This window comes from Natronococcus pandeyae (assembly GCF_008122205.1).
Classification (GTDB): domain Archaea; phylum Halobacteriota; class Halobacteria; order Halobacteriales; family Natrialbaceae; genus Natronococcus; species Natronococcus pandeyae.
Genome location: NZ_PHNJ01000002.1, coordinates 115,343 through 228,885, shown reverse-complemented (window position 1 = coordinate 228,885; position 113,543 = coordinate 115,343). Strand labels below are relative to the sequence as shown.

Annotated in this window: 107 protein-coding genes; 56 read left to right on the top strand and 51 right to left on the bottom strand. The window is 65.3% G+C overall.

The genetic code is table 11. From position 1 onward, the window contains the following. The first annotated feature begins 26 nt into the window (after window positions 1–26). Together CV102_RS04710 and CV102_RS04705 are read left to right on the top strand one after the other, a co-directional pair. Window positions 27–959 (top strand): phosphotransferase family protein, encoded by a 933-nt coding sequence (locus tag CV102_RS04710; RefSeq protein WP_148856743.1) that lies wholly within the window; start codon window positions 27–29, stop codon window positions 957–959. A 69-nt stretch (window positions 960–1,028) separates the two neighbouring features. After that, window positions 1,029–1,991 (top strand): stage II sporulation protein M, encoded by a 963-nt coding sequence (locus tag CV102_RS04705; RefSeq protein ID WP_148856742.1) that lies wholly within the window; start codon window positions 1,029–1,031, stop codon window positions 1,989–1,991. A gap of 311 nt (window positions 1,992–2,302) precedes the next feature. Here the strand turns inward: CV102_RS04705 and CV102_RS04695 are convergent, their stop codons facing one another. The 5 genes from CV102_RS04695 to CV102_RS04675 all read right to left on the bottom strand — a co-directional run bounded on the left by CV102_RS04695 (window position 2,303) and on the right by CV102_RS04675 (window position 7,405). After that, a complete protein-coding gene (locus CV102_RS04695) occupies window positions 2,303–2,641 on the bottom strand; it encodes a DUF7344 domain-containing protein (protein ID WP_148856740.1) in 339 nt (112 codons plus the stop codon). Between the two features lie 87 nt (window positions 2,642–2,728). Further along, window positions 2,729–3,391, bottom strand: a complete 663-nt coding sequence (locus tag CV102_RS04690; RefSeq protein ID WP_148856739.1) for a helix-turn-helix domain-containing protein — start codon at window positions 3,389–3,391, stop codon at window positions 2,729–2,731. Window positions 3,392–3,491: 100 nt separating this feature from the next. Continuing rightward, the gene (locus tag CV102_RS04685; RefSeq protein ID WP_148856738.1) at window positions 3,492–6,107 is read right to left on the bottom strand and encodes a heavy metal translocating P-type ATPase; all 2,616 of its coding nucleotides are present in this window, start codon (window positions 6,105–6,107) and stop codon (window positions 3,492–3,494) included. Between the two features lie 261 nt (window positions 6,108–6,368). Continuing rightward, on the bottom strand, window positions 6,369–6,632 hold the full coding sequence (locus CV102_RS04680) for a hypothetical protein (RefSeq protein ID WP_148856737.1): 264 nt from the start codon (window positions 6,630–6,632) through the stop codon (window positions 6,369–6,371). Window positions 6,633–6,820: 188 nt separating this feature from the next. Then, a complete protein-coding gene (locus tag CV102_RS04675; RefSeq protein ID WP_187432858.1) occupies window positions 6,821–7,405 on the bottom strand; it encodes a helix-turn-helix transcriptional regulator in 585 nt (194 codons plus the stop codon). A 226-nt stretch (window positions 7,406–7,631) separates the two neighbouring features. On the opposite strand from CV102_RS04675, the gene CV102_RS04670 reads away from it, so the two are divergent. From CV102_RS04670 to CV102_RS27360, 4 genes are all read left to right on the top strand, one after another. After that, entirely contained in the window at window positions 7,632–7,994 is a 363-nt protein-coding gene (locus CV102_RS04670; protein ID WP_148856736.1) for an SHOCT domain-containing protein, read from the top strand. After that, window positions 7,991–10,219, top strand: a complete 2,229-nt coding sequence (locus CV102_RS04665) for a heavy metal translocating P-type ATPase (RefSeq protein ID WP_148856735.1) — start codon at window positions 7,991–7,993, stop codon at window positions 10,217–10,219. The genes CV102_RS04670 and CV102_RS04665 overlap by 4 nt, the downstream gene beginning before the upstream one ends. Before the next feature lie 575 nt (window positions 10,220–10,794). Continuing rightward, entirely contained in the window at window positions 10,795–11,658 is an 864-nt protein-coding gene (gene hisG / locus CV102_RS04660; protein WP_148856734.1) for an ATP phosphoribosyltransferase, read from the top strand. A gap of 225 nt (window positions 11,659–11,883) precedes the next feature. Then, window positions 11,884–12,141 (top strand): DUF7577 domain-containing protein, encoded by a 258-nt coding sequence (locus CV102_RS27360; RefSeq protein WP_449289624.1) that lies wholly within the window; start codon window positions 11,884–11,886, stop codon window positions 12,139–12,141. A gap of 92 nt (window positions 12,142–12,233) precedes the next feature. Here CV102_RS27360 and CV102_RS04655 read toward each other — a convergent pair whose 3' ends face one another. Next, a complete protein-coding gene (locus CV102_RS04655) occupies window positions 12,234–12,629 on the bottom strand; it encodes a DUF7344 domain-containing protein (RefSeq protein ID WP_148856733.1) in 396 nt (131 codons plus the stop codon). A 326-nt stretch (window positions 12,630–12,955) separates the two neighbouring features. Next, complete coding sequence (locus CV102_RS04650) at window positions 12,956–13,516, bottom strand: TATA-box-binding protein (RefSeq protein ID WP_005554970.1); 561 nt, start codon at window positions 13,514–13,516, stop codon at window positions 12,956–12,958. A 202-nt stretch (window positions 13,517–13,718) separates the two neighbouring features. Here CV102_RS04650 and CV102_RS04645 point away from each other — a divergent pair, with 202 nt between their 5' ends. Beyond that, a complete protein-coding gene (locus CV102_RS04645; protein ID WP_148857099.1) occupies window positions 13,719–14,798 on the top strand; it encodes a THUMP domain-containing protein in 1,080 nt (359 codons plus the stop codon). Window positions 14,799–14,904: 106 nt separating this feature from the next. Further along, the gene (locus tag CV102_RS04640; protein WP_148856732.1) at window positions 14,905–15,327 is read left to right on the top strand and encodes a nucleoside 2-deoxyribosyltransferase; all 423 of its coding nucleotides are present in this window, start codon (window positions 14,905–14,907) and stop codon (window positions 15,325–15,327) included. Window positions 15,328–15,399: 72 nt separating this feature from the next. Here the strand turns inward: CV102_RS04640 and CV102_RS04635 are convergent, their stop codons facing one another. The 4 genes from CV102_RS04635 to CV102_RS04620 form a co-directional block, all read right to left on the bottom strand. Continuing rightward, the gene (locus CV102_RS04635; RefSeq protein ID WP_148856731.1) at window positions 15,400–17,634 is read right to left on the bottom strand and encodes a carboxylesterase family protein; all 2,235 of its coding nucleotides are present in this window, start codon (window positions 17,632–17,634) and stop codon (window positions 15,400–15,402) included. A gap of 82 nt (window positions 17,635–17,716) precedes the next feature. After that, window positions 17,717–18,148 (bottom strand): acyl-CoA thioesterase, encoded by a 432-nt coding sequence (locus CV102_RS04630; protein ID WP_148856730.1) that lies wholly within the window; start codon window positions 18,146–18,148, stop codon window positions 17,717–17,719. 37 nt (window positions 18,149–18,185) lie between these two features. After that, complete coding sequence (locus CV102_RS04625; protein WP_148856729.1) at window positions 18,186–19,190, bottom strand: AAA family ATPase; 1,005 nt, start codon at window positions 19,188–19,190, stop codon at window positions 18,186–18,188. A 39-nt stretch (window positions 19,191–19,229) separates the two neighbouring features. Further along, window positions 19,230–20,390, bottom strand: coding sequence for a DUF7282 domain-containing protein (locus CV102_RS04620; RefSeq protein ID WP_148856728.1), 1,161 nt, complete (start codon window positions 20,388–20,390; stop codon window positions 19,230–19,232). 156 nt (window positions 20,391–20,546) lie between these two features. Here CV102_RS04620 and rnz point away from each other — a divergent pair, with 156 nt between their 5' ends. Then, on the top strand, window positions 20,547–21,473 hold the full coding sequence (rnz, locus tag CV102_RS04615) for a ribonuclease Z (protein WP_148856727.1): 927 nt from the start codon (window positions 20,547–20,549) through the stop codon (window positions 21,471–21,473). Between the two features lie 6 nt (window positions 21,474–21,479). On the opposite strand, the gene CV102_RS04610 is transcribed toward rnz, so the two are convergent. Continuing rightward, window positions 21,480–21,974 (bottom strand): hypothetical protein, encoded by a 495-nt coding sequence (locus CV102_RS04610; RefSeq protein ID WP_148856726.1) that lies wholly within the window; start codon window positions 21,972–21,974, stop codon window positions 21,480–21,482. A gap of 148 nt (window positions 21,975–22,122) precedes the next feature. Here CV102_RS04610 and CV102_RS04605 point away from each other — a divergent pair, with 148 nt between their 5' ends. Beyond that, on the top strand, window positions 22,123–22,392 hold the full coding sequence (locus tag CV102_RS04605; protein ID WP_148856725.1) for a DUF7571 family protein: 270 nt from the start codon (window positions 22,123–22,125) through the stop codon (window positions 22,390–22,392). A gap of 172 nt (window positions 22,393–22,564) precedes the next feature. Here the strand turns inward: CV102_RS04605 and CV102_RS04600 are convergent, their stop codons facing one another. Next, window positions 22,565–23,539: an aldo/keto reductase gene (locus CV102_RS04600; protein WP_148856724.1), complete on the bottom strand. Its 975-nt coding sequence runs from the start codon at window positions 23,537–23,539 to the stop codon at window positions 22,565–22,567. 111 nt (window positions 23,540–23,650) lie between these two features. Here CV102_RS04600 and CV102_RS04595 point away from each other — a divergent pair, with 111 nt between their 5' ends. Further along, complete coding sequence (locus tag CV102_RS04595) at window positions 23,651–25,630, top strand: DUF460 domain-containing protein (RefSeq protein WP_148856723.1); 1,980 nt, start codon at window positions 23,651–23,653, stop codon at window positions 25,628–25,630. Between the two features lie 289 nt (window positions 25,631–25,919). Here the strand turns inward: CV102_RS04595 and CV102_RS04585 are convergent, their stop codons facing one another. Next, window positions 25,920–26,099 carry a DUF7470 family protein gene (locus CV102_RS04585; protein ID WP_148856722.1) on the bottom strand — a complete coding sequence of 60 codons (180 nt, stop codon included), beginning with the start codon at window positions 26,097–26,099 and terminating at the stop codon, window positions 25,920–25,922. 127 nt (window positions 26,100–26,226) lie between these two features. Between CV102_RS04585 and eif1A the strand changes: the two genes are divergently transcribed. Next, window positions 26,227–26,517: a translation initiation factor eIF-1A gene (gene eif1A, locus CV102_RS04580; protein ID WP_148856721.1), complete on the top strand. Its 291-nt coding sequence runs from the start codon at window positions 26,227–26,229 to the stop codon at window positions 26,515–26,517. Between the two features lie 448 nt (window positions 26,518–26,965). Next, window positions 26,966–28,348 carry a S8 family peptidase gene (locus tag CV102_RS04575; RefSeq protein WP_148856720.1) on the top strand — a complete coding sequence of 461 codons (1,383 nt, stop codon included), beginning with the start codon at window positions 26,966–26,968 and terminating at the stop codon, window positions 28,346–28,348. A gap of 60 nt (window positions 28,349–28,408) precedes the next feature. Here the strand turns inward: CV102_RS04575 and CV102_RS04570 are convergent, their stop codons facing one another. From CV102_RS04570 to CV102_RS04550, 5 genes are all read right to left on the bottom strand, one after another. Next, window positions 28,409–28,690, bottom strand: a complete 282-nt coding sequence (locus CV102_RS04570) for a hypothetical protein (protein WP_148856719.1) — start codon at window positions 28,688–28,690, stop codon at window positions 28,409–28,411. A 572-nt stretch (window positions 28,691–29,262) separates the two neighbouring features. After that, a complete protein-coding gene (locus tag CV102_RS04565) occupies window positions 29,263–30,375 on the bottom strand; it encodes a pyridoxal-phosphate-dependent aminotransferase family protein (protein ID WP_148856718.1) in 1,113 nt (370 codons plus the stop codon). Between the two features lie 330 nt (window positions 30,376–30,705). Then, entirely contained in the window at window positions 30,706–31,734 is a 1,029-nt protein-coding gene (locus CV102_RS04560) for a DMT family transporter (RefSeq protein ID WP_148856717.1), read from the bottom strand. Between the two features lie 879 nt (window positions 31,735–32,613). Next, window positions 32,614–33,276: a plastocyanin/azurin family copper-binding protein gene (locus CV102_RS04555; protein ID WP_148856716.1), complete on the bottom strand. Its 663-nt coding sequence runs from the start codon at window positions 33,274–33,276 to the stop codon at window positions 32,614–32,616. A gap of 127 nt (window positions 33,277–33,403) precedes the next feature. After that, window positions 33,404–34,636: an MFS transporter gene (locus tag CV102_RS04550; protein ID WP_148857097.1), complete on the bottom strand. Its 1,233-nt coding sequence runs from the start codon at window positions 34,634–34,636 to the stop codon at window positions 33,404–33,406. Between the two features lie 168 nt (window positions 34,637–34,804). On the opposite strand from CV102_RS04550, the gene CV102_RS04545 reads away from it, so the two are divergent. After that, window positions 34,805–36,175, top strand: coding sequence for an O-acetylhomoserine aminocarboxypropyltransferase/cysteine synthase family protein (locus CV102_RS04545; protein ID WP_148856715.1), 1,371 nt, complete (start codon window positions 34,805–34,807; stop codon window positions 36,173–36,175). A gap of 3 nt (window positions 36,176–36,178) precedes the next feature. Next, complete coding sequence (gene metX / locus CV102_RS04540) at window positions 36,179–37,384, top strand: homoserine O-acetyltransferase MetX (protein ID WP_148856714.1); 1,206 nt, start codon at window positions 36,179–36,181, stop codon at window positions 37,382–37,384. Between the two features lie 62 nt (window positions 37,385–37,446). Here metX and CV102_RS04535 read toward each other — a convergent pair whose 3' ends face one another. Beyond that, window positions 37,447–37,824 (bottom strand): hypothetical protein, encoded by a 378-nt coding sequence (locus CV102_RS04535; protein ID WP_148856713.1) that lies wholly within the window; start codon window positions 37,822–37,824, stop codon window positions 37,447–37,449. A gap of 91 nt (window positions 37,825–37,915) precedes the next feature. Then, complete coding sequence (serB, locus tag CV102_RS04530) at window positions 37,916–38,560, bottom strand: phosphoserine phosphatase SerB (RefSeq protein WP_148856712.1); 645 nt, start codon at window positions 38,558–38,560, stop codon at window positions 37,916–37,918. A 164-nt stretch (window positions 38,561–38,724) separates the two neighbouring features. Here serB and CV102_RS04525 point away from each other — a divergent pair, with 164 nt between their 5' ends. Further along, window positions 38,725–39,459, top strand: a complete 735-nt coding sequence (locus tag CV102_RS04525) for a hypothetical protein (RefSeq protein ID WP_148856711.1) — start codon at window positions 38,725–38,727, stop codon at window positions 39,457–39,459. A gap of 30 nt (window positions 39,460–39,489) precedes the next feature. Here CV102_RS04525 and CV102_RS04520 read toward each other — a convergent pair whose 3' ends face one another. After that, window positions 39,490–40,647, bottom strand: a complete 1,158-nt coding sequence (locus tag CV102_RS04520) for a mechanosensitive ion channel family protein (protein WP_148856710.1) — start codon at window positions 40,645–40,647, stop codon at window positions 39,490–39,492. Between the two features lie 162 nt (window positions 40,648–40,809). On the opposite strand from CV102_RS04520, the gene CV102_RS04515 reads away from it, so the two are divergent. The 7 genes from CV102_RS04515 (at window position 40,810) to serA (ending at window position 49,473) form a co-directional block, all read left to right on the top strand. Next, window positions 40,810–41,706 carry a DMT family transporter gene (locus CV102_RS04515; RefSeq protein WP_148856709.1) on the top strand — a complete coding sequence of 299 codons (897 nt, stop codon included), beginning with the start codon at window positions 40,810–40,812 and terminating at the stop codon, window positions 41,704–41,706. Window positions 41,707–41,832: 126 nt separating this feature from the next. Then, a complete protein-coding gene (locus CV102_RS25750) occupies window positions 41,833–42,009 on the top strand; it encodes a hypothetical protein (protein ID WP_187432857.1) in 177 nt (58 codons plus the stop codon). A 55-nt stretch (window positions 42,010–42,064) separates the two neighbouring features. Continuing rightward, the gene (locus tag CV102_RS04510; protein WP_148856708.1) at window positions 42,065–43,606 is read left to right on the top strand and encodes an ABC transporter substrate-binding protein; all 1,542 of its coding nucleotides are present in this window, start codon (window positions 42,065–42,067) and stop codon (window positions 43,604–43,606) included. A 1-nt stretch (window position 43,607) separates the two neighbouring features. Then, window positions 43,608–44,552: a nickel ABC transporter permease gene (gene nikB, locus CV102_RS04505; RefSeq protein ID WP_148856707.1), complete on the top strand. Its 945-nt coding sequence runs from the start codon at window positions 43,608–43,610 to the stop codon at window positions 44,550–44,552. Further along, the gene (gene nikC, locus CV102_RS04500; RefSeq protein WP_148856706.1) at window positions 44,549–45,457 is read left to right on the top strand and encodes a nickel transporter permease; all 909 of its coding nucleotides are present in this window, start codon (window positions 44,549–44,551) and stop codon (window positions 45,455–45,457) included. The genes nikB and nikC overlap by 4 nt, the downstream gene beginning before the upstream one ends. A gap of 6 nt (window positions 45,458–45,463) precedes the next feature. Next, window positions 45,464–47,770, top strand: coding sequence for an ABC transporter ATP-binding protein (locus CV102_RS04495; protein ID WP_148856705.1), 2,307 nt, complete (start codon window positions 45,464–45,466; stop codon window positions 47,768–47,770). 116 nt (window positions 47,771–47,886) lie between these two features. After that, window positions 47,887–49,473, top strand: a complete 1,587-nt coding sequence (gene serA / locus CV102_RS04490; RefSeq protein ID WP_148856704.1) for a phosphoglycerate dehydrogenase — start codon at window positions 47,887–47,889, stop codon at window positions 49,471–49,473. 23 nt (window positions 49,474–49,496) lie between these two features. On the opposite strand, the gene CV102_RS04485 is transcribed toward serA, so the two are convergent. Beyond that, entirely contained in the window at window positions 49,497–50,663 is a 1,167-nt protein-coding gene (locus tag CV102_RS04485) for a halocyanin domain-containing protein (protein WP_148856703.1), read from the bottom strand. A 162-nt stretch (window positions 50,664–50,825) separates the two neighbouring features. On the opposite strand from CV102_RS04485, the gene hisI reads away from it, so the two are divergent. The 4 genes from hisI to CV102_RS04465 all read left to right on the top strand — a co-directional run bounded on the left by hisI (window position 50,826) and on the right by CV102_RS04465 (window position 53,417). Beyond that, window positions 50,826–51,191, top strand: a complete 366-nt coding sequence (hisI, locus tag CV102_RS04480) for a phosphoribosyl-AMP cyclohydrolase (RefSeq protein WP_148856702.1) — start codon at window positions 50,826–50,828, stop codon at window positions 51,189–51,191. A 1-nt stretch (window position 51,192) separates the two neighbouring features. Beyond that, window positions 51,193–52,365: a DUF7118 family protein gene (locus CV102_RS04475; protein WP_148856701.1), complete on the top strand. Its 1,173-nt coding sequence runs from the start codon at window positions 51,193–51,195 to the stop codon at window positions 52,363–52,365. Between the two features lie 65 nt (window positions 52,366–52,430). After that, window positions 52,431–52,835 carry a universal stress protein gene (locus tag CV102_RS04470; protein ID WP_148856700.1) on the top strand — a complete coding sequence of 135 codons (405 nt, stop codon included), beginning with the start codon at window positions 52,431–52,433 and terminating at the stop codon, window positions 52,833–52,835. Window positions 52,836–52,907: 72 nt separating this feature from the next. Then, window positions 52,908–53,417 carry an HPP family protein gene (locus CV102_RS04465; protein WP_148856699.1) on the top strand — a complete coding sequence of 170 codons (510 nt, stop codon included), beginning with the start codon at window positions 52,908–52,910 and terminating at the stop codon, window positions 53,415–53,417. 3 nt (window positions 53,418–53,420) lie between these two features. Here CV102_RS04465 and CV102_RS04460 read toward each other — a convergent pair whose 3' ends face one another. Together CV102_RS04460 and glmM are read right to left on the bottom strand one after the other, a co-directional pair. Next, window positions 53,421–54,497, bottom strand: coding sequence for a hypothetical protein (locus tag CV102_RS04460; protein WP_148856698.1), 1,077 nt, complete (start codon window positions 54,495–54,497; stop codon window positions 53,421–53,423). A gap of 74 nt (window positions 54,498–54,571) precedes the next feature. Then, window positions 54,572–55,936, bottom strand: coding sequence for a phosphoglucosamine mutase (gene glmM, locus CV102_RS04455; protein ID WP_148856697.1), 1,365 nt, complete (start codon window positions 55,934–55,936; stop codon window positions 54,572–54,574). Between the two features lie 91 nt (window positions 55,937–56,027). Between glmM and CV102_RS04450 the strand changes: the two genes are divergently transcribed. The 5 genes from CV102_RS04450 (at window position 56,028) to CV102_RS04430 (ending at window position 61,550) form a co-directional block, all read left to right on the top strand. Further along, on the top strand, window positions 56,028–56,870 hold the full coding sequence (locus CV102_RS04450) for an HVO_0234 family beta-propeller protein (protein ID WP_148856696.1): 843 nt from the start codon (window positions 56,028–56,030) through the stop codon (window positions 56,868–56,870). A gap of 20 nt (window positions 56,871–56,890) precedes the next feature. Then, window positions 56,891–57,655 (top strand): FkbM family methyltransferase, encoded by a 765-nt coding sequence (locus tag CV102_RS04445; protein WP_148856695.1) that lies wholly within the window; start codon window positions 56,891–56,893, stop codon window positions 57,653–57,655. 61 nt (window positions 57,656–57,716) lie between these two features. Then, the gene (locus tag CV102_RS04440; protein ID WP_148856694.1) at window positions 57,717–59,015 is read left to right on the top strand and encodes an amidohydrolase; all 1,299 of its coding nucleotides are present in this window, start codon (window positions 57,717–57,719) and stop codon (window positions 59,013–59,015) included. A gap of 292 nt (window positions 59,016–59,307) precedes the next feature. Next, entirely contained in the window at window positions 59,308–60,135 is an 828-nt protein-coding gene (locus CV102_RS04435) for a hypothetical protein (protein WP_148856693.1), read from the top strand. 131 nt (window positions 60,136–60,266) lie between these two features. Next, window positions 60,267–61,550 (top strand): adenosylhomocysteinase, encoded by a 1,284-nt coding sequence (locus CV102_RS04430; RefSeq protein WP_148856692.1) that lies wholly within the window; start codon window positions 60,267–60,269, stop codon window positions 61,548–61,550. A 27-nt stretch (window positions 61,551–61,577) separates the two neighbouring features. On the opposite strand, the gene CV102_RS04425 is transcribed toward CV102_RS04430, so the two are convergent. From CV102_RS04425 to CV102_RS04420, 3 genes are all read right to left on the bottom strand, one after another. Further along, window positions 61,578–62,354 (bottom strand): PAS domain-containing protein, encoded by a 777-nt coding sequence (locus CV102_RS04425; RefSeq protein WP_148856691.1) that lies wholly within the window; start codon window positions 62,352–62,354, stop codon window positions 61,578–61,580. Between the two features lie 64 nt (window positions 62,355–62,418). Continuing rightward, window positions 62,419–62,592 carry a hypothetical protein gene (locus CV102_RS25745; RefSeq protein ID WP_187432856.1) on the bottom strand — a complete coding sequence of 58 codons (174 nt, stop codon included), beginning with the start codon at window positions 62,590–62,592 and terminating at the stop codon, window positions 62,419–62,421. Between the two features lie 2 nt (window positions 62,593–62,594). Then, entirely contained in the window at window positions 62,595–62,843 is a 249-nt protein-coding gene (locus CV102_RS04420) for a HalOD1 output domain-containing protein (RefSeq protein WP_148856690.1), read from the bottom strand. Window positions 62,844–63,042: 199 nt separating this feature from the next. On the opposite strand from CV102_RS04420, the gene CV102_RS04415 reads away from it, so the two are divergent. From CV102_RS04415 to CV102_RS04395, 5 genes are all read left to right on the top strand, one after another. Continuing rightward, a complete protein-coding gene (locus tag CV102_RS04415) occupies window positions 63,043–67,011 on the top strand; it encodes a PAS domain S-box protein (RefSeq protein ID WP_148856689.1) in 3,969 nt (1,322 codons plus the stop codon). A 100-nt stretch (window positions 67,012–67,111) separates the two neighbouring features. Next, on the top strand, window positions 67,112–67,933 hold the full coding sequence (locus tag CV102_RS04410; protein ID WP_148856688.1) for a CPBP family intramembrane glutamic endopeptidase: 822 nt from the start codon (window positions 67,112–67,114) through the stop codon (window positions 67,931–67,933). A 98-nt stretch (window positions 67,934–68,031) separates the two neighbouring features. Then, on the top strand, window positions 68,032–68,550 hold the full coding sequence (hjc, locus tag CV102_RS04405; protein ID WP_148856687.1) for a Holliday junction resolvase Hjc: 519 nt from the start codon (window positions 68,032–68,034) through the stop codon (window positions 68,548–68,550). Between the two features lie 114 nt (window positions 68,551–68,664). Continuing rightward, window positions 68,665–70,008, top strand: coding sequence for a cytochrome P450 (locus CV102_RS04400; RefSeq protein ID WP_148856686.1), 1,344 nt, complete (start codon window positions 68,665–68,667; stop codon window positions 70,006–70,008). 498 nt (window positions 70,009–70,506) lie between these two features. After that, window positions 70,507–71,658, top strand: a complete 1,152-nt coding sequence (locus CV102_RS04395) for a glycoside hydrolase family 18 protein (RefSeq protein WP_187432855.1) — start codon at window positions 70,507–70,509, stop codon at window positions 71,656–71,658. 22 nt (window positions 71,659–71,680) lie between these two features. On the opposite strand, the gene CV102_RS04390 is transcribed toward CV102_RS04395, so the two are convergent. After that, window positions 71,681–73,660, bottom strand: a complete 1,980-nt coding sequence (locus tag CV102_RS04390) for an acyl-CoA dehydrogenase family protein (protein ID WP_148856684.1) — start codon at window positions 73,658–73,660, stop codon at window positions 71,681–71,683. Window positions 73,661–73,730: 70 nt separating this feature from the next. Continuing rightward, a complete protein-coding gene (locus CV102_RS04385; RefSeq protein WP_148856683.1) occupies window positions 73,731–74,390 on the bottom strand; it encodes an SWIM zinc finger family protein in 660 nt (219 codons plus the stop codon). 255 nt (window positions 74,391–74,645) lie between these two features. Between CV102_RS04385 and CV102_RS04380 the strand changes: the two genes are divergently transcribed. Then, window positions 74,646–74,909 (top strand): DUF7472 family protein, encoded by a 264-nt coding sequence (locus CV102_RS04380; protein ID WP_148856682.1) that lies wholly within the window; start codon window positions 74,646–74,648, stop codon window positions 74,907–74,909. Window positions 74,910–75,108: 199 nt separating this feature from the next. Here the strand turns inward: CV102_RS04380 and priL are convergent, their stop codons facing one another. Continuing rightward, window positions 75,109–76,185: a DNA primase regulatory subunit PriL gene (gene priL, locus CV102_RS04375; protein ID WP_148856681.1), complete on the bottom strand. Its 1,077-nt coding sequence runs from the start codon at window positions 76,183–76,185 to the stop codon at window positions 75,109–75,111. A 233-nt stretch (window positions 76,186–76,418) separates the two neighbouring features. Between priL and CV102_RS04370 the strand changes: the two genes are divergently transcribed. Continuing rightward, window positions 76,419–77,279, top strand: coding sequence for an alpha/beta fold hydrolase (locus CV102_RS04370; protein WP_148856680.1), 861 nt, complete (start codon window positions 76,419–76,421; stop codon window positions 77,277–77,279). A 132-nt stretch (window positions 77,280–77,411) separates the two neighbouring features. Here CV102_RS04370 and CV102_RS04360 read toward each other — a convergent pair whose 3' ends face one another. From CV102_RS04360 to CV102_RS04345, 4 genes are all read right to left on the bottom strand, one after another. After that, window positions 77,412–77,741, bottom strand: coding sequence for a HalOD1 output domain-containing protein (locus CV102_RS04360; protein ID WP_148856679.1), 330 nt, complete (start codon window positions 77,739–77,741; stop codon window positions 77,412–77,414). Window positions 77,742–77,902: 161 nt separating this feature from the next. Continuing rightward, entirely contained in the window at window positions 77,903–78,646 is a 744-nt protein-coding gene (locus tag CV102_RS04355) for a DNA polymerase sliding clamp (protein ID WP_148856678.1), read from the bottom strand. Window positions 78,647–78,825: 179 nt separating this feature from the next. Beyond that, window positions 78,826–79,074 (bottom strand): PRC-barrel domain containing protein, encoded by a 249-nt coding sequence (locus CV102_RS04350; protein WP_148856677.1) that lies wholly within the window; start codon window positions 79,072–79,074, stop codon window positions 78,826–78,828. A 172-nt stretch (window positions 79,075–79,246) separates the two neighbouring features. After that, window positions 79,247–79,516: a hypothetical protein gene (locus CV102_RS04345; RefSeq protein WP_148856676.1), complete on the bottom strand. Its 270-nt coding sequence runs from the start codon at window positions 79,514–79,516 to the stop codon at window positions 79,247–79,249. Between the two features lie 214 nt (window positions 79,517–79,730). Between CV102_RS04345 and CV102_RS04340 the strand changes: the two genes are divergently transcribed. Next, window positions 79,731–80,288, top strand: coding sequence for a uracil-DNA glycosylase (locus CV102_RS04340; RefSeq protein ID WP_148856675.1), 558 nt, complete (start codon window positions 79,731–79,733; stop codon window positions 80,286–80,288). 65 nt (window positions 80,289–80,353) lie between these two features. Beyond that, on the top strand, window positions 80,354–81,169 hold the full coding sequence (locus tag CV102_RS04335) for a hypothetical protein (protein ID WP_148856674.1): 816 nt from the start codon (window positions 80,354–80,356) through the stop codon (window positions 81,167–81,169). A gap of 28 nt (window positions 81,170–81,197) precedes the next feature. On the opposite strand, the gene CV102_RS04330 is transcribed toward CV102_RS04335, so the two are convergent. Together CV102_RS04330 and CV102_RS04325 are read right to left on the bottom strand one after the other, a co-directional pair. Further along, window positions 81,198–81,632 carry a DUF2267 domain-containing protein gene (locus CV102_RS04330; protein WP_148856673.1) on the bottom strand — a complete coding sequence of 145 codons (435 nt, stop codon included), beginning with the start codon at window positions 81,630–81,632 and terminating at the stop codon, window positions 81,198–81,200. A 213-nt stretch (window positions 81,633–81,845) separates the two neighbouring features. After that, entirely contained in the window at window positions 81,846–82,091 is a 246-nt protein-coding gene (locus CV102_RS04325; RefSeq protein WP_148856672.1) for a DUF7127 family protein, read from the bottom strand. 266 nt (window positions 82,092–82,357) lie between these two features. Here CV102_RS04325 and CV102_RS04320 point away from each other — a divergent pair, with 266 nt between their 5' ends. Continuing rightward, entirely contained in the window at window positions 82,358–83,143 is a 786-nt protein-coding gene (locus CV102_RS04320) for a 23S rRNA (uridine(2552)-2'-O)-methyltransferase (RefSeq protein WP_148856671.1), read from the top strand. A gap of 45 nt (window positions 83,144–83,188) precedes the next feature. Here the strand turns inward: CV102_RS04320 and CV102_RS04315 are convergent, their stop codons facing one another. From CV102_RS04315 to CV102_RS04305, 3 genes are read right to left on the bottom strand one after another with little or no spacing between them, the layout of a single operon-like run. Continuing rightward, window positions 83,189–83,443: a hypothetical protein gene (locus tag CV102_RS04315; RefSeq protein ID WP_148856670.1), complete on the bottom strand. Its 255-nt coding sequence runs from the start codon at window positions 83,441–83,443 to the stop codon at window positions 83,189–83,191. A gap of 50 nt (window positions 83,444–83,493) precedes the next feature. Further along, the gene (locus tag CV102_RS04310) at window positions 83,494–83,670 is read right to left on the bottom strand and encodes a ribbon-helix-helix domain-containing protein (RefSeq protein ID WP_148856669.1); all 177 of its coding nucleotides are present in this window, start codon (window positions 83,668–83,670) and stop codon (window positions 83,494–83,496) included. Between the two features lie 50 nt (window positions 83,671–83,720). Continuing rightward, window positions 83,721–86,069, bottom strand: a complete 2,349-nt coding sequence (locus CV102_RS04305) for a twin-arginine translocase subunit TatC (protein ID WP_148856668.1) — start codon at window positions 86,067–86,069, stop codon at window positions 83,721–83,723. Window positions 86,070–86,213: 144 nt separating this feature from the next. Between CV102_RS04305 and tatC the strand changes: the two genes are divergently transcribed. The 3 genes from tatC (at window position 86,214) to CV102_RS04295 (ending at window position 89,045) form a co-directional block, all read left to right on the top strand. After that, complete coding sequence (gene tatC / locus CV102_RS04300; RefSeq protein WP_148856667.1) at window positions 86,214–87,293, top strand: twin-arginine translocase subunit TatC; 1,080 nt, start codon at window positions 86,214–86,216, stop codon at window positions 87,291–87,293. Between the two features lie 299 nt (window positions 87,294–87,592). After that, complete coding sequence (locus CV102_RS26970) at window positions 87,593–87,715, top strand: hypothetical protein (protein WP_267903113.1); 123 nt, start codon at window positions 87,593–87,595, stop codon at window positions 87,713–87,715. Between the two features lie 10 nt (window positions 87,716–87,725). Then, on the top strand, window positions 87,726–89,045 hold the full coding sequence (locus tag CV102_RS04295; RefSeq protein WP_148856666.1) for an MFS transporter: 1,320 nt from the start codon (window positions 87,726–87,728) through the stop codon (window positions 89,043–89,045). A 566-nt stretch (window positions 89,046–89,611) separates the two neighbouring features. Here CV102_RS04295 and CV102_RS04290 read toward each other — a convergent pair. The 3 genes from CV102_RS04290 to larE form a co-directional block, all read right to left on the bottom strand. Further along, window positions 89,612–89,959, bottom strand: coding sequence for a hypothetical protein (locus CV102_RS04290; RefSeq protein WP_148856665.1), 348 nt, complete (start codon window positions 89,957–89,959; stop codon window positions 89,612–89,614). Between the two features lie 188 nt (window positions 89,960–90,147). Next, window positions 90,148–91,386 carry a glycosyltransferase gene (locus CV102_RS04285; protein ID WP_148856664.1) on the bottom strand — a complete coding sequence of 413 codons (1,239 nt, stop codon included), beginning with the start codon at window positions 91,384–91,386 and terminating at the stop codon, window positions 90,148–90,150. A 119-nt stretch (window positions 91,387–91,505) separates the two neighbouring features. Then, window positions 91,506–92,363, bottom strand: coding sequence for an ATP-dependent sacrificial sulfur transferase LarE (gene larE, locus CV102_RS04280; protein WP_148856663.1), 858 nt, complete (start codon window positions 92,361–92,363; stop codon window positions 91,506–91,508). Window positions 92,364–92,617: 254 nt separating this feature from the next. Here larE and CV102_RS04275 point away from each other — a divergent pair, with 254 nt between their 5' ends. Together CV102_RS04275 and CV102_RS04270 are read left to right on the top strand one after the other, a co-directional pair. Continuing rightward, window positions 92,618–93,181: a DUF6789 family protein gene (locus CV102_RS04275; protein ID WP_394349475.1), complete on the top strand. Its 564-nt coding sequence runs from the start codon at window positions 92,618–92,620 to the stop codon at window positions 93,179–93,181. 167 nt (window positions 93,182–93,348) lie between these two features. Then, complete coding sequence (locus CV102_RS04270; protein ID WP_148856661.1) at window positions 93,349–94,188, top strand: ABC transporter permease; 840 nt, start codon at window positions 93,349–93,351, stop codon at window positions 94,186–94,188. Between the two features lie 4 nt (window positions 94,189–94,192). Here the strand turns inward: CV102_RS04270 and CV102_RS04265 are convergent, their stop codons facing one another. Further along, a complete protein-coding gene (locus CV102_RS04265) occupies window positions 94,193–95,293 on the bottom strand; it encodes a glutamate-cysteine ligase family protein (RefSeq protein ID WP_148856660.1) in 1,101 nt (366 codons plus the stop codon). Between the two features lie 338 nt (window positions 95,294–95,631). On the opposite strand from CV102_RS04265, the gene CV102_RS04260 reads away from it, so the two are divergent. The 4 genes from CV102_RS04260 to CV102_RS04245 all read left to right on the top strand — a co-directional run bounded on the left by CV102_RS04260 (window position 95,632) and on the right by CV102_RS04245 (window position 99,844). After that, complete coding sequence (locus CV102_RS04260; protein ID WP_233710629.1) at window positions 95,632–96,174, top strand: cupin domain-containing protein; 543 nt, start codon at window positions 95,632–95,634, stop codon at window positions 96,172–96,174. 64 nt (window positions 96,175–96,238) lie between these two features. Further along, window positions 96,239–97,588 (top strand): MmgE/PrpD family protein, encoded by a 1,350-nt coding sequence (locus CV102_RS04255; RefSeq protein WP_148856658.1) that lies wholly within the window; start codon window positions 96,239–96,241, stop codon window positions 97,586–97,588. A 414-nt stretch (window positions 97,589–98,002) separates the two neighbouring features. Next, a complete protein-coding gene (locus tag CV102_RS04250; RefSeq protein WP_148856657.1) occupies window positions 98,003–98,833 on the top strand; it encodes a phosphosulfolactate synthase in 831 nt (276 codons plus the stop codon). Between the two features lie 75 nt (window positions 98,834–98,908). Then, window positions 98,909–99,844: a metallophosphoesterase family protein gene (locus CV102_RS04245; protein WP_148856656.1), complete on the top strand. Its 936-nt coding sequence runs from the start codon at window positions 98,909–98,911 to the stop codon at window positions 99,842–99,844. 7 nt (window positions 99,845–99,851) lie between these two features. On the opposite strand, the gene CV102_RS04240 is transcribed toward CV102_RS04245, so the two are convergent. After that, complete coding sequence (locus CV102_RS04240) at window positions 99,852–100,583, bottom strand: YIP1 family protein (protein WP_148856655.1); 732 nt, start codon at window positions 100,581–100,583, stop codon at window positions 99,852–99,854. 160 nt (window positions 100,584–100,743) lie between these two features. Between CV102_RS04240 and CV102_RS04235 the strand changes: the two genes are divergently transcribed. After that, a complete protein-coding gene (locus tag CV102_RS04235) occupies window positions 100,744–101,085 on the top strand; it encodes a hypothetical protein (protein WP_148856654.1) in 342 nt (113 codons plus the stop codon). 52 nt (window positions 101,086–101,137) lie between these two features. On the opposite strand, the gene CV102_RS04230 is transcribed toward CV102_RS04235, so the two are convergent. The 5 genes from CV102_RS04230 to CV102_RS04210 form a co-directional block, all read right to left on the bottom strand. Next, complete coding sequence (locus tag CV102_RS04230; protein WP_148856653.1) at window positions 101,138–101,362, bottom strand: hypothetical protein; 225 nt, start codon at window positions 101,360–101,362, stop codon at window positions 101,138–101,140. 167 nt (window positions 101,363–101,529) lie between these two features. Continuing rightward, entirely contained in the window at window positions 101,530–102,336 is an 807-nt protein-coding gene (locus CV102_RS04225; RefSeq protein WP_148856652.1) for a TrmB family transcriptional regulator, read from the bottom strand. A 353-nt stretch (window positions 102,337–102,689) separates the two neighbouring features. Beyond that, window positions 102,690–103,160, bottom strand: coding sequence for a response regulator (locus CV102_RS04220; protein WP_148856651.1), 471 nt, complete (start codon window positions 103,158–103,160; stop codon window positions 102,690–102,692). A 57-nt stretch (window positions 103,161–103,217) separates the two neighbouring features. Beyond that, window positions 103,218–103,472, bottom strand: coding sequence for a hypothetical protein (locus tag CV102_RS04215; protein ID WP_148856650.1), 255 nt, complete (start codon window positions 103,470–103,472; stop codon window positions 103,218–103,220). A gap of 279 nt (window positions 103,473–103,751) precedes the next feature. After that, window positions 103,752–105,323, bottom strand: coding sequence for a SagB/ThcOx family dehydrogenase (locus CV102_RS04210; protein WP_148856649.1), 1,572 nt, complete (start codon window positions 105,321–105,323; stop codon window positions 103,752–103,754). 78 nt (window positions 105,324–105,401) lie between these two features. Here CV102_RS04210 and CV102_RS04205 point away from each other — a divergent pair, with 78 nt between their 5' ends. The 4 genes from CV102_RS04205 (at window position 105,402) to CV102_RS04190 (ending at window position 112,123) form a co-directional block, all read left to right on the top strand. Further along, a complete protein-coding gene (locus tag CV102_RS04205) occupies window positions 105,402–107,447 on the top strand; it encodes a MutS-related protein (RefSeq protein WP_148856648.1) in 2,046 nt (681 codons plus the stop codon). Window positions 107,448–107,613: 166 nt separating this feature from the next. Continuing rightward, on the top strand, window positions 107,614–109,299 hold the full coding sequence (locus tag CV102_RS04200; protein WP_148856647.1) for an alkaline phosphatase family protein: 1,686 nt from the start codon (window positions 107,614–107,616) through the stop codon (window positions 109,297–109,299). Window positions 109,300–109,445: 146 nt separating this feature from the next. Beyond that, window positions 109,446–110,108, top strand: a complete 663-nt coding sequence (locus tag CV102_RS04195) for a helix-turn-helix domain-containing protein (protein ID WP_148856646.1) — start codon at window positions 109,446–109,448, stop codon at window positions 110,106–110,108. Window positions 110,109–110,479: 371 nt separating this feature from the next. Further along, window positions 110,480–112,123, top strand: a complete 1,644-nt coding sequence (locus CV102_RS04190; protein ID WP_148856645.1) for a right-handed parallel beta-helix repeat-containing protein — start codon at window positions 110,480–110,482, stop codon at window positions 112,121–112,123. A 43-nt stretch (window positions 112,124–112,166) separates the two neighbouring features. Here CV102_RS04190 and CV102_RS04185 read toward each other — a convergent pair whose 3' ends face one another. Continuing rightward, window positions 112,167–113,273, bottom strand: coding sequence for a polysaccharide deacetylase family protein (locus CV102_RS04185; RefSeq protein WP_148856644.1), 1,107 nt, complete (start codon window positions 113,271–113,273; stop codon window positions 112,167–112,169). Window positions 113,274–113,543 lie beyond the last annotated feature (270 nt).

Sequence of the window (113,543 nt, the reverse complement as noted above, 5' to 3'; positions counted from 1 at the left end):
GGCTCCCCGACCGTACGCTCACCGCGATGACCGGCGACGTACTCGAGCGCATCGTCGAGGCCGCACTCGAGACGGAACTCCGCTCGAGCCGTCGCCCTGCGGCGGGGTCGGTCGCCGACACCGTACTGCTCGACCTCGCCGACGAACCGACGCAGGCGGTCTGCAAGCGCGGGGGACGGAACGTCTGGACCGGAGACGTGATCGAACCGCTGGTGCTCGAACTCGTCGGGAGCGAAACCGACCTCCCTGTTCCGGCCGTGCTCGCGTCGGGTTCGCTCGAGGGCCGCTCGCTCGAAAGAGACTCGGCCGGCGGCCTCGACCGGTGGGCGCTGTACGAGTTCCTGCCGGGGGAGAATCCGGGACTCCGGTACCGCGGGCTCGAACCGACCGTTCGCCGCCGTCTCGTCCGGGAGGCGGGGGAGTTGCTCGGTCGGCTTCACGCGACGCCCTCGCTCGCGTTCGATCACGTGGGCGGGCTCGCCCGCGACGGCGCCACCCTTCGGCTGTGCGAGCCGAACGGCTGGCACGCGATCGATCTCCAGCCGGCGATAGAGCGGCTCCCGGTCCCGCTGGCTGGTGACCCCGACTGTCGACCCGTGCTCACGCACGGCGACTACCAGCCCTCGAACCTGTTGACCGCGGCGACGGGGGAGATTACGGGCGTTCTGGACTGGGGGAACGCCCACGTCACGCACGCGGAGTACGCGCTCGCACGCGCCGAAGCCCGGTTCGTCGACCTCCACGCGGCTCATTTCGATCGCGGGGAGCGCGATCACCTCCGGAACGCGTTCCGGACCGGATACACGCGTCACGCTCGAGTCGACCCCGGAATCGATCGCCGACTCCCGATCTACAAACTCCTGTGGATCGCCCAGTCGGGAGCGAACTACGGGCGGATCGTTCGCGACGCTCGCGGCCGCCGACAGCTGTGGCGACAGTGTCGCCGACTGCTCGAGTGACCGCGACGCGAAAGCCGGTGGGTCGGCTCTGTCGGCGGATTTATCCGGGATTTCGTCCAACGTAGACGCATGAGCGATCGACGACCCGACGGCGAGACCGAGACGACCGACTCCGGTCGCCACGAACCCGCGGAGCGACCGTCGGCCGAGTCGCGTGAATCGAGCGACGCCGAGGGACGAACCGCACCCTCGACTCCGCCGTCGGAGCCGGACTCGAGCCCACCCGGAGGTCGAGAGCCGGGAGAAACGGCGGGTCGCGGCTGGGCGACGCTCGCGTTCGCGCTCGCGCTCGTTTCGCTCGCGACCGCCGGGACTACAGCGACAGCCCACGACACGGTGCTCGCCGCGGCCGGCGCCGTCGCGCTCGCGGTCGGTTTCGGCGCGCTCGGCGCTCTGGCGCTGACCGGCGGCCTCGGTATCGCGGCCGGACTCGCGGAGGGATGGGCCGAACACCGTCTCTACGTCTGGTTCGCGACGGCGCTGTTCGCCGGCGGCGTTCTCATCGGCGGTGCGCTCGTCACTGCGGGTGTCGACCTGACGGAGGTGTTCTTCGAACTGTTGATGGAAGAGTTCGACGACGAGGAGTTCGTCGAGGGCGGCGGGGAGATCGAACTCTCGGCGACGTTCTTCATCGTTCAGAACACGCCGCCGTTCCTGGTCGCGATCCTCGGCGCGCTCACGCTGGGGCTGGCGACGGTGCTCATCATGGTGTTCAACGGCGTGCTCGTCGGCAACATCGCGACCGTGGTCGGACTCGAGGTCGGGTTCGGCCCGATCGTCGCCCTGCTCGTCCCCCACGGCATCTTCGAGCTTCCGGCGCTGTTCATCGCCTCGGGAGTCGGTTTCCGGTTCCTCCACCGAGCGATCCAGCGAATCGCGGGCTCGCGTGAGTCCCTGTTCACGAAAGCGTACCTCTACCGGACGGCCCTGCTGGTCGTCTTCGGCTGGCTGCTGCTCGTGTTAGCGGCGTTCGTCGAGGCCTACCTGACGATCGTTATCGCGGAAACGCTGTTCCCGGGACTCGCCGAATGAGGCGGTAGTTCGACGCTCGGCTACCGACGGCGGGTAACGAGAAGGAGACCATCGTTCGGAACTGACGCCGAGTATCGATTCCCGTTCTGCTACGGAGACGGGCGCGCGATCACGCTCCGTCTGTCTCTGAAACGGAGGGATCGTCGTGCGTTGCGCTCGAGATCTCTCGAAACGCCGATGCACCGCATCGACAGCCGTCTTTTCGTCCGATGAGTTGAACCGAATCGTCGGGTAGTATCCACGCTGAATAGACTGCGCCGCACTCGCAACATTTCGCAGCGGCTTTCAGCCAATTATCGTTCTGAGACATCTTACTCGACCGTGAGCAGTGCTCGATACTGTTCGATCTCTTCGACGCGCTCCGTCAGTGCGACTGAATCCCTCTCCCGATCGTACTGAACGAGATTTGCAGCCGCTAACTTCGGGATGTGCGTGTGGTAGAGCGACAGAGAGACGCGTTTTACTTCTTCGGCAGGAATTTCGGTAACGGGCGATTCGTTCTCCCGGATAGCGACCTCATCAGCCAAATCGGCGACTGACATCGGGTTCTCGTGCATCCGGAGACCGCGGAGGGCGTACCGTCGGCGATGGTGGGCGAACGCCCCAAATATCGTACTGACGTCCCGTTGAGCCTGCTGAAGGCCAGCCATTACACGTCGTACTATCTCGAAACTAATGGGCCGGGGGGTTGTATTCACCAACGATTTAAATCGATTCGGTAGCACCCTCCGTTCGAGTTACTCGTCGTCCGGATGACTGACGGTCAGGGTGCTCGTGATGAGGTTCCTGTGACCGTCGTGAAACCGCTTCGAGAGTGCTTGTTGGCTCACTCCGATCTCGTCCGCCAGTTCACTCATCGTCGCCTTCTGTGGAACGTCGTAGTATCCCATCTCGAGTGCAGTGACCAGCGTTTCGCGTTGCTTCGGCGTGAGATCGTACTGAGCGCTTGCCATCGGCTGTTCCTGTTCGCGAAGTCGGTTGAGATCGAACGAAATATCTCTCTCGTCACAATATTTCTGAAAATCGGATAGTTTCTCGTGATCGTCGAACCGCATCCGCAGTTCCCAGCCTTCGTCTCTCCCGATCGCCTGTAAAATCGTCGCGCCGATTTCGACGTAGGCGTAGATGATGGTCTCGATGTTTTCGGTCCACTCTGCCCGGTAGAGTCTGGCGCTATCGATACTATCGATGAGGGTGATGTTCTGGACGGATTCGTCGTTGGCGAACGCGTCTCCGAACTCCGACTGATTGCCGCCACTGACCCAAAAATAGGGCATGACCTTGTTTTCGAGCGTCGCAACGACGCGCTCGATCTCGACGATCATATGCGGAGCAGCGGTCAACGAGTTGTGGAGTGCGAAATCCTCGGATGCGACGGTAAACTCCGCGATAACGCTCATACGACCGGTTTGAGAGCCAGGAAAATAAGTTCCACCCGTGGCTGGCAGTTGGGTCGCAGGCGAATCTGCGGATCGAAATCGCGCTCCCGACTGCTGGCACCTACCGGCGGAGCCACGCGAACGGCTTCGTCACGGCCAGCCGGTAGTCCTCGTGGGGGTCGTACTTCGCGAACGCGAGGCTGTTCGTCATGACGCTCACGCTCGAGGTGGCCATCGCCAGCCCCGCCAGCGCGGGGTTCAGCAGACCGAGCGAGGCGATCGGGATCAGCGTCGTGTTGTAGATGAACGCCCAGAACAGGTTCTGGCGAACCTTCGAGATCGTCGCCTCCGAAATCCGGACGGCCTTCAGCACGTCCGCCGGGTCGTCGCGCATCAGCGTCACGTCGGCGCTCTCGATGGCGACGTCGGTGCCCGAGCCGATGGCGACGCCGACCTGGGCGGTCGTGAGCGCCGGCGCGTCGTTGACGCCGTCGCCGACCATCATCACTCTCGAGCCGTCCTCCTGTAGGGCCTCGACGTGATCCGCCTTGTCCTCGGGCAACACCTCCGCTCGGACGTTCTCGGGATCGATGCCGACCTGTTCGGCGACCGCCTTCGCCGTGCGCTCGTTGTCGCCGGTGAGCATCACGACGGTCGTGCCGCGCTCGCGAAGCGCCGCGACGGTTTCCGTCGCGCTCTCGCGGACCTCGTCCGCGACCGCGAGGACGCCGAGCAGGTCACCATCAACGGCAACCGGCATCGCCGTCTTCCCCTCGCGCTCGAGACGCGTCAGCGTCTCCTCGGCGGGCTGGGTGTCGATCCCCTCCTCCTCGAGGAGTTTGCGCCGGCCGATCAGGACGCTTCCCCGGTCGGTTTCCGCGCGGATGCCGTGGCCGGGGACGTTCTCGAACTCCGAGACCTCGCCCAGGTCGACGCTGCGGTCCTCGGCGCCCTCGACGATCGCCCGCGCGATCGGGTGCTCGGAGCCGGATTCGGCCGTTGCGGCCGCGCCGAGGACGAACGACTCGAGCGGCTCCTCCTGTTCCGTCAGCATCCCGCCGTCGGGTGCAGCGTCTTCGCCGCCGTCGGGTGCCGCCCGCTCGCCGACGAGTTCGACGTCGGTCAGCACCATCTCGCCGTGGGTCAGCGTCCCCGTCTTGTCGAAGACGATCGTGTCGATACCGCGGACCTGCTCGAGCACGTCGCCGCCCTTGAAGAGGACGCCGTTGGTCGCCGAGAGCGTCGAACCGACCATCGTCGCGGCCGGCGTCGCCAGCCCGAGTGCGCAGGGACAGGCGATCAGGAGCGCGGAGGCGAGCACGATCACCGAGAACTCGAGGATCGGGACGCCGCCGGCGACGGGGCCGCCGCCGACCGGCTCGAGCAGCGGGATCCAGGCGCTCAACGCGGACGAGACGCCGTACAGTGCGTCCGGGAACGCGGCCCAGACGAGGGCCCAGAAGACGGCGTTGACGATCACCGCGGGGACGAAGTAGGCGCTGACTTTGTCGACCAGCCGCTGGATCTCGGGCTGGCGCGACTGGGCCTCCTTGACCCGGTCGACGATCTGCTGGATCGCCGTCTCGGAGCCGACCTTCGTGGCTTCGACCAGCAGGACGCCGTTCTCGTTGATCGTCGAGCCGACGACCTCGTCGCCCTCGCCCTTCTCGACGGGGACGGACTCCCCCGTCAACATGGACTCGTCGACCGCGCTCTGGCCGTCGACGACGACGCCGTCGGTCGGAATTCGCTCGCCCGGTCGAACCTTCATCACGTCGCCGACTTCGACGTCCTCGAGGGGCACCTGCTTCTCCTCGCCGTCTTCAATAATGGTCGCCTCGTCGGCCTCCATCTCGAGCAGTTCGCGCAGCGCGCTGCCCGCACGGGCCTTCGAGCGCACCTCGAGCCAGTTGCCGAGGGTGATGAACCAGAGGATGAAGGCAACGGCCTCGAAGTAGAAGCCGCCGGTGACGACGTCGGCGAGGACGGCCGTACTGTAGACGTATCCTGCGGAGGTACCGACGGCCACGAGCGTGTCCATGTTCGCCCGGCGGTTGTGCGAGAACGCCCGGTAGGCGCCGACGATGAACTCCTTGCCGAGCGTCGCCATCAGGAGCGTCGCGAAGACGAACTCGACCCACCCCATCCCGACGCCGAACACGTGGTGGGGCAGGTCGACGAGCCCGAACATCGCCAGCATGATCGGCACGAACGGCAGCGTCAGCAGGCCGCCGCCGATCACCAGCCGGCGCTGACGACGCAGTTCCTTCTCGACGGCGCGCTCGCGCTGGCTCGCGCCCTGGGTCTCCTCGACCTCGTCGCGGACGGGCTCGTAGCCGGCCTCCTCGACGGCGTCGTGGATCTCGGCCAGCGAGACGTCGTTCGGGTTGTACTCGATTCGGGCCTCGTCCGAGGCGAAGTTCACGTCCGCTCGGATCACGCCCGGCAGGTCCGTGACCGCGTCCTCGACGGCCCCCGAACAGGTCGAACACGACATCCCCAGGACGGTGATGGTCTCCGTCTCCGAGGCTGCCTCGTAGCCCGCGTCCGCGATCGCGTCGTAGATCTCGGCCAGCGAGGTCTCTTCGGGGTCGTACTCGACGGTTCCCTCGTCGGTCGCGTAGTTCGCGCTCGCCGACGCGACGCCCTCGAGATCGGACACCGCGTCCTCGACGGCCCCCGAGCACGTCGAACAGGACATGCCGGTGATCTCGAGGTGCGCTCGCCTGGTAGTCATGATGTTTGATCGTATGGGCTACACGTTCAAGCGGATTGTGCCTTTGCAACCGCGAATATCTGAGCAGCTATCTTTTGAAACTAAACCGACTTGGAGGATGACTGCGATTCTATAAGCCCGTCTCCGTCAGGCCAAGCCTGTATTGGCCCGTCAGGATCGACTACACCCGCAGGTAAGAGCTAATTACTCGCTCGCCGGACGACAGTAGTAGAACGCTCCTGGTGCGTCTCACTGCGTCGATACGAATACGAGCCGGATGGGTTAGCAACCGCCGGCACCGGCGTGGTGGTCGCCCGGCTCGTGGTCAGCGTGGTGGTCGGCGTGATTCGCACCGTCGTGGTGCGCGTCGTGATCGTGATCAGCGTGACCGTCGTGATGCGCATCGTGGTCTCCCATCCGGTCGTGCATCCACTCGATCGCGGCGGTGTCCGCGGCCCCGTCGTCGGCGCTCACGATCGCCGCGCCGCCGAGCAGTGCGATCACAGCGAGCAGGCCGATCATCAGTCGAAGCGTCAGTGTTGGCATCGGTCGTCACCTCGTGTGAGACGAGGACGGCCCACCGGTTAGCGAATCGGGTGTGAACTCATCGAAGAGATCGTTCGAGAACGTTTCTAGAGCGCTCTAATCGTTCTTGAGAGACGAAACCGTTCGTACAGCGTCATTGCGACGGTTTAGCGGCTCGGTCGGGGCCACTTCGGTTCACAGCCGGTCGCTCAGCGCTCCTCGAGGTCGTCGCTCGGGTAAACGCGATACGTCCGTCCTTGCGGTTCGCGGTAGAGCAGTCCCCGTTTCTCGAGATCGGTGACGGTCTGGCTGACCTTGCTCTTGGAAAAGTCGGCCCGGTCCCGGAGTTCGATCTGGGTCAGTCCAGGCGAGTCGACGACGGGTTCCAGGATGCGCCGCTCGTCTTCCGGTAGCACGTCCAGTACTCGAGGGGTCGCCCGGGAGGACTCGGCCGCCGATTCGATTCGGGACGGTGTTGCCGACCCGGCTTCGGCTCGCGATCCGGAGTCGGACTCCGGTTCCGGCTCCGGTTCGTCCGCTCGAGCCGGAGGCCGCCGCTCCGACTCCGCGCCCACCTGCTCGCGGACGATCCAGTACGCGCCGGCGACGACGCCCGCGACGAGGATCGATCCGAACAGGTAGACGAATGGGTGCGGGCCGTGAACCGCGGTATGGCCCATCATCTCGCCGTGAATCTGCGACTGACGATAGGTCTGCCAGGCGGCAGCGACGCCGAGGACGACAATTCCGGCGACGAAGACGGCGACCACCGCGTCGAGTGTCGTTCGGTCCACTGTCGCCTAGAACCTCTCCGGTGGGGCTCCTACCTGTTACGCTTCTGGCAGGCGGACTCGACGACGCCCTGCGTGTCACTCGTTCGTATCGGTTCTCGGTCGTGAACTCGCCGGCCAGCACGACTCCTTCGAGTTTGCTCGATTGTGACGAACCCGTACACCTCGAGCACCAGCGCGTGGGAACTGCGTGTGAGAACTATGTCTTTCCGACGACAACTAGCCGACGATGACGACCGTCGACTCCCTCGAGAGAACGATCCTGCTCGTGGCGGCCGCACTGGTGGTCGTCGCGGTACTCGTCCCGCTGCTCGTGATGGTCCTCGCGATTCCGATGATCGGCATCGGGCACGTCGGGGCCTGGAACGGGACGATGGGAGCGACGTGGCCGTGGCTGCTCGCCTGGCTGGTTCACCTGGCGCTCTTTCTCGGCATCGGGTACGTCCTGTACCGGGCACTTCGTGGATCGACGGAGCGACGAACGGACCCGGCGCTCGAGGAACTCCGGACCGCGTACGCCCGCGGCGACCTGTCCGGCGAGGAGTTCGAAACGCGACGGCGCCGGCTCGAACGGGGTGATCGAAGCTCATGACCGAGTCGACGCACGACCACGACGCGGACTCGGAGCCCGACTCCGCTCGCCGCGAGAAGCCGACGGACAGCTACTGCTCGTGTTGCCGGGTGTGTGACTGCTACCGGGACATGCCGGAGCCCGACGAGAAACCGGCCGAGCGGCGTGACGAGCACGCCGACCACGAGGAGCACGACCACGGCGCACACGTCGACCACTCGGACCACGAAGAGATGTTCAAGAAGCGGTTTTTCGTCTGTCTCGTGCTCTCCCTGCCGGTGCTGTACTACAGCCCGATGCTCCAGGAGTGGTTCGGCTACACCGCCGTGACGTTCCCGGGAAGCGAGTTCGTCGGTCCCGTCCTCGGCGTCGTCGTCTTCGCCTACGGTGGCATCCCGTTCCTCCGGATGGGCGCCGTCGAAGCGCGCAACCGCGAGCCGGGGATGATGCTGCTGATCTCACTGGCGATCACCGTCGCGTTCGTCTACAGCCTCGCGGCGGTGCTGTTCGGCATCGGCGAGCCGTTCTTCTGGGAACTCGTGACGCTGATCGTCATCTTCCTGCTGGGCCACTGGATCGAGATGCGAAGCGTCAGGCGCGCCTCGGGTGCGCTCGACGAACTCGCCGAACTGCTGCCCGACACCGCGGAACGAATCACGGAGGCGGGCGAGACCGAGGAGGTCCCCGTCGACGACCTCGAGGAGGACGACCTCGTGCTCGTCCGGCCCGGCTCGAACGTTCCGGCCGACGGCGTCGTCGAGGAGGGCGAGTCGAACGTCACCGAGGCGATGGTCACGGGCGAGTCGAAGCCGGTCAAGAAGGCGCCGGGCGACGAGGTCATCGGCGGGACGACCAACCGCGACGGGAGCCTCCGCGTTCGGATCGCCGCGACCGGTGAGGAGACCACGCTGTCGGGCATCATGCGTCTGGTCGAGGAGGCCCAGGAGAGCCGCTCGAGAACGCAGGTGCTCGCCGACCGGGCCGCAGGCTGGCTCTTCTACGCTGCACTCGCCGTCGCGGCGGTTACCGCCGTCGGCTGGACCGCCGCCGTCGGGTTCGGGCTGCCGGTCGTCGAGCGCGTCGTTACAGTGCTCGTCATCGCCTGTCCGCACGCGCTCGGCCTGGCCGTCCCGCTGGTGGTCGCGATCAACACCTCGACGGCCGCCCGGAACGGGATGCTCGTCCGCGACCGAATCGCGATGGAGGAGGCCCGGAACCTCGACACCGTCGTCTTCGACAAGACGGGAACGCTCACCGAGGGCGAACAGGGCGTCGTCGAGATCACGGCGGTCGAGGGCTGGAGCGAAGCCGAGGTCCTGACGCTCGCGGCCGCCGCGGAGGGCGACTCCGAGCACATGATCGCCCAGGCCATCCGCGAGGAAGCCGGCGAGCGCGGCCTCTCGGTACCCGGCGTTCGCGGATTCGAGGCGCTCGAGGGCCGGGGGGTCCGGGCGACGATCGAGCACGACGCGATTCCGGCCGCAGCACCCGGCGGCGCCGGCGGATCCGCGAACGGAGGGGAGACAGACGGCCGAACCGTCTCCGTCGGCGGCCCCAACCTGCTGCGCCACCTCGAGGTCGAGCCCGGACCCGACCTCGAGCGCTTCGCCGACCAGGCCGGCGAGCGCGGACAGGGCGTCGTCTACGTGCTTCGCGACGAGTCCGTCGTCGGTGCGCTCGCGCTCGCCGACGTGGTCCGCGAGGAGAGCTTCGAGGCGATCGACGCGCTGCAGGGGATGGGTATCGAGATTGCGATGCTGACCGGCGACGACGAGGACGTCGCTCGGGCCGTCGCCGACGAACTCGAGATCGACACCGTGTTCGCGGAGGTGCTGCCGGAGGACAAGGACGAGAAGATCGTCGAACTCCAGGCGCAGGACAAACTCGTCGCGATGGTCGGCGACGGGGTCAACGACGCGCCGGCACTCACGCGATCCGACGTCGGAATCGCCATCGGCTCCGGGACGGACGTTGCCGTCGAGTCGGCCGACGTGGTGCTCGTCGAGAACGACCCGCGCGACGTTGCCCGACTCGTACGGCTGAGTCGGAAGAGCTACCGAAAGATGCAGGAGAACATCGTCTGGGCGGCCGGCTACAACGTGTTCGCGCTGCCGCTTGCCGCCGGGATCCTGGCGCCGATCGGTATCTTGCTCTCGCCCGCGGTCGGCGCGGTCCTCATGTCCGCGAGCACCGTGATCGTCGCGATCAACGCGCAGCTGTTGCGCCGGGTCGACCTCGAGAGCTGACCGCCCGGCGACTGGCGTCGACACTCGATGTCGGGTGGCCGATCGTTCTTTAAGTGGTTCTGGTGACAAGGTAGAGCTATGACGGGAAGCCGGCCGTTCTATCGTTCTCAGACCCTGTAGTCGAACGGCTATAGTAACAACTGAAACTGTTTGCACCCGATCGCATAGCTGTCGTGCGATCGGGTGTGCACTGACGTTCAGTGGCTACTATATCTCCACAGCCGATCGCGTCCGTTCTTTAAGTAATTCTGGTCACAAGGTGAAGATACGACGGAAGATCGCCGCTTCTCACAGTCCTTAACTTCGGTACCGACTGGTGTCCGACTTCGCTTTAAGTACCTCTGGTGACAAGGTAGAGCTATGACGGGAAGTCGTCCGTTCTATCGTTCTCAGACCCTGTAGTCGAACGGTTATCTCCACAGCCGATCGCGTCCGTTCTTTAAGTGGTTCTGGTCACAAGGTGGAGATACGACGGGAGGTCACCGTTCTCGCGTTCGTAATTCTCGACAGCGACAGCACCGTCCGAGTCGCCGGGATGGAAAGACAGTTCCCCGCCGACGCCGAAACCCCGGCAAATGCGAATCGCCGTTCCCAACAAGGGCCGCCTGCACGAGCCGACGATCGACCTCTTGGAGCGGGCGGGGCTCCACCTCGAGAACGGTGCCGAGCGGAAACTCTACGCCGACACCGTCGATCCCGACGTCTCCGTGCTGTTCGCCCGCGCGGCCGACATCCCGGAGTACGTCGCCGACGGCGCGGCCGAGATGGGTATCACCGGCTACGATCAGGTCCGAGAGGCCCGCGCCGATACCGTCGAGGAACTGCTCGACCTCGAGTTCGGTCGCTGTCGCCTCGTGCTCGCCGCGCCCGAGGACGGCGACATCGACGGCGTCGAGGACCTCGCCGGGAAGACCGTCGCCACGGAGTTCCCGAACGTCACCCGCGACTTCTTCGCCGACACCGGCGTCGACCCCAACGTCGTCGAGGTCTCCGGCGCGACGGAGCTCACGCCGCACGTCGAGATGGCTGACGCCATCGTCGACATCACCAGCACCGGCACTACGCTGAAAATGAACCAGTTGGCCGTCGTCGAGGAGGTGCTCGCGAGTTCCGTCCGACTGTTCGCTCGCGAGGACGTCGTCGACGACTCAAAAGTACAGGAGGTGCGGACGGCGCTGTCCTCCGTGATCTCGGCCGACGGGAAGCGGTATCTGATGATGAACGTGCCCGAGGAGCAACTCGAGGAGGTCCGCGACGTGATCCCCGGCCTCGGCGGGCCAACGGTCATGGATATCGCCGACGACGGGAACGGCGAGGACGGGATGCTCGCGGTCCACGTCGTCGTCGACGAGCGCGACGTCTTCGAGACGATCACCGAGGTCAAGAAGGCGGGCGCGAGCGGCATCCTGGTGACCGAGATCGAACGATTGGTCGAGTAGCAGTCGTCGGCGATACAGGGTCGTTACTCGGAGTTCGTTCTGAACGCTGCGTCGTTTTCAAACAGAGATGGCCGGTAGAGCGATGGTGAATACACGGTCCGAACGAAACAGAATTTACGAGAGATCACTTCGAGTCCATAATCCAATCCGAATTTACTGATCGTAGTAGTATACCTTGGGGAACGGCGTAATTTTATTCCCTTCTCTCCCGTATTTGCGTACGTAATGGTGTGGTCGGGTCTACCGTGGGAAGGGTTGATACTCTACTTCCTGCTTCTGGTATCCGCAGGACTCCTCGGTTGGGTACCTTTTTATCTTCTCCAACGCATCTCTCTCGTCGGTCAGATCGACCTGGAGAACGTCGAGACGCGTCAGGAACCGACCGGATCTCGCGTTGCCTGCTACAGCTGTGGACGGTTGAACGAGGCCTCCTACACCTACTGTGGACAGTGTGGCGGGAAGCTGTTCACCGGCGGGGGTTGACGTCGTCTCGCACGAATAGAACCGTGAAACACGGACCATTCTCCCCGTCAGTCGGTACTGTGAGATGGCCGCTTCTTCGGCCGGCCTGACCGTCACCAGGGTCGCTCGAGATCGACGCCGTCGATCGCTGCCTCGAACTCGCTGAGATTCGCCGCCGGCGAGACGAGGCCCCGTTCGCGGTCGTACTGGACGATCCCGTATCGCTCGAGCAACGGGAGGTGGGTTCGACAGAGCGCGACGTGGACGCGCTGGCGCAGTTCGTGGATCGTCGTCAGGACGGCGTTCTCGTTTTCCGTGTCCGCGAGCCAGCCAACGAGGCGCTGGATCGTGATCGGTTCGTCGGCCGCGAGGAGGTACCGAAGCACTTCGCGCCGGCGGTCGTTCGCCAGCACGCGACCGAACTCCACCCGTGAGATCGCACGGAGGCAAACGTTCTCACTACTGAGTTGCTCCGGTACGGCAGTCGTTCGGTCGGGATGGATCGTCATCGTCGACAGAGACTCAACCCCACCGAATAAACGCGGTCGGTCGTTTCGGACGCTCAGCGTCGCTTCAGGTGAATATAGGCGATCTGCCCCGAAATGAACGGACGATAACTCGGTCGAACGATCGAGACCCGAAACGCCGTCGTACGCGGGTATGAGGTCGTTAAAAGGACGTTACCGACGATATTCGTCGTCGGTGACGCTTCAGTCGAAACCGTGATTGCCCGCCTATCCGGTCGGATTTCGCCACAACAGGCGCGAACGGTCAGAACGAACGAACGTCTCAGCGGCGTCGGTCGCTCGGAAGAATCGAAGCGGGCCGTGGTTCGTTACTCGAGCAGGCCGAGATCCTCGAGTCGGGAGACGATCTTGTCGACGGCGTGTTCGGCGTCTTTGGGCTTCTTCCCGCCGGTAATGACGAGCTTCCCGGAACCGAACAGCAGCGCGACGACCTCGGGCTCGTCGAGTCGGTAGACGAGACCGGGGAACTGCTCGGGCTCGTACTCGATGTTCTCGAGGCCGAGTCCGATCGCGATCGCGTTCAGGTTGAGGTTTCGACCGAGGTCCGCGCTCGTTACGATGTTCTGGACGACGATCTCGGGGTCCTCGTTGACCTGGATCTGGAGTTCACGGAGCTTATCGAAGACGATACGGAGGCTCTCGTGGACGTCGTCGGTGCTCTTCGCACCGGTACAGACGATCTTCCCCGATCGGAAGATTAGCGCTGCGGACTTGGGATTCTGGGTGCGGTAGACGAGACCGGGGAACTGCTCGGGGTCGTAGTCGGCCCCCTCGAGGTCCATTGCGACACTCTGGAGGTCGAGTTCCTGCCCGATGCCGGTCGACGCCACCACGTTTTCGATGTTGATGGTGTCCTTCGGATCCGTCATAAGTCGCTTAAAAAGACGTATTTAAGGTTTATAAAGGTTGGTACCGGCACCTGATATATCCGGTTTATACAGCTTTCGCTACGTTCCGAAACGACCGTTTTTTACCGCGTCGCCGTCTCTCGGCGGCGATCGTGGGATCTCCTCTCGAATCCGGTTCGCGGAAAACGGTACGCTCATACTCGCCCCACGGCGACGAATGAGCGTGTACCTGCTCGAACTCGGCGGCGAGGACGACGCGTTTGCAGCCCGCGAGGCGGCGAGCGCCGCGGCCGACGTTCGCCGGATCGCACCCGGCCTCGCCGTCGCGAACGCGGTCGGTCCCGATCGCGTTCGCGGACTGGCCTACACGCACCGCGCGAGCGACCTCCTCGGCCGAACCGACGCCGACCTCGCCAGCGCCCGGGCGCTCCTCGAGGCCGCGCCGATAGACCGCGAGGGGACCGTCGCGGTGCGCGCGACGGACGTCCACGGCTCGAGCGACGTGAGGTCCGACCGCGCGGAGCGCGAACTCGGCCAGGTGCTGGTCGACCGCGGCTTCGCGGTCGACCTCGAGAACCCGGACCACGTCCTCCGAGCGGCCTTTTCGGAGGGTCGGCTCGAGCGAGATGAGGACGGCCGCGGCGATCTTTTCCCGGAAGATCAGGGCGACGCCTCGCGGGGCGAGGCGGTCTCGGTTTGCGCACTCGGCTGGCTCGCGGCCGAGAGCGTTCGCGACTTCGGAACCCGCGCCCCGACGGACAAGCCGTTCTTCCAGCCCGGCAGCATGGACCCGCTGCTCGCCCGTGCGGTCGCGAACATCGCCGGTGCGCGTCCCGGCGCGACGGTGCTGGACCCGATGTGCGGCACCGGCGGCGTCCTGATCGAGGCCGGCCTCGTCGGCGCGGACGTCGTCGGAACCGACGCGCAGGCGAAGATGACCGAGGGCGCTCAGACGAATCTCGCACACTTCCTCGGGCGGAACGAGCCGTCGCCGACCGGCGTCCCCCGCGGCTCGTGGCACGTCGGTCGCGGCGACGCGACCCGGCTTCCCGTCGCGGACGACGCGATCGACGGCGTCGTTTTCGACGCCCCCTACGGTCGCCAGTCGAAGATCGACACGCACCGACTCGAGGATCTCGTCCCGGGCGCGCTCTCGGAAGCCCGCCGCGTCGCCTCGCGGGCGGTCGTCGTCGCCGACCGCTCGTGGGCGAGCGAGGCCCGCGAGGCCGGGTGGGAACTCGAGGCCGCCTTCGAACGGCGGGTCCACCGGTCGCTGACGCGGTACGTACTGGTACTCGAGTGACGATCCGTCCGCCGCCCGGTTCGAACCCCGGACCTCCTCCGGAATCGCGCGGAAGACCAGTCGAAATAAGCGACTATTAATGCTCGTCCACCCCTGCGGCTATGGTATGGATATTTTCTTCAGCGGCTCCATCCGTGGCGGTCGAGACGACGTGGATCTGTACGGGAAACTCGTCGACCTCCTCCAGCAACACGGGACCGTTCTCAGCGAACACGTCGGAACCGAGGGCATCGAAGCGGACCAGAAAGAAGCGGGACTGTCCGACGGCGACATCCACGACCAGGACGTCGCCTGGCTTCAGCAGGCCGAGATCGTCGTGGCCGAGGTGACGACACCCAGCCTCGGCGTCGGCTACGAACTCGGCAGAGCGGTCGCGTGGGAGAAGCCAGTTCTCTGTCTGTATCGCCCCGACGCGGAGCACGAACTCTCGGCGATGGTGCGCGGCAACGGCGCCGTCGAGGTAACCGAGTACCGAACGCCCGCGGAGGTCGAGTCCGTTCTCGACGAGTTCGTCCGACGGCACCGCTGAAGGCGAGCCGTGGTTTCGAGAGGTCGCCCGCGCCGCCGAACGCAGTCCGTCGAGCCCGGGGTCGCAGTCGACCTACGAACTCGAGCCAGTCTCACAGAGCACGACGGTTTCGCTCGACTCGCCCGCACCGATCTCGAGCGTTCGTTCGCTCGCCCCGCTCCGCAGCGTGAGCGTTAGCGCGCGGTCCGTTTCGACGCGGACCTCGAGCGGTTCCGTCGTGTCGACGCCGGCGTCGTCGACGTACAGGGTGACGGCGGCGACGTCCGCGCACTCGAGTTCGATCGCGTTCTCCGCCGGTCGGCGCTCGAGCGACGAGCGCCAGCGCATCCCCTCTCGAGTGTTGAGCCTGGGATCGGTCGATTCGGTCTCGAACTCCCGGGCGACCGGCTCGGCGTAGCCGTCGGTAAGCGAGAGCGCGTCGACGACTCCGTCCGCCGCGTCGTCACCGACTGCGATCTCGCGCACCCAGTACGCGCCGTCGTGAGAGATGTCGTACTCCTCGTTTCCGAATTCGGGGACGGAACGGTAGGTGACGCGCGCGGGCCGGCGCTCGACGCTCGCGTCGCCGAGGTAGTCCTTGCCCGGCCCCCACTCGTCGTGGCCGAAGAACGTGAAGTGGTCGTCCTGGGGGAACGAGTCGAGCCGGTGGCGGTAGCCGTGCTCGACGAGTCGGTCGCGGTAGTTGCGAACGCCCGTGTAGGGGACGAGTTCGTCCAGCATTCCGGCCCACACGAGCAGTGGCACGTGCCGAAGGTTGTCCGTCACGCGCATCATGTTCTGTGGGTTCTCCGAAGCAGTCGAATAATCGCCGTAGACGCCGTCGGTCGGCCCCCCGAAGACCGACTCGTCGGCCGGTCCGACGACGGCGAACCCGCGGCCGAACAGGTCCGGATACAGCGATCCGAACCGATAGGTGCCGTGGCCGCCCATCGAGTAGCCGCTGACGGTGACACGGTCGGGATCGATATCGTAGCGGCTCCGCAGATCCGCCCAGGCCTCGAAGGCGTCGAGTTCGGCCTCGTTCTTCCACCAGCCCGCGGGGCCGCGGCCGAACGGCATCAACACGATCGCGTCCCGTTCTTCGCCCAGCTGTGCGAGTTTGTTCGGTGAGGCGGCGTACTGGTTGTAGTTGCTGTTCAGCGAGTGCAACAGCACCAGCAGCGACGCCGGCTCGCCGGGTTCGTAGCTCTCGGGGACGTACACCGAGTAGGGCTGGACCCGCGTCTGATAGACGTCCCGGGGTTCCTCGAGATCGATCCCGTCCCCGAGATCGTACCGCGAGGCGTAGAGCCGGTTGTGGTAGCCGGCCGTCGGGATCGATCGATCGACGTCGCCGTCTTCCAGCCGACCGAAGTCGACGTCTTCCCCGAGATCGGCGATGTCACGCTCCTCGAGTGCCTCGGCCTGTTCGGCGGCGCGCCACATCCCCTCCTGGTCGACCAGGAGCGTCCCCAGCTCTTCGACTTCGCTTTCCTCGTCGCGGAACTCGAGCGGTTCGTCCGCGACGGTCCGGAAGCCGACGGTGTACACCGGCGGCTCGTCCGGGTCGAACGGCCCGGATTCCCGCGAAAAACCGCCGTCGCCGTCGTGGACCCCCGAGACGGCGTACTGGCGCCACGTCTCTCGGCCGGGATCGATCGGTACCTCGACCTCGAGCTGGTTGCGCTCGAGATCGACCGCGTACGCGTCGTCCGGGAACGGTTCACCGTCGAGGGTTGCTCCGGTGCCCCAGATCGCGAGCACGTGGTCGACGGACGCACCCAGATCGCCGAGTCCGTGACTCCAGTCGGTTCGCCCCTCGTCGGTCCCCGTGTCGATCCCGATTGCGACGATGGCCGCGTCCGGTTCGACCATCGTGTTCAGCACGATTCGGTAGGCGACGCCGTCGCGCGTCGGCCGAGTGCGAATCTCGAGGAGGTCCGCGGCGTTGTTGGCGTACCGGTCGCCGTCCGGGTACTCCCGCTCGTTGGCCGCCCCGCGGTCGTCGAAGGGCCAGCCCTGCGAGAGGAACTCGCCGTCGTCGTAGCCCGTTCGCCCGCAGACGAGCAGGGGGTCCGCCTCCCAGTCGCCGGTGGGCTCGAGTTCGGGCGACGCGACGGGGTCCTCGTACAGTACCTCAGGACCAGGTCGGGGCGACTCGAGGTGGTCGGCGCCGGGACAGTCGCCGCCCGCTGCCGTCACACCGGTCCCGAGCCCCGTTCCCAGGAGTCCGGCGGCAGTCGCCGTTCCGGCGGTTCGAAGGAGGGACCGCCGGGACGGGTCGCGGCTGCTATCCAACGGCTGTTGGGTTGTGTTATCCTCTGACATCGTTCTATCGACCCGGACACTATCCAAAAAAATTGTGATATACGAATCGGTGACCGAACGGGTTCGCGACCAGTCGCGGAGCTTACGACTTGAGCGCTCGCCGTCGTAGCTGCTCGCCTTCGTCGGTCTCGACGGTCAGTTCCGGCACCGGAGTCGATCTGTTCTCCTCGTCGATCGCGACGAACGTGAACGAGGACTCGGTCGTCTTCTCGGTCTCGCCGGAACGGGGCTCCTCGCGCCAGGCCCGTAACGCGACGTGGACGCTCGTTCGGCCGGCGTCGTAGACGTAGGCCTCGACGAGCGCCGTGTCGCCGATCCCGATCGGTCGCTCGAAGTCGAGTTCGTTCACGCGAGCGGTGACGCAGGTCTCGCCGGCGAATCGCATCGCCGACATGGCGCCGATCTCGTCGAGCCACTTCATGAGGTGGCCGCCGTGGAGCGTTCCGTTGTTGTTCGCGTGGTTCGGCTGGACGCGAAATCGGTTCTCGATGTAGGTGTCGAGGACAGTCGGCACGCTTGTCCGTAGAGTGGGCACGCCAAAAACGTACAGCTTACGCGTTCCGACCGAGTTCCGCGAGCAGGTGCGAGACGTGGATCCGATCGCTCGTCCCCTCGTGCATCTCGAACTCGATGTCGCCCGCGAGGCGGTGGACGCGAGCTAACCGGTCTCCCTGGTAGCGCTTGCGAGCGATCCGGAGCATCTCGTCGACGACCTCCTGACCGTCGAGCCCTTCGTCGACGAGCAGGTCGTCGAGGGTACTCCGTGCGTCCGTGAACTCCCCGGCTTCGGCGTCGTCGAGCATCGACTCGATCTCGTCGTCCAGGCCGACCTCGCCGATGGTCTCGTAGGCCGCGCTCATCGTCAGTTCGCCCTCGTCCTCGACGGTGGTCTGGGCCGCCAGGATCGCCTGCCGGAGGTTGCCGTTCGCGTAGCCCGCGACGAACTCGAGACCGTCCCGGTCGTACTCGACCTCTTCGGCCTCGACGATTCGCTCGAGAACCGTCACGGTCTCCTCGCTCGTGGGTGCGCGAAGGGAGACGGGGAAACAGCGCGAGCGGATCGGCGGGATGAGCTTCGTCGGCTGGCGGGTCGCGATGACGAACTGCGTGGTCCGGTGGTGTTGTTCCATGATCCGGCGCAGGGCCTGCTGGAAGTCCTCGCGGACGTCCTCGGCGTTGTCGAGCAGGATCGTCTTGTACTCGCCGGAGACGGGTGCGTAGCTCGCTGACTCCTTGAGAACGCGGTTGATCATGTCCCGCTTGGACATCGACGACCGACCCGTCAGGAAGGAGGCGAAGCGGGGGTCGTTCTTGATCTCCGTTTTGGTGCGGCCAAAGAAGTCGGCGACGTTGATCTCGACCAGATCGTTGTCCGGGTCGTCGTGTGCCTCATGTGCCAGTGCGCGCGCTGCCGCCGTCTTTCCACTGCCGGGTGGGCCCTGCAGGACGAGGTTGATCGGTTCCTCGACGGCTCGCTCCAGGTACTCGCGAGCGTCGTCCTGTGGCAACTCGGCCAGCTCCGGGGCGTACGTGTCGGTCCACAGCGGCGCGTCCATCGACTGCCGGTAGGGGAGACGGCGGTAAGAATCGGTCGGTTACTCGCCGTCGTCTTCGCCGTTCTCCTCGTCGTCGCCGTCGTCTTCGTCAGCGTCCTCGTCTGCTTCGTCCTCGTCGTCCGCCTCGGCTGCCACGTCTGCGATGGTGAACGTCTCTTCGACCGGTTCGCCGTCGTGCTCGACCGGCAACGCGTCCTCGAGTTCCTCGGGATCGCCCTCGTAGAGGACGGCCGTGAGTTCGTCGTCCTCGTCAACGGAGACGTTCTCGTCGAACTCGACGGTCACGTTGCTGTGCTCGCCGGCCTCGAGTTCGTCGCTCGTTCCGAGCACCTCCTCGTCGTCCTCGACGGCGACGAAGCCGTCTTCGGGAGTCGCCACGTCGACCGTGACCTCGTCCTCGCTCGCGTCGGTGACCGTCACCGACGGATCGGTGTGGAACTCGAGTTCGATCTCCTGGAGTGCGCCGTCGTTCTCGGTGTAGACGCCGAGGATCTGGGTGCCGGGTGGCGTTCCGCTCGTGTCGAGCTCGAAGGAGACCTCGCGGTCGGCGCCGCCCTCGAGTTCGAGCACCTGCCGTTCGATGACCGCTCCGTCGAGTCGGATGTCGACGTTTTGCTGCTGATCGAAGTCGGTCGGGTTTCGGACCTCCGCGACGACGTCGATCGTCTCGTTGGTCGTCGCATTGGACGGTGCGCTAATCGATTCGACGACGAAGGAGTCCGTGACCGCCTCGTCGCCAGTCGTCGTCACCGTCGCGGTGTCGCTGACGGGATAGCCGGCCTCGAGATAGGGCCGATCCTCCTCGCCGTCGGTTTCGTCGTACGCGTACGTTTCGTCGTCGGTGGTATCCTGGTGGACCGTCGCCGTCAGCTGGCCGACGAGTTCGGTATTGTTCTCGTCGCGTTCGACGGTGACGTTCTCGTGTGTTCCGTCGCCGAGATACTCCGAGACGGCGAGTGGATCGTCACCGCCGTCGGTGATGACGACGAAGCCGCCGTCAGAGAGGGTGACCTCGTCGATCGTCACGCTCGTTCCGTCGCTCTCTTGATCCTCGAACGTGATCGCGGCCTCCGGATCCTCGTCGACGCCGAAGATGGCGGGAGCCTGGCCGACGACGATACCCGCCGCGAGGACGACTGCGATCGCGATCAACACGGCGGCGACTCGTTTGATGGTTCCGAACGTCGGTCTCGAACTCATTGGGGGGTGGTGATAATCGACTGGTTCGGGCTCGAAGGACGTAAAATGCCCAGTCTGTTCGCACCGTGTGTGGTTCGGTGACACACCTGGCCGGTCGCCGTTCCGAACTCGAGCGATCCGAAGCCGGTTTAGTCTCAGCCCGTCGAACACGCAGTGATGCCACTGCGCGTGACGTTTCTGGGGACAAGCGGGGCGATTCCAACGACCGAGCGCAACCCGAGCGGGATCTTCGTCGCCCGCGAGGGTGAGGAGTTGCTGTTCGACGCCGGCGAGGGGACCCAGCGCCAGATGATGCGGTTCGGCACGGGTTTCTCGATCGCTCACCTCTTCGTCACGCACCTTCACGGCGACCACGTCCTCGGAATTCCCGGCCTCCTCCAGACGATGGACTTCAACGACCGTGAGGATCCCCTGGCGATTCACGCGCCCCACGGCACGCGCCGCCAGCTCCAGTCGCTGGTGAACGCCCTCGGCAATACCCCTTCGTTTCCGGTACAGATCGACGAGGTCGGCGACGGCGACGTCGCCTACCGCGCCGACGAGTACGAGGTTCGCGCGTTCGCGACCGACCACGAGACCCGCTCGGTCGGCTACGCGCTCGTCGAGGACGACCGAAAGGGGCGGTTCGACCGCGAACGCGCGGAGGAACTCGGCGTCCCCGTCGGTCCGGAGTTCTCGAGGCTCCACGAGGGCGAATCGGTCGAACTCGAGGACGGCACCGTCGTCGATCCCGAGCAGGTCGTCGGCGACCCCCGCCCCGGCCGGTCGCTCGTCTACACGGGTGACACGCGGCCGACGGCCGCGACGATCGAGGTCGCCGACGAACCGGACCTGCTGATTCACGACGCCACGTTCGCGGACGACCGCGCGGATCGGGCCGCTGCCACCGCTCACTCGACGGCCCGCCAGGCGGCCGAGATCGCGAACCGGGCCGACGCGAAGCGACTGGCGCTGATGCACCTCTCCTCCCGGTACGCGGGAGATCCGTCGGCCCACCTCGAGGAGGCCCGCGAGGTGTTCGACGGCGAGGTGTTCCTCCCCGACGACGGGGAGGAACTCGAGATTCCGTATCCGGAGCCGTGACGGCGGTTACGAGACGCGTTCTCCGTCGAACTCTCTCGTCTCGTCCCCTCGATAGCCGTCGACGAAAGCCTTCATCCCTCGGAGGAGGACGAGTAATCCAGCGAACGCGAGCAGGACGCCGGGAATCGTCAGGGAACGTTCGTCCGTCGCGAAGAGTACCGAGAGCCCGATCCGGATAGTTGCTAGCAGCGCAACGCCCACACCCGCGCTGAGAATCGCGTACCGAGCGACCGTGGCTCGACGAGAGCCTCGGTCGAGAGCCTCCACACCGTTCAACTGGAGCGCGGCAGCTTCGTAAGCAAGCTGTAGACCGATCAACAGGGAGACTCCAATCAGTACGAGAGACACGACAGGCTCCTCGAGGGTCGCTGTACTCCCGGCCGTCTCCAGTATAGTACCGAACAACGCCATCGTCAGAGCCGTTGCTGGGAGACCGATCAACACGACCGCTCCGAGAAAGACTGCCGAGGAAATCGTCAGCGAGTTAGCTTCCGTCGACATACGTGCTTTTCGTAGGGAGTTGTAATAAGCTGGCATCCCTCACGATAGCTATAAATTCATATCGTCTGACGACGGCCGAAACGACGGCGAGTTTCCGTTGGGCCGGTAGGCATTTGTGTTACTGTCACACAGTACCAAACGGATCGACATGAAACCGTGCCAGAACTGTCAGGCGGTCATCGACGAGTACACCCTGGACAAACAACTCGAACCCCTGCGCGGACTCACGGTCGACAACTTCAACATCTGTGGCGACTGTGCGACCATCGTTTCCGATGCGTGCGTGGAGTGCAGCGGCGCGGTCTACGTCCCCCGGAGCGCAACTGCCACGCCCGACTACTGCCCGGCGTGCCGATCCGACCACATCGAGCGCACGGGCCGCGATCCCGGCTGGAATCTCGAGACCACGTCCTCCTGAACGGCGCGTCCGTTCACGACAGCGGTCTCGCGCGTTACTGACGGCGACTGAGAAAGAAAGACGGAGCGAGAGCAACCGTTGGCTCCGTCCCGAACCGACCGACTCGAATACAGTCCTTCGGCTTCCTCCCTTTGACAGCGAGAGAGTCCCGCCGTTCACGGCGAGGACGACGTCATTCGTGACCGTAGACCGGAACCGGCTCGTAGGGCTCCTCGAGATACTCCACGTCCGACGCCGAGAGGTCGATCTCGAGCGCCGCTACTGCTTCTTCCAGGTGCTCGACGCTCGAGGTGCCGACGATCGGCGCGGTGGTGTTCTCGTTCCCGAAGTGCCAGGCCAGCGCGATCTGGGCCATCGTCGCGTCGTACTCCGCCGCGAGTTCCTGGACGCGCTCGTTGATCTCCTCGCTGGCGGGGAACTCGTGGTAGGGGACGCCGGCGTTCTCGACCTCGTGATCCGCCCGCGTCGTCGTCCGGAACTCCTCGTGCGGACGGGCGAGGTAGCCCGCACCGAGGGGGCTCCACGGCATCGTCCCGACGTCGTACTGCTCGCAGACGGGATACATCTCGCGCTCCTCCTCGCGGTAGGCGAGGTGGTACAGGTCCTGCATCGTCTCGAAGGCCGCCAGCCCCTCGCGCTCGCTCACCCGGCGGGCCTCGAGAAACTGGTGGGCCCACATCGAGGAGGCCCCGAGATGTCGAACCTGGCCGCGGCGGACGGCGTCGTCTAACGCCCACATCGTCGTCTCGATGGGCGTGTCGTAATCCCAGCGGTGGATCTGATAGAGGTCGAGCGTGTCCATGCCGAGTCGGTCGAGCGAGGCCTCGAGTTCCTGCTCGATGGTCTTTCGCGAGAGCCCGCGCGCGTTCCGGTGTTCGTTCGCACCAGGGAACCGGACCTTCGAGGCGACGATCATCTCGTCCCGGTCGTAGTCGGCGAGCACGTCGCCGAGGATCTCCTCGGACTCGCCCGCCGAGTAGACGTTCGCCGTGTCGAAGAAGTTGATCCCGAGATCGATCGCGCGCTCGACGAGTTCGCGACCCTCCTCGTCGTCTAACATCCAGTCCTGGCCGCTGCCGAAGCTCATGCAGCCGAGACAGATCTTGCTAACTTCCATGCCGGTCGAGCCGAGCGTCGTGTACTCCATGTTCGACCCACGTCGAACGCTGCCTAATAGGCCGGGCAAGCAGCAACAACCGCGCTGCGCGTCGTGTGATTCCGCGCCGGATTTATACCCGACTCTCCCCTATGGCCCGCCGTGAGTACGCGAACGAGTGCGCTCGACGCAGTCGTCTTCGGCGTCGACGTCCAGAGTGGTGACGTGCGCGGTGATGCGCCCTCCTACGCCCTCGTCATCTACGACGGCGACGACGAGAATCTCGAGCGCGACGTCGTCTCCCACCGGAAACTCAGACGACTGATCGACGACCGGGAGCCCGCCATCGTCGCGACGGACAACATGTACGAACTCGCGGCGGACAAAGATCAGCTGATCCACGTTCTCGGATCCCTGCCTGCCGAAACGAAACTCGTCCAGGTGACGGGGGCCGAACAGCCCGAGCCCCTCTCTCGCGTCGCGAAGCGCCACGGCATCCCGTACGGGAAGCAGCCGATGAAGGAGGCCGAAGCAGCCGCCCGGCTGGCCGCCCACAACGTCGGCCACGAGGTCTCCGCCTTTACTGACACGACGACGGTCAAAGTCTCGAGAGGTCGCTCGACCGGCAGCGGCGGCTGGAGCGAGGACCGCTACACCCGGCGCATCCACGGCTCGGTCAGGAAACGAGCCCGCGAGGTCGAATCCGAACTCGAAGACGCCAACCTCGAGTACGAACGCGAGGTTCGGGAAGCCTACGGCGGGTTCGCGAACGCCGTCTTCACCGTCGAGGCCCGTCCCCAGGATATCCCCGTCTCGCGGAACCGCTCGGGCGACGTCCGCGTCGAGATCGAACGCGAGCGTCGCGACGGCATCGAGTTCCGACCGCTCGCCAAACGGCGGGATCACGTCATCGTCGGCATCGATCCGGGAACGACGACCGCGGTCGCGATCGTCGGGCTCGAGGGCGACGTGCTCGACGTCTGGAGTTCGCGAACGAGCGACACCGCGGACGTAATCGAGTGGATCGTCGAGCGGGGCCGCCCGATCATCGTCGCGGCGGACGTGACGCCGATGCCAGAGACGGTCGAGAAGTTCCGCCGGAGCTTCGACGCCGCGGGGTGGGCGCCCGAGACGGACATTCCCGTCGACGAGAAACAGCACCGGACCCGCGACCATCCCTACGACGACGACCACCAGCGAGACGCGATGGCGGCCGCGCTGTACGCCGTCGACGCCCACGAGGATCAGTTCGAGCGGATCGCCGACAAACTCCCGCCGGGACTCGACCGCGGCGAGGTTATCGCACGCGTCGTCGCCGGCGAGGAGAGCGTCGAGGCCGTCCTGACCGACCTCACCGACGACGAGGAACCCGAGGAAGAGTCGACCGAACACGAGCCCCGGGAACTGACCGAGGAAGAACAGCAGATCAAGGATCTCAAGCGGCAGGTCGAGCGCCTCCAGTCACACGTCGGAACGCTCGAGGAGCGCCTCGAGGAGAAGGACGAGCGGATCGACGAACTCGAGGCGACCCTCACCGGCGCTCGCCGACAGGAGCGCAAGGAGGTCCGCAAGAACCGCGAGGTGTCCCGTCTCGAGCGCAAGACGAACCGGCTGGAAGGCGAGCGCGACGACGCCCGTGAGCAGGTCGAGGAACTCGAGCAGAAGGTCGAGCGGATGAAGGCGCTGTGGAAGCTCGATCACTCGAACTTCAGCGACGTCTCCGCGAAGAAGGAGGGACTCGTCCCCGTCAAGGTGATCGAGAAGTTCACCAAGGGGGCGATTCGCGAGGCCGACGAACAGTACGGTCTCGCGGCCGACGACGTCGTTTACCTGCGGGATGCCAGCGGCGCGGGTCGCTCGACCGCCGACCTCCTCGCGGAGTTCGAACCCCGAGTTATCCTGAAAGATGGCGGTCTCTCCGAGATCGCCGACGAGATCCTCTTCGATAGCGAGATTCCCGTCGGACCGGCCGATGACGTCGCGATGCAGGAGGTCGACGAACTCGCGGTCGCCCGCGAGGACGACGTCGAGGCCGTGATCGACGACTGGCACGAGCGGGCCGAGAAACGAGCACACGAACGGAAGGCGGCGATGGTCGACCAGCTTATCAGCGAACACCGGGCGGGCGACAACGAGGTCTGAGGACGGCTCACGACGGCGTCACTCGAGCGCCTCGAGCGGTGAGCACACCCGGGGGGACCTCCTCGATCTCGACCGCTTCGGTCAGGTCGTCGAACTCGTCGCCGGGACCGTTGACGAACAGGGCGTGTCCGATGATCGCGAGCGCGACGGCGCCCAGTCCAACGATGCTGTTCAGTACGAGATCGTCGTACTGGTGCGTATAGTCTATCCGTTTCGTAGGCCGCGGCGACCCAGAACGACTGGAAGGAGAGTGGTGGATTCTTCGACGCTGACCCGATCGTCCCGTCTCTCAGAACATGCCGAACTGCCGGAGCATGCCCGATATGAGGGCCTTGATGACGAGACCGAGACCGGCGAGGACGAGGGCTATTCCCGCAGCGATCACCAGATCGGCGTACGCGATCAGGACGATACCGGCGAGCAGGATCCCGATGCCGGCGATCCCGAGCGGGCCGAGGTTCTTCAGCATATGGCGTTCTGGTCAGAGCAGAGAAATAAACGGCGTGGTTCGTCGCAGCGTCCAGACCGCCGACGGGTAGCGATCCGGCCGCTGGAATCGATAAAGGATTAAACCCGTCGAACCCGAAGCACGCGGTATGAGCGACGACGGTGATGGCGGTCGGAAGAACCTCCGAATGCCCGACGACGACGAGGTGTTTGCGACCGTTACGAACATGCTCGGAGCGAACCGCGTCAAGGTACGGTGTGCCGACGGAACGGAGCGAACCGCGCGCATTCCCGGCAAGATGCAAAAGCGCATCTGGATCCGCGAAGACGACGTGGTTCTCGTCGAGCCCTGGGACTGGCAGGACGAGAAGGCAGACATCACCTGGCGCTACGAGAAGAGCGAGGCCGACCAGCTCCGACGTGAAGGCCACATTCAGTAGAACAAACTTTTGCGCTGTCGTTCGAGAGAGCGAAGCTCTCTCGTGACTGAGCGAAGCTCCCGCGAGGTCAGCGGGACAACGTCCCGCCAGAATTCGCGATGTCCGCGAAACCGAAGGTTTCGCTTGATGACGAAAGGCGCGAAGCGCCTTTCGAACCACGGGTGCGGCTTCGCCGCACCCTCGGCAAAATCCTCAAAAGAGCGCAGAGCGCTCTTTTGGACCGGGCGATTCCTTCGGAATCGCTTGCAGTCAGGCGGCCTTGCCGCCCGACGACCTCGCGGGCGTCAACCAGTCTCCGATCTTCACGAGAGAAATCACCGGGAACTCGAGCGTTCGCTCCTCTCTGATCGACTATCAACTCAATCCTACTCGAGGACAGAACTATCGAACCGCGAGACAGTCACCGATACACAGAAGACTTATTCCGAACTTGTTCGTCCACTCGTGCATGCAACTCAGTCGGCGACGGGTACTCCAGGGCGTTGGGGCCGGCGTCGCGGTCGGGCTACTCGGCGCGCCCGCGTCGGCCGCGGAGACCGACACCGACAGGGAGCGTATGTTCGTGCACCCGCAGACGGGACTGCTCGACGAGCTCGGTGAACTCGTCGACGTGGTCGAAGCCGTCGGCGGGACCCCGGTCCTCGAGTACGACAACTTCGAGTTCGTCGTCGCGGAGGTTCCGGCCGACGCGCGAACGGACCTGCTCGAGGATCGCCGCGTGGCGTCCGTCGAAGACGACGAAGAGACGGGGATCCCCTCGGACTGGTCGCCGTCTCTGTCGGATATTCTGGATCCGGGCGGCGAATCCGATTGTTCCGCCCACCCGAACCAGCGGTCGTCCTGGGGACTGGAGCGGATCGGCGCGGACGCCGTCGAGCCGGACGGAACGGGCGTCGACGTCGGCGTTCTCGACACGGGAATCGAGTCGGACCACTGTAGCGTCTCGGTCGCCGGGGGCCGGAACTTCACCAGTGACGGCCCACCCGGCGACTACGAGGACCGCCACGGTCACGGGACGCACGTCGCGGGGGTCGCCGGCGCAGTCGACAACGATATTGGGGTCGTCGGCGCGGCACCTGGCGCGAACCTGCACGCCGTGAAAGTGCTCGGGGACGACGGATCCGGCCGGTACAGCGAACTGGTCGCCGGGATCGACTGGTGTCTGTCGAACGACGTCGAGGTGATCTCGATGAGCCTCGGCGGCGAGGCCGAGAGCGACGCGGTGGACCGGGCGATCGAGGAAGCGCACTCGGCGGGACATCTTTTGCTCTGTGCGGCCGGCAACGAAGGAAACGACGGCGACGGATCGTGCGAGGCGGAGACGATGACCTACCCCGCTACCCATCCCGACGTCGTTGCGGTCACCGCGATGAACGAGGACGACACGCTGGCGTCCTACAGCAGCGTCGGCGCGGCCGTCGATCTGCTGGCGCCGGGCACCGACGTCGTCTCGACCACCGTCGATAACGAGTACGCCGAGGCGAGCGGGACGAGCGTCGCCACCCCGTTCGTCGCCGGCGTCGCGGCGTTGCTCTGGCAGACGCGCGACGAGGAGGGACCGGGGCCGAACGAGTCGGTTCGAGAAATTCTCGCCGAGACGGCCGAGCCGGTTCTCGAAACCTGCGAGGAGGGAGACGGGCTCGTCGACGCCCGCGCGGCGGTCGGCGACGATCGGGCGACCGACGGAGACGACCGCGACGGAAACCCAGGCGACGAATCCGCCGTCGGCGGATTGGCGGGATCGCTACTCGAGCGGGTCGCGTCGGCGTTCGGGCGGGTCGTCGACCTGGTCGCTGGCGTCCTGGAACGGCTTCGCGGGCTGTTTCGGTAGCCGCCGTCCGCGGTGGATGTCTCTGTGAGAGTACGCTGAGTCGCAGCAGCAAAATCGCCGTTAGCGTCCACTGACGCGGATCTGAACGGTGCCGATACCGGGGACCTTGAGCTCCGTGACGCGGCCGTGGAGCTCTCGAGCGAGCGCGGGAACGCCGATGCGGAGGATCGCAGCGCCGGCCACGAGGGTGCCGACGATTGCGGCGGCGTACAGCGGATAGCTCGTCGCGAGGAGCAGCCCTATCGCCGCGAGGACGAAGAGAATCCCGCCCCCGATCGGATCGGTCGCTGTGGGTGGTTTTCGAGCCGACGCATCCCGTCGGAGATGTGCGTATTGCGTCATGGTTTGCTTTCGGATCGAAATACGTCTCGACCGTATATAATGTTTCACATTGCTGGTAGGTATGTAGGGATGTTACCAGTGAACAATGAGTTAAAACGGAACATAACGGTCTCTCACACCACGTAACCAGTACCATGTCACGCCTTCTCAAAATTACGGTATTGTTATACGACCACATCGGAAAGACGGTAGTCGAAGATTCTGGGCCGACGACCGGATGCGTCTCGATCCGACGCAGTGTCGGTCCGCTTCGCTTCCGGGAGTGACGGGATTTACACGCGGTCGAGGCGAATGCCACGGGGCTTGACCCCGAGACACTTCACGTCTATCCGGTCTCGGTGAATTCGCAGCCAGTACCGGTCGCAGACGACGCGTGCAAAGCGACGGCTGGGTGGAGAAGACGGGCTCGAATTCGCTTCGCCGATCGCTCGGATACAGCGCAGCTATACGGCGAGAGAACCGCTTTCACCCCGCTCCCGAGAGAGAGAAAAGCGCCGGTAGAACGTTCTGTATGGCCGCTCCCGACACCGCGGCCGATTCGACGATTTTCGATCGAGCCGTCGAACGCCAGCTTACAGATCGGCGACGTCTTCGATCGCGTTGGTCAGTTCCTCGATCGACTCGAGGTCGTGTTCGCCCATGTGACCGATGCGGAACGTCTTCTCGCCGAGCGCCGAGCCGTAGCCGTTCGAGAAGACCATGTCGTACTCCTCGCTCACGGCGTCGATGGTTTCCGCGACGTCGATCCCCTGCGTATTTTCGATACAGCTCACCGTCTGCGATTCGTACCCCTCTTCGGGGAACATGTCGAAGTGCTCGTAGGCCCACTCGCGGGTGTACTCGGCCATCTCGCGGTGGCGCTGGTCGCGCGACTCGTGGCTCTCCTCGAGCATGTGTTTCATCTGCTTTCGGTAGGCGAGCATGATCGGAATTGCCGGCGTGGAGTGAGTCTGGCCCTTCCGCTCGTAGTAGTCGATCGTCCGCTGGAAGCCGCCGTACCACGAGGCGGAGTCCTTCTCGAGTTCGCGCTCGTAGGCGTCGTCGCTGACGACGCAGACGGCCACGCCCGGTGGCATGGCGAACGCCTTCTGTGAGGACGCGAAAATGACGTCGATGTTGTGTTCGTCGACGTCGACGTAGTCGCCGCCCAGCGACGAGACCGCGTCGACGACGAAGTAGGTGTCCGGATAGTCGGCGACGACGTCGCCGATCTCCTCGATCGGGTTCCGGACGCCGGTCGAACTCTCGTTCATTACACAGGCGACGACATCGTAGTGCTTGTCGCTCGTCTCGAGCGCCTCGCGGACGTCTTCGGGCTTGACAGCTTGGCCCCACTCGTACTCGAGTCGATCGGCGTTCTTGCCCAGTCGCTCGGCCACGTTAGCGTGGCGCTCGCTGAAGCTCCCGCAGGTCGCCACGAGGATGTTCTCGTCGACCAGGTTGAGCGTCGAGGCCTCCCAGAACTCCGTGCCCGAGCCCGTGAGGATCACGACCTCGTTGTCGGTGCCGAGGAACTCCTTCGTGTCCTCGACGATAGTCGTGTAGAGGTCGGTCATCCGGTCCATCCGGTGGCCGAACATCGGCTCGCACATCGCCTCGATGACGTCCTCGCGCACCTCGGTCGGGCCAGGAATGTACAGCGTCTTGTCGGGATAGTCGTCTCTGTATTCGCGTTTCTCAGTCACGGAACCACCTGAATACAGCCCACTGGGTCGCGAGACGGTATGGTACTTTTGGATGCCGCAGGAACGGAGGCGGCTGACCGGGTTCAGCCGTGACGAACGAGCCGTCCGTCCGAGGGCCTCCCGTGGGGTCGTCTCTGGCCCCCCTCACACGCGCCCGACCCGCATCGTCACGTCTCGACCCAGCCGTAGTCCGGAGTCTCGTCGTCGTCGGTCAGCGAGTGCTCGCAGCGATCACAGTGATCGGAGTCGACCGCGGTGCGGGCTCCGCACGCCGGACAGTTGGTTTTCGACTGCTCCGCGGAATCGCCGCCGTCGAACCTCTCGAGGGGTTCAGTCCGCCGACCGGACCGAGCCGACGTAACGGTCGTTGCCGGTGCCGATGACGTAGACGTTGCCGTCGACGACGATTTCCTCGGCCGCGGCCGCCACCTGTCGCGTCGGACCGTAGCCGACCACGGGTGCGGCGGTCTTCCAGAGCGCATCGATCTTACACAGCGCGAAGCCGAGCAGTATCAGCCCGAAGCCGGCGATCGTCGCGAGGGTGATCGACTCGCCGAGGAGGGCCCAGCCGACGACCGTTGCGACGACGGGCGACGCGTAGTTGACGAGGCTGAGCTCGCTCGCGCCGACGCGCTCGAGCAGCGTGAAGTACGCGAGAAAGCCACCCGCGGTGGAGACGACGGCCAGGTACACGAGCGCGGCGGCCGTCTCGGGCGTCCACGCCGTCGTCAACGTCGAGACGACGGCTTCTCCCGGGTGTGCGAAACTCAGCGTGTGGAGCATGGCGGCGCCGACTGCCATCGCCCAGGTCTGGAGTGGCAACAGCGGGAGCGTTCCGCGGGTCCGCTCGGTCAGGACTGCGCCGGTCGCGAAGACGAACGACGAACCGAACAGCAGGGCGACGCCGATCACCTGGCCGTCGAGCGAGCCGCCGGACAGGGCGATGATGACGACGCCGGCGAGGCCGACGACGAGGCCGACGATTGCGGGGGCGCGGATCCGCTCGCTCGGCAGCAACGCGATCGCCAGTGGCGGGGTCACGATCGGCGTCAAACTGAGCACGATCGCTGCGACGGCGCTCGAGACGTACGACTGCCCGAGGAACATTAGGCCGTAGTGGCCCCCGACGATTAGCCCGCCGGAAATCATGATCGTAACCCAGTCCTCCCGCGTCCGTGGTCGCCACTCGTAGCCGAACGCCGCGATTGCGGCGGCGAAGAGGAGAACCGCACCGTCGAGTCGGAGCGCGGCGAAGAGGATCGGCGGCAACGTCGCCAGGCCGACCTCGACCGCTCCGAACGCGGTTCCCCAGGCGACCGCGAGCGCAACGAAGAGGAAGATATCTCGTTGTGAAGTCATTTTATCACGGAATGCCCTCGGGGTATTTGTATTTTGATATCCGGCAGGACAGTGCCTGTGGCTCTCGAATTCACAGGCAAATGCTAACGCAACACGCACTCCTGATAGCGTGTGTTACTAAGTAATGCGACAATCGATCAGTGATCCGGAATTGCGGCTCCGTTGAGGCGATGAGTCGTGGTCATCAGCGTGGTCCGGCCGGGGGTCATAGCGCAGTCGCTCGAGCACGCCAACGACTCACGCCGAGCAACAGGAGAGACAACAGTGGATAATAGCACGGTTTCGTTGTTCAGAATCTTATGTAAAACTTCCGTTAGGTACAAGGGTACGACGTCTCATTTCGGTCCGGCCCCCTCCTGCGGTGGCGCGCGCTGTCAATCGGGTTCGAGCGACGCGAGGTGCGAGCGTGCGAGCACCTCGAAAAACGAGGGGTGACCGAAGGGAACCGTGAGTACAGCGCGACCCGATCGACAATACTGTGCGAGGGACGAACGAGCGGAGCGCGGCGCGGAGCACCGCGGAGCGGCGAACGGCCAGCGGCCGTGAGCCCGTCAGCGAGTGAGTCGGCTGGGGAGGGTGTGGTCATCCCGTGTGTTCGTGCGAGCAGGACCTGCTCCCGGAGCGAGTACTGCGAAAGCCCCTGGCCCCTTTCAGTCCCACCCGACGGCGGCTGATCGGCACTACAGCCTCGACGGCGGTTGTTCAGTACGCATCTGTCGGTACCGAACCGACCAGTTCAGATTCACGGCCCAGACTGAACGACAAAACCGTACTACCAACTACTGATAAAATCGAACTCGAGCGGGCGGTCGTGATCGGTTCGCGACGGCTGTCGCTATCCGGTATCGAGCGTCGAAAAAACGGTTAAACGGGACTCAGTTATTCGTCGTCTTCGTCGTCGCCGAGGTCGTCGTCACCGTTCTCGTCCTCGCCGTTCTCGTCGTCGTCCATCATCTCGTCGTCTTCACCGTTCTCCTCGTCGTCCATCATCTCGTCGTCTTCACCGTTCTCCTCGTCGTCCTCGCCGTTCTCCTCTTCGTCGTCGGCGCCTTCGCCCTCTTCGATCTCGATCGTTCCGCGCATCGCGTTGTCGTGCGGTCGGCAGACGTACTCCGCGATGTCGTCAGTGGCTTCGAACTCGATGAACTGGTCGTCGCCACCCTCGCTGTCCTGATCGGTCTCGTAGTCGTCGACGACGTCGTCGTCTTCGTCGACGAGTTCGATGTTGTGCTGGCTGCCGTCGCCTTCTTCCCAGCCGATCTCGTACTCCTCGCCTTCCTCGAGGATGAGCGTCGGGTTCTGCTCGCCTTCGATGTCGGAGGGAGCGACACCCTCCCAGCCGCCACTCTGAGCGTCGAGTTCGATACGCTCGCCGGCTTCGATGTTGACTCCGTCGCCGCCGTTCTCGCCGTTTTCACCGTTCTCGCCGTTCTCGTCGTCGTCGCCGTTGTCGTCGGAACATCCTGCGACGAGGGCGGTCGCGGCCGCTGCACCGGTAACCTTCATCGCGGTCCGCCGTGAAATACCGTTGTCTCGTGTCATCAACGAGGGATTGGGACTGAGTGCATAAAAAATAGCGCCTTCCATTAGAGCGTCGGCATGCGTTCTCATACCACTGTATACACGACTATTCGTACGTAATAAAAAATCAGTTTACAGACCATTTCGGTCACCCGTCGCCGTGGTCGCTCGTGCGAAATCGCTCGTTTCGATCGACCGACAGACGCAGGAACGCGGGGACGGCGACGAGGGCGATCGCGATCTCGAGGCCACCGACGACGAGAAACGCCTGACTGTAGCCGTAACTCCCGGCGATCGTCCCACCGACGAGGAAGCCCCCGAGGAAGCCGAGGCTGCCGGCGAGGTTGAACCCGGCCATCGCGACGCCGCGTTCGCGTTCGTCCGCGAGATCGGTGACGAGCGCCATCGTCGCCGGTGCGATCAGCGCGCCGAGTACGCCCACGAGGAGCATCGTCACGACGACGGTACCGATCGACGGCGCGGCGCCGACGGCGAGGATGCCGACGCCGTAACACAGCGAACCGACGACGATGGGGATCGTGCGGCCGACTCGATCCGAGAGCACGCCCATCGGATACTGCAACAGCGCGAAGGGAGCGAAGAAACAGGCCAGGACGAGTCCGGTCGCGCCGGGGCCGAGTCCGAACGACTCCTGGAAGTAGAGCGTCCCGACGAGGGCGAAAAAGCCCGCCGTCAGCCGATCGACGAACCCGAACGCGTACGGGATCGTCAGCGCCGGTCGCCGGCGGATCCCGTCGACGAGCGCTCGAGCGCCCCGACGATCGGTCGGCGTTCGATCCGGTGCGATCGAGACGAGCGCGCCGACGGAGACGAGCAGGACGGCGGCGACCGCCAGCGGGGCTATCGGGTCGAGTTCCGTCAGCTGACCGCCGACGGGTGCGCCGAGGGCGGCACCGAGGCCGATAGCGATCCCGGCCGCACCCATGTTACGGCCGTGGCCGCCCTCGAGATCCATCAGCATGGTCATCGTCAGCGAGAAGGCGCCGATAGTCATCGCCCCCTGGAAGACGCGCAGGAGCAACACGCCCTCGAACGGGATCGAGCCGATCGCGGGTGCGGCGGCGAGGACGGCGTACCCCGCCGCGCCGGCCAGCGCACCGGCGACGATGAAGGGGCGCCGTCGGCCCGTCACGTCGCTCGCGAGGCCCCAGACGCCGACGAAGGCGACGTAGGCCGCGAACTCGGCCACGAGAAACCACATGCTCGCGTCGAGGGGCGTCTCCGCGAACGGCGAACTCGTCGCGTCCGCACCCAGCGTCTCGACGAGCGTGGCCACGCCCGGGTAGAGCAACACCTGCGAGAACAGCACGGCGAAGACGACGGCGGCGAGCACGACCCGGTCGCGGTCACTCGAGTGCACGGTCACCGATTCGTACTCGGCGCCTATGAAGGCGTTCGTCTCGGCACGCTCACGCGGTTCTCAACCGCTCATTGTCGCTCGGAGTTGCCGTGTGAATCGCGTCGAATCGACTGCGGTTTTTGCCGTTACTGAGACGCATATGAACGTGGGGAAGTATGCGTACTAAACATGAGTGACGACGCGAGCGAGGGGCGCGGCGAGCCGTCTGATCGTCGATTCGGGACGCGTAGCGTCCACGCTGGACAGTCTCCTGACCCGGAGACGGGCGCGATGGCGCCGCCGCTCTACCAGACGACCTCCTACGTCTTCGAGGACGCCGACACCGCGGCTGAGCTGTACGCCCTCGAGGGCGAGGGATACATCTACTCGCGGATCGCCAACCCGACGGTTCGAACGCTCGAGGATCGGCTGGCCTCCCTCGAGGGCGGGGCCGGCGCGGTCGCGACCGCGAGCGGGATGGCCGCCCTCGATTCCGCGGTGTTAGTCCTCGCCGAGGCGGGCGACAACGTGGTCTGTTCGACCGACACCTACGGCGGGACGACGGCCTACTTCGCGAAGACGGCGACGCGCCGGGAGATCGAGACGCGGTTCGTCTCGACGCTCGAGTACGAAGCGTACGAGGAGGCGATCGACGAGGACACCGCCTTCGTCCACGTCGAGACCATCGGAAACCCGTCGCTCGTCACGCCCGACTTCGAGCGCGTCGCCGAGATCGCCCACGAACACGGCGTCCCGCTCGTCGTCGACAACACGTTCGCGACGCCGGCGCTCTGTCGCCCCCTGGAACACGGCGCCGACGTCGTCTGGGAGTCGACGACCAAGTGGCTCCACGGCTCGGGGACCACTGTGGGGGGAATCCTCGTCGACGGCGGTTCGTTCCCCTGGGGCGAGCACGGCTACGAGGAGATCGCCGGTCAGAATCACGCCTATCACGACGTCGACTTCTCGCGGGACTTCCCCGAGGCACCGTTCGCCGAGACGGTCCGGTTCCGCTCGCTTCGGAGCCTGGGCAACCAGCAGTCGCCGTTCGACGCCTGGCAGACCCTGCAGGGACTGGAGAGCCTGCCGCTGCGCGTCGAAAAGCACTGCGAGAACGCCGAAATAGTCGCCGACTACCTCGAGGAACACGAGGACGTCGCCTGGGTCACCTATCCGGGTCTCGACTCCCATCCGACCCACGACAACGCGAGCGAATACCTCTCGGATTACGGCGGCATGATCGCGTTCGGCCTCGAGGGCGCTGACGGGTCGGACCCGTCCGCTCGGGGGACGTCGTCCCGCGCAGGCTACGAAGCCGGCAAGGTCTTCTGCGAGAGCGTCGAAGTCGCCCAGTTCCTCGCGAACATCGGCGACGCGAAGACGCTGGTGATCCACCCGGCGAGCACCACCCACGGTCAGCTCACCCCCGAAGAACAGGAGGAGGCGGGCGTCACGCCCGATCTCGTCCGGCTGTCCGTCGGCATCGAGGATCCCGAGGACATTCTCGCGGATCTCGAGCAAGCGATCGACACCGCTACACGCGCGTGTCGCGAGGGATAATCCGTGACGACGAAGGAGACAGTCGACCTCGGGGAGTTCCAGTTCGAGTCCGGGGAGACGATCCCGAACCTCGAGATCGCGTACGAGACGTACGGCGACTTTACGGGGGACAACGCGGTGCTGATCTGTCACGCGCTGACCGGTAGCGCACACGTCGCTCGCCGACCAGACGCGGGGACCGAAACGGCCGGTCAGGCCCGCGCCTGGTGGGGCGACGTCGTCGGTCCCGGGAAGGCGATCGACACCAGCGAGTACTTCGTCGTCTGTGCGAACGTTCCGGGCTCGTGTTACGGGACGACGGGACCCTCGAGTACGAACCCCGAAACGGGGGAACCGTACGGCACCGACTTCCCACCGGTCACGATCGGTGACTGGACACGCGCCCAGCGGCGACTGCTCGACGAACTCGGTGTCGGCCGGATTCACGCCGTCGTCGGCGGCAGCGTCGGCGGGATGAACGTCTTAGACTGGCTGCGCCGGTTCCCCGACGACGTCGAACGGGCCGCGGGAGTCGCGACCGCCGCCCGCCTCGACGCGCAGTGTCTCGCCCTCGACACCATCGCTCGCCGGGCGATCACGGGCGATCCGAACTGGAACGGCGGCCACTACTACGGGGGACCGGAGCCGGAGGAGGGACTGGCTCGAGCCCGACAGATCGGTCACGTCATGTACCTCTCGAAGGCCTCGATGGCCCGGAAGTTCGGTCGCCGGTCCGCCGGCCGGGAGGCGGTTCGCGACGAGCCGACGGACCCCGCAGGTGCGTTCTTCCCCTACCGCGAGGTCGAGTCCTACCTCGACTACCAGGCCGAGAAGTTCACCGACCGCTTCGACGCGAACAGCTACCTCTACCTGACCCGCGCGATGGACGACTTCGATCTCTCGGCGGGGTACGAGTCGGACGCCGACGCGCTGGCGGCGTTCGAAGGGGAACTCCTCTTGCTCTCGTTTACCGGTGACTGGCACTTCACCGTCGAACAGGCCGAGGCGGTCGCCGAGGCCGGCCGCGTGGCCGACGTCGACGTCGCCCACCACGTCGTCGAATCCGACCACGGCCACGACGCGTTCCTCGTGGAACCGGAGAAGGTCGGGCCGCCGCTGTCGGAACTGCTCGCGACCGGACTCGAGGGCCGGATGATCTCCGACACCGAACCGGAGTCCGACGCGGACGAGTCGTTCGCCCCGGTTCACACGAGTCTCTTCTCGAGGTAACGAGCGCTGTCGCTGCAGTCAACTACAAATTTCGAGAGAAACAGCCGCTTACTCGACGATAATCAGTTCGACTGCCCGTTGGTGCGATCGGTCGTGGCGTACTGGTCGACGATCTGGTGGTTTCCGCGCTGGCGGCCGACCCAGTAGCGAACGTCCCTCGCCAGCAGGGAGAGACTGCTCGTTCTGGCGAGGTGTCGGAACGGACTTTTCGGCGATCGGAGCGCCGCGATCAGTGCCCACATCGATCCCGCCGCGAGCGCGCCCGCCGCGGAGAAGGTCATCCCGAGCGTGAAGAACGTAAAGCCGTAGGCCATCCCGATTCCCATCGAGGGAAGGCTCGTTCCGAGGGGGACGCGAGCGCTGGCGTCGCGGAGCGTCGGTGCGAGGAAGAGGATCGAAAGGCCGCTCCCTACCATGAAGACGAAGTCTTGCCACATCATCAAAACAACTTACTCGGCCGAGAGTAAATAACTCTCTTGGTCTGGAAATGACCCGTTGCCGCTGAAATTCACGGAGTTCTACTGCTGGCGATTACGTCCGATCGAGGACGCCCTCGGCCAGTAACGTGTCGCGCACGCCGGCCATCGAGGTAACGACGACTTCACAGTGCGGTTCGACAGCGGGCTTCGGATCGAACCCGATCGAGAGGCCGGCGACCCGGAGCATCGGCAGGTCGTTCGCGCCGTCGCCGATGGCGATGGTCTCCTCCATCTCGACGTCGACGAGCGTCGCGAGGTCCTCGAGCGCGGTGTCTTTGGTTCCCTCGATCAGGGAGCCTTCAACCTCGCCGGTGAGTTTCCCGTCGTCCATCGGTAACCGATTCGCGACGATGTGATCGACGGTGACCTCCTCGCGCTCGAGCGCCGCTTCGACGCCGCGCTCGAACCCGCCGGTCAGGATGGCGGTCGTGACGCCCGCCCCGTTCAACGACTCGATGAGCGAGGCGGCCCCCTCTCGAAGTTCGACCTCGCTGTAGGCGGCCGCGACGTCCGCCTCGTCGAGTCCCTCGAGCAGGGCTGCCCGCTTCCTGAGGCTCTCGGCGTAGCCCATCTCGTTGTTCATCGCCCGCTCGGTAATGTCAGCCATCTCGTCGGCAACTCCACATTGGTTGCCGAGCAAGACGGTCATCTCGGAGTCCGAAAGCGTCCCGTCGAAATCGAAAGCGACGACTGTCATCGCCCTCCCGTTGTGCGGCCCCGGATAAACCAGTTCAGGTTCGTGCCCGTTTGTGCCGCGAGCGACGTCCGTTCTCGGGTCCGGATACGTTCGTCCGGGCCGGAACATGTTACGAACCGAGACATACCCGAAAGCTATTATCAGCTCGATCCAATGTCGGCAGTATGTCAGACGAGAGACGACTCGAGTACGACAAGGGGCCGGCGCTCGAGGACGAGGAGCGAGCCCCCGAAGAAAACGACGACCCGGATACCGACGAGGGAAGCGAGGGAACCGAACCGACCGGCGACGGACGACTGATCGTCGCACTCGCGCCGTGGAAGGCGGGGACGCTCTCGGGGGTCGGTGCGTTCGCGCTCGTCTTCGCGGCAACGTACCAGCTGGTCGGAGCGATGTTCGCAACCGGAATGTTCGCGCGAGCGGAGAACGAGCCGAGCCAGTGGGCGATCGCCGGCCTGACGATGCTCGGCAGTCACGGCGCGACGATCGAGGAGAACGGAGAGCCGATTCAGGGTGCGTACGCACCCACCGGGCTGCTCACCTCGCACGTCTCGGCGCTGTTGCCGGTCGTCATCCTCGCGCTCGTCGGCTATCTCCTCGTCCGCTACGTCCCCCTCGAGACGGTCAAAGACGCCGGATTCGCGATCGGAACGACGGTCGCGAGCTACGCCGTCCTCGCCACCGTTCTCGCGCTTCTCGCGACCTGGGCACCGGAAGCGGACGAGTTCGCACCCGAGGCCGAGCCAGACGCTATCGCCGTGACCGTCGACGCCTCGATGCTCTTTTCGACGACGTTCTCCGTGCTCCTGTTCGTCACGTTCGGCGCTGCCGTCGCCGCGTTACCGCGACTGCTCGAGTACGTCCCAGTAGAGACGACGAACACCGACACGACGTCGTAGGTCTCTTCGAACGCTACCGATTCGACCGACTCACTCGTCGGTTCTCACGCCGCCGGCCGGCGGCTCCTTCGAGTCGTCCCCTTCGCGGAAGTCGAGTTGCTGTTCCGGCCCGTCGGACTCCTCGAGAAAGGAGAGTTCCCGCTGCGGGAACGGGATCGTGATCCCTTCCTCGGCGAACCGGTCGTAGATCCGTCGGTTGAGCTGGTCGATGGCGCGCTTCTCGGTCAGCGGATGGGTGATGTAGGCCTGGAGTTCGAAGACGAGCGCGGAGTCGCCGAACTCGTCGAACAGCAAGCGCGGTCTGGGCGACTCACGGATCATCGAGGCGTCCGCACACACTTCGAGAGCGATCTCTTCGACCGTCTTGTAGTCCGTCCCGTACGCGGCCGACACCGGGACGTGGATTCGGATGTGGCGCTGCGGAGCCGTCTGGTTGACGACCTGCGTCGAGTTCAACACCGCGTTTGGGACCGTCACGATCGTGTTCTCGGGCGTGAGCACCGTCGTCGAGCGGATGCCGATGTCGACGACCGTCCCGCGCATCTCGTCCTCGAGCAGGATGACGTCACCCGGTTTGTACGTGTTGTCGAAGTAGAGCGCGACGCCGCCGATCAGGTTGCCGATGGCGTCCTGGGCGGCGAAGCCGAGGACGATGCCCAGCACGCCGGCCGAGGCGAGAAACGGCGTCACCTGCAGGTCCCAGACCGAAACCAGGGTAAGCGACGCGACGGCGACGACCGCGAGCGTCCAGAAATTCTGGAAGATCGGCGCGAACTCGTAGCTCTGCTCGCGGCCGTTGGCCACCTCGAGCCACCGACTCCCGATCCGGACCGCCGCACGGGCCCACAGCACCGTCAGCGCCGTCGCCACGGCGTTGCCGAGGAGCGATTCCGACTCGACGACGCCGAACGCCTGGAGAGCCAGCGAGATTCCGACCAGCAGGATCGACACCGATAGCGGCGTGTAGATCTCCTCGACGGTCGCCCGGCTAAACGAGGTCCCCTCCTCGGCCTCGGACCGGCGGAGATACCGTTGACCGACCCAGTGGACGAGACGAGCGAGCAGGTACGAACCGACGATGATCAGCGCGAGCAGGAGCCACTCCCACTCGAGAAGCGTCGTTGAGAGCGCCGGCTGACCGATCTGGTCGGCCTGCAGCCACCGCCACGGGAGAGCCTGGAGAGACATCGAAGATACGTAAGCCGTGGTTGAGGCGAGTAATATACTGTTGGATGTGCCAATCAACGTCTTTTATGTCCATCCCCGGTCGGTCGCCGACACCACAACGATGATCCATCTCTCTCACGGATTGTCACCGATGGCCGTCGACGAACGGGAGGGTCGAGATCGATGACCGGCGCGCCGCTCGAGGTTCTCGCGCTCGCGCTGGTTCCGGCGATCTTCTGGGGGTTCGCGCCGATCTTCGACAAGCGGGGGATGGCCGCGGGCGGCGGCTCCGTCCAGGCGTCGCTCGTCGTCGTGGTCGTCGAACTGTTCTGCTACTGGCTCGCTATCGCCGTTCTTTACGGCCGGTCGGCGTTCGCGGGCCTGACGCTCGAGGTGCTCGTCGTCTTCGCCTTCGCGGGCGTGATCGGCACCGCGATCGGCCGCATCACGATTTTCGTCGGCGTCGACAAAGTCGGTGCGAGCCTCAACAGCACGATCCTCAGCACGCGGCCGCTGTTCGCGACGCTGATCGCGCTGGTCTTCCTCGGCGAACCGCTCGGCCCGGTCACGGGAGTGGGCATCCTCATCCTCGTCGCCGGGCTCTCCGTCCTGACGCTCTCGAGGGGCGGCGACCTCGGCGGGTGGCGCCCGCGCGATCTGTTGTGGCCGATCGCGGCTGCGGCCGCGTTCGCGGTCGCGAACGTCAGTCGCCGCTACGGGATGCTCGAGACCCCCATCTCGGCGCTCGAGGCCGTCGCGATCAACGAGACGGCCGGACTGATCGTGCTCGTCGCCTACGCGCTCACCGTCAAGGGGACCGCCGTGCTCTCCCGCCCGCGGGAGACCTACCTCTACTTTCTTGGAAGCGGACTGCTGACGACGGTCGCGATGCTCTCACTGATGGCCGCGCTCGGTCTCGAGGAGGGCCGGATCGCCGTCGTCGATCCGCTGGTCGCGACTGCACCCCTCTTCACCCTGCTGTTTGCCGCGGTGCTCCTGCGGGACCTCGAGCGAGTGACGAAAGGCGTGGTTGGAGGGGCGGCGCTGGTGGTCGTCGGCGCCGTATTGATTACGATCTGACGGCACACCGTCGTTCTCGCCGGCGAAACCGCTCTCGTCGGGCGGGAGTCTCCCGGTCGGCCGATCGGTTCGGGAACTGAACCAAAACGTTAACAACCAAACTTTCACAAGTGAAAATTGCATTGTATGAGTGGCGAGACGAACCGTCCGATCGTTCGGCTCCCCGTCCCGACGGGTCGCGAGATGCCGCCGGATTGTGACCCGACTGCGATCCTCTCGTCGCCGACCAGCGTACATTCGCCGGAACGACCCCTCGACGAACCGTTCGAGACGACCGCTCGAGCGCCGGCGAGTTATTATTAAAATAGTACAGTAAATTAGCAAGCCTTATTATAAAATTGGATTAGGTAATAATACCATGCGCACGACGCTCTCACGACGACGACTGCTCGGCAGCCTGACCGCCGGCGGTTTCGCCGGTCTCGCCGGCTGTGCAGCCAGCGGCTCCGACGACGCCAGTTTCACGATCGTTCCCACCCTGGACCCGACAGGAAGCGGCGACTCGTGGGATAGCTGGGGCGGGATGACCCCCTACTGGACCCGCGTCGTCGAACCGCTCGTCTGGGGAACCGACGACATGCAGCCGGAGCCGTGGCTCGCGACCGACTGGACGGCGACCGACGAGACGACCTGGGTGTTCGACCTCCGCGAGGGCGTTACCTTCCACAACGGCGAGGAGATGACCGCCGACGACGTCGTCCACTCCTTCGAAGAGAACATCCTGACCGAACGGGGTGACTTCGTCTACGGCTGGCTTCACCTCGAGCCCGGCAGCGTCACGAAGATCGACGACTACGCCGTCGAGTTCGAGAACACGGAGCCGTTCTCGGGGTTTCCGGGAACGATCGCTCACAACATGATCGACATCCAGCCGCCCGAAGCCGACCGTCAGGCGGGGGATATCGTCGGCACCGGCCCCTTCACGCTCGAGGAGATGACGGACGGCCAGTCGCTCCGGGTCGAACGGTTCGCGGACTACTGGGGCGGCGAACCGGAGCCCGCAGAGCTGACGTTCCGGGCCGCGGAGGACGAGACGACTCGGACGGATCTGCTCGAGTCCGGCGAGGTCGACATCGTCTTCGATCCGGCGAAGAGTCGCCTCTCCTCGCTGCGCGACCGCGACGATATCGCGCTCGAGAGCAGGCAGTCCTCGGGGTCGACGTTCGTCTCGATCAACATCTATCGGGAGCCGACGGACGACGCCGACCTCCGGCGGGCGCTCAACCGCGCGGTCTCGCAACCGGAGATCGTCGAGACGGTTCTCGAGGGGATCGGCGAACCCGCTCGCGGCCCGATCTCGACGGTGATCGACTGGGCGGCCGACGACGAACTGCCGGCCTACGAACGCGACCGGGACGCCGCGCGCGACCTCGTGGCGCAGTCGTCGTACGACGGGGAGGAGCTGACCTGTCTCGTCGAGAACGATATGGACGACGGCAGGGACGTCGTCCAGATTCTCCAGTCCGATTTCGAGGCGATCGGCGTCGACGTCGACGTCGAGGTTCTCGAGAACGCGGCGATACAGGACCGGACCGAGCGCGGCGAGTTCCACCTCGAGGTCGGCGGCTCGCAGTCGAACAGCCCGGCGGCGGATTACATCATGTGGGAGAACTTCCACACGATGGGGATCAGCAACAAGGATCTGTACGAAGCCGAGGGGACGGGACTGCACAATCTCGGCGGCGAGGTCGACGAACTGATCGAGAGGGGGTTCCAGTCCAGCGACCCCGAGGAGAAACGCGAGTCGTACGTCGACGCACAGCGACGGATCGTCGAAGAGGCGGTCGTCGTCCCGCTGTTCTACCGGGAGTACACCGTCGCCGCCGATGCGGCTCTCGAGGGATTCGACCTTCCCCCCATCGACCGACTGGTCGAGTGGCGCGAGCTGACGGGTTCGTAGCATGTACAACTATCTGGTCTCCCGGCTCGCAACGTCGGTCGTCGTCCTGTTCGGCGTCTCGCTCGTCACCTACGGACTGGTCTTTCTGACGCCCGGCGACCCCGCGCGGACCATCCTCACCCAACAACTCGAGCGCCAGCCCTCCCAGAACGAGGTCGACGCTTTCCGCGCGGAACAGGGGTTCGACGAACCGATCCCGATCCAATACCTCGGCTGGCTCTCCGACGCCCTCCGCGGTGATCTGGGGACGTCGTACTACACCGATACCGCGGTGACGACGCTCGTCCTCGAGGCGCTCCCGGCGACCCTCGAACTGGCCGCCGCGTCGATGGTCGTCGCGCTCGCGCTCGCGATCCCGACCGGCGTTCTCAGCGCCGTCAACCGGGGGACGACCGTCGACTACGCGAGCCAGATCGGCGCGCTGATCGGCGTCTCGATGCCGAACTTCTGGCTGGGGTACCTGCTCATCATGGTGTTCGCGCTGGTCCTCGGCGTCCTCCCGGTCGCCGGCGCCGGCAGTTTCGCCCAGCTCGTCCTCCCGGCGATCACGCTCGGAACCGGCATGGCCGCCGTCGTGACGCGGCTGGTCAGGACGTCGATGCTCGAGGTGCTCGAGGAGCCGTACGTCGACACGGCTCGCTCGAAGGGGTTGCGCGAGCGAATCGTCGTCTACAAACACGCGCTACGAAACGCGCTCGTGCCCGTCGTAACGATCGTCGGGCTCCAGTTCGGATCGCTACTCAACGGCGCGGTCGTCGTCGAGATCGTCTTCCAGCGACCGGGGCTGGGGATGTTGCTCGTCGACGCCGTCTTCGACCGCAACTACCCGGTCGTACAGGGTATCGCGCTGTTTACCGGCGTCGTCTTCGTCGCGACGAACCTGCTGGTCGACGTCACCTACCGCTACCTCGACCCGCGCGTCGCGCTCGGGGGTGAGACGGCGTGAGCGAGTCGAACGGTGCGCTCGAGGCGGGCGTTCGACGCCGTTATCGTTCGATCCGCGACTCGCGAACGGTCGCGACGGTGCTCTCGAACCCGCTCAACGTCGCCGGAGCGGTGATCGTCGCGACGGTCACCGCCGCGGCCGTCGTCGGCCCGACCGTCGCGCCGTACGAGCCGGCGAGCCAGGACCTCGCCAACCGGTTGCAGGGGCCGTCGCTGGCCCACCCGTTCGGAACCGACCAGCTCGGACGGGACGTCTTCTCGCGCTTGCTCTACGGCGCGCGCCTCTCGCTCGGCATCGCGGTCGTCGTCACCGCGATCAGGCTCGTCCTCGGAACGACGATCGGGCTGGTTGCGGGCTACGCCGGCGGCTGGGTCGACGAGTTCCTGATGCGTCTCGTCGACGTCCAGCTCGCGTTTCCGGGACTGATCCTCGCGCTGGTTATCGCCGGCGTCCTCGGCCCGAGTCTGCGAAACGTGATGATCGCGCTCGCGGTCGTCGGCTGGGCGTCCTACGCGAGACTGGTCCGCGGAAGCGTCCTCTCGACGAAAGAACGCGAGTTCGTCCGAGCGGCTCAGCTGATGGGGGTCTCCTGGCCCCGGATCGCGGTCCGTCACCTCCTGCCGAACGTCGCCGGCCCGGTCGTCGTGCTCGCGACCCTGAACGTCGGGACGGTCATCCTCGGTACGGCCGGACTCTCCTTCATCGGCCTCGGCGCGCAGCCGCCGACGCCGGAGTGGGGGACGATGCTCTCGGCCGGCCGCCACCACCTCCGCGACGCCTGGTGGATCGTCAACGCACCGGGCGTCGCGATCATGCTCACCGTACTCGGCTTCAACCTGCTCGGCGACGGGCTCCGCGACGTCCTCGACCCGAAACAGGAAGCGAACCTCGAGAGATCAACCTGATCGACCATGACTGACATCCTCACCGTCGAAAACTTGCACACCCAGTTCCGGACCCGCGAGGGGCCCGTCCGCGCCGTCGACGGGGCTTCCTTCGACGTCGCCGAAGGCGAAACCGTCGGAATCGTCGGCGAGAGCGGCTGCGGAAAGTCCGTCACGGCCCGCTCGATCGTCGGCCTGCAGAGTCCCGGCGAGATCGTTCGCGGCTCGATTCGACTCGACGGCGTGAACGTACCCGACGCGACCGATCGACAGCTCAGACGGCTCCGGGGCGAGACCGTCTCGATCTCGTTCCAGGACCCGTCCCGGGCGCTGAACCCGGTCTTCGACGTCGGCGAGCAGATCGCCGAGTCGCTCAGAGTACACGACCGGCCGGAGTCGCAGGGATTGCTCGACTACCTGCACGCGCCGCTCTTCAGCCGTCGCTCGGCGTGGCGCGAGAGCCGCGAGCGCGCCGTCGAACTGATGGAGCAGGTCGGTATCGCGAGCCCCGAGGACCGCGTCGACGCGTACCCACACGAGCTTTCGGGCGGGATGCGCCAGCGGGCCGGCCTCGCGATCGCGATGGCGTCCGATCCGGACCTGCTGATCGCCGACGAGCCGACGACCGCGCTCGACACGACCACACAGGCCCGAATCCTCGAGCGCCTCCGCCGGCTCACCGACGAGCGCGGGACGGCCCTGCTGTTGATCTCGCACGATCTCGGCGTCGTCGCCGACGTCTGCGATCGAGTCGTCGTGATGTACGCCGGGCAGGTGATGGAGACGGGCCCGACCGAGCGCGTGCTCGAGGACCCGCGACATCCGTACACGCGGGCGCTGCTCGAGTGTTCGCTCCGGAACGGCGACGGCAAGCGGCGACTGCCGACGATCGAGGGAACTGTCCCGGAACGGACCGACGAACGCTCCGGCTGTCCGTTCGCGCCCCGCTGCTCGTCGGCGACCGACGCCTGCCTGACCGGCGAGGTTCCCACCGTCGAACTCGAGGAGGGAACCGCGGCCTGCGGCGAACCGATCGCGCTGGCTCCCTCCGACGATGCACCCCCGAACGACGCTCCCCCGAACAACGCTCTCTCGAGCGAACCGACTCCGCGAGCGGCCGGACGCTCGTCCGGGCGGACCACGTCGCCCCTCTCGGCCGCCGAGGGGCCGCCGGAGGCGAGCGATCCGCTCCGGCAGGGCGGCGACGCCTTCGCCGAGTCCGGCCCTCGCGACGCACCCTCCAAACCCGAACGCGCACGATCCGCGTCGGATCGCTCGAGTGCGGAGCCGAACGGAGGGTTCGGACGGGACTCGGCGGCCGATCCGGACCGAGCGCCGAACTCGAGCGGCTCCTCCGAATCCGACCGGGCGACCCCGCTCGTCGCGCTCGAGGGCGTCTCGAAACGGTTCTCGCTCGACGACGGCCTCCTCGACCGCGTCGTCGGCGAGAGCCGGGAACTGCGGGCGGTCGACGACGTGACCCTCGAGATCGCCGAGGGCGAGACGGTCGGGCTCGTCGGCGAGAGCGGGAGCGGCAAGTCGACCCTCGCGGATCTCGTGACGGGTCTCGAGACGCCGACGTCCGGCGCGGTCCGACTCGACGGCGTCGCCGTGGGAGCCGCTGACGGCCGGTCGGCGGACGAACTCGCCGAGGTCGGCGTCATCTTCCAGAACCCGCGATCGAGTCTCAATCCACGCCTGACGGTCGAACAGACGCTCGCCGAGCCGATGCTCGCCCAGGGATGGGACGAGCGCCGTCGACGGCAACGACTCGACCGGCTCCTCGAACTGGTCGGACTCCCGGAGCGTCACGCGAACCGGCACCCCCACGAGCTCTCGGGTGGACAGGTCCAGCGCGTTGCGATCGCCCGCGCGATCGCCCTCGATCCGCAACTCGTCGTCTTCGACGAGCCCGTCTCCGCGCTCGACGTCTCGGTCCAGGCCCGGATCCTGAACCTGCTGTCGGATCTCCAGCGGGAACTGGAGCTGACCTCCCTCGTCATCTCTCACGACCTGGACGTGATCGAGCACGTCGCAGATCGGGTCGCCGTGATGTACCTCGGGGAACTGATGGAAGTGGGACCGACTGATCGGGTGTTCGAGCAGCCGAGTCACCCCTACACGGTGGCGCTCCTCGATGCGATCCCGTCGCTCGACGGCGGCGACTCCCCGATCCAACTCGAGGGGGCGGCTCCGAGTCCGATCGATGCACCGAGTGGGTGCCCGTTCCACACTCGGTGTCCGGACGCCGACTCGACGTGCGCCGAGACCGAACCCGAGTGGATGGACGTGGGACCGGTCCGATCGAAGTGTCACTTCCCCCGCGAGCGCTGACGGCGAGCGGCGATCTCGGCGCAAACGACGCCCTCTGGGCCGCGATCGATGAGGTAGTTTTTGCCATGCCCGTCGACAACGGAAGGGTTTACCCGTTCCAAGCCGGTGTCTCGCGCATGAAGGTGCTCGTTACGGACCCGATCGCTGACGCGGGTCTGGACGTTCTCAGAGACGCCGGCCACGACGTAGAAACGGGGTACGAACTCGAAGGCGACGACCTGCTCGAGGCGGTCTCGGACGCCCACGGACTGATCGTCCGCTCGGGAACCGAGGTTACCGAGGAGGTCCTCGAGACCGCCGAGGAACTCGTCATCGTCGGTCGCGCCGGCATCGGCGTCGACAACATCGACATCGAGGCCGCGACGGATCACGGGGTCGTCGTCGCCAACGCACCCGAAGGGAACGTTCGCGCGGCGGCCGAACACACCGTCGCGATGACGTTCGCGGCCGCTCGTTCGATCCCGCAGGCCCACATCCGCCTGAAGAACGGCGAGTGGGCCAAGGGCGACTACCTCGGCGCCGAACTCGACAATAAGACGCTCGGCGTCGTCGGCCTCGGCCGCGTCGGTCAGGAGGTCGCCAAGAAACTCGACTCTCTGGGGATGGATATCGTCGCCTTCGACCCCTACATCTCCGAGGAGCGCGCCGACCGACTCGGCGCCGAACTCGTCGACTTCGAACCGTGCCTCGAGCGCGCCGACTTCCTGACGATCCACACGCCGCTGACGCCCGAGACAGAGGGCATGATCGGCGCGGAAGAACTCGCCCTCCTCGATGGCGGCTACGTCGTCAACGTCGGCCGCGGCGGCATCATCCAGGAGGACGCACTCGCTGCCAAGGTCGAGGACGGAACCCTCGCCGGCGCGGCACTGGACGTCTTCGCGGAGGAACCGCTGTCGGCGGAGTCGCCGCTACTCGAGCACGAGGATATCATCGTCACGCCGCACCTCGGCGCGTCGACGGAGGCCGCCCAGGAGAACGTCGCCGTCTCGACTGCCGAGCAGATCAACGCCGCCTTCTCCAGCGAACCCGTCGCGAACGCGCTCAACGCGCCGTCGATCGACGAGAGCGCGTTCCCACGCGTCAAACCGTACATCGAGATCGCCGAAACCGGCGGTAAGGTGGCCGCACAGCTTCTCGACGGTCGCATCGAGCGCGTCGAGGTCTCCTACGAGGGTGAGATAGCCGACGAGGACGTCGAGTTCGTCACCGCCTCGGCGCTCAAGGGCGTCTTCGAACCGCTCGAGTGGCAGGTCAACGCGGTCAACGCGCCACAGATCGCCGAGGACCGCGGCGTCGAGGTCACGGAATCGAAGACCCACCAGGCCGCCGACTTCCAGAGTCTCATCTCCGTCACCGTCAGCAACGACGATAACGAGGTCTCGGTCGACGGGACGCTCTTCGCGGGCGAGGATCCGCGGATCGTCCGCGTGGACGGCTACCGCGTCGACGCCATCCCCCACGGAAAGATGGTCGTCACGCGCAACACGGACGAACCGGGTGTTATCGGTCTCATCGGGAGCGTAATGGGCAAACACGGCGTCAACATCGCCGGGATGTTCAACGCTCGCGAGACGATCGGCGGCGAGGCGCTGACGGTTTACAACGTCGACAGCGACGTCCCCGAGGAGGCAAAGCAGGAACTCAACGAGGACGAACGAATTCTCGGCGTCAACTACATCACGCTGAACGGGCAGGCGTAGCGTTCGGCGTTCGATTCTCGACCTTACACGACTTCGACGACGCCGCGCTTGACGGTTTCGTGCGGTTCGCAGACGTACCGATAGACGCCGGTCTCTTCGAACGTGTGCTCGAAGGTGGCTCCCGGCTCGCCGGTTAGGTCGCTGCGGAACTCGTCGTCGACCGAGGCGACGTTGTGCTGTAACTCGTGGTCCGACCACTCCCACCTGACGGTCGTTCCCGCGTCGACGACGACCGCGATCGGATCGAACCGGAATCCGGTCCTCCCCTCACCGACGCCGATCGTCACGTGGGACCGACCGGTCGCGTCGGTAGGGCCGTCGTAGTCGTCGACGGGATCGAGAAAGCCGTCGTACGTCTCGACGGGTTCCGGCGCGTCCTCGAGCCAGTCGGGTTCGGTAACCGACGCCTCGCCGACCTCCGAGAACGACCACTCGAGGTCGTACTCCACTTCCTCACCGTCGTTCGTAAAGACGAGCGTTCCCGTGAACTCGTACAGGAGGCCGTCCTCGTCGACGAGGAGGTCGCCGGTCGGGTCACCGATCGGATCGACCTGATCGTCGAAGAGGCCGTCGTACTCGACGGCGCTAAAGGCGTGAACCGCCGGCTGTTCCCCCGTTCGGCTCTCGTCGTACTCGAACGTCAGCCCCTCGAGAAGCTCTGGCTGGAGTTCGACCGGCCGTCCGATCGCGTTAGCGGCGTCGAACTCGTCGCGCTCGACGGTGCCGTCCTGCCGGACGAACGAGTCGTCGCCGTCGACGAACCCCGCGCTCTCCTCCGCTTCGGCGATTCCGTCTCGCTCGCGTTCGTACCGGTACTGTTCGCGCTCCGGATCGGCAGTTAGCGTCATCGATTCGGACCACTCCTGCCCTCCGTCCATCTCGGACATCGTGAACGAATCTCTGTACTGATAAGTCGTTTCGCCAATAATATCGGTGTACGCCGCTTCGAGCCGTTCCGGATCGTCGATCCCGTCCTCGCTCGTCCCCGGTGGGAACGCCATCGCTTCCGTGCGCTCCCCGTCTTCGTCGTCGACGCTTTCCTCGGTTTCGGCCTCATTGTCACCGTTTTCGTCGATATTGTCTGCCCCATCGTTACCGTTTTCGTCGGTATCGTCCGTCGCCTCGTCGTCCTCGAGACAGCCGGCTGCGATCGCCGCTCCGGCCGTCCCCAGAAGTGTTCGACGTCTCATGTGTCTGGTTGCTAACCAGTATTACTTAAATCCACACGCTCCGGTCGGGCGGCGAATACGGACGGACGAACACATACGGGACGACGAACCGTCGAGGAATTTCCGCCTCAGGGGAGTCGTTGTGGCAAAAGACCTATCGCCGGGACGGTCATCGGTTCGACCATGACCGAGATCGCGGTCGACTTCGGCGAGGACGGACTCGTGCCGGCCGTCGCACAGGACGCCGAGACGGGCGAGGTGTTGATGCTCGCCTACGTCTCTCCCGAGGCGCTCGAGCAGACCCGCGAGACGGGGCTGGCACACTACTACTCCCGAAGTCGGGACGAACTCTGGCAGAAGGGCGGGACGAGCGGACACGTCCAGCACGTCGACGAAGTTCGAGTCGACTGCGACGCCGACACCCTGCTGTACCTGGTCGACCAGGAGGGCGGCGCGTGTCACACGGGCCACCGCTCCTGTTTCTACCGGACCGTCGAGGGCGAGAACGTCGGCGAACAGGTCTTCGATCCCGAGGCCGTCTACGAATAGGATGACTGAAAGCGTCTCTCGCTCAGGCTCCCCCGGGACGGATCGCACGCCACTCCAGCGACTCGAGGCCGCCCGCGAGCGGTTCGCACAGGCCCGCCGGGAGATCGAGGACCACGGCGGCGCGGCGGTCGTCGATGCCGCCGAGGCCTACCGGGACACGACGGACCTCCTCGACGCCTACGTCGACCGGGCGACGGGAACCGGCCGGGAGAATTTCCAGGCGTACCTCGAACTCGAGGGCAAGTTCGACGCCCTCGTCGACGGCCTCCCCGACGATCTGAAGGGACGCGAGGCGTTCGAGGACGCACTCGACGTTCTCGACAAACGACGGCTGAGCGAGTCCGACTTCGAGCGCGCACAGGAGGCGCTCGCACCCGCCCGCCAGTACGCGGCGTTGCTCGACGAACGAAACGCCGCGCGGGAGGAACTCGTCGAGGCGCGGAAAGCCGCCGGCAGACGCGTGCGCGAGATCGACGACGCGATCGACGAGCGCGAGCGACTGCTCGAACTCGCGACCGCCGACCTGGGCGCACCGGTCGAGCGACTTCGGGAGCCGATCGAGACGTACGACGAGGCGATCCGGACCGCGTTCCGGGAGTATCGTCTCGAGGCTTCGGCCCGGGAGGTCTTCTCGCTGCTCGAGCGGAGCCGATGGTACCCCTTCGTCGGCTACGAACGTCCGCCCGACGATCTAAAACAGTTCGTCTTCGAGCGGCCCGCCGGCGAGTACACCATCCCCGAACTGCTCGAGTACGCCGGCTACTCCCGCTCGAAACTGGACCACTACGTCGAGGACGCCGACGAACTCAAGCGGGCGGTCGCGACCCAGCAGACCTACCTCGAGGGGATCGACGGCGAGCCGTTGACGATCGGGTGGCCGCCCGGCCCGGCGGGAGTCCTCCGGTGTCAGAGCCGAGAGTACCAGCCGTTCGTCGCCCGCGTCGCCGACGAGGAGACCGTCGCGGCGCTCCGGGACGTGCGCGCCCTGACGTACGATTCGGAGTACGACCGCCTCCAGACCGCGGCGCAGGCGGTCGATCAACTCACTCCCGAGGAGCGCGAGCACCTGCGAGACGGGCGCGTCGAGGACGAACTCGAGTCGCTTCGAGCCGAGCGGAAACGACTCGAGGACGCGCTCGAGGAGGACGTCCTCGAGGAGACTGATCCGTTCTGAACGCCGTTAGACGGCCGAATCGTCGTGCCAACAACTGAAGGAGCCGCCGATCGTAGCTCTCCGGTATGACCAGACAGCTCCTCGTCCCGGTCGACGACTCCGAGCCCGCGCGGGCGGCCCTCGAGTACGCTCTCGAGCGGTTCCCCGAGGACGGAATCACGGTCGTCCACGCGGTCGACGACCTCGAGGCGGGGTACGGCGGCCGTCCGCCCGCGGTCGCTGGCGAGGACAGCTATCCCGACATCTTCGACGACGTAGACCGGATCGCAGACGAGTACGACCGACGAATCGAGACGCAGATCATCGAAGGGCAGCCGGCAGGGGCGATCCTCGAGTACGTCGACGAGGAAGGGATCGACGGGATCGTCATGGGAAGCGAAGGGCGGTCGGGCGTCTCCCGGATGCTGCTGGGGAGCGTCGCCGAGCAGGTCGCCCGTCGCTCGCCCGTCCCGGTGACGGTCGTCCCCTGATTCGGGCTGTCCGAGAGCGTCGAACGGCCAAAAACCACCGGCGTTTTCACCTCGAGCGCTCGAACGGAGGGTATGGACGATCGGACGGGGACGACGCTTCACACCGGCCTCCTCATCTCGACGACGGCGGGGCTCGCGTGGCTGTCGGGCCTCCCGATGATCTTCCCGAGTCTCGGTCCCTCCGCGTTCGTGCTGGCGCTGTTTCAGGACAGCGACGCGACCGCGCCCCGGCGAGTGATCGGCGGCCACGCGATCGGCGTCGTCGCCGGGCTGTTCGCGTACCACCTGCTCGCGGGCGGCGTCAGTATGACGGCCGCGACCGCGCCGGGCTCGATCGAGGGGCTTCGACTCGCCGGGAGCGCCGTCCTCGCGACGACGCTCACTGCCGGCGGGATGCTCGCGAGCGACACTCGCCACCCGCCCGCCTGCGCGACGACGCTAATCGTCTCACTCGGGCTGCTCTCGACGCTGTGGGAGGGCGCGCTGATCGTTCTCGCGGTCGTCCTGCTCGTCGTTGCACACCGATTTCTGCTCGCGACCGAGCGGGCCGGCGCGCGATACGGCGAGGAACTGCGGTCCTGACGCTCAGTCGCCGGCGTCGGTCGTCTCGAGCTCTTCCTGGGGAAGCTGCTGTTGGAGGACGAACGGACCGAAGTCGGCGGCCGTCCGCCGCGCGATCGTCGCGATCCGGAGCACGTACGTGAGCAACACGGCGAAGGGGCTGAACAGCGCCGTGATCGTCGCACTGACGACGAAAACGTAGAGCCACGGGTGGAGTTCCAGCGCCAGCAGGTTGCCGTACGAAACGATGATGAAGGCGCCGCCAAGCAGCGTCGGGAAGCCGACGTACAGCAGAATTTTCGAGAGATCCGCCAGCTCCTGTTGCATGTAGACGGTCTTGAAGTACTGCCGGGCGACGTGGATGTCGCCGAGGAGGGCTTCGAGGCGCTCGAGCTGGTCGTCCGCCGCGTCGGAGAGATCGTACCGGTGGTACTCCCGGATCTTTCGGACCTCCTGGAGCTGCCAGGGATCGTTGTAGTGGAGGATGACGGAGATGACGACGAACGAGCCGAAGGTCGTGTTCTCGAGGGTCTCGATCGCTTCGTCGTCCCGGCTCGTCGTGGCCGAGACGAACTCGTCGACGTCGTCCCGGATGTCGGGACCGGCGTCGCGACAGACGTTCTGCAGTCCGAGCGCGGTCCGCCGTTTCGCCTCGATCAGCGTCCGGAGAAAATCCGAGGGCTCGACCGGGCTCGGACGGTAGCCGGTGTGGGACTCGATCGTGCGCCGGTACTCGCGGGTCTCTTCGACCCGCTCGTGGAAGGCGCCGGTCGTGCCGAACTCCTCGGAGAGGATGAGCTGGTTGATCGCGAGCACGACGGTAATAAAGGGCAGCATGCCGCCGACCAGCGCCGCCGAAATCGCGGTGACGTCGCCCGCCTCGGCCGGCGTGATGAGGTCGACGCGGATCAACAGCAGCGAGGCGACGAAGACGGCCACCAGGATCACGCCGGAGATGACGCGTCGGTCACCGTGCAGGTAGAGCCAGTGAAACCACGCGTCGATGCGCGAGTCCGTCCCGACGAGGGGGTCGGGCTGGGATTGCGGCGCATCGTCTCCCGCTATCTCGTCTCGAGATGCGTGTGTCGACTCGTCGCTCATCTTTCGGTACGGGCCTCGTAGGAAAGACGACGACGGATCGGCGGAAAGAACTGCTGCCGGCAGCGGGCGGGTAGTCAGGCGTCGGCTTTCGCCTCGGCCAGCGTTCCGTACATATCGTCGGCGAGGTCGTTCGCCCGGTCGCCGTCGCGCGCCTCGGCGTAGATTCGGACGAGCGGCTCCGTACCAGAGGGGCGTGCGAGCACCCACGCGTCGCCGTAATCCAGACGGTAGCCGTCCCGCGTGTTGAGTTCGGCATCGGCGGCCTGGGCGTGGTTGGCCGCGGCGTCGAGCATCGCGTCGCGCTCGGCCGTCGACTCGTACTCGATGTTGCGCCGGACGTTGGCGTATCCGTTGTACGGGGCGACGATCTCGCTCACCGGTCGCTCGGCGACGAGTTCGAGGAACCGCGCGGCGGTGAAGGCGCCGTCTCGCGTGAGTCGGTAGTTCGGGAAGAAGATCCCGCCGTTGCCCTCGCCCGCGACGGGAACGTGTTCGTTCTTCGCCTCGAGTTCCTCGATCCGGGTGATGATGTTCGTCGAACCGATCGGCGTCAGTTCGAGTTTGGCGCCGATCTCGTTGGCGACGTCGACGAGGCGCTGGGAGACGTTCACCGCGGAGACGGTGGTGTCCTCGGGCTCGAGTTCCGCCGCCGCGAGCGCGGCGAGGGTGGCGTCACCCTCGACGTACTCGCCGTCCTCGTCGAAGAAGATGGCCCGATCGGCGTCCCCGTCGTGGGCGATTCCGATGTCGGCGTCGGTGGCCCGGACGAGCCGCCCCAGATCCTCGAGGTTCGAGAGCACCGGCTCCGGATCGCGTCCGGGGAAGTGGCCGTCGGGCTGGCCGTTGACGGTGACGACGCGACAGCCGAGTCTGCGGAAGAACTCGGGGCTGGTCAGCGAACCCGCGCCGTGGCCCGGGTCGAGCGCGATCGTCAGATCGGCGTCGGCGATCCGCTCGCGGTCGACCGCCTCGAGCAGTTCGTCGACGTACTCCTGTCTCGTTCCCTCGACCTCCCGGACGCGGCCGGTCTCGTCCCACGGGGCGACCACGAACGCCTCCGCGAGCAGCGTCTCCTCGATCGACTCGAGGTCGGCGATGCCGAGTTCGACCCCGTCGCTGTTGACGAGTTTGACGCCGTTGTACTGCGGCGGGTTGTGCGAGGCCGTAATGACCATGACCGGCACCCCCTCGCGCTCGGCGTAGGCCTGTGCGCCGGGCGTCGGAACGATCCCGAGACGGTCGACGTCGGTTCCCGTGCTCGCCAGTCCGCTCGCGGCGGCGTCAGCGAGCATCTGCCCGGTGTATCTCGTGTCGCGTGCGATCGCGATGCGGCCGACCCCCCAGGCCGTTCCCGCTGCTTTCGCGACGCGAAGGACGAACGCGGGCGTCAGCTCCTCGTTGGCGACGCCGCGTGTCCCGCTCGATCCGAATACTTGCATCATCTGTTAGTCGGGTCGGACCCCCCAAATGGGTTCCGAAGGCGACGAAGCAGACAGAACGCTTTCGGCGTGCGATCACGACCGTTTAGGTATGGATTCGATCGAAGAGAAACGCGTCTACGACGACCGCGAGGGGGCCACGCGCGCCTACGTCGCGAGTTCGTTCGGCGTGGTCCGCGTGCAGGCCGCCGGCGACTCCGTCGGCGAGTTCTCCCTCTGTGAGCGCTGTGACGCACGAGATATCGCCGCAGCAGATGGGACGGTCGCGATCGCGACGGACGAGGACGTTCGCCTGCTGCGTTCGGGGATCGGTACGACCGACGAGACGACCGCCTTCGCCGAGACCGGGTTCGGCCCCGCGGTCGCGGTCGGCGCCGACGGTTCACGGCTGCTCGCGGCCGGTCCCGACGGCCGAATCGCTCGACTGAACGACGACAACTGGGTAACGATCGAGGACGATCTCGGCGCGTCGGTCCGCGCTATCGACGGCGGCCTCATCGGCACGGACCGCGGCGTCTACCGGGTCCACGAGGGCGGCCTCGATCACGCCGGGCTCACCGACGTTCGCGACGTCTCCGCCGCCGGCGTCCCACTCGCCGCGACCGACGACGGCCTCTACAAGCTCGGCAACGGCTGGATGTCGATCCTCGAGGGCGCGTTCGACGTCGTCAGCGCGGACCCGCGCTCCGAACCCGGACGGCTCGTTCGCGCCCACGCCGTTTCGGACGAGACGGTCTCCGAGTACACCGCTGCGGACGGAACGTGGCGGGAACTCGAACACCCGCACGATCCCGTCGTCGACGTCGCCTACGGTGACGCGGTCTACGCGGTTACCGAGGACGGGATGTTCACTGCGGCGACCGACGGCGAGTGGCGGTCCCAGGTGCTCGGCGTCGACGGCGTGACGGGTCTTGCGGTCTCTCTCGGTCAGTAGCGCCATTTGGGCCACGACTGATGAACCCAACGTCCGGTCTCACGACGCGCGCGTTCTACGCCCTTCGCGGAGTCGGCTACGGGGCGTACTACCGGCTGGCACGGGCGAACTACGAGCGCCGGTTGGTTTCGCGTCGAAACCGGACGCCTGCGGGGACGTTCCGGTGTTACGACCCGCTCAACCGCCACGGCGACGACGCGATGCTCGCGGAACTGGACGCCCGCTGTGGTCCCACGGCCACCGTCTTCGATATCGGCGCGAACGTGGGTATCTACGCGCTCGCACTGGCCGCGGACCGGCCCGGCCGCCGGATCGTCGCCTTCGAACCCGGGCCGGCGGTCGTCGATCGTCTCCGGACGAACGTCCGGCTGAACGGCCTCGAGGATCGGATCGACGTTCACGGCTGCGGAATCGGCGACGAGAGCGCCGAACGCCCCTTTTACGTCTCGACGTACCCCGAACTCTCGGCGTTCGACCGGGCGGGCGCGAGCCGTTGGGAGGCGTCGGTGGCCGCCGTTCGGCCGGTTCCGGTACGCCGGCTGGACGATCTTGCCGCCGACCTGCCGGAACCGGACGCGATCAAGGTCGACGTCGAGGGCGCCGCACCGGCCGTGATCCGCGGCGCACGGGAGACCCTCGAGCGTCACGAACCCGTTCTATTCGTCGAGATCCACGAGGACGGCCTCGAGGGCGACGCGCCGCGGGAAACGAGGGCGGCGCTCGAGGCCGCCGGATACGAGGGCCAGGAGCGGGAGGGATACTGGCGGTGCGAACGAACGGTGTGAGGTCCGTCTCTCAGTCTACCGAATCGACACGCTAAGGCGGGCCGACGAGAAAGTCGGGGTAATGACGACGCTGGCCATCACCGGCGGACAGGTGCTGCTGCCCGACATGACGGTGACGCGTGCGGACGTACTGATCGACCAGGAGCGTGGCGAGATCCTCGAACTCGGCGACGACCTCGCGGCCGACGCCGACGAGACCCTCGACGCGTCGGATTCGCTCGTCACGCCCGGATTCGTCAACGGCCACTGTCACGTCTCGATGACGCTGCTGCGGGGCTACGCCGACGACAAACCGCTCGACGCCTGGCTCCAGGAGGATATCTGGCCCGCGGAGGGCGAACTGACCCCGGACGATATCCGGATCGGCGCGGAACTGGGGCTGCTCGAGATGATCAAGAGCGGGACGACCGCCTTCGCAGATATGTACTTCGAGCTTCCAGAGATCGCCGACGCGGTCGAGCGGGCCGGCCTCCGGGCCCGACTCGGCCACGGCGTCGTCACCGTCGTCAAGGACGACGAGGGTGCCCGGGAGGACGCCCAGACGAGCCTCGACGTCGCCGCGGAGTACGACGGCGCGGCCGACGGCCGGATCTCGACGGCGTTCATGCCCCACTCGCTGACGACCGTCGGCGAGGAGTACTTGGACGAGTTCGTCCCGAAGGCCCGCGAGGCCGGCCTGCCGATCCACTACCACGCGAACGAGACCGCCGACGAGGTGACGCCGATCGTCGACGAGCGCGGCGTTCGACCGCTGGCCTACGCCGCCGAGAAGGGGATGCTCGAGCCCCAGGACTTCGTCGCCCACGGTGTTCACGTCGACGAGAGCGAGATCGGCCTGCTCGCGGAGGCGGGGACCGGCGTGATCCACTGTCCGGCCTCGAACATGAAACTCGCCAGCGGGATGGCGCCGGTCCAGCGGATGCTCGAGGAGGGCGTCAGCGTCGGTCTCGGTACCGACGGCGCGGCCTCGAACAACGATCTGTCGATGCTCGACGAAGCCCGCGACGCGGCGATGATCGGCAAACTCGCCGCCGAGGACGCCAGCGCGGTGCCCGCCGAGGCGGTCGTCGAGATGATGACCCAGGGGAGCGCCGACGCGATCGACATCGACGCCGGCCGGCTCGAGGACGGCGCACCCGCCGACCTCGCGGTGCTCGACCTCGAGAAGCCGCACCTGACGCCGGCTCACGACCTCGTGAGCCACCTCGCGTACGCCGCGGCCGCCGCCGACGTCCGCCACACCATCTGCGACGGGCAGGTGCTCATGCGGGATCGGGAAGTGCTGACGCTCGAGGAGTCCGCCGTTCGGGAACGAGCGAGCGAGGCGGCAGCGTCGCTGGTCGCTCGCGCCGAGGAGTAGGGCTCCCCGGTGCCGGCGCGTTTTCTCGCGTGACAGCGCTCCATCAGTGACGTTCCTTCTCGGCGGCCTGTTCGCCGGGGCTCCGAACGGACGGATCGCCGATACCGAGGTCGATAGGTCCTAACGGGACGGCACCCCGACCGTTTACGCCTGCGATCGGTTCGTGAACGAAATCTAAACGCCCAGAGCGATCGATAAACGCTCAAACGGTTTCTCGAGCCGTTTCTCAAAACCGGGACGCCGCGTAACCACCAGCGGGATTTATTCACTACTGATTGAATTTCAGGAATGCATGAAGAAGAATCGACTGCTCACGACGGCGCTGGTCGTCGTCATGATCCTGTCGCTGGTCGCGCTACCTGGAATGGCAGCCGCTGAAACGACCGATATCGAACCGAACGTCTCGACGAATGAAGAGGAAACCGACGAGACGGACCAGGAGACAGACGACGAACCGGACGAAGAAGACGAGGCGAGTAACGATGACGACTCTGATAGTAGCGACTCCGACGAGACAGAGTCGGATGGTCTTTCGATCAACGTCACTCAGAACGGCGACGTCGTCGTAACGGTCACGGAGAACGATACTACCGTCGAGAACGCCGACGTCACTGTTTCGACCGCGGAGAACGTGTCCTATGCGGGCAACGGGACGCACACGACGGACGAGAACGGAACGGTCTCTCTCGACGCGCCGACGGACAACGAGAGCGTCGAGGTTACGTTTGAGACAACCGTCGACGAGGAGTCCGAGACAACAACAGAAACGCTCGAGCCGACCGACGAGGGAACCGACGACGGTGACGAAGCGGAGAACTTCGGTGCGATCGTTTCCGAGTACGTCGAGGAGGAGAAGGACAACGAGTCCGACAAGCCACTCGGCGTGCGAATCGCAGGCTTCGTGGTTGACAACAACCCTGGTAACGCGCCCGACCACGCGGGTCCGCCGAGCCACGCCGGCCCGCCGAGCAACGGCTCCGACAGCGACGCTCAGGGTCCACCCGAGCACGCCGGTAACGGGAACGACGACGGCGACGACGAGGACGGCGAGCAAGGACCGCCAGAACACGCCGGTAGCGGCAACGACGGTGGCGGTCCACCGGGCCACAGTGACGAGTGAACGGAGCGACCAAAGAACAGAGTGACCGAGCGATGAGTGGCCGGGGACGGCCGTAACGACTGCACTTTTTGATAGTATCAGTCGGGATCGGGTTCGGTAGCGTTTTGGCTCCGCTCCCACTCTGTCGAGGCATGACAGAGTATCCGCCGATCAGCGACCAGCTGGACGATGTGGATGCGGCCCGCGAAGAGGGCCGCCGCAAGATGGACTGGGCTGCACAGCACATGCCGATCCTCAAGCACGTCCGCGAGGAGTTCGTCGCAGACCAGCCGTTCGAGGGCGAGCGCATCGCGATGGCGATGCACGTCGAGGCCAAGACCGCGATGCTCGTCGAGACGCTCGCGGAGGGTGGGGCCGACGTCGCGGTGACGGGCTGCAACCCGCTGTCGACCCACGACGACGTCTCGGCGGCGCTCGACGCCCACGAGAACATCACGAGCTACGCGAAACGCGGCGTCGACGACGAGGAGTACTACGCCGCCATCGAGGCCGTCATCGCCCACGAACCAACCGTGACGGTCGACGACGGGATGGACCTCGTCGCGGCGATCCACGAGGACTACCCCGAACTGATCGACGGCATCGTCGGCGGGGCCGAGGAGACCACGACGGGCGTCCACCGCCTGCGCGCGATGGACGAAGACGGCGCACTCGACTACCCCGTCTTCGCCGTCAACGACACGCCGATGAAGCGACTGTTCGACAACGTCCACGGCACCGGCGAGTCCTCGCTGGCCTCGATCGCCATGACCACGAACCTCTCGTGGGCCGGCAAGAACGTCGTCGTCGCGGGCTACGGCTACTGCGGCAAGGGCGTTGCACAGAAGGCGGCGGGCCAGAACGCGAACGTCATCGTCACCGAGGTCGAGCCCCGGCGCGCCCTCGAGGCCCACATGGAGGGCTACGAAGTCCTGCCGATGGACGAGGCCGCCGAGAAGGGCGACGTCTTTCTGACGACGACCGGGAACCGAGACGTCATCGTCGAGGAACACTTCGAGGCCATGCAGGACGGCGTCTTGCTCGCCAACGCGGGCCACTTCGACATCGAGATCGACCTCGACGCGCTCGACGACCTCGCCGTCGACCGCTACGAGGCCCGCGACGGCGTCGAGGCCTACGAGATGGACGACGGCCGCCGGCTGAACGTCATCGCCGAGGGCCGACTCGTCAACCTCGCCGCACCGATCTCGCTCGGCCACCCCGTCGAAGTGATGGACCAGAGCTTCGGCGTCCAGGCCGTCTGTGTCCGTGAAATGCTCGAGAACAGCGAGCAGTACGATGCGGGCGTCCACGACGTGCCGGACGAACTCGACCAGGAGATCGCCGAGATCAAACTCGCGGCCGAGGGCGTCGACTACGACGCGCTGACGGATACCCAGCGCGAGTATATGGGCTCCTGGGATCACGGAACGTAAGTCGCTCTCGACCGATTGTATCGCCGATCACCGTTCGCCGCTCGAGTGATCCTCCTCGTGAACCACGAGGACGAATCCGCCACCGTCCAGTCCGGCGATGGTCGTTCGTGCGGTGAACGTTCCCGACGTTCCGTTTCCGACGCAGCTCCCGGTCCACTGCCACCCGTTTTCGACCATCGGGAGCGCCTGGGACTCGAGTCGATCGACCGCCGCGTCGGTGTAGACAGTCTGCCAGGGCCGGCCGGCCAGCGCGTTCCGGTCGAATCCGAACTGGAGTGCGAACACCTGATTGACGAACTCGAACGAGCCGTCTACGCCGACGATCGCGGCGCCGTCGCGGATCGTTTCGAGGGCCGTCAGTCCCCGTTCAGCGAGCGTCGACAGCCGACGGTGGTCGACCAGTCGAGCGATCCGCCGTTCGAGCAGTGCCGCCGACGTGGCGTCGGTTTCCCGGTGGAAGTGGTCGGCCCACGTCGCTTGCAGGATCGGTTCGGAAACCTCGCGGCGCGCTCCGCTGGTGACGAGTACCAACGGGAGGGGCGGCTCTCGTTCCTGGAGCGCCTCGACGAGTTCGATTCCCTCTGCCTCCCGTCGGTCGCGCTCTTCGACGACGCAGTCGACACCGTCGAGCGCGTCGAGCGCGGCGGCCGTCGATTCGGCCGGCCGAATCTCGAGTCGGCTGTCGCCCCCTCGCGTTTCGGCTATTCGTTCTCGCGTGAGTGAGTCGTCACCGACCCAGAGGACGGTGATCGGTTCGCGACGCGATTCGGCCGTCGGTTCGGTCGTGCTTGAGTGAGGGGGCATGGTGTAGTGCAGGTAATCCGCGTCGAACGCCGGCGCCGTCGCTATTCGGTTCCGCCGTCGTTGCTCATCGCCGTATCGGCTGGGTCGCGTTCGACAGAATCCAGGCGTGGACGTTCTCGGGATCGGTGATCATCCCGACCGTACTCGATCCGACGTCGTACTCCTCGTACGTCTCGCGGATCGTTCCGCCGTCCGGCTCGTCGATCGAGCCGCTCGCCGGTGCGTCTCCCTTTCCCATCGTCAATCGTACACCGTCCCGTCGACCGCGATCGTTCTGTCCGCGTCCACCAAGATCGTGTGTCCCTCGTACCCGAACTCGACGCGGATCGGTCCCGATCCGGAAAACAGCAGATCGAGCGCGGTCGGGTCGATCACGCTGTACAGCGGCGGCTGGAGGTCGATCACGTCAGTCTCCATGGTGTCGGCGATGGCTTCGATGACCCTGAAACTGAGCTGCTCGCACTCCCGGCGCATCGTTTGGCTCTTCATTACCGGTATTAACGTTGATGGACCGTATTCGCGTACCTATTATCTGTGTAACGACGGCCAGAAATGGGGGGTATGTGTATAGTGTCCGACCGGACCGTATCGGACTGGGCCGCCGTGCGGCCCGATTTCTCGCGCCGTTCGCTTCGCCCGCCTGATCGCCCGCTCGAGTCATGCCGGTGCGAGTACTACCTCGTGTAAGATGTGGGTCACCACGAATCGGGGGCTGGACGAGAACGACGCCGTTTCTCGCCACCTGGCCCTCGTCGCACTCGTCGTTTCCGCCGTCGCGGTCGTTAGTGCGGGGCTGACCGCCCCCGCCGAGTACGACCTCGCGGCGGCGCTTCCGTTCGCCGGACTGCCAGTCGTCGCGCTCCTCGGTCTCGCCGTCAGCGAGGGCGCCGGGGATCCGATCGTCCGACTCCGGGAGAAGATCGAGGCCGTTGCGGCTGGCGTAGACGACGTGTCGTTCTCGAGCGACCGCGAGGACGAGATCGGGCGCCTCTACGAGGCGGTCGACGGGATGGTCGAGACACTGCACGAACGCGAAGGGCGGCTCGAGCGACACCGGGCGTACGCCGACGAGATGGTCGACGCCATCGACGACGTCTTCTTCGTAATCGACGCGGACGGCTCGCTCGAGCGCTGGAACGAGAGTCTAGTCGAGGCGATGGGGTACAGTGACGACGAACTCGCCTCGATGAACGCCCTCGATTTCTACGACGAGGCGGGCCGGGAGACGATCCGCGCGGCGATGACCGAAGCGCTCGAGACGGGTCGGACGCGAGTCGAAGCCGAGGCGCTGACCAGCGACGGTGAGCCCGTACCCTACGAGTTCCTCGCGTCCGCCGTCGAGGGTCCCGACGGCGATCCGGTACTGGCGGGGATCGGTCGCGACGTGAGCGAGTGCGAGCGCCTCGAGGCCGAACTCCGGACCGAGAAGCGACACTTCCGCGTCGCGCTCGAGAACTCGCCGATGGTCGCGTTCAGGCTGGATACCGACCTTCGGTACACGTGGATCGCCAACCCGCACCCGGAGTTCCGGCCCGAAGAGGTGCTCGGCAAGTGCGATGACGAACTGCTCCCGCCGGCGGAGGCGGAGAAGCTCCTCGCGCCGAAACGAGCCGTCCTGGAGACCGGCGAGGGCCGCCGTCAAGAGGTGACCTACGAGCTGAACGGGGACGAGGTCACGTACGACCTGACGGTCGAACCGCTGTACGACGAGTCCGGAGCGATCGCGGGGCTGACCTGCTCTTCGCTGGACGTCACCGACCGCAAGAAGTACGAACGCGAACTCGAGCGCTACGAGACCGTCATTCAGGCGCTGGGCGATCCGGTGTACACGCTCGACGCGGAGGGAACCTTCCAGTTCGTGAACGACGCCGTCGAGCCGTTGATAGGGTACGAGCCGGCCGAATTCGTCGGCGAACACGTCTCGACGTACATCGGCGAACCGGAACTCGAGAAAGCCCAGAGCCTGATCCGGGAACTGCTCCGTGACGAGACGCCCTACCGGACGTTCGAGATGACGCTCGAGACCAGAGACGGCCGGGTGGTCGAGGCAGAGAACCACATGGCGCTGTTGCCGATGCCAGACGGCGAGTTCGCCGGAACGGCCGGCGTCGTCCGGGACATCTCCGAGCGCAAGGAGCGCGAACGCGAACTCGAGCGAACCCGCGATACGCTCGAGCAGACCCAGCGCATCGCCGAGGTCGGCGGCTGGGCGCTCGACCTCGAGGGCGGACCGCCGTACGAGGGGACGTGGACGGACAAGTTCGCCGAGATTCTGGGGCTGTCGGCGGAGGAGACGCTCACGCACGAGGGTGGACTGAAGTTCTTCCACCCCGACGACCGACGACGCGTTCGCACGGCGGTCGAGCGAGCGATCGAGACCGGCGAGGGGTACGACACGGAGGCCCGCCTCGTCACCGCCGCGGGTGACGAACGATGGGTTCGGAGCATCGGCGAGGTAGTCTCCGAAGACGGCGACCCCGTCCGGCTCCAGGGGTCGTTGCAGGACATCACCGAGCGCAAGGAGCGCGAACGCGAACTCGAACGCACCAGACAGCTCCTCCAGCACACCCAGCGCATCGCGTCGGTCGGCGGCTGGGAACTCGACGTCCGGACGGAGCCGCCGTCCACCGGGATGACGGACGAACTCTATCGCATCCACGGGCTGGAACCCGGCACCCCCCACGACCTGGAGACGGCGATCGAATTCTACCACCCCGAGGATCGACCGCGCATCCGGGCGGCCGTCGAGTCGGGCATCGAAGCCGGCGAGAGCTACGACCTCGAGTTGCGACTGCAAACCGTCCAGGGCGACGAACGATGGGTCAGAACCATCGGCGAACCCGTCTGGGAGGACGGCCGCGTCGTCACGCTCAGGGGAGCGCTCCAGGACGTTACCGACCAGAAAGAGCGCGAACTCGCGCTCCAGTCCCTGCACGAGACGGCTCGCGGGCTCCTCCACGCCGAGACGGAACCCGCGGCCGCCGAACTGGTCGTCGAGACCGCAGCCGAGGTGCTCGACGTCTCCGGCGTCGGCGTCTACCTCCTCGACCCGAAGACGACGAACCTCGAGCCGGCCGCGACGAGTCCCGGCTTCGTCGAACGCTGTCGCGGCGCCCCCTCGATCGGGCCCGGCGACGACGACTCGCTGCTCTGGAGCACCTTCGTCCGCGGAGCGCAGACGGTCTTCGACGATGCCGGCGTCGTCGATCACTCGCCGCTGTTCGGCCCCGACGTCGAAGGCGGCCTGCTGGTCCCGATCGGCGACCACGGCGTCTTCGCGTTCGTCGCCCCGCCGTCGTCGATCGACGACGAGACGCGACGGCTGGTCGAGACGCTCGTCGCGACGACCGAAGCGGCCTTCGACCGGCTCGGGGGCGAGACGAGTCTGCGCGAGCGCGACGCGGAACTCGAGACGCGGAACCGCCGACTCCGACGCCAGATCCAGATCAACGAGATCATCCGATCGGTCGGCGCGTCGCTCGTCGGCGCGACCAGCCGGGACGAAATCGAGCGAACCGTCTGTGAGCGGCTGGTCGCGAACGACGATATTGCCTTCGCGTGGATCGGCGGACTCGACGTCGGCGAGACCGAACTCGTTCCCCGGCGGTGGGCCGGCACCAACCAGGAGTACCTGGATACGGTCTCGCTCTCGGTGACCGCCGAGACGCCGGAGCCGTCCGTGACGACCGCCCTGGACGAGGTGCCGACCGTCGTCTCCAACGCCGTCGACGACTTTCAGACCGAGTCGTGGCGCAAGACCGCGCTGGCCGCCGATTTTGCCTCCTGTCTCGCCGTCCCGATCACGTTCGACGAGTACTGCTACGGCGTCCTGACAGTGTACGCCGCCGAGCCGGACAGCTTCGGCCGGCTCGAGCGAGCGGTGTTCGAGGAACTCGGCGTGAACATCGCGAACTCGATCAACGCCGTGCAGACGCGCGAGGCCCTGCACGCCGATACCCTGCTCGAGCTCACCCTCCGGTTCGACGAGCCCGACGCGCTCCTCACTCGGATCGCCAGGGAAGCGGCCTGTACCGTCGTCTACGATGGTATCGCGACGCAGTCGGCCGACGAAACGCGACTGTTCGTGACGACGACCGGCGCGCCGGCGGCCGACGTGCGGGCGGCCCTCGACGACCTCGTCACCGTCAGGAACCACAGCCTGGTGAGCGAGGGCGACGACGGCTGTCTGTTCGAACTGACGGTCACGGGAGACGTGATCGCGTCGCGGCTCGTCCGTCACGGCGCTACCCCTCGTTCGATCCGGACCACCGAGTCGACGCTCGAGGCTGTCGTCGACGTCCGGACGACGACCGACGTTCGCGAGTTCGTCGCGATGCTCGGCGAGCAGTATCCGAGCGTCGAACTCGCCGGTCGACGCGACGTCGAGCGGGCGACACAGACCAGGCGGGAACTGATCTCGTCGCTGTTCGGCGCGCTGACGGATCGCCAGCTCGAGGTGCTCAGGACCGCCTTCTTCGCCGGCTTCTTCGAGTGGCCGCGGGAAACGACGGGCGAAGAGGTCGCCGCGATGCTCGAGGTCTCCCAGCCGACGGTTAACCGTCACCTCCGACTCGGTCAGCAACGGCTGCTGGCGCAACTGTTCGGCGGGGAAGGGTACACGGTCGGCGGGAGCGGCGGTGAACTGCGCTCGACGTGACTCGACCGGGACTTCCCTCGTCGCTCTCGCCCCCGTTCGTTTCAATCAGCTCTCATACCAAAGAGGAACGCCCAAGGGCACGCTGCCCGTACGCTGGCGTATGTCGACAGTAGATCAGGCGGACGGGTACACGCGGTCGGTACTCGTCGCCGTTCTCCTCTCGGTCGCTGGCATTATCGCGTCTCAGTTCACGACCGTTCCGGCGTTTCTGCTCGACCCGACGCTCCTCGAGTCTCCGGCGGAGGCTTCCAACACGGCGACGTTCATCTTTCTCACCCTGAACTTCGCCGGCTTCTTCCTCGTCGGTGGGGCCTACCTCTGGTGGACCGAACGGGGCTGGGACTGGCTCGACATTCGGATGCCGACCCGGCGCGGCTGGCTCTACGTGCTCGTGGGTATCTTCGGGAGCATCGCGTTCGTGATGGTCGTCAACGTCGTCGCGACGCTGTTCGAACTGCCGTCGTCGGAGAACCAGGTCATGGAACTGGTCGGCGACGATCCGAACATGGTGTTGCTCATGATCGTCGTCGTCTTCCTGTTCAACGCGCCCGCCGAGGAGTTCCTGTTCCGAAACGTGATCCAGAAACGGCTGTACGCGGCGTTCAGCCGGATGAGTGCGGTCATTATCACGAGCATCATCTTCGCACTCGTTCACATCCCGGCGTACGCGCTGGCGGCTGACGGCGGTCTCGCACCGCTCGGGGCTATCGGCGTCTCGCTCGCCGTCGTCTTCGGCGGTTCGATCATCTTCGGCACGCTCTACGCGAAGACCGACAACCTCCTCGTCCCCACGGCGGCCCACGCCGCGTTCAACGCCTTCCAGTTCGCGATTCTCTACCTCGTGCTCCGCTACGCACCCGAGGAACTCGAGAACATGATGGCCGTGAGCCTCGAGGCCGGACTGGCGCTCCTTCCGCTCTAACCTGACGCTGCGCTGAGCTGTTCGGATTCCCGCAGTACCGCACCTAATCCGGGCCGTGCTTCGCCCCGTTTATTATCACCCACCGGTGAACTACGGGTATGTCTCAGGCGAAGGGCGACCGCCGCGAGCGCGAACTCGTCAACGAACTCGACGAGGCCGGCTTCGCGGTGATGCGTGCGCCCGCGAGCGGTTCCGCGACCGAGCGGGAACTCCCCGACGTGCTCGCCGGTGACGGCGAGATCTTCTACGCGATCGAGGCCAAGTCGAGTTCGGGTGATCCGATCTATCTCTCCGGCGAGGAGGTCGAAGCACTGACCTACTTCGCCCAGAACTTCGGCGCGAAACCCCGGATCGGCGTTCGGTTCGACCGCGAGGACTGGTACTTCTTCCACCCCGCGGACCTCCACGTCACCGACGGCGGAAACTACCGAGTAAAAAAGGAGACCGCTATCGCCGACGGCACCGACTTCGCCGAGTTCGTCGGCGAGAGCGAGAAGGTCACCCTCGAGGAGGTCGGCGAGGCCGACTCCGGCCCCGACGAGGAGATCGTCCGCGTGCTGAACGCGGTCAAGCAGGGCGTGATGGAGGTCGAAGAGGCCGCCGAACTGCTCGAGTAACGTTCTGGTTCTGCCGCTGGCTCCGTTCGAAACGCCCGGATAGCCCCGATAACGATCGATTACTCCTCGAGAGGGAGACGAACGTTCTTGCTCGCCCAGTCCGACGCAGAGACGATGACGTCTGCTATCGGGCCGCCCGGTCCGCGAGGCGTGCCGGTCGCTGGCTCGCTGCCGCGATACGCGGAAGACCCGTTCGGATTCCTGACGGAGTTGCGCGAGTCTTACGGCGACATCGCGGCGTTCGACCTCGGCCCGAACCGGACCTACCTGCTCACGACGCCCGAGGCCGTCGAACGCGTGCTCGTGACCGAGGAATCGCAGTTCTCGAAACCCGAGTTCCAGTCCGACGCGCTCGGCGAACTCCTCGGAGAGGGGCTCTTACTGAGCGAAGGCGAACTCTGGAAACAGCGCCAGGCCATCGCCAGTCCCGCGTTCGCCCCCGACCGCATCGCGAAGCTGGCGCCGACGATGGCCGATCGCGCCGTCGCGATGGTCGAGCGCTGGGACGATGGCGACGAGCGCGATATCGAGTGGGAGATGACCCGCACGACCCTCGAGATCATCGTCGAGGCCATGTTCGGGATCGACCTCGAGCCCGGCCGCGCCCGCCAGATCCGGCTGCTCCTCGAGCCCGTGGGTGCGCAGTTCGAACCCGACCCCCGCCGGGCGATGATCCCCGACTGGGTGCCCACGCCCGAGCGACGGGAGTTCGACCGGTCGATCGCGGAACTCGAGCGCATCGTGGATCTGTTCGTCGCCCGCCGGCGGAGTCTGGGAGTCGAGCCGGAGGACAGGGACCTGCTCGCGTTGCTCCTGCGAGCCCAGGAGCGCGGCGCGATCGACGAGACGGGAATCCGCGACGAACTCCTGACGATGCTGCTCGCGGGCCACGACACGACGGCGCTGGTGCTCACCTACACGTGGGCGCTCCTTTCGGCGCGGCCCGACGTCGAGGCCCGCGTCCACGAGGAGGTCGACGCCCTCTTCGCCGACCTCGAGGACCCGAGGTCGCTCACTGCGGCCGACGTTCGCGGGCTCACGACGCTCCGGAACGTCCTCCGGGAGACGATGCGGCTCTACCCGCCGGTGTACGTCCTCTTCCGGCAGGCCGACGAACCGGTCACGTTCTCGGGGTACCAGCTCCCGGAGGGATCGCTCGTCGCGCTCTCGCAGTGGGTGAGCCACCGCGATCCGCGCTACTTCGAGCATCCGACGCGGTTCGACCCGGATCGCTGGCTCGAACCCGACCACCCGACCTACGCCTACTTCCCGTTCGGCGCCGGGCCGCGAAGCTGTATCGGCAAGGGGTTCACGATGCTCGAGGCGCCGATCATCGCGGCGGTCGTCGCCCGCGAGTTCGAGTTGCGCCGGGTCGACGAGGGGCCGCTCGAGCTGCGGGGATCGCTGACGGCCCACCCCGAGGGCGGGATGCCGATGGAACTCGTTCGCCGGCCGTAACGCTCGCGTGCCGGTTTCGACGCGGGCAGTGGCCGGGCTTGCGAGACGAGCCCGTATCAGTAGTTGGTAGCCGGTTTTGTTATTCAGTAGGTCACGTGAAACTCACGTTACGTCCAGGCGGTGTAGATATCGACACATCCGCGAGCGAACGCAGTGAGCGAGCGGGCCGACGACCGACCCGTAGGGGGAGGGAGGAGTGCTTTTCATCGAAGCTAAGCGGAATCGAAGATCCCGCGAGGTCCGAGAGAGCTTCGCTCTCTCGGGATTTTGCCGAGGGCGCGACTCCGTCGCGCCCGCAGCGCAAAAGTTCGGTGCGCATCTGTCAGTACCGAATCGACCAATTCAGTTTCAGGCCTGATTCTGATACCGAAATCGCGCTACTATCGACTCGTATGGAGCACCTTCCGCCAGGGACGGCAGATGAACGGATCGCTACTGATAGACAACCGCTGCAACGGTGTCACTTCTTTAATCCGTGGACCGCCGTACGCGGAGTGCATGTCCGGTTTCGAACTCAGCCGTCGTCGGCTGCTGGCGGCTGTTCCGATGGCGGGGGCCGCGACGATAGCTGGCTGTAGTTCTGTCCCAGGGACCGAGTCGGAGAACGCCGTCGTACAGGGGTGGTATCCGGGATGGAAACGCGACGAATACCCGCCCGACGCGGTCCCGTTCTCCAGGCTCGACGAGTTGTACTACGCGAACCTCGAGCCGGATCCGGACGGAACCGTCGTTTTCCCCAGCGACGACGACGAACCCAATATGGCGGAGTTCCGCGATCTCAAACGGGAGGGTGAACCCGCTGAAGACGTCAGGATGGGGTTCGCGGTCGGTGGGTGGGAGAGCTCACAACACTTCTCCGACGCCGCACGGACGCAGGAAAATCGCGAACGATTCGCCGAAACCACGATCGCAATGATGCGAGAGTACGACTTCGACGGCTTCGAGATCGACTGGGAGTTCCCGACCGGCGGCGGTCTCGAGGAAAACGTCGAGCGCGAGGAGGACACGGAGAACGTTATCGAACTCGTCGAGGAGTGTCGCACCCAGCTCGACGACGCGATGGACGAAGACGATCGCGAATACCGCCTGTCGTACTCGGCACCATCACAACCCGAACACGTGACGCCGCTCGACGTCTCCGCCCTGGCCGACCTGGTCGACTGGATCAACGTGATGTCCTACGATATGGTCGACGAGTCGAGTTCGGAGACCGCCCACAACGCGCCGCTGTACGGGAGCCCGTCGACGAACGAGGCGGTAGAAACCTGGGCGGACGAAGGGATGTCGCGAGCCGACATGATGATCGGTCACGCGTTTTACGGGCGGGCGTTCGACGGCGTCGATCCGGGGCCGGATGATGACGGACTCGGGCAGCCGTTCGAGGAGTACGAGGCCACGTTACCGTACGACGAGATCAGCGCTCGCATCGACGATCCGAGTTGGGACCGATACTGGGACGAGGACGCTGCCGCCCCGTATCTCTACGATCCCGACGACCGAAACTGGGTTAGCGCGACCGATCCCGAGTACGTCGAAACGAAGACGACGTACGCCCTCGACGAGGAGTGTCGCGGCGTCTTCTGCTGGGAACTGGCCTACGACGCGAACGAAGAACTCATCGATGCGATGGCCGAAACGGTCGACGACTAGCGCGGGTCGTTCGCGACCGATCCTAATCGTCGGCTGGGACGCTCTCCGAAAGCTGCTCGGGATCGACCGGTGCGTACCGGACGATCGGATCGAACGCCTCGAGCGCGAACCGATCTCCGCTCGTGATCCCGCGCGCCTCCGACTCCTCGAGTTCGTTCGCGACGAACCGCTTGGCGACGAGCGCCATCCGACCGTTCCCCTCCTCGAGTTCCGTCTGGGCCTCCTCGAGCAGCAACGCGGCGGTGAAGACGTCGAAGACGTAGTGGGCGAGTCGCTTGGCCGATAGCTGGGCGTACTCGCCGTCTTCGCCGGCGAGCGTCGCGAGCGCTCCCAGCAGGTCGTGGTACTCGCTTTCGACGGTGTCGACGGTCTCGGCGAGCGCGGGATGGTCGACCGTCGCGAGCCGGTCCTCGACGATTTTCCGCAGCGGTTCGTGGGCGTCCTCGCGCTCGAGCGCCCGGAGGACGTCCAGCGAGAGGACGTTCTCGGTTCCCTCCCAGATGGGTAGGACCTGCGCGTCCCGGAGCATTCGGTTGGTGACGAAGTCGTTCACGTAGCCGTTGCCGCCGTGGACCTCCATCCCGTAGGAGGCCGTGTCGACGGCCATGCGCGCGGTGCGAAGCTTCGCGATGGGTATCAGGAGTCGCATCAGCCGGTAGGCGTCGTCGGCGTCTTCGCCCGCGCTCGCAGTTTCACCGCTCGTCGTTTCCGCGGAGCCGTGCTCCGCGCGTTCGGCTCGTTCGCGCTCCGACAGCAGCCGCGCGGCCTCGAAAACGTACGCCACCGCGGCCTCGTGATCGACGGCCATGTCGACCAGATCCGCTCGCATCAGCGGATACTGATCGATCGTCTCGCCGAACGCCTCGCGATTCGCGGCGTAGATCTTGCTCTCGAGCAGCACCCTGCCCATGATCCCGCAGGAGGCCGCCGCGTTCGACAGACGCTCGAGGTTGAGCATCTCGGCCATCTGTCGGAACCCGTTCTCTTCCTCGCCGACGAGGATCGCTTTCGCGCCCGTGAACTCGACCTCGCCCGTCGGCACCGAGATGGTGCCGAGTTTGTCCTTCAATCGGCGGTAGAGCTGGTCGTTGACCTCGTCGGGGGAGAGCGGGCCGTCCTCGAGCAGGTCGCCTTTCGTGACGGGTCCTGCTCGCGGGATGTCCCTGCTCGCACTATCCGAGGCGTCCTCAGAAGTGCGTTGCACTTCTGATGGGCTGCGAGAATCGTCCTGCGATTCTCGAACGCAACGCGCCTCGCAGTCGGGATCGGCGTGAGGGACGAGAAACATCGAGAGGCCGTCCGTCCCGTCGGGAGCATCCTCGGTCCGGGCGAGCGCGAGCGTTCCCTCGGCGTCGATGTTCGAGCAGAACCACTTCTCGCCGTAGAGCCGCCAGCACTCCTCTTCGTCGTCGTACTCGGCGCGGGTCTCGTTGGCGCCGACGTCGCTGCCGCCCTGCTTCTCGGTGAGGAACATCGCGCCCTCGATCAGGTCCTCGTAGTCGCGACTCGTCAACGCCTCGTAGTAGGGCTCGAGCGCCTCGTCGCCGAACTTCTCCAGAACGAGCGCTGCGCCAGCGGTCATCGCCACGGGGCAGTCGAAGCCGGGATCGGCGTAACACAGCAGGTACTGCATCGCGAGGTTGTGCGAGAGCGGCATCGGTTTCTCTCGCTCGGACGGCGCTTCGAAGGCGTCGGCGACGATGCCGGCCTCGTAGGCGAGTCGCTCGTCTTCGAACTGTTCGGCGGGGTACCGGACGTAGTTCTGTACTTCGCCGTGCTTGTCGTAGGGCTCGAGTTCCGGCCCGTGGTCGTCGACGTAGTCGGCGTTGTCGGCGATCGTGTGACCGACGGTCTCGCCGAACGACTCGAGACGAGGTTCGGCCCACTCGAACTCCTCGGCGTTGTAGACGCGGCGGAGTTCGCGCTCGAGCGTTCGATCCAGGCGCCAGTAGTTGACGTGTCGGCCCTCGTCGTACTGGCCGTAGTCGATCCCGGTGTCCATACCGTGCTACTTGATCACGATTATCAATAAAACGCAAGCTATCCAACGTGTCGTGCGTTGTCGGCCGTTGTTACGCGGCGGTGGACCGTTTCCGTCGCGATCGTCGCGATATCACCTTCTCGAGTCGCGTTCGGGGAAAGACGTAGACCTTCAGGGACTCGGGGACGACGCCGCTGGGGGCGACCGTCGCGTGCGGGTAGATCGCACCGACTACGGGCACGTCGCCGTCGTAGTTGGCGTTCGTCTCGTACTCGGCGACGGTCCGACCCGTGGCCTCGAGTCGGACCGCATCGGCTCGAAGCTCCGAGACGTCGACGACGGTGAGCCGATCGCCGGTCTCGCGGTCGACGACGCGGTCGCCGGGCCAGATCGTGTGGTCGTCGCAGTAGTGCGGCTCAGGGGCGTCTTCCTCGACGAAGACCGCGTCGTCGCAGTCGTGACACACGACAGCGATCTTCCCCGGCGGCGGCGTTCGGCCGTCAGTGATCTCGATCGCGACGCGGCGGATGTGCTTGCAGCGGACGCCGCGGAAGACGTGGTCGGGGCAGGTACACCGGCCACCCTCGAGATCGACGAGGTAGGTGTGGTCGCTGGCCGATTCGATCTCGTAGAGGCCATCGCCAAGCGCGAGCACCGACATCGGTTCGGTGTGCGCGCGGCGCGAGCGCTCCTCGAGGTGATCGGCGGACGGTACTGGAAGTGGTGTCTTCGGTGACGCTTTTGTTTTCATGGGTTGCGTCGTAGGGCTGATTTTCCGGTTAAGAGGCCGGAATCGTACTCGACTGGCTATTCGACGCTGCTAGGTACTCGACCGAAATAACGGGACTGCCTGCGTACGCGCGCCCGTCCTTTATATACAAAATGCCGATAACCTCGCTCGCTGTCGTGTTCTCCGGGTCCCGAGAGCGGGAGTTCAGGCGAGTGGTGACTCGCTCGAGCGGCCCTTCGAAGCGCTTTTGCCTCGGCCGGCGAAACTGATGCGATAATGCTCGAGCGCGAGCGGCTCATCGAAATCGCCGTGGCCGTGACGTCCGTCCTCCTGATGCTCGGTACCATGATCGTCATCGGTTCCGAGTACAGGACCGCCGACGGGACGCTCTCACCGGAAGGTGGCGAGATGCTGGTCGGCGTGATTATCGGCTTCATCTTCCTCCTGACCGCCGTCGGGATCGGCCTGGCGTACCTGCTGAACGATCCCGAGGACGGTCTCGAGGGCGAGGACGAGATGGAGACGAAGAACGCAGCCTGACCGGTCGGTCTCTTCTCATTCGGGCGACCAACGGGTAGCTACGGTGCGTTCCAGTTCGAGTAGCTACCCGTTCGACGTGGACCCACCAGACGAGCAGGCGCTTCAGAAGGGAGAGGAGTAGGCGCTTCGGGAGAAACAGAAACAGGGAGACGAGTTCTCCGAGGGCGACTACCGATCGAGTCGGCTACAGTAACGCCGCTTAGTCCCCGGTCGCCGACTCGCTCGCGTTCTCGCGCCAGTCCTCGAGTTCGTCGTCGTCGCTGTCGTCGATTCGCTGCTCGTAGTAGGCCATCGGGTGCGGAATGCGCTCACAGAGGTCGTCCTTGTTGACGCAGTCCCCGTAGGACTGCATCGTCGCACAGGAGGGTGGCGAGTACTCCGTCGGCGACGTCTCGCCGCCGATGTGGTCGGTCTGGTAGCGCGTCATCTCCTCGCCGAACGAGGAGTTCACCCGGTAGAGATCGACGATATCGTCGGTCGACATCCCGATGCTCGTCAGGAAGGCGGTGATCGCGAACCGCGAGTGGTGGGGGAGGTGTTCGCCCTTCTGGATCTGGTCGAGCAGCGCCTTCATACACGGCGGGAACAGGTCCGGAACGACGGTGTCGATCTCGCGGGTCAACTCGAGGTCGGCGAGCACCTCCCGGATCTCGCTCGCTTCCTCCTCGAGACTCGTCTCGATGGCGTCGGGAACGTCGAACGGCAACCCGTCCTCGATCCGGTCCCGGATCGCCTCCCGAACGAGCAGGAGGAGGTCGTCTTCCTCGACGGGGACCTCGCCGTCGGCCAGCGCGCGGTTGACGAGTCGCCACTCGTCGTCCCAGAGGTCCTCGGCGAGCGGGAGGTATGTGCCGACGTCGATCCGGTAGCCGTCGTTCGTCTCCCGGACGACGTCCTGGAGGTCGAACTCCGCGAGCAGGTGTTCGAGATCCAGCCCGGTCGACTCGACGCTCTTGAGTTCGACGGTGTCCTCGAAGTCGGCAGTGAACCGCTCGTAGGCGCTCGCGGCCTCGGCGCGAGCGTACTTGCGCACGAGGACGCGTTCGTCGACCAGCGAGACGAGCACGCGAGCGACCGGATACGAGAGGAGTTCGACGCGCGGATCGCGGTGCGAGTCACCGATCTCGCCGTCCTCGAGCGCGGTAACGACCCGCTCGGTGGCGCGCTCGACGACCGCCTCGTCCTGTTCGACGATGGTGACCAGATCGACGGCCTCCGTCGCCACGGTCTCGCGAGCGGCCTCGAGAAACGGGTATCTGGCGTGCAGTCGCTCCATCGGTAACGTAGAATTACTGCGACGGGTTAAACGCCCTGATTGTCGCGGCTATTGGAAGCCGTGACTGTTCGCCAGTCACGTCAGTCACCGACTCGAACCAGTCGTCCGTAACACTGTTTTACCACCTCGTTCCAGTCGTCCGTTTCTCGTCGAGGCGACGGTTCGAGTCAGTAATCCCCTATTGCTCTGCCTCGAGGGTCGGCTTCAAGGGCGTCCGACACGTCAGCACGGGTATGCCACGGGTCACTCGAGACGGCGTGTCGATCTACTACGAACGAGATGAGGGGGACGGGACGCCGGTCGTCTTCCTGCAGGGACTCGGCTTCGGGCGATGGATGTGGCGCTGGCAGCGCGAGGCCGTCTCCGGCGAGTACGGCGTGATCGCCCCCGACAACCGGGGAACTGGTCGATCCGACGCCGGGCTGCCCCCGCTCGTCCCACGGCTGCCGCGCAAACTCCGCGCACCGCTCATCTTCAAACTGGCCGGCTACTCGATCGGCGGACTGGCCGCCGACCTCGAGGCCGTCCTCGACGAGGAAGGGATCTACGACGCCCACATCGTCGGCGCGAGCATGGGCGGGATGATCGCCCAGCGCTACGCGCTCGAGTACTCGCGCGCGAAGACGCTAACGCTCTGCTGTACGACCCACGGCGGCCCCGACGCCGTCCCAATCCCCGACGAAACGCAGGAACACATCTTCGACACGCCGAAGGGCGCGAGCGAGCGCGAGGTGCTCCGCCACCGGATGCGCCCCTCGTTCAACGAGCGGTTCACGAACCGGAATCCGCACCTGATGGACCGGATCATCGAGTGGCGACTCGAGCAGGACGCCGACGAACCGGCCCGCGAGGCCCAGGCGGCCGCCGCACTCGAGTTCGACGTCAGTGATCGCCTCGAGCGCATTCGGGTCCCGACGCTGGTCATGCACGGGACGAACGACGAGGTTGTCCCCGTCGCGAACGGCAAACTGCTCGACGAAAAGATCCCCGACGCGCGCCTCGAACTCGTCGACGGCGGCTCACACTGCTTCTTCATCGAGGACGCAGACCGCGTCAATCAGCGGCTGCGTTCGTTCCTGGACGCCCACGACTGATACTGTCGGACAGCACTCTTCACGCCTCGATCGCACTCGAGCGGTGAGTGTCGGCGGCGACGATCCGCGAGACGTGATCGAGTGTTCACTGACCGTTGTCCGACAGTACGACGCGGCGCGTCGGTCGGCCAGCTACTCGGCGTCGACGACGACTTCGGAGCTGGGCGACGGCTCGAGCACTCGGACTCTGCCGTCGGTCCACACGTCGATGTCGAACCCTGCGTACGAAAACCGGAGCTGATGCGCCTCGGTCTCGAGCTTTCGGCGGGCGTGATCGCACAGCGAATCGAGTGCGTCCGGCTCGATGGCGTCGTACAGCGGCTCGAGGTGAGCCGGATCCGAGCCGGTAACGGTTCCGATCGCGGTGATGACGACCTCGCTCGCACGCTCGCCGGCAGCCGGATCGAACGTCGTCTCGTATCGCGATTCTCGACAGTCGCTGGAGTTGCCGGTGGAGGGCATACTATCGCGTACAGCCGCTTCACTGGTAGGATCCCTCCTTACCATGTTCCTGCTTTAAATCACGCCGAGCGTGAGTATCTGTCACACATGAGTTGTTGGCGGAGCCACCGGTAGTCGACGGGGACAGCAGGAAGAACGAAGAGAGGAGGGTGTCGTCGCGATCAGTCGCTCTGGATGCGCGGCGCCAGCATGTAGGTAACCTGGCCCTGCCCTTCGGCGAATCCGTAGTAGATCTTGACCGGGAACTCCTCACCGAGGTCGAGCGTGACCTCGGCGTCGCCGGGAATCGCCTTGTCCATGTCCTTCAGGTAGTCCAGCGAGAACAGCGAGTGGGCCGGACCGGACTGCAGGTCGATCAGCTCCTCCTGGGTGAGTTCGAGGTGGACGTCGTCCGTGTCGCCCTCCGCGTTGACGTAGAAGAACTCCTCGCCCTCGTCGACGCCCAGCGCGATGTGATCGGAGACCATGTCCGCCGCCTTGACCGAGCGGTTGACGTCTTTCCCCTCGAGGACGACCCGTGCCGGCAGGTCGAGCTCCGGGATGTCCGGCTCCTGGCGGATGGAGTCGGGATCGATCAGCGCGAGGGTGTACTCGAGTCCGTCGATCTGGATGTGAAGCTTGCGAGTTTCCTCGTCGAGTTCGAACTGGATGAGCTGGCCGGAGTCGGCCATACCAGCGATATCCTCGAGTCGGGAGAGATCCACGCCGATCAGCCCGCCGTCGGCCTCGTAGGATTCGAACGCGGCCGCCTCCAGCGAGAGATCGACCATCCCGACGTTCGCGGGGTCGACGGCTCGAATTTCGAGGCCGTCTTCCTCGAGGTGGATCTTGCACTCGTCGACCAGAACGCTCACCGAATCGAGCGCGCTGGTGAGCGTTTCGGCGCTCACGATGGCCTTGAACATATAGGACGGGCTACGAACGGTCGCCATAAAAATGCACCCTTTACGCGCGGGCGGCCCCGCGAGCGGCGGCTCGGCACTGCCCCGCTGGTAGGGTTCACTCGTACTGTCGGCTGTAACTGATTGGAGGATTCGCCGGTCGGTTGCCGCGAATCCTCCGGCACTGACTACAGCCGACGGTCTCAGTACTCTTCGCGCAACAGGATCTCTTCCTCGGTGATCTCGCCGATCGCGTCGTTCCGCAGCGGATACTCGCTCTGCGCGTCGCGTCCCCAGCCGAGCCTGGACTTGAGTTCACCGCCGATCTCCTGATTGGGCTCGACGTAGGCCGTCCCGTCCTCGTCGTCGACGTCGGTGACGACGCCGATCTCGTTTCCGTTGCTATCGATCACGCGCTTTCCGCCGTCCTCCATCGTAATCTCTGCGCCCATGGTCCGACATCGACGTCTCGACGGGATAACTGCTGTCCCGGAGTTCGCAACCGTTCGGAACTCGGGTGCTCGAGCGAGCGCGTGCCCCTTTCGTACGGCCGGTTGGAAGCCAGTTCCGGGGCAACCGCACGACGGTTCGCGGTTGCCCGGGAACCAGTTACGACCGACCGTATCAGGACTCGATCTTCTCGACGATTTCGCGCGCCTGCTCCTCGGCTTTCTCCTCGCCGACGTGTTTCTCGATCAGCACGCTGGTCACCTCCCAGTCGTCCTCGCCTTCGACTTTCCCGGTTCGCACCTCGCTCCCCTCGGAGACCGACTCCGCGGGGTCTTCCGCCCAGTCGGGCGTGCGGATCTCGTCGTACCGGTCGGGATCCCGGAACCGGACGTGGATGTACTCGTCTTCCGTTTCGACGGTTTCGGCGTCTGGAACGTCGGCCATGTACGGCTTGTCCCCAGCCAGTGGCCTAACGATAGGCCCTGAATGTGCCTCGTTCCGACCCACGTTTCGCCGGTCTTTCGTGGCCGCCGCGGGGCTCCTGGAGCCGAAAATAAAACGTGGGCCACGCGACTGCCGAGCGGCGAACGCGTCGGCTGCGCTCGGGGATGCGTACGCAAGGAAACGATGTTTTTCGACGCTGCCGTAGCCCGCCACCATGAGCGACCAGGACACGGAGTGGGAGTTCGAGAGCGTGTTCGCCGACGCACTCGAGACCGTCCCGGACGATCAGTTCGACCGCGAGCGGTTCGTTCCCGGCGCCGGACCGCTCACCGCCGACGTGATGCTCGTCGGCGAGGCGCCGGGCGAACAGGAAGTCGCCCAGGGCGAACCGTTCGTCGGCCAGGCGGGGAAACAGCTGGATCGCGCGCTCGAGTCCATCGGGCACGACCGGCGGGACCTCTACATTACCAACCTCGTCAAGGTGCGGCCGCCGGAGAACCGCGACCCCTACGTCGCCGAGATCGAGGCCTGGTGGCCGGTGCTCGAGGCCGAACTCGAGCGTGTCGATCCGTCCGTTCTCGTCCCGATGGGGAGTTTCGCGGCGGGCGAACTCCTCGACACCGACGAGACGATCACGGACCTGCACGGCCAGCAGTTAACACGCGAGGGTCGAACCGTCGTGCCGGCGTTTCACCCGGCGGCGGCGCTGTACGACCGGAGCAAAGTCGACGCGATCGAGTCGGACCTGCGAACGGCGCTCGAGCTGGCGTAACGAGCCGACGCGCCCGTGCTGTGCAGGCAGGAACGGCTTGTCGCGGACCGTGCTACGCTCGGCGTATGAGCCCAACGTTCACGGACGACGATATCGGCAAGATCGTCGAGAGCGCGGCTGGCGAGAACCTCGGCGCCGTCGTCGACGTCGATCCGGAAACCGCCTACGTGGAACCGGAGCCGGGCATGACGGACTCGATCAAGGCCGTCCTCGACTGGGAGGGCGACGCCGAGGAGGCCATCCCGCTCGCGGACGACTCCGTCGATCGGGTGACCGACGAGGCGGTCCGGCTCGAGGGGGAGTTCCCGACGGAGAGTCTTACGTCGGGCACGACGGTCGACGACGCGGACGAGGAGGGGCGGCCCGACGATGCGGAACAGCGGGAGGTCGGCCACGCCCCCGGAGAGCCGGTGGCGTCGAACCCCACCGAGCCGGAGACGGACGTCGACGGGACGGGGAGCAGCGCCGGCACGGGCGGCCTCGACGAGTCGGAGCCGATGATGGAGGACGACGAGTTCTACGACGACGCGGAGGGCGGCCCGCGCGTGGACCCGTCCGAGGAGATGGAAGCGCCCGACGAGACAGAACCGCCGGAAGCCGGCGAGCCGACCGAGGCGACGGACGACGCCGAGGAGCTGGAGGCGATCGAAGACGAGGCGAGCCGCGAACTCGAGGTCGATCCGACGGAACTGACCAACCAGGAGCCGGAGTCCGAGATCACGGCCGACGAGGACGTCGGGCAACGCGAGGGATCGACTGATACCACGGGCGAGAACGAGCCCGACCGACGCGAAGAATCGGGACGGATCCGCGACGAGGACGACGCGTTCACCGACTCCACGGCGGAGGAAGCCGACGACGAGCGAGACGAGACGCAGTAACGACGGCGAACGGTATCTCCGCCGGTCGTCAGTTCCCGCGGCCTTTCCCTTCCTCGAAGGCTTCTTCGACGCCAACGAGTTCGAAGAACTGGTCGTAGTCTTCGTCCTCCGGGAAATTCTCCTGCACTTCTTCGAACTCGCTGCCCGGCACGACGTCCGCGAGGAGCGCGAAGATCGCTTGCACGTAGTAGACGGCTTCCGCTCGGCCGTCGTCGTCCTCGAGGCCCGCCCGTTCGGCGACGCGGTCGACGAACTCGTCGAAGCCGAACTGCTGGCCCGACTCCGCCTCGAGCAGGAACCGATCGATCTCCATCGGAAGCGGACCCGCGAGATTGGAGGCTTCGCCCTCCTGGACGCGCTCTCCGAGCGTCGTCAGAACGGCGCGAATCGCCCGAACCGCCTCGCCCATGCCGGGGAGCTCGAGTCGATGCTGTACCTCGCCGACGAATTCGTGGTAATCCATTGCGGCGAGGTACCACACCACGGGCGAAAAAACTGGAGCCTGCGGACTACTCGCGATGACCGTACCGACGAGAGAAACGAGCGGTTGGTCGTCTTCTCGTCCGCGATATCAGTCGATACTACTGCAAAGACGGTCCGTTCGCTCTCGGGCTCCTACGACGTTCGCTCTTTGGCTACTACGACAGGTTTCCCCCGATGCGTTCGCCGACCGTGATCAACCCTTGATGGTGAGAATGCCGTCGTTGACCGTTACCTCGTTCGCGTCGGACGGAACCGCGAACTCGAACTGGCCGCCATCTACGACGATAATCGCCGTCTCGTCGACGACGTCGAGTGTCGGCGTTCCGGCGCGCTGGCCGAAGTCCACTGCGATGATGTACTCTTCGTCGTACTCCCGTTCGGTGATCGTGACGTCGTCGTTCTCTCCCGCCGCCGCTTCGAGTTCGGGTGGCGTTTCCATGGTCGGCCGTTGGCGGCCACGTCCCTAAGAGGCATGCACGAAGTTGCTACCCCGATCACCGTGACTCCGATCCCGCTGTCGATTCGAACCGTCGTCGCCACGTTCAGATCGCTTTCAGCAGGTCTTTCCGCTTCTGGTCCGTAGCCTCGATACGAACACGACTGATCCATCACGGAGCCGTCCCGACGACGGAGCCCGGATCGGTCCCCTCGGCCAGTATCGAGCGCGGTACTGACTCGAGGTCACTTCCATACGAGGTACGAATCATGGCACGAAAAGACCACTACTACAACAAGGCGAAACAGGAAGGATATCGGAGTCGAGCGGCGTACAAGCTCAAACAGCTCGACGACCTCGAGAACGTCATCTCCGGCGGCGACACGGTCGTCGACCTGGGTGCCGCACCCGGCGGCTGGCTCGAGGTCGCCGCCGAGAAGGTCGGCCCGCGGGGACAGGTGATCGGCGTCGACCTCCAGCGGATCAAGGACCTCGAGGAGCCGTCGGTGAACGACCGCATCGAGACGCTCCGCGGAGACATGACCGAGGAGCGTACGCGCGAGCGCGTCACCGACGCTGCCGGCGGCACCGTGGACGTCGTCGTCTCGGACATGGCGCCGAACATGACCGGCGAGTACTCGCTCGACCAGGCCCGCTCGCTACACCTCGCCCGACAGGCGTTCGAGACGGCCCTCGAGCTACTCGACAGTGGCGGTAACTTCGTCGCCAAGGTGTTCGACGGCCCCGACGTCGACGAGTTTCGTGCGGAGGTCGAAGAGGAGTTCCAGTACGTCCGCGCGACGACGCCGAAGGCCTCGCGAAAGGAGTCCTCCGAACTCTTCCTCATCGCCAAGGGGCGGCTCACGGCGCCCGTCAGCGAGGGGGACGAACTCGAGGTCGAGATCGTCGACGTCGGCAACGAGGGAGACGGCATCGCCTCGGTCGACGGATTCCGACTGTTCGTCCCCTCGACCGAGGAGGGCGACGTCGTCGAGGTTCGCGTCGAGGACGTCAAGCCGAACTTCGGCTTCGCAGAACGGATCGACGACGAGTAGTCGGTCGGTTTCGGTGACTCCCCCGCGTTCGTTTCTTCTCGCTTCTCACTCCTGTTCGTAGCTAATACGGACGGACGTCACCGACTCCTCCGCGGTCGCCACGTAGAACTCCTCGAGCGCGTCGAAGACGTCTGCCGGTAGCTGCTCGTCTTCCGTCGCGTCGTTCTGGTCGGCGGTCGCGAGTTCGTCGTAGAGATGTCCGCTCGCTTCGTGGAGAGCGCGCTGGACCGTCTCGGTTGCCGGGAGTTCGATTGCCTCGGTCGCCTCCCCGTCCCCTTTTTCGGTCGCAGGTACTGTCATCGCTGGGGACTCTCTGCTAGTTCCCTATAAACCATTGGAAATTACGCCTGCTATTCTTCGGTCTCGAGGCGGTCGTGACGGTCGTCGATCTCGTCCAGGATATCCAGCGTCTTGCGAATCGAGGCACGGATTGCGTCGCTTCGGTTGACGAATTTGCCGTCGTCGCCGACGTGACCGTCCAGATCGTCGAGCAGTTCCTGTGGGATTTCGACGCTGATCTTGGGCATGTAAAGGCGTTTGTATCGATCTCCCTTAAGCCGTCGGCCGATTCGCTCGTTTACTCGGCGGCGGCGTTGGCTTCGGGTTCGGGAGTGCCGCCGCGCCCACCGCCGAAGAACCGGCCGCCGCCGGTGAGGACGTACAGCACGACGAGTCCGAGGACGTAGGTCAGCGCGATCGGAATGGCCACCATCAGCATCGTCAGGATCCCCTTCGGGCTGAAGAACGCAGCGGCCGTAAAGATCCCGACGACGACGGGTCGCCAGCGCGCGAGCATCGTCCGGTAGTTGACGATGCCACCGATGTGGAACAGCGCCATCGTGACGACGATGTTGAACAGGAAGCCGACGCCGATAGTCGTGTAGATCACGAGCCAAGAGAAGCTATTGATCCGGTAGGTAACGATCATCCCGTTCGTGACGGCGTCGGTGATCAGGTACGAGATCACCGCGGGCGCGATCCAGTAAAAGCCCAGGAACAGGCCGAGACCGAATCCGCCGAGCATCGCCCCGCCCCAGACGAGAATCACCCGCGGATCGCCGCGAACGAGTCCGCGCTCTCGTGCGGCAGGCCAGCCCCAGTACAGGATCAGCGGGAGGACGGCGATAATCGCCAGGATCGTGCTCACCTTCACCATGAAGATCAGCACTTCGACCGGGTGGAGCGCGATGACGAGTCCGAGATCGCCGATCAGATCCGTCGTCGACTCGGCGCCGGAGACGTCCGCGTCGTTCCCCTCGGCGACCTCGTTGAGGACCTCGTCGGGAACGCGGTTGACGAACTGGGCGAGAATGACGCCGAACCCACCCTGGTAGAGCGCGACGAAGGTACCGCCGAGGACGGCCATGAACACGCCCACGATGTAGAACATCTTCGAGGTGAGGCTGTTGAAGATAAACGCCAGGTCGTAGGCGTAGCCGCCGATGTCGTCCTCGGTCGTCTCCTCCTCCGTGAAGGCGTCGAGCATCCCGGCGGCCGTACTCGAGACGAAGCTTCCCTCCTCCTCCTCGCCGCCTTCGGCAGCCGCCGCACCGGCGCCCGTCGCACCGGTCGCACCGGCACTCGAGTCTCCCTCCTCGTCGGCCGCCTCCTCTTGTTGCTTTTGCAGTCCGTCGAACCGGTCGAGGATCGCCTGGGCCTTGTCCCGGTTGTCGTCGTACATCGCCTTCCGGGAGTACTCGAGGGCCTCTTCTTCTTCCATCTCGAGGAAGACTGTCGCGGGCACGTCCTCGATGTCCGGGGCCTCGAGCGTCTCGAAGTCGACGTCTTCGGCGGTGTCGGCGGCTCGAATATCGTCTTCACGCGGGTAGACCGGCGACTGCAGGATCTTCAGTGCGTAGCCGATGAGCACGAGAAAGCCGATCGAAACGGCTGCGATCGCACCGACGGCAAGTTCTCCCAGCAGGCCGTGTTCGGCGGCGATCGGCGAGAGACCGATGTTCCCGTCGGCGGGTTGCAGTGCGTCCGGAAGCTGTGGATACACCGATTCGCTGACGATCGTGAACCCGCCCAGGTTGATGAACGCGATCGCTGCGACGCCGGCGACGATCACGAGGCCGATAAACTGGAAGAGGCGGCGTTTCATCAGCGCCGTTCCGGTGTCGAGTTCGGCCGCACCCCGCCGACGGACGTTGGTGACCACTTTCGAGAGTCCGAGACTGAAGACGTAGAGCGCAAACAGCGGAAGCGCCCACATGACCAGCGTGAACGGGTCTGGCGGGGAGAACATCGCGCCGAAGACCGTGATGGCGACCGCCGCGTGGCGCCACTTGTCCCGGAACGTTTCGTAGGGGACGATCTCGGTGTACGAGAGGACGCCCATAAACAGCGGCATCTGTGCTGCGAGACCGAACGAGAGGGTCAGCAGGGCGATGAACTCGGTGAACTCGGTGATCCCCCAGCTCGGATCGACGCCGGCCTCGTATGCGACGACGGCGAGGAAGTCGAACGCGAAGGGGAAGAAGACCGCGTAGGCGTAGAAGACGCCGACCCAGAACAGGACGAACGAGGTGACGGCGAAGCCGGCCATGTAGAGCTTCGAGATGGGAACGACCGACCGGAACCCGCGCTGACGAAGCTTGTCCCGGGAAAAGTACACCAGCGCCGGAATCGCGAGGATGATCCCGACCAGCATTCCGATCTTCGCCTGCAGGAGTATCACCTCGAACGGCGTCCGGGTGATGATGTCGGTCGCCACGGCGACCTCCTGACTCATCTCCGATTCCGCCGTCGCCTCGAGGAAGTCCCAGATCCATATCCGCAGGGCGTAGAAGGAGCCGACGAAGCCGATGACGAAGACAATGAATACCTTCTGAAGGTGCGTCTGCACGCTCGAGAGCAACGCGCCGATCGTTTCCCGGCCAGTGTTGATGGCACGGGCAGTATCTTCGTCGACGGCAGAACTCATTTGCTGGTGGTTGGTAACTTACATTCGGTTATCAACCTTTCGTGTACGTAGCCCCCGTCTCGACGAAACTCCACACCCTTGTCAACGCTACACGGTGTTTGTAAGAAAAGGCCTATAACTGGCGGGCTATCTATATCTCTGTAGATGTCGGACGAGTCGGCGAACGATGGGGACGTCGAGCCCCCCGAGGAGCCGCAGGACGATTTCGGAGAGCAGCCGCCGAACGACGCCGGTTCGGAATCCGATCCCACGACTCCCACAGCCGAAGGTGCCGACGACGCGTCGGCTGCTCGCGACGCAGACAGCGGTGAGGTGGAGTCGCCACCCTCAGATCCCGACGACCCCGACGACGCGGACGGCGACGATCCGTCGAACGACAACCTCGAGAAGGTGGACGACGACTCGCCCGCGGTCGAAACCGACGGCGAAGGCATCGTCGGCGACCAGCCGGACGAGACTGAGCCCACCTATCCGGACCCGGACGAGGACGTCGGCGGAATCTCGACGCCGCCGGACGACGAGGAGATGCCGCTGGCGGATCACATCGAGGAGATGGTCCTTCGGCTCGCGGTCGTCTTGCTCGTCGGCGCGGCCGGGACGGCAATCGGACTGCTGTGGGCCTCACAGGCTATCGAGCACATCTGGCTCAACGTCTTCCCCGAGCAGATCAACGAGCCACCGCGGATCTACCACCCGCTCGAACTGTGGCTGACCCGGATCAAGCTCTCGGCGCTGCTCGGCATCATGGTCGCGCTGCCGATGTTCATCTATCAGTGTTACCTGTTCATGCGACCGGGGCTCTATCCGAACGAGCGCAAGTACTACCTCGCAGCGGTTCCGACGAGCGTCGTGCTCGCCGGACTCGGCATGGTGTTTTCCTACCTGCTCGTGTTGCCGATCCTCTTCCAGTACTTCACCTTCTACTCCGAAGGGAGCGCGGACATCGCCTACGCACTCGGCGAAACGTTCAACCTGATCATCACGCTGACCGGTTTCCTCGCGATCGTCTTCCAGATCCCGCTGTTCATCATGCTCGCGATCATGATGGGCGTCACGACCCGGAAGTGGCTCGCCGACAAGCGGCTCTACTTCTGGGCCGGGTTCGCGGGACTGTCGTTCATGTTCACCGTGGATCCGACGATGATGGCACCCATCCTCGTCGCGATCATGATGATCGTGCTGTTCGAGGGAACGCTGTTGATCCTGAAGTGGACTGGCCGATAACTCCGGCAGTCTAGCGTCCCTCGCGTCGAACACCCACGTTTTCCGCACTGAACGTTCGTCCGCTCGAGCGCCGTCTTTCGCTCTCTTTACGGCCTTATATTCTCCGTATCCGTCCCCAGATTATCGGAACCCAAACAACTCGCCCACTAAACCAGACATGTGTAAACGATTATCGTTTAGTGGTTATGGGTGTTCCAGAGTTCTGTGAGTTGGCGCACGATATTGGTCCACAATCTCGATCTCCTTTGTGAGTGTAAACTACTCGGCCTGTCGTTCGACCGTCGGAGGTGGGTCGGGTGATGGAACTCCCGGCGACGAGACGCGTTCGACGGATGCGGTCGACCGAACCGACCTGGTGTGGGGGTAGCCTCGAGCCACGGGCCGAACGCGACGCCGCGGAACGCCTCGGGGCGGGCGTCTGAGACGAGACCGATGACCGACCAGGTACACGGGACTCCGCGACGAGGCCTCGTCGCCGCGACGCTCGGTTTCTTCGTCGGGTTCGCCGGAGTCGTCCTCTACGGACCCGTCGCAGCCGAGTTTCAGGGACCCATGGGTCTGTCCGGATTGTTGCTCGGCTTGCTCGTCGCCGCGCCACAGCTAACGGGGTCCTTGCTCCGAATTCCCTTCGGCGCCTGGGTCGAGGACGTCGGCGCGAAGCGTCCGTTCCTGATCCTGCTCGGCCTCTCCATCGTCGGCATGGGCGGACTGTCGGTTCTCCTCCTGACGGCCTACCCCGACGGTCTCACGATGCGACACTTCCCGGTCGTCTTCGTCTTTGGGGCCCTGAGTGGCTGTGGCATCGCGACGTTCTCGGTCGGGATCGCCCAGACGTCGTACTGGTACCCGACGGATCAACAGGGGACGGTGCTCGCAGTCTACGCCGGCCTCGGTAACAGTTCGCCGGCTATCTTCACGCTGCTCGTTCCGCTCGCACTCGCCTCGTTCGGTCTGACCGGCGCCTATCTCGGCTGGTTCGCCTTCCTCGTGCTGGGAACGATCGGGTACGCGATCCTCGCCGTCGACGCGCCGTACTTCCAGTTCACGAAGCGGGGGATCGGTCGCTCGCGGGCGAAACGACGGGCGAGCGAGCGCGGCCAGGAGCTGTTCCCGAACGGGAACGCGGCCGCCTCGCTCCGCGACGCGGCGAGCGTCTCCCGAACGTGGGTGCTCGTCGCACTGTTCTTCACGTCGTTCGGTGGCTTCCTTGCGTTGACCGTCTGGCTCCCCTCGTACTGGACCGCCGTCCACGGCGTCGGCATCCAGCGCGCCGGCGTCCTGACCGCCCTGGCGTTTACGCTGCTCGCGGCGGCAATTCGAATTCCGGGTGGCATCGCGAGCGACCGGATCGGCGGGGAGCGGACCGCGATCGCGAGCTTCGTCGCCGTCGCCGTGGCCGCGAGCGTCCTCGTGCTCACGCGCGAGTTCGTGCCCGCGCTCGCCGCTACCGTGTTGCTCGGCGCCGGAATGGGCGTCGCCAACGCGGCCGTCTTCCAGCTCGTTCCGACGTACGTACCGGAAGCCGTCGGCGGCGCGTCGGGTCTCGTCGGTGGACTCGGCGCGTTTGGCGGCTTCGTCGTCCCGCCGGTACTCGGCGTCTTCGTCGATCTTCACGGTACCGCGGGGTACGCGACCGGGTTCGTCGTCTTCCTCGTGCTCGCACTCGCCTCGGTCGGCCTCTCGAGTGCCCTCTACCGAACGCAGCCGGCACCAGAACTGGCGGTGACCGAACCGTCGTCCGCGGACGACTGAGCACCCTCATCGCCTGGAGGGCCGGACGACCGTCGAGGAGACGAGTGAAGTGCTTCTCGAAATAGTACCGCAGCAAATTGTAGCACGATTTCGTTATTCAGCGTTGGTCGTGAAACTCGTGTTCAGTACAGCGAACTTTTTTAACGAGGGCGTCGCGACTGGCTGACAGCCAGTCGCTCGACCCTCGCCAAAAAACGTCCTCAGAAATCAGAAATTTCTGATGGGCCCGCGAGCGCTGAACGCTCGCGGATTCGATGAAAAAAGGCCGCCGTCGCGGGGTTTCACCCCGCTTCGGCGGTGAATCGCTCACTTCGTTCGCGAACGATCGAGTCGGAACAACCGTTCACTAAGCTCACCTACGTAACGATTCGACCGACTCAGATTCGGCACCAAAATTGAATAACGAAACCGCATTGCCAACTACTGATAGTGGCAACTGAACCGATTTACACACCGTTCGCACGACAGGTGCGCGGTTCGGCGTGAGCGACGCACGCGAGAACCGCGGACAGTGCGATCGGGTGTGCATCGACTTACAGTGGGTACTATCGTCGGAGCCCCGCGGCTCACCGGTGGTCTCGCGTTCGCTGGTAGGTGTACTCGAGCGCCTCCTCGAGCCTGCCGTCGTAACTGGCCGAGAACAACCGCATGAACCGGTCGGCGATCCGTTCACAGCGGTCGAACGTCAGTACCGTCCTGACCTGGATCGTCTCGGAACAGTCGAGCCCCGGATAGCTCGTCGCCGTGAGCGCGTAGCCGGGGTGGTCCGAGCCGTCGAGCGACGCTGGCGCGACCTTCACTCGCAGGTCGTCCGATTCGTGCCGATACGTTCGATACTGCAGTTCGCGGTCGCTGTGGGCCTGCGTATAGCTCCGCGCTGTTTCGATCTCCCACTCCGACGGCACGTCGTCCATCGATCACCGATACTGCCGGAACGGCTACGTTCGTGTCGAACTGTGCAATATTTCCGGACTCTGGTCGATAAATCCGCCTAATGAGCGATTCTGTGAGTTAAGATGGTTATATTCTGTTCGGATACGTTTCCGTGGCCGATATGTCTGGACGGTCGGTGGATTTGTGCCTGGGTCGCGGGGTCGGCCGATCAGGAGTCGGCCTCCTCGACGACTATCGTGAGGTAATCCTCCAGCAGGCGGGGAAGCAGAAACCGCTCGCGAACCGTCTCTCGACCACCTCGGCCGAGCTGCGGGCGTAGCTCGTCGTCAGTGAGCAACTGGACGGTGCGATCGGCGGCCGCGCCGACGTCGTTCGGCTCGACGAGATACCCGTTGGTTCCGTCGTCGATCTGTAGCGGAATCCCGCCGACGTTCGAGCCGACGACGGGTGTCTCCTTCCACAGCGCCTCCGAGACGGTCAGGGCGAACCCCTCCCGGAACGACTTCTGGAGGACGACGTCGGCGCTTCGCTGAAGGACGTTGATTCCGGCGTCGGGCAGATCGGTCAGGAGGTGGACGTCGGCGTCGTTCTCGGTTTCGGCCGCCACTTCGCGGTAGACCTCCATTCCTTCGGGATCGTCGTCGGGCATCCCCCCGGCGAGGACGAGTTGGACGTCGGGGATCGACGCCGCGACGTCCCGGTACGCCTCGACCACGCCCAGCGGGTCCTTCCACGGATCGAACCGCGACACCTGGACGATCAGCGGCCGGTCCGTCTCGAACGGGTAGTCGTCGGAATCGGGCGCGTTGTCTGGCAACTCCTCGAGCGGGCAGTTCTTTTCGGTCAGGGGATCGATGGCGGGGTGAACGACGGTCTGTGCGACGTCGGATAACCGTTCGCCGTACGACGACCGGCTGACGATCGTGTGATCGATCGGATCGAGAAACGAGCGGACGAACTCGAGATACGGGGTCGCCGCCGCCGTCAGATCGATGTGACAGCGCCAGACGAGCGTCGTCTCCGGAAACCGCTCGGCGAGCAGCGGAGCCATGCCCAGCGACTGGGGATCGTGGAGCACGATCGTATCGTACTCCTCCTCGAGGTCGGCCGCGTTCTCGCGCGTAACACGCCGGTAGGTCTCGCGCATCTCGTCGAGAAACGGGGCGCGGTCGCCCTGCAGGGCGTTGTGAATCGTCTTGGTGACGGTGTAAAACTCGTTGGGAGCGTCCATAACGTACCAGTCGACGTCGACGCCGACGTCGACCGAAAGCGGGACCAGCGCGTGGAGGATCTCGGCGACGCCACCGCCGCTCGCGGTCGAGTTCACGTGACCGATCCGCTCGCCCGCCAGCTCGTCCGCGGCTTCTCGGATCGTCTGCCGCCGTCGATCGTCGATGTACGGATCGTAGGCCGACAGGTTTCGGTCCGCTGTCTCTACGAGATGCATTGTCCGTAACCCAGTACGTCCGCTATCCGGGTTACTGTTTTTCACCAGTTAGTGACAGTCTCTATACTGAACCGGTCCGCCGGCGCGAGAAAGCCGCGGTCGAACCGTCGATCCGACGATTAATCGGATTCGGACTCCGTGGCGAAGACATCCTCGACGACGGCCTCGTCCTCACCGGGACTGACGCTGCCGGTCCGGTAGCCGTGGAGATCCAGCGTGACGTGCTCGAAGCCGATCTCCGAGAGCGCTTCCCGGACGGTCTCGACGAACTCGAGTTCGAGCGCGCGCTCGAGTTCGTCGGGTGAGACCTCGATACGGGCGAGGCCGTCGTGGTCCCGGACGCGGAACTGCTCGAACCCCCACTGGCGGAGCAGCGCCTCGGCCTGCTCGACCCGGGTGAGCCGATCTTCGGTGACCTCGAGCCCTGTCGGGATGCGCGAGGAGAGACAGGCCATCGAGGGCTTGTCGGCGACCGAGAGGCCGTAGTGCTCGGCGATCCGTCGGACCTCTTCCTTCGAGATGTCGTGAGCCAGCAGCGGCGAGTGGATCTCGAGTTCGTCGACGGCCTGCAGCCCCGGCCGGTGGCCGGCGCCCGGGTCGTCGGCGTTGGTCCCGTCGCAGACCGTTCCGACCTCCAGGTCGCGAGCGGTCTCGATCATCTCGCCAAGTCGCATCGTCCGACAGTGATAGCAGCGATCGTCATCGTTCTCGACGAACGCGTCGCTCTCGAGTTCGGAGAACTCGACGATCTCGTGGCGGATGCCGATCTCCTCGGCGACCCGTCTGGCGTCCTCGAGTTCGGCCTCGGGGAGGGTCTCGCTCTTCGCGGTGCAGGCCACTGCGTCCTCGCCTAAGGCGTCGTGGGCGAGCGCGGCCACCACGCTCGAGTCGACCCCGCCGGAGAACGCGATCAGCACGCCGTCGTGAGATGCGAGGTCGGCGCGTGCGGCCTCGAGTTTCGCCTCGACCCGTGTCATGACCCCCCGTTCGTCCCGGACGGGCAAAAGCGCGTTGTCGTCGACCGATCGCCGTTCGTCGCCGCGAAGGTTCCGTTCTCTCTCTCTCGAGGCTGGAGTCGGCAGCGGTAGCGTTCGGCGTATACGGTACGGCAACCGAATTGATCGAAATGGTGTTTGTGTTAAAATACGCAGCGTCGTCTCCGAACACGGCCGTCAGCAGCGCGCCGGAAAGTTAAGTCGATATGGGCCGTATGCTTCAGTCCGTGGCCACTATGCTCACCCGACTCCGACGGCTCCGACCGAGCGCCGATACCGAGGGACACACCGAGGAGAGTGACAACTACTCGCGCGGTGCGCACGCGGTCTCGGCAGCCATCCGCGGAATTCAGGCGGGCTTCGTCGCGACGCTCATCATGACCGCGTTTCGGCTGCCGATCCTGCGTTCCCTGCCGCCGTCGGCCAACTTCTGGGCGAAGTACGTCACCGGTGGCGATCCCGAGGATCATCCGCTCGTCGGGCTGATCCTCCACTTCGCGTACGGAATCCAGGGCGGGATGATTTTCGGCGCGCTGTTCGCCCTGTTCGACGCCGACCGCTCGATCGAACCCGAACAGCGCGGCCTCGTCTGGGGATCTGTCTTCGGGATGGCGCTGTCCGCGTTCGGCTCGCAGGTCATGCTGAAGGAACTGCTGGATATCCGCCTCGACGCCGACGAACTCGCGCTGTTCCACGCTGCCCACCTCGTATACGGACTCTCGCTCGGCGCGTGGGTCGGCTCCCGGACCGAGGGCGTCCAGGATCCGGAAGAGGAGTACGAGTACGACGACGGCAACTGAGCACCCGCCACCCGCGTTTTTCCGCTGCTCTCGACCGTTCTACCAACGTGGGTGTCTACGACGAACTTTCGAGATTCTCTCCCTCTGTACGAAGGGCGTTACCAAACGGAAGGAAGTGAATTCACCGCGATCACAACATCCATCCCCACGGAATACCGATAACCGGCATGGAAATCGGGCTCGTCGCCGGCGTCGTCCTGATCGGGTTCGTCCACGGCGTGTTGCCGGATCACGGCTGGCCGATCGCCGCGACGTACGCGCTGAACCGGCAGCGTCGCTGGCTCTCCGGATTCGTCGCCGCGACGATACTCGGCGTCGGTCACCTGATCAGCAGCGTCGTGCTCGTCCTGGCGTACTTCTGGTTCAGCACGTTCGCCGAGTTCGCCGAGGGGCCGTGGCTCCGATACGTCGCCGGAACGCTGCTGATCCTGCTCGGCATCCACGAGTACCGACACGGCGGCCACGGAATGCACGATCACGACGACCACGACCACGCTGATGGTCACGATCACGACCACGATGGCTCACACGGCTACGATCGGCACGCCGAAGACGGCCATCACGATCAGCACGAGCACGACCATTATCACACCAACGGCGGCGAGCGTGTCGACGAGACCGACGCTCACGACCACGACGACGCGGAACCTGGCCTCCTCGAGCGGATCCGCGCTGTGCTTCCCGGCGGAGGCGGTCATCAACATCTCAGCGAAGAGCACGCCGAGCGCGGACTGGTCGCGCTCGGGACGACCGCCCTGCTGCTCGGATTCGCCCACGAAGAACCGATCCAGATCCTGGCGATCTGCGTCGGGACGGACTCCTGCCTCGAGTTGATGGTGATCTATTCGCTAGCCGTCATCGTCGCGATCATCGCCCCGACGCTGCTGTTGATCGCGGGCTACGAACACTACCGCGAGCGAATCGAACGGTACACGCCGTACCTGCCGACGATCACCGCGGTCGTGCTCGTCGGGATGGGACTGGCGTTCATTACGGGCATCCTCTAACCCGTTAGCCGTCGGTCGTCGCCGCCAGTCGCTCGACGTCGGCCTCGAGACGACTCGCGTACTCGAGGCGCAGGTCTCTGGCGTCGCTTTTCGTCACGTACTGGCGGCCGTCGATCTGCGTCGAGATCGGGTGATAGTCGCCGATCGAGAACCCCATCCGGTCGAGGTAGTTCGCGACCGGAGCCGACTCGAGTCCGTCGTGCATGGCCGCCTCGGCGAGATCGCAGGTGGTGTCGAACTCAGGGAGCGTGATCCCCTCGCTCGTGACGTGGCCGGCCCCGCTTTCGCTGTCGTCACCGTCGTCGATCTGTACGTTGGTATTGGGCACCGTCTCTATCACCGCGCGCATTTCGTCGGTCAGCCGAAGGAGCTGGCTCGGCAGTGCCGCGTCGGGCGAGCGCCACTCGACGGTCGGCATCTCGTCGCGCAGTCGAACCGGCGTCCAGACGACGTCGTCCGACGAGAAGTTGGCGTCGACCGCCGCCTCGTCGACTCCCTCCTCGAGTGCTGCCGTCTTGAACTCCTCGAAGCGGTGCTCGAGGCGGCGGTGCCACTCGCCGACGTTCTCGACGTAGCGCCAGAGCTGGCCGTGTTTCGGGTAGTTCGCGTACCCTTTCTTCCGATAGCAGTACGCTCGGGCGCCGTTGGCGATGCGTTCGCCCTGGAAGTACGGCGAGGAGTTGACGAGCGCGAGTGCGGGATCCAGCGCGATGAGCGTGTTGAGTTGATCCGTGACGTTTCGCTTCTCGAAGTGAACGTGCGTTCCGGCGCAGTACTTCGCGTAGTCGAAGTTTGCGCCGACGACCTCCTTCTGGATCCGGCCGCGTTCGCCGGGGCGCCGATCGATCTCGTCACAGTTGATCGGCGTCCCCAGTGGGACGAGGCGCTTGTCCACTCGTTCAGCCTCGGTGAGGACCTCGTCCAGTTGTTCGACGAAGGTCTGCCGGAGCGCCGGCATCGACTCGCACGGCGGCGTCTTCAGTTCGAACAGCGGACCGACGAACTCCCGCTCGGTGTGTTCGGAGACGTCCGCGAGCGATCCCGGAGACGCGAGTTCGCCGTCGCTATCGACCACCCAGTACTCGACTTCGAGACTCGTATTCATTGTTCGGTTGAGATCCTCGATAGTCGCCGGCCCGATTCGCCGGTAGTCGACGGCCCGATTCTGATAGTCGGCGACCCGATTCAAGCCTCCAGAACGCACGCCAGCGTAGACTGCCGTTGGTATAACGAGGGGGCGTTTCGCGGAACCTATCGTGCCTGCAACAGCCGGCTGTATTTTATGCGTTATCATCGGACTGGCGGGTTTCCGGGCGACAGGAGCCGCCGGTCGCCGGGATCGCCCCGGCTCGCTTCAGCCGCGCTCGGCGAGGGCTGGTGGTCGCTTTTTGCCGGGGTACGGTGAAGCCCACTCGAGGCGCCGGCAGCCACCGAGAAATGACAATGAGACGAACACTCGAGAATCCAGTGACAGGCGAGCGGCTCGCGTTTCGCGAGGAAACCGATGCGGTGCTCCGGTTCGATTACACTCTCGAGCCGGGCGGGTTCGCGGTCGGGAAGGTCGACCACGTCCACCCGAACCAGGAGGAGCGGTTCGCGGTCCAGTCGGGACGGCTCGGCGTCCGGATCGACGGCGACGAGTGGACGGCGACGCCGGGGACGCGGTTTTCCATCCTCTCCGACACGCCGCACACCGTCTGGAACGACGGGTCCAACGAGATGCACGCGGTCGTCGAACTGCGGCCCGGCCTCGAGCTCAAATCGTTCTTCGAGACGATACACGGCCTCGCTCGCGACGGCGAGACCAACGAGTGGGGCTTGCCGGGGCCGCTCCAGCTAGCGGTGCTCGCGGACGCGTACCGCGAGGAGTTCGCTCTCGCCGGCGTCCCGATCCCGGTACAGCGAGTGCTAGCCTCGGCGACCGCGCCGGTGGGTCGGCTCGCGGGACATCGGGCGCGATACGAGCGCGACGGCGAGAGCGCGTGACCGGGCGGGCTGGCGGGACCGTCGCACGCCAAGAGGTTTGATAGTGGTCGTGGAAGCGCGGCCTATGGCCACGACGCTCGAGTTCGCGGAGTTCGTCCAGGAAACCGGCTCCGACGACCTCTCCGCGGACGTTCGCGACGCCCTCAAGCGCCGCCTGCTCGACTCGGTCGGGATCGCGCTCGCCGCCGAAGTTGCCGATCCACCGCAGGCGGTATACGAGACGGTGACGGACCTCGAGGGAGACGGCCCCTGTACGCTCTGGCGACGCGGCGAGCGCGCGTCGCCCGTTCAGGCGGCGATGCACAACACGGCGCTCGTCCGGTATCTCGACTACATGGACTCGTACCTCGCGCCCGGCGAGACGCCCCACCCGAGCGACAATATCGGCGCGGTCGTCGCAGCGGGAGAGTACGCCGACGCCTCGGGCGAGGAACTGCTCGCGGGCCTCGCCGTCGCCTACGAGATCCAGGGCGAACTGGCGTGGAACGCGCCGGTTCGGGACCGCGGATTCGACCACGTCACGCACACCGTCATCTCGGCGGCCGCGGGCGCGTCGAAACTCCTCGGACTCGACCTCGAGGCGACCCGAAACGCGATCGCCATCGCCGCCACGGGCCACAACGCCCTGCGGGTCACCAGGACGGGCGGGATCACCGAGTGGAAGGGACTCGCCTCCGCCAACGCGGTGCGAAACGCGGTCTACGCGGCGATGCTGGCAAAAAACGGCGTGACGGGACCGCGGAACGTCTTCGAGGGGCAGAAGGGATGGCAGGACGTCGTCGCCGGCCCGTTCGAGGTCGACCTGACGCCCGGCGAGCGCGTCCACGACGTCATGACGAAACGGTACGTCGCCGAGACGTACGCCCAGTCGGCGGTCGAGGGGATCATCGAACTCGCCGAGCAGCAGGACCTCGATCCCGACGACGTCACGGCGATCAAACTCGAGACGTTCGCCGGCGCGAAACTCATCATCGGCGGCGGCGAGGGGAACCGCTACGAGGTCGCCAGCCGCGCCCAGGCGGACCACTCGCTGCCGTACATGCTCGCCGCGGCGCTGCTCGACCGCGACCTCTCGCTCGCGCAGTACGAACCCGAGCGGATCCGTCGGAACGACGTCCAGGACCTGCTGCGAATCGTCGACGTCACCGAGGATCCCGACCTCACCGAGCGCTTCGAGAACGGCGAGATGCCCGCCGTCATCGACGTCACGATGGACGACGGCACCACCTACCGCGTCGAGAAGGACGCCTTCCGGGGCCACCCGACGAATCCGATCAGGTGGGAGGGGCTCGAAGCCAAGTTCGAAACGGTCACCGAGGACCGCGTCGACGCCGAGCGCCGCGACGAGATTCGGGAGGTGATCCGCTCGCTCGAGGACCGCGACGTGGCGGATCTGACGGCGCTGCTCGCCTGATCGCGTTTGAATCCGCGTAACGAGCCGCTGTTGGGTGGGGAAGCGAATTGAACGGCCGGCGTCGAGGCTGCAGTGTCAGCCAACCGCCGTCGGGTGGGGCTGAAAGGGGCCAGGGGCGTTCGCAGTGATACTTACGACATCAGGTTCTGCTCGCACGAACACACGGAATCACCACGCCCTCCCCAGCCGATTCGCTCGCTCCTCACGTCGCTCGCTCATCCCTCGCACGGCATCGCCGACCGCCCTCGCTTGCGCTCAGTCGGCCGACAGCGTGCGCCACCGCAGGAGAGTTCGCTGAACCGAAGCGATACGCGGTTCCCCTGTCTGGAACGCATCTACCGAATCTCTTTCACTATTGAGCGCGTCAGCGGAGCCGTGTGACAGCGTTTTGGTCCTGCTCGTGGTCGAACTTCCATGCCCGACACAGACCGCGCGTTCGACTTCCTGCACGTCAACGACCGCGAGGCGAAGCCGCGAGAGAACGGCATCACCGAAATTCGGGGCCCCTACTACGACCCGATGGGGCCGCGAGAACTCCGGGACATCCTCGAGACGATGGGCAACTACGTCGACAGTTACAAGTTCTCCGGCGGCTCGTTCGCGCTGATGCCCGAAGACGTCGTCGAGCAACTGATCGGGATCTGCCACGAGCACGACGTGCTGGTCTCGACTGGTGGGTTCATCGAGCACGTGCTGATCCGGGACTACGACCAGGTCGAGCGCTACGTCGAGGAGGCCGCCGATATCGGGTTCGACATCGTCGAGGTCTCGAGCGGCTTCCTCGCCATCGACGTCGACGACATGGTTGCACTGACGGAACTGGTCCAGGACCACGGGCTGAAGGCGAAGCCCGAGATCAACGTCCAGTTCGGCGCCGGCGGCGCCTCGCGCGTCGAGGAACTCGAGGCCGAGTCGGCGGTCGACCCGACGAGCGCGATCGAGGAAGGGCGGCGCCACCTCGAGGCCGGCGCGTACAAGGTGATGGTCGAGTCCGAAGGCATCACCGAGCAGGTGCGCGACTGGCGAACCGACGTCGCCTTCGAGATCGCGACCGAACTCGGGATCGAGAACTGCGTCTTCGAAGCCGCCGATCCCGAGGTGTTCGAGTGGTACATCAAGCAGTTCGGGCCGCGAGTGAACCTGTTCGTCGACAACTCCCAGATCGTCGAACTCGAGTGCATGCGCTCGGGGCTGTGGGGGAAGAAGTCGACGTGGGGACGGATCGCGAGCTACGATTCCGATTGATTCGAGATCGCCGCCCCCTTCCGGCGAGTGTCGGGAGGATCGTTACCCGTCTCGTCACCGTTGAACGCGACACCGATGAAGCGACCCCACTCCGGACAGCTCCTCGCCCGCCTCGAGCGGCCGACGGCGACCGAGCCGACCCGGCTCGCCGTCGTCTCCGACGTTCACCTCGCGACGGACGCGACGGGTACCTGGAAGGTCTTCCACCGGACCGAACGACATCTCCGGGCGGCCGTCGACGCGGTAAACGAACGTGATCTGGACGGCGTCGTCGTCGCCGGCGATCTGACGCGCAACGGCGATCCGTCGGAGTTCGACCTGTTCGACGACCTCACCGACTTCGATCCGCCGACGGTCGCGGTGCCGGGCAACCACGACTTCCCGACGACGTTCGACGAGCACGAGTCGCTGCCGATCCCGTCGTTCGAGGACCGGTATACCCCCGGCGGGCTACCGTTTCGCGTCGGGTTCAGCGACCTCGAGGTGTTCGGCCTCGACAGCCACGCCGCGAGCCCGGGATCGCCCGCGGAGACGTGGGACGGTCGCGTCGACGCCGAGCAGTTGATGTGGCTCGACGAGGCGTTAGCCGAGTCCGACGCCGACAGATCGATCGTCGTCGTCCACCACAACCTGCCGGCGACGGGGGACCTCTACGAGCGATACCGCGCGGAGTTGCCCGTCGCCGGGGAGGTTCCCGGCTTCTCCAACCCCGAGCCGCTGGTCGAACTGCTCGTGCGCCACGACGTGGCGCTCGTCGTCACCGGTCACCTTCACTTTCCCGCGATCGAACGTGCCGACGGTGTCACGGAACTGACCGTCCCGGCGGTCTCCTCGTTCCCCCACGCGATACTGGTGCTCGAGGTCGACGAGCGGGGGACGGTCGTCCGTCTCGTCCCCCTCACCGACGGCGACGGGATGGTCGAGTCGATCGCTCACGGCTACGAGAAAGACCGCGTCCTGCTGTCGGCGGCCCAGCAGGCGACGTTTCCGCTCGTCGACGACTTCGCGTAACGGTCTGTCAGGCCAGGCCGAGCAGGAGCCAGACCGCCAGCGGAACGCCGACCGCCGCCGCCGCGGCGCCGCGGGACAGGTCGGCGTCCTGCTCGAGCCCACCCGTAAGCAGGTGCCACTGCCAGGCCACGGTGACCACGGTGGCGATCGTCAGGACCGGACCGATCGGTGTGAGCGCCGCCTCGATGACCTCCGGGCCGCGTCCGGGATCGCTGATGGTAACGTCCGAGAGCGCGTAGCGGAACGCGAGCAGGCTGGCAGCCAGTCGGACGAATTCGGGTATCGTCGCCCAGCCTGCCAGTGCGAACGTCCCGGCGAACGAGGGTGTCCCGTTCGCGAGTCGTGCGGCGCCGAACAGGACGAGCCCACCGAGAAGCCACACGACGAACGGAACGACTGCGGCGTAGCCGAGGTAGTCGGTCGTCGCCTCGTACACGAGCGAGCCGGCGTCGCGTTCGATGGTTTCGGGTTCGTCACAGCCCTCCCACTCGGGTGAGTCGGAGCCGTGCTGTTCACAGACCCACTCCGGCGGCCGGTCGGGGTTGTCGATCGTCAGCGTCGCGTCCATCGTTCCGGCGAGCATCGATCCGAGCAACAGAAGCGAGAGGACGAGCGCGACCGCGAGCGCGATCACCAGTCCGACGGCGACCGGCAGCGTCGCTGCCGGTCTGTGTTCCGCGAAGAACGCGGCTGGATTCCGGAGGAATAACCAGACGGACCGCGAGACGGAACGCGACATATCTCCGGTCTATTACGTTCGGATAACTAACTCCTTCGGTGATTCGCCCGAGCAGCTCTCGAGTCGCGTTCGGTTCGCCGGCGAACGGGGTCGAAAATCCCGTCGGACCGTTGAAAACGCAGGGGCGACGCCCATCGTTCGAGCCGACGTTCACTCGAGTATGACCGACTACGAGATGCACGAACCCGAATTTTCGGGGACGACGACCGAGGAGTGGGACGATCCGCAACTCGAGGACTTCGAGACGGACGACCTGAGCGAGGTCGACGACCACTTCGTCCTCTCGTCGTCGGGGTTCCCGCCGGAGAACTTCACCGACTTGAAACTCCCCGTCGTCGAACCCAGCGGCGAGTTGAACAAGAACGCCCTGCAGACCGCGAAAAGCGGCGGTCACGGGATTGGTGCGGTCGAGGATCTCGACGACGACCTGCGAGAAGAAGTCGAGGACCTCATCGACGAACTGGCGAACGAACACTTCGAGGAGGCCGACTTTGGCGACTAACGTCGCGTCCAGTTAGAATCGCGCCGCTTCGCTCGACGCCGCGGTAGATCGACTACGTCGCTTTCGCGGCCGACGAACCGCCCTTCCGGAGCAGTTTGACGATGCCCTGTGCCGCCATGCCGATGATGGCCCACTTCCAGGCCAGTACCGCGACGCCGAGCATCAGGGCCCCGCGAGCGTGGTTCCCCTGTTCGAACGCTCGCTTGGCGTCCGCAAGCACCGAGAAGACGGTCAGCGACCGCGTTGCCGTCGATCCGAGGAGTTTCTTGAGTACCATATCTGTTCTTGCGGAGTCGACGGGATAACGACCGCCCCGGAGGGCGCAAGCCCTCGAACGGACCTGTGCTCAGTGACTAATTTCTGCGTTTCCAACCGTTCGTACCCGGTATGGACAACCGTTCGGACGGTCACAATCGTGCTCGACTCGCTACCGGTTCCCGGAAGTTACTTTCCTGGGTCCTTCACGGCGGTCAGCCCTTCCGTCATCAGCCGACGGAGCAGTACCACGACGCCGTTCTGGAGGCCTTTGGCGAAGATTGCCTGCTCCGTTCCCTCCTTGTCGGGGTAGTACGACCCGATCAGGAGCGTCTCGCGGTCGACGAGCAGGATGCGACTGATCGCGACTTCCTCGTCGGTTCCGACGCCGGTGAGCCAATCGAGTCCGGTTTCGAACACGCGGATATCGGGAAACTCCGTCCCGATTCGCTCCGTGATCGCCTCCGTCTGTCCGCCGAGAAGAATCGAGAGTTCGCGCTCCGCCGCGTCGTGTACGTTGTCGAACAGCGACTCGGAGAGAATGCCCTCGTCGACGACGAGGAGTGCGACCTCGGAGTCCGCGTCGTCGATCAGGTCGAGCGTTCGCGACTCGATCACGTCGTGGCCGGTCAGCGACCAGACCTCCTGGATATCGCCGTCGTCTTCGCTCTCCTGGACCTCCGTGTTCTCGAGGTACGTCTCGAGCGTGTCGATCCGGTCGTTGTACCGCTGTCGGAGGATCCGTGTCGCCTCGTCGATACCGACGGCGCGATAGAGTTGCGGACTCGAGTGCTGGACTTCGACCAGCCCCTGGGACTCGAGGACGCGTATCGCGTCGTACACCCTCGTCCGCGGTACCTCGGAGATCTCGTGTATTTCCTTTGCGGTCCCGTTGGGGAGTTTGTTCAGCGCTATAAAGCAGCGTGCTTCGTACTCCTGCAGTCCGAGGTCTTGTAACAGGCTAACCGCCTCTGTTGCTGTTTCGTCCTGTGTCATGGCCCAACCACGAATTCGGATATCCGAACACGCAGTCTACGGCGCGAGGGTGCAAAAGAATTCATGTTCGGATGTGTTCGTTATAGCGGTATTTTCCATAGTATGTCTGGGAGGACCCGAGTTTTCACCCGAATCATCACACAAGCTACTTGTGGATACGGCATGAAGGGGCTGTTGGCGAGTCCCGTTATGGCCCAACCACGGCGGGACTCGCTGATTGCTTTCAGATACTCGTACCGCGAACTCATCCCGACTGGAGAGACGGATCTTTCGAAACTTCGAGGGCGCCGTGGCGACGACCGGCTCGGATCCTGTCATCGGGTTCGAACGAGAATCGTCCACACAGCGGCGAGCTATCGCGCGTTCGGCGGAAGTTGTGCCTGCTCGAGCCAGAACCGTTCGACGGCCTCGGCGGTCGAGATAAACTCCTCCGGATCCGTCGGTTTCATCAGGTAGGCGTTGGCGCGAGCGTTGTAACACCGTTCGATATCTTCGGTGGACTCGGAACTCGTGAGCATGAGTACCGGCAGCCGTCGGAGCTGGAGGTCAGTTCTGATCGTTCCGAGAACCTCGCATCCGTCCCGACCGGGAAGATTCAGATCCAGGAGAACGAGGTCAGGGGGTGGGACCGCTGCGAACTCGTCGGACTGCGTCAGAAATGCTATCGCGTCTTTTCCGGTGTTGGCGACGTATAGCTCCGTCTCGTTGTTCGTCTCCGCCATCTCGAACGCCTCCCGTATCAGTCGGACGTCGCCGGGATTGTCCTCGACGACGAGGATATCGATCGATTCGTCGGTCTGCTGCTGGTGAGTGGTCGTGGTCATCGTCTTTGATCGCTCGTCGCTGATCGCTGTGGTCCGGTCCGCTCGATCGCTGTCGAACTACTCTCGATACTCCTCGAGCAGTTCCAGAACCGGTCTGATCTCCTCGAACTTCGTCCCCTCCTCGAGGACGTTCTCCTCGGGCGTCCATCGAACGAATCCGTGGTCCGCACGTTTCGGAAGGTGCGTGTGGTACTGCGCGACGCGAACCCCTATTTCGCTGCCGCCGGCATCCGGTGGCGAACCGGGAGTTGTCGGCGACGGATCATCCGCGAGAGAAAAGAGGATTTGTTGTCGGCGTTCGTCTGCCAGCATTCCAAATAATTTACCAGTTATCGGTGGCACTGTGCCCACAACGGCTTTGAACGGTGTGACTCCCCTACATTTTCACACGGATGTGTGTTTTGATTAACCGAGTGAATAACGGCGCCGATCGCCTGACGGGGTGGCTACCGCGAGCGAACCGGCCACCTTCCCCCCCGCGAAACTGCGCTGATCGACACTCGTTCTCGCAGTGGGTCGGTTGTAACCGGCTACCGGTGCAATCGCACGACGGTTCGCGGTTGCCCTGGAACTGACTTCCAACCGGCCGTATCAGGCTGGACGACCCATCGTATACAGGAACATCGGCGTCTGACCGCTGGCCCGCGGTGCGAAGAAGTCCGTGACGACGTCGTCGTAGAACGTCAGCCCGGTCCCACCCAGATCCAGATGCGCGTAGGTGCCGAGATAGCAGCGGCCCGCCGTCAGCGCTGCCTCGAGCTGGGCCACCCGATAGCCTCGATCACCGAGCGCGTCGACGACCGCCTCGAGGTCGCTCGTGAGGAACAGACAGACTGCGGCGTCGGCTCCCAGTCGCTGGTCCAGCGCGAGGTGACCCGCCTCCTGGCGGAACTCGCCGGCCTGGAGCAGTTCGAGTTCGCCCTCGGCCGGGTGATAGTGGTAGCTGCCGGACTCGAGTCCGTCGACGCTGTTGACGAGCAGGTAGGCGTCGACGAACGAGAGCGGCGGGTCGTCGTCCCGCCGCACGTCCATCGGAACGCCGCGAACCGCCCTGTCGAGCACGGTCGACAGCTTCCGGAAACTGATCGGCTCGCGCTCGTACTCGCGACAGGAGCCCCGCCGCTGGATTGTCTCGTGGAGCGGGCGACTCGAGGCCGTCTCGGAATCGACCGGCTCGAGCGGGACTCGCTCGCCGTCTCCGGGGTCGCGCGCGCTGATCGACCCCGCCGGCCGGTCGGACCGCCACGACGCCGCGGCGGCGCCGTCCTCGAGCGTGCCGGCGTCCCAGGCCTCGTGGATCAGCGGGAACTCCCTCTCGTTCGGCGAGAGCGGCGCGGTCGCCGGGTCGATCGGCTCGAGGTCGGCGGGATCGGCTGAGCCCACGTCGCTGCCGCCGCCGATCGGAACGAGTTCGAGCGGCGCCTCCCGCTCGGGATCGAGCCCCAGCAGGTCGACGACGGGTCGGTCCGCGAAGCCGGTGACGACCTCGGCCCGGTAGTCCAGCGCATGGGCGACTGCCAGCAGGTTCGCGAGCGTCGTCCCGGAGTCCCAGAACGCGTGGCGAAAGGTCCGCTCCTCGTACTTCCAGGCGTTGCGCCACCAGGTCGAGGTCGCGACGAACGAAAGCGGCGCCTCGCGGACGGAATCGTAGTCGCTGGCGGCTGCGAGCACGTCCCGGTGGTCCCCCTCGCGCAGCACGTCGAGCGACAGCGTCCGCGGATCGAAGTGGTAGACGCCAGCCTCGAGGCCGAGATCGTTCCCCTCGCCGTCCGAACCGTTCTCGTCGGCACCCCCGAGATCCCCGCAGACCACGTAGAGATCCACGTGGTACAGCGCGCCGGTCGTCGCAGCGGCCCGGAACAGCAGGCTGCGGCCCCGTCGACCGATCTCTTTCGTGATGCCGGCCGCGTAGTACGAGAGGTTCGTGACCGCCTCGAGGTCCGGCGTCTGTGCCCCCTCGCCGCTCGGCGTAGATTCGGCGATCGCCGAAAGCGCCGGCTGCTGTGGCGGTCGGACCCGTTCGGCGAGGTCCCTCGCCGGCAGCTCCTCGTACTCCTTGTACGGCGTCGGCTTGTTGTCGAAGTCGAGACCGTGAGCGCCCTCGCGAACGCTTCTCGGGGAGTGTTTCGTCCGTTCGTGGTACGTGCGCGCCCCGGTTGTCATGCGCAGTGCTACCACGCCAACGGGGAAAAGCGGACGGGAGCTTTTTCTCACTCCGCTTTGATACGCCGTTCGAGAACGATGGACCTCGAGTCGATTCCGGGCGTCGGCGAGAAGACTGCCCGGTCGTTGTCGGTACTCGACGACCCGGAAGGAGCGCTGCGGACGGGCGACGTCGCCGCGATCGCGGCGGCGCCCGACATTTCGCAGGGACGGGCCGCCCGCATCGCGCGCGGGGCGATCCGGCGAGAACACGACGACCCCGGCGGCTTTCTCGCGACCGATCGCGCCCGCGAGGTCTACCGGAACGTGCTCGGACTGCTGCAGGAGCGAACGGTTACGGAGTACGCGGCCCAGCGCCTCGAGACGCTGTATCCGAGCGCCCGGCGCTCGCGCATCGAGGAGGTGCAGGCGTTCGCAAGCGAGGCGATGGAGCGCGAACCCGATCCCGCAGTGCTCGAGGCACTCTGTGGCGTCGAACCGCTCCAGCAGCCGGGCGACGTCAGGGTTCGCGAGCGCTGTCTGGCGACGACCGACGCGGAGCGCTACGCCGAAGCGCGGGAAGCGATTCCGGAGCTTCCCGTCGAGGTCGTCGAGGACGCACAGGGGCTCGCGGAACTCGCTCGCGGCTACGCGACGGTGATCGCCCTCGACGAGTCCTTCGCGGGAGTCACGGTCGAGGGCGACGTTCAGGTCGAGCCGGACGCTCTCGAGAACCCCGCCGACGTCGTTCCCGAGCGGTCGCTGGCCTTCTTCGCTCGTAACCGGGACCGCCTGCGGGCGGCCGTCGAGGTGCACCGCGCGGCGGATCTCGAACCGGCCTGTGACCTCGAGACCCTCACGGACGGGCTCTCGCGGCTCGCCGAGGACGGGACGGTCGCCGGCGACGACGAGCTCGATCGGTTGACGACGGCCGCGAACGACCTCGACGCTGCGACGGGGACGGCCGAGAGCGTCGCGAACGACCACCTGCGAGAGGCTATCCGGGAGCAGGACGTCACGATCGAGGGCTCGGACCTGCTCTCGCTGGTCGAGCGCGGCGCCGGGGTCGACTCCCTGCTCTCTCGAGAGCTCGCGGACGAACACGCGGCGGCCGTCGAGGCCGCCCGCGAACACCTGATCGAGGCGCTCTCGCTCGATCCGGGCGAAGCCGAACTGGCCCGACGGGTCTTCACCGACGAGCCGGCGTTTCCGGTCGAGCGGGACGAGGACGCCCTCGGTCGGCTGCGAACCGAGCTAACGGCGGCCAAAGAGCGGCGCGCGGGTCGGCTCAAACGTGAACTGGCGGCCGACCTCGCCGACCAGCGGACGGACGCACGAGAACTCGTACGGGACGCGCTCGAACTCGACGTCGAACTCGCGATCGCCCGCTTCGCCCGCGACTTTTCGTGTACGATGCCGACGGTCGTCGAGGCGGACGCTCGTTCGGAGCCCGTCGGGTTCGCGATCGACGGAGGACGCTCCCCGCTGCTCGACGAACCGCTCGAGGCGATCGACCCCGTCGACTACGAGGTCTCGGGCGTCGCGCTGCTCTCGGGGGTCAACAGCGGTGGGAAGACCTCGACGCTCGACCTCGTGGCGAGCGTGGTCGTACTGGCCCACATGGGACTCCCGGTCCCCGCCGAGAACGCGCGTCTCCAGCAGTTCGACGATCTTCACTATCACGGCAAGACCCAGGGGACCCTCGACGCGGGCGCCTTCGAGGCCACCGTCAGAGAGTTCGCCGACCTGGCCCAGGGTGGAGAGGGCTCGCTCGTGCTGGTCGACGAACTCGAGAGCATCACCGAACCCGGGGCCAGCGCGAAGATCATCGCCGGGATCCTCGAGGCGCTCTCGGAGAACGGAGCGACCGCGGTGTTCGTCTCCCACCTCGCGGGCGAGATCCGCGAGATGGCCGGCTTCGACGTGACGATCGACGGGATCGAAGCCGTCGGACTGGTCGACGGCGAACTCGAGGTGAACCGATCGCCGGTCAAAGACCACCTGGCGCGGTCGACGCCGGAGCTGATCGTCGAAAAACTCGCCGACGAATCACGAGGCACAACCGCCGCGTCGAGCCGGAACGAATCGCGAAACGAAGGGGCAGAAGTTGGGTTCTACGACCGCCTTCTCGAAAAGTTTGACTGATCGAACCGTTCGAACGTATCGGTGCTCCGACTCGAACGCGGGCTTTGACGCGTGAGAGAGGGTTTAACGACGAGATAATAAGGTGCGACCAGTGCGCTTCTCGAACTGAAACGACTGGTCTGGAGCGACATCGTCTGCTTTGAACGAACACGATTTCCGATAGAATATGGAACGGAGGGCACGAACATCTCAAGACAGCGACGCAGTATCGAACGGAGAAGAATCTAGCGGCATGAATACGCTGCTGATCGGCATCGACGCGGGGAGCCTCTCAGTCTTCGATGATCTCGACGAGGAGGAGGAGATTCCGACGATCCACCGACTCTGCTCCGAGGGCGTCAGCGCGCCCCTCGAGTCCCAGATCCCGCCGTGGACGCCGAGCGCCTGGCCATCGATGTACACGGGCGCCAACCCCGGAAAACACGGCGCGTTCGGCTTCGTCGGCTACGACGGCTACGACTGGCACGTCACCAGTAGTGACGACGTCGACGAACATACGGTCTGGTCGTTGCTGGATCGACACGGCTACTCGAGCGTCGTCGTCAACGCGCCGATCACGCACCCGCCCGAGGAGTTCGACGGCGCGTTGCTCCCCGGTTTCATCGGCCCGGAGGATCCGCAGTGTCACCCCGAGGGTCTCCTCGACGACGTTCGCGACGAGATCGGCGACTACCGGGTGTACCCGTCGTACTCGCGCGACGACGACACGATCCCGGAGTCCGAGAAGATGGAGGAGTACCAGCGCCTGATCCGTATGCGCGGCGATGCGTTTCGCTACCTCGCCAACGAGTACGAGCCGGATTTCGGCTTCGTTCAGTTCCAGAAGACGGACACCGTCTTCCACGAGTTCTTCGGCGACGAGGAGAAGGTCAGGATGGTCTACGAGACGGCCGACGAGCAGATCGCGGCGATCCTCGAGGAGTTCGATCCGGATCACGTCTTCGTCGCCAGCGACCACGGGATGGGGGAGTACGACGGCTACGAGTTCCGCGTCAACGAGTTCCTCCGCGATCAGGGGTACGTCGAGACGATGACCGGCGGCAAGGGGATGCCCTCCTGGACGCCCATGCGCCGCAAGCTTCGCGAGGGCGAGGAGTCCGACACGTGGGAGCCGAGCACCGTCGAGCGCGCCGCGGCGACCGTCGCAGACAGGTTCGGAATCACGGCCCACAGCGTTCGGCTGGCCCTCGAGCGAGTCGGTCTGGCGGGCGTCGCGATGAAGCTCGCGCCGAGCGGCGTCGCGCGAACGGCGAACGAACAGGTCGACTTCGAGAACTCGAAGGCCTACGTCCGCGCACGCACCGAACTCGGGATCCGGATCAACCTCGAGGGGCGCGACCCCGAGGGCGTCGTCCCGCAGGACGAGTACGAGGAACTCCGCGAGGAACTCATCCGCGAACTCGAGGGGGTCGAGACGCCGGACGGCGACCCGGTCTTCGAGACCGTCGCGCCGCGAGAACGCTACTTCCACGGCGACCACGCCGACGAGGCCGTCGACATCGTCCTGATCCCCGACGAGTTCGACCACGCCATCTCCGAGCAACTCGGCGACGACTACTTCGGTCCGGCCGAACCCTGGAACCACAAACTCGACGGCGTGTTCGCCGCGATGGGCGAGGGCGTCGACGAGGACACGGACCTCGAGCGCGCACACCTCTTCGACGTCGCGCCGACGATCATGGCGTCGTTCGGTGTGCCCTACAGTGATCGGATGGACGGAAGCGTCGTCCCGGTCGTCGATGCGGTCGACTCGACCAGCTATCCGGCGTACAACGAGAGCGCCGACCAGGGCCGATCAGAGGCCGACGACGAGGTAACGGATCGCCTCGCCGACCTCGGTTATATGAACTAACCGTCCGTTCGGGACCGCCGCATTCTCCGTCGTCGTGCTGTCGTCGTCAATGTGTGTTCGTGTTGGAACGTCTGAAACACAGATTAACGACACTATAAGGAAAACCGAGACTCATCAACGAAGAGTACTGTGAGGGTGTGTTGCTGATGGGTTTCGTACTGGAAGCCAGACTGTCCCACCAGGACCTCGTGTTGATGCCGACGATCGAGGCCGTGTCGGGAGTGACAGTTAGATATGAGTACACCGTTTCTGCCGCCGAGGACACCTCGCTGTTCGTCTCCGTGTTCGGAAGCGAGTACGAGGCCGTCGAGCAGGCGATGGAGGCCGATCATACGGTTTCGAACCCGAACCGGATCGTCACGTTTCCCAACCGGGCGATCTACCGCGTAACGATGGAGTCGGCGCTCGATCCGATCCCCCCACGATGTGCCGAAGAGGGGCTGTTCGTCTTCAAGATCACCAGTGACAAACAGGGCTGGATCGTTCGAATCTATCTCCCGGATCGCGGCGCGCTCGTTACGTTTCGGGAGAGTTGTCAAGAGCGAGAGATCTCGTTTCGGGTTCGACAGCTTCAGGAGTCCAACTCTAACGACGACGCGACGTATTTCCTGACCGAACAACAACACGAGATACTGCTGTTGGCGTACTACGCAGGCTACTACGACATTCCGCGGCGGGTCTCTCAGGGAGATCTCGCTGACCAGCTTGGCATCTCGACGTCGGCCGTTTCACAGCGGCTTCGTCGCGCGGTCGCGGAACTTGTTTCGGCGACGCTCGAGACCAACAGGACGCCCGAGGCGATCAAATAGCCGATGAACACATCCGTTTCTCCGGCTACGATCGACCGACGGTTCGGACTGTGACACTCGTCTGACAGGAGTACAACTACGCTGCTGAGTGCGGGGAACTCTTCTCACGTCGAAATACCGAACTGAATCACTGTTTCATCTCGGAAACAATCGCTCAGATCGGGTATACGTCGGATTACCAGAATTCGTCCGGTTCGTGTTGTCCGGTCGAAACGAGGGTTTTCTCGGCGATTTGCTGCACGTTCGACCGTTTCACGAGCGATGAGTTATCGCAAATCTGTATGTTCACATACCACATTCATATTTAAAAACTGGATATTCGAATCCTCATTTATTGGTCAGCTAAGTCATACTGAACAATGTGACTGTCAATGGAGAATGGAAGTAATCATAACAAACAGGTATCATCAGGAGACTGTCAGCCGAGCGACCAAACAACAGATCCCGCGTCGACTGGGGCCGACGCGAAGAACGGTCGAAGCCGACGATCGCTTCTTCGGGGTACGGCGATCGCCGGCGCATCGACGGTAGGACTGCTCTCCGCGGCGAGTATGTCCGGTGCGGCGTTTCACGAGGGGTACGATAACGTCGTCAACGTCGTCGACGCCGGCGCCGACAGGACCGGCGGGGAGTCGATCACACCCGTCCTCGAGGACCTCAGAGCCGACAACACCGCGTTCAAGTTTCCGGAAGGACGGTACTATATGGACAGCCAGTTCCGGTTTACCGGATTCGACAACATCGGATTCTTCGGGCACGACGCGACGCTGGTTCCAGCGAACTACTACAACTTCGACGGCCCCCAGTACCGACTGTTCCGTCTCGGCGTCTCGTACAGTCCAGGCGGTCGGCTTCGATTCCGCGGCTTCGATATCGATCAGACCGCCTCGAACACGGGTATTCGGGTAATCGAGGCAAACGTCTCCGATGACCTGAAGGTTGAAGATATCAACATTCGCGGTGAACACGATAGCGGGACGTGGGGTCCCGGTATGTTCACCATCACCGATCCAAACGGTCGCGGTGTCGTCGAACGGTTCCGCGCACCTGATGGCGGCGTTCACGCCGACGAGACACCGAACGCGGGGAACATTTGGCGAGGACCGATCGGAATCGAGGCGAACACGAACGTCGGTCACCTCGAGTTCAAAGACTGCGAACTCGGCGGCTTTCCGGACAACGGGTTGTACGCGACGAACGAAGACGGGACGTACGTCGTCGACGGCGGCGTCTTCAAGAACAGCAACGGCGCAAACGTCCGTGTCGGCGGTCAGGGGAGCGAAATCAGAGATCCGACCGTCGTGATCGACGAGACGGGGCCACACGACCGGTCACAGCGCGGCGTCCGCATCGAGAGCGGCGACGATCTTCTCATTTCCGGGGCCGACATCACGATCACCTCGCCACAGCCGACGAGCCACGCGGTGTCGGTGATGAACTCCTGTAAGAGTTCGACGATCGAAGATACGTCGATCGAGATCTCCGGTGACCGCGTCAACCACGGTATCGTCGTCTCGCCGGAGGCAGGCGAGACAGAAATTCACAGAACTGACGTCGTTCACGAGGCGGCCGGCGGCTATCCCCTCTGGATCCGGGAGGGCGACAAGCGCGACCGGGTTCTCGCGTCGGAGCTCTCGGTTTCGGGTAGTGCCGGCGACAAACACGGCTTCCGCGACGGCATCCGGTGTGGACGGGACAACTGTCGGTTCCAGTACATCGACGTCGACCAGCCCGGTCGCAACGGCGTAGACCGGAACGGACTCGTCGTCTCCGGAAGCGACACGACCGTCTACCAGGGAACGTTTCGGGCGAGTTTCCACCCGTACGTCGATCAGGGGTCGGACAACCATGTCCGAAACGCGGATCTCGAGTCGTACGACCACGGGCGAGAGGCGATTCAACTCTATCCGGACGTGACGAACGCTGCGTTCCGAGTGAACCGAATCGTCAACGGGTACCGCGATCACGGCGCCAGCGGAACCGTGACCTGGAACAACACGTACGAGTCGCACTAACGTTCTCACACTCTCTCCTGCCGGTTTTCGGCCTCTGAAGCGGTTAGGCCGAATCGCCGGCCGCCGCTCTGATGGCGTCGCGGAGCGTCACGACCTCGAGATCTCGTTCTTCGACCCACTCGAGGGTCTCTCTAATACCTTCCTCGGTCACTTCCTCTTTGAACGTGTGCGCGCCCACGATGCCGAGCGCCTCCTGGTTGGCGACCTCGTCGAGTTGCGCCTGGACGGCCTCGGGGCCGGTGAACTCGATAAAGTAGTCCCGGTGCGTATCGAACGGGTCGAACGAGTCGAGATCGTTCACCATCGTGTCGAGGTGTACGTTCGCGATCCCGTCGTAGTACTCGCTGGCGATCTCGATCGTCCACTCGTCGCAGACGTCGTACGGCGCGAGGAGCGTGTCGACCTCGAAGCCCCACTGCTCGAGTCGGTCCTTGGAACCGCCGAGGAACTCGTGCATGAGGTCCTCGGGGTATCGCTCGACCGTCTCGCCGGCCGCGAAGGACTCGCCGATCGGTTCGTCGAACTCAAGGTAGATTCCGACGTCGTCCTCGCCGGAATCGACCAGCTGCCGCCGAACCGAGTTCTCCCCGTCGGTGACCTCGATCTCGTAGCCGCCGTGGAACCCGTGATTTCGCTGTTCGGGATAGACTCGACTGTCGTCCGGATCGACGTCTTCGACGAGTTCGAACGACCCCAGCGCGGTGTGAGCAGTCGTGTGTGACATGATTTCCCAGCCGGCTTCCTCGAGTTCCTCGATGTACTCGATATCCATCCAGTCGGTGTCCTGGAAGTCCTCGCGGCCGACCCACTCCGTCACGATACCCGTACTCGCGGGCGCGTCGAACTCCTGGTGGACGGGGAACGCTTGCTGGTAGTCTTCCATCGGCCCGTCGTCGTACGTGAAGACGACGGCGCCGCCATCGATGTCGGGGATCTCGTCGGCCTCGTCATCCGGATCCTCGGACTCGTTGGCCTGGTCAGATTGCCCGTCATCGTCCGTGTCGCCGTTCCCGCCGTTCTCGTCGTCCCCACCGTTCGCTTCGTCGTCGCCGTTCTCGTCGTTCAGTGCATCGAGACAGCCGGCGGTCGCTGCGAGCGTACCGGCACCGACGGTGCCGAGGAGAGCCCGTCGAGTCGCTTTCTCGTTCATCGATTTTCACTCACATTTCCAGACTCCTATTTATCGCCCCGTTAAGAACTGCATCGAGCCGTTCGCCGGCCGTTGCTGCTGTCAGCGGATGAGCATTCGTGGCTCTCTCTATCCCGAATCGAAACGGCCGCCGTCCGCATCTCGTTCTTCGTCCGGCACTTAATACGGTTATAATAAGGCCCCTCCAAGCCAGAGTCCCAGATACTGTGGATATCGTTCAAGTACCGATAGTTCAGCGAACGTCGGTGATGGGAGCCACCGGACGCCGTT

Excerpts from the sequence above, each read along its gene's own strand:
- CV102_RS04240 (WP_148856655.1), bottom strand. The coding sequence starts at position 100,583 with ATGTCGCGTTCCGTCTCGCGGTCCGTCTGGTTATTCCTCCGGAATCCA.
- CV102_RS04625 (WP_148856729.1), bottom strand. The coding sequence starts at position 19,190 with ATGGACGCGCCGCTGTGGACCGACACGTACGCCCCGGAGCTGGCCGAG.
- eif1A (WP_148856721.1), top strand. The coding sequence starts at position 26,227 with ATGAGCGACGACGGTGATGGCGGTCGGAAGAACCTCCGAATGCCCGAC.
- CV102_RS04560 (WP_148856717.1), bottom strand. The coding sequence starts at position 31,734 with ATGACTTCACAACGAGATATCTTCCTCTTCGTTGCGCTCGCGGTCGCC.
- CV102_RS04205 (WP_148856648.1), top strand. The coding sequence starts at position 105,402 with ATGGACCTCGAGTCGATTCCGGGCGTCGGCGAGAAGACTGCCCGGTCG.
- CV102_RS04515 (WP_148856709.1), top strand. The coding sequence starts at position 40,810 with ATGACCGGCGCGCCGCTCGAGGTTCTCGCGCTCGCGCTGGTTCCGGCG.
- CV102_RS04655 (WP_148856733.1), bottom strand. The coding sequence starts at position 12,629 with ATGACGATCCATCCCGACCGAACGACTGCCGTACCGGAGCAACTCAGT.
- CV102_RS04640 (WP_148856732.1), top strand. The coding sequence starts at position 14,905 with ATGGATATTTTCTTCAGCGGCTCCATCCGTGGCGGTCGAGACGACGTG.
- CV102_RS04605 (WP_148856725.1), top strand. The coding sequence starts at position 22,123 with ATGAAACCGTGCCAGAACTGTCAGGCGGTCATCGACGAGTACACCCTG.
- CV102_RS04420 (WP_148856690.1), bottom strand. The coding sequence starts at position 62,843 with ATGAAGAGCCAAACGATGCGCCGGGAGTGCGAGCAGCTCAGTTTCAGG.
- CV102_RS04525 (WP_148856711.1), top strand. The coding sequence starts at position 38,725 with ATGTCAGACGAGAGACGACTCGAGTACGACAAGGGGCCGGCGCTCGAG.
- CV102_RS04385 (WP_148856683.1), bottom strand. The coding sequence starts at position 74,390 with ATGAAAACAAAAGCGTCACCGAAGACACCACTTCCAGTACCGTCCGCC.
- CV102_RS04690 (WP_148856739.1), bottom strand. The coding sequence starts at position 3,391 with ATGAGCGTTATCGCGGAGTTTACCGTCGCATCCGAGGATTTCGCACTC.
- CV102_RS04360 (WP_148856679.1), bottom strand. The coding sequence starts at position 77,741 with ATGCCCTCCACCGGCAACTCCAGCGACTGTCGAGAATCGCGATACGAG.
- CV102_RS04450 (WP_148856696.1), top strand. The coding sequence starts at position 56,028 with ATGGATTCGATCGAAGAGAAACGCGTCTACGACGACCGCGAGGGGGCC.
- CV102_RS04330 (WP_148856673.1), bottom strand. The coding sequence starts at position 81,632 with ATGGATTACCACGAATTCGTCGGCGAGGTACAGCATCGACTCGAGCTC.
- CV102_RS04600 (WP_148856724.1), bottom strand. The coding sequence starts at position 23,539 with ATGGAGTACACGACGCTCGGCTCGACCGGCATGGAAGTTAGCAAGATC.
- CV102_RS04665 (WP_148856735.1), top strand. The coding sequence starts at position 7,991 with ATGACCGAGTCGACGCACGACCACGACGCGGACTCGGAGCCCGACTCC.
- CV102_RS04440 (WP_148856694.1), top strand. The coding sequence starts at position 57,717 with ATGACGACGCTGGCCATCACCGGCGGACAGGTGCTGCTGCCCGACATG.
- CV102_RS04520 (WP_148856710.1), bottom strand. The coding sequence starts at position 40,647 with ATGTCTCTCCAGGCTCTCCCGTGGCGGTGGCTGCAGGCCGACCAGATC.
- CV102_RS04495 (WP_148856705.1), top strand. The coding sequence starts at position 45,464 with ATGACTGACATCCTCACCGTCGAAAACTTGCACACCCAGTTCCGGACC.
- nikB (WP_148856707.1), top strand. The coding sequence starts at position 43,608 with ATGTACAACTATCTGGTCTCCCGGCTCGCAACGTCGGTCGTCGTCCTG.
- CV102_RS04395 (WP_187432855.1), top strand. The coding sequence starts at position 70,507 with ATGTCCGGTTTCGAACTCAGCCGTCGTCGGCTGCTGGCGGCTGTTCCG.
- CV102_RS04620 (WP_148856728.1), bottom strand. The coding sequence starts at position 20,390 with ATGAGTTCGAGACCGACGTTCGGAACCATCAAACGAGTCGCCGCCGTG.
- CV102_RS04685 (WP_148856738.1), bottom strand. The coding sequence starts at position 6,107 with ATGACTACCAGGCGAGCGCACCTCGAGATCACCGGCATGTCCTGTTCG.
- CV102_RS04220 (WP_148856651.1), bottom strand. The coding sequence starts at position 103,160 with ATGACCACGACCACTCACCAGCAGCAGACCGACGAATCGATCGATATC.
- priL (WP_148856681.1), bottom strand. The coding sequence starts at position 76,185 with ATGGAGCGACTGCACGCCAGATACCCGTTTCTCGAGGCCGCTCGCGAG.
- CV102_RS04340 (WP_148856675.1), top strand. The coding sequence starts at position 79,731 with ATGAGCGACCAGGACACGGAGTGGGAGTTCGAGAGCGTGTTCGCCGAC.
- CV102_RS04370 (WP_148856680.1), top strand. The coding sequence starts at position 76,419 with ATGCCACGGGTCACTCGAGACGGCGTGTCGATCTACTACGAACGAGAT.
- CV102_RS04390 (WP_148856684.1), bottom strand. The coding sequence starts at position 73,660 with ATGGACACCGGGATCGACTACGGCCAGTACGACGAGGGCCGACACGTC.
- CV102_RS04425 (WP_148856691.1), bottom strand. The coding sequence starts at position 62,354 with ATGCCCCCTCACTCAAGCACGACCGAACCGACGGCCGAATCGCGTCGC.
- CV102_RS04545 (WP_148856715.1), top strand. The coding sequence starts at position 34,805 with ATGAGTGACGACGCGAGCGAGGGGCGCGGCGAGCCGTCTGATCGTCGA.
- serA (WP_148856704.1), top strand. The coding sequence starts at position 47,887 with ATGAAGGTGCTCGTTACGGACCCGATCGCTGACGCGGGTCTGGACGTT.
- CV102_RS04435 (WP_148856693.1), top strand. The coding sequence starts at position 59,308 with ATGAAGAAGAATCGACTGCTCACGACGGCGCTGGTCGTCGTCATGATC.
- CV102_RS04190 (WP_148856645.1), top strand. The coding sequence starts at position 110,480 with ATGGAGAATGGAAGTAATCATAACAAACAGGTATCATCAGGAGACTGT.
- CV102_RS04410 (WP_148856688.1), top strand. The coding sequence starts at position 67,112 with ATGTCGACAGTAGATCAGGCGGACGGGTACACGCGGTCGGTACTCGTC.
- CV102_RS04445 (WP_148856695.1), top strand. The coding sequence starts at position 56,891 with ATGAACCCAACGTCCGGTCTCACGACGCGCGCGTTCTACGCCCTTCGC.
- CV102_RS04355 (WP_148856678.1), bottom strand. The coding sequence starts at position 78,646 with ATGTTCAAGGCCATCGTGAGCGCCGAAACGCTCACCAGCGCGCTCGAT.
- CV102_RS04650 (WP_005554970.1), bottom strand. The coding sequence starts at position 13,516 with ATGACGGATCCGAAGGACACCATCAACATCGAAAACGTGGTGGCGTCG.
- CV102_RS04555 (WP_148856716.1), bottom strand. The coding sequence starts at position 33,276 with ATGACACGAGACAACGGTATTTCACGGCGGACCGCGATGAAGGTTACC.
- CV102_RS04260 (WP_233710629.1), top strand. The coding sequence starts at position 95,632 with ATGAGACGAACACTCGAGAATCCAGTGACAGGCGAGCGGCTCGCGTTT.
- CV102_RS04275 (WP_394349475.1), top strand. The coding sequence starts at position 92,618 with ATGCTCACCCGACTCCGACGGCTCCGACCGAGCGCCGATACCGAGGGA.
- CV102_RS04670 (WP_148856736.1), top strand. The coding sequence starts at position 7,632 with ATGACGACCGTCGACTCCCTCGAGAGAACGATCCTGCTCGTGGCGGCC.
- CV102_RS04635 (WP_148856731.1), bottom strand. The coding sequence starts at position 17,634 with ATGTCAGAGGATAACACAACCCAACAGCCGTTGGATAGCAGCCGCGAC.
- CV102_RS04285 (WP_148856664.1), bottom strand. The coding sequence starts at position 91,386 with ATGCATCTCGTAGAGACAGCGGACCGAAACCTGTCGGCCTACGATCCG.
- CV102_RS04305 (WP_148856668.1), bottom strand. The coding sequence starts at position 86,069 with ATGAGTTCTGCCGTCGACGAAGATACTGCCCGTGCCATCAACACTGGC.
- CV102_RS04245 (WP_148856656.1), top strand. The coding sequence starts at position 98,909 with ATGAAGCGACCCCACTCCGGACAGCTCCTCGCCCGCCTCGAGCGGCCG.
- CV102_RS04510 (WP_148856708.1), top strand. The coding sequence starts at position 42,065 with ATGCGCACGACGCTCTCACGACGACGACTGCTCGGCAGCCTGACCGCC.
- CV102_RS04485 (WP_148856703.1), bottom strand. The coding sequence starts at position 50,663 with ATGAGACGTCGAACACTTCTGGGGACGGCCGGAGCGGCGATCGCAGCC.
- CV102_RS04350 (WP_148856677.1), bottom strand. The coding sequence starts at position 79,074 with ATGGGCGCAGAGATTACGATGGAGGACGGCGGAAAGCGCGTGATCGAT.
- CV102_RS04415 (WP_148856689.1), top strand. The coding sequence starts at position 63,043 with ATGTGGGTCACCACGAATCGGGGGCTGGACGAGAACGACGCCGTTTCT.
- CV102_RS04710 (WP_148856743.1), top strand. The coding sequence starts at position 27 with ATGACCGGCGACGTACTCGAGCGCATCGTCGAGGCCGCACTCGAGACG.
- CV102_RS04680 (WP_148856737.1), bottom strand. The coding sequence starts at position 6,632 with ATGCCAACACTGACGCTTCGACTGATGATCGGCCTGCTCGCTGTGATC.
- CV102_RS25750 (WP_187432857.1), top strand. The coding sequence starts at position 41,833 with ATGAGTGGCGAGACGAACCGTCCGATCGTTCGGCTCCCCGTCCCGACG.
- CV102_RS04705 (WP_148856742.1), top strand. The coding sequence starts at position 1,029 with ATGAGCGATCGACGACCCGACGGCGAGACCGAGACGACCGACTCCGGT.
- CV102_RS04475 (WP_148856701.1), top strand. The coding sequence starts at position 51,193 with ATGACTGAAAGCGTCTCTCGCTCAGGCTCCCCCGGGACGGATCGCACG.
- tatC (WP_148856667.1), top strand. The coding sequence starts at position 86,214 with ATGTCGGACGAGTCGGCGAACGATGGGGACGTCGAGCCCCCCGAGGAG.
- CV102_RS04575 (WP_148856720.1), top strand. The coding sequence starts at position 26,966 with ATGCAACTCAGTCGGCGACGGGTACTCCAGGGCGTTGGGGCCGGCGTC.
- CV102_RS04345 (WP_148856676.1), bottom strand. The coding sequence starts at position 79,516 with ATGGCCGACGTTCCAGACGCCGAAACCGTCGAAACGGAAGACGAGTAC.
- hisG (WP_148856734.1), top strand. The coding sequence starts at position 10,795 with ATGCGAATCGCCGTTCCCAACAAGGGCCGCCTGCACGAGCCGACGATC.
- CV102_RS04610 (WP_148856726.1), bottom strand. The coding sequence starts at position 21,974 with ATGTCGACGGAAGCTAACTCGCTGACGATTTCCTCGGCAGTCTTTCTC.
- glmM (WP_148856697.1), bottom strand. The coding sequence starts at position 55,936 with ATGCAAGTATTCGGATCGAGCGGGACACGCGGCGTCGCCAACGAGGAG.
- CV102_RS04315 (WP_148856670.1), bottom strand. The coding sequence starts at position 83,443 with ATGACAGTACCTGCGACCGAAAAAGGGGACGGGGAGGCGACCGAGGCA.
- CV102_RS04235 (WP_148856654.1), top strand. The coding sequence starts at position 100,744 with ATGACCGACTACGAGATGCACGAACCCGAATTTTCGGGGACGACGACC.
- CV102_RS25745 (WP_187432856.1), bottom strand. The coding sequence starts at position 62,592 with ATGGGAAAGGGAGACGCACCGGCGAGCGGCTCGATCGACGAGCCGGAC.
- CV102_RS04535 (WP_148856713.1), bottom strand. The coding sequence starts at position 37,824 with ATGATGTGGCAAGACTTCGTCTTCATGGTAGGGAGCGGCCTTTCGATC.
- hisI (WP_148856702.1), top strand. The coding sequence starts at position 50,826 with ATGACCGAGATCGCGGTCGACTTCGGCGAGGACGGACTCGTGCCGGCC.
- CV102_RS04335 (WP_148856674.1), top strand. The coding sequence starts at position 80,354 with ATGAGCCCAACGTTCACGGACGACGATATCGGCAAGATCGTCGAGAGC.
- rnz (WP_148856727.1), top strand. The coding sequence starts at position 20,547 with ATGCCACTGCGCGTGACGTTTCTGGGGACAAGCGGGGCGATTCCAACG.
- CV102_RS26970 (WP_267903113.1), top strand. The coding sequence starts at position 87,593 with ATGGAACTCCCGGCGACGAGACGCGTTCGACGGATGCGGTCGACCGAA.
- CV102_RS04230 (WP_148856653.1), bottom strand. The coding sequence starts at position 101,362 with ATGGTACTCAAGAAACTCCTCGGATCGACGGCAACGCGGTCGCTGACC.
- CV102_RS04430 (WP_148856692.1), top strand. The coding sequence starts at position 60,267 with ATGACAGAGTATCCGCCGATCAGCGACCAGCTGGACGATGTGGATGCG.
- CV102_RS27360 (WP_449289624.1), top strand. The coding sequence starts at position 11,884 with ATGGTGTGGTCGGGTCTACCGTGGGAAGGGTTGATACTCTACTTCCTG.
- CV102_RS04200 (WP_148856647.1), top strand. The coding sequence starts at position 107,614 with ATGGAACGGAGGGCACGAACATCTCAAGACAGCGACGCAGTATCGAAC.
- CV102_RS04290 (WP_148856665.1), bottom strand. The coding sequence starts at position 89,959 with ATGGACGACGTGCCGTCGGAGTGGGAGATCGAAACAGCGCGGAGCTAT.
- CV102_RS04465 (WP_148856699.1), top strand. The coding sequence starts at position 52,908 with ATGGACGATCGGACGGGGACGACGCTTCACACCGGCCTCCTCATCTCG.
- CV102_RS04400 (WP_148856686.1), top strand. The coding sequence starts at position 68,665 with ATGACGTCTGCTATCGGGCCGCCCGGTCCGCGAGGCGTGCCGGTCGCT.
- CV102_RS04185 (WP_148856644.1), bottom strand. The coding sequence starts at position 113,273 with ATGAACGAGAAAGCGACTCGACGGGCTCTCCTCGGCACCGTCGGTGCC.
- CV102_RS04255 (WP_148856658.1), top strand. The coding sequence starts at position 96,239 with ATGGCCACGACGCTCGAGTTCGCGGAGTTCGTCCAGGAAACCGGCTCC.
- CV102_RS04250 (WP_148856657.1), top strand. The coding sequence starts at position 98,003 with ATGCCCGACACAGACCGCGCGTTCGACTTCCTGCACGTCAACGACCGC.
- CV102_RS04585 (WP_148856722.1), bottom strand. The coding sequence starts at position 26,099 with ATGCTGAAGAACCTCGGCCCGCTCGGGATCGCCGGCATCGGGATCCTG.
- CV102_RS04460 (WP_148856698.1), bottom strand. The coding sequence starts at position 54,497 with ATGAGCGACGAGTCGACACACGCATCTCGAGACGAGATAGCGGGAGAC.
- CV102_RS04210 (WP_148856649.1), bottom strand. The coding sequence starts at position 105,323 with ATGACAACCGGGGCGCGCACGTACCACGAACGGACGAAACACTCCCCG.
- CV102_RS04470 (WP_148856700.1), top strand. The coding sequence starts at position 52,431 with ATGACCAGACAGCTCCTCGTCCCGGTCGACGACTCCGAGCCCGCGCGG.
- CV102_RS04570 (WP_148856719.1), bottom strand. The coding sequence starts at position 28,690 with ATGACGCAATACGCACATCTCCGACGGGATGCGTCGGCTCGAAAACCA.
- CV102_RS04225 (WP_148856652.1), bottom strand. The coding sequence starts at position 102,336 with ATGACACAGGACGAAACAGCAACAGAGGCGGTTAGCCTGTTACAAGAC.
- CV102_RS04325 (WP_148856672.1), bottom strand. The coding sequence starts at position 82,091 with ATGGAAACGCCACCCGAACTCGAAGCGGCGGCGGGAGAGAACGACGAC.
- CV102_RS04195 (WP_148856646.1), top strand. The coding sequence starts at position 109,446 with ATGGGTTTCGTACTGGAAGCCAGACTGTCCCACCAGGACCTCGTGTTG.
- hjc (WP_148856687.1), top strand. The coding sequence starts at position 68,032 with ATGTCTCAGGCGAAGGGCGACCGCCGCGAGCGCGAACTCGTCAACGAA.
- CV102_RS04215 (WP_148856650.1), bottom strand. The coding sequence starts at position 103,472 with ATGCTGGCAGACGAACGCCGACAACAAATCCTCTTTTCTCTCGCGGAT.
- serB (WP_148856712.1), bottom strand. The coding sequence starts at position 38,560 with ATGACAGTCGTCGCTTTCGATTTCGACGGGACGCTTTCGGACTCCGAG.
- CV102_RS04310 (WP_148856669.1), bottom strand. The coding sequence starts at position 83,670 with ATGCCCAAGATCAGCGTCGAAATCCCACAGGAACTGCTCGACGATCTG.
- CV102_RS04265 (WP_148856660.1), bottom strand. The coding sequence starts at position 95,293 with ATGAATACGAGTCTCGAAGTCGAGTACTGGGTGGTCGATAGCGACGGC.
- CV102_RS04295 (WP_148856666.1), top strand. The coding sequence starts at position 87,726 with ATGACCGACCAGGTACACGGGACTCCGCGACGAGGCCTCGTCGCCGCG.
- CV102_RS04695 (WP_148856740.1), bottom strand. The coding sequence starts at position 2,641 with ATGGCTGGCCTTCAGCAGGCTCAACGGGACGTCAGTACGATATTTGGG.
- larE (WP_148856663.1), bottom strand. The coding sequence starts at position 92,363 with ATGACACGGGTCGAGGCGAAACTCGAGGCCGCACGCGCCGACCTCGCA.
- CV102_RS04320 (WP_148856671.1), top strand. The coding sequence starts at position 82,358 with ATGGCACGAAAAGACCACTACTACAACAAGGCGAAACAGGAAGGATAT.
- CV102_RS04380 (WP_148856682.1), top strand. The coding sequence starts at position 74,646 with ATGCTCGAGCGCGAGCGGCTCATCGAAATCGCCGTGGCCGTGACGTCC.
- CV102_RS04270 (WP_148856661.1), top strand. The coding sequence starts at position 93,349 with ATGGAAATCGGGCTCGTCGCCGGCGTCGTCCTGATCGGGTTCGTCCAC.